Origin of the sequence: Enterococcus sp. DIV0236 (assembly GCF_050558525.1) — a bacterium.
In the GTDB taxonomy this organism is placed as follows: Bacteria; Bacillota; Bacilli; order Lactobacillales; family Enterococcaceae; genus Enterococcus; species Enterococcus faecalis.
Map to the genome: position 1 here is coordinate 1,960,828 of NZ_CP187891.1, position 115,343 is coordinate 2,076,170.

Sequence of the window (115,343 nt, forward strand, 5' to 3'; positions counted from 1 at the left end):
CGAAACGAAAAATTGGCTTCAGCTGCTCCTTTAGGAAAATAAAGAACAGAAATTGGAACCTTCTGCGCAATGGCTAATAAATCGCCAAAATGGTCTTCATGTGCGTGTGTGATGATCACTTCATCTAAACGTTTGACCCCTTGACTTTTGAGAAAAGGAATCACTGAATATTCCGCTCCTGATCGACTATTTTTCCGTTGCCGCCAAGCTTCTTTGTCAAAAGACAACCGACCACCTGTATCGATTAGTGTATTTTTTCTGTGAAAAGGCGCTTGGATAAACAAACTATCCCCTTGGCCTACATCGATCATTGCAACAATGCCAATTGGCGAAAGGTATTTACTATTTATCAAAACAATTAGTAGTCCGATTGAGAAAAAAATTTTTTTAGACTTGTCTGCTAAATAAATCATTGAAAATCCGATTAGTAATAACAAACTAATTTGTATCCAAGAATTTAAATAGCCGATGGTCAGCTTCGGATTTAAGTGAACTAGCACCCACTCAAATAAGCCATTCATTGTTAAAAATAGTGGTTCGAGCAAGGCTGCTAAATAACGTGCTGGCATAATAATCACTAGAAAAAAGCTCAACGTCAAAAGCGGTAACAAGAACCGTTCAAAAATTGGTAACAAGAGAAATGTTAAGAAACTTCCTAACAAGGGCCATTCATAAAATGATTGGACTAAAATAGGTAAGGAAGCCACAGCCAATAGGAAAGAGCCTAAACAATTTTTAATGAAAGGCGAAGAATAACCAACCAATGTTTGCTCTAAAAACAGCAGAACAAAGGAAAGTAAATAACTAAATTGACCGCCGACTGAAAAAAAGAGGGTTGGCTGAACAATCAAGTGCACTAAGAGAGTTAAACTCCAACAATCGAGGGCCGGAACCTGCCAATTAAACCGTCGATTGAACGTATTGAGGTTTGTTTGTAAAAGCGCCCGCATGACACTAACTGAGAATCCTGTTAAACCAGCATATATCAGAGAAAAACCGCATTGCCACAAAAAATAACTTTCTTGCGTTCGGCGAGCGATTCTTAGCATCAGCAAGCGAAATAAACGAAGGAAAAAAGAAACATGCATCCCTGACAAACTAAAAAGATGCAAAATGCCTAATGCTGAAAATTTATCGCTTATTTCAGCAAATTCTTCATTACGAAAACCTAAGAGCAACGCATTCATATACATTGCACTAGTATCAGCAAAATTTTTCTGAATATGTACCATCGCCCACTTCCGCCAAACGCTAATGATTTCTTTAAACCGCCAAGAAAAAAAAGGACGCGGTTGTCCTATCTCCTCAATGAATAAAATAGCTTCGATTCCTTGATTCTTTAAAAATAGTTGATAATTGAAGCCATTTTTGTTGGTTTGACCTTGGGGCGAGTCTAAAATACCTACAGCGGTTGCCTGAATGGTTGTGGTTAGTTGGTGCCATTGCTGTTTTTCTTTCATACTTTTTAATTGATAAAATGCCATCACTTTCTGCCTTTTGCCTTTTACGATCCAATTGGCAGGAAATTTTACTTGATCACCATCTACTTGTATTTCATCTGGTAATATCGTTAGCTGTCCTGACAAGCGGACTTCTTTAGGCAACAAAGAGACTGGCTTTAACCACTGGAAAATCAATATGCCCCCTACTATTAAAAAACTGCACAAAAAACCTCCCAATATAACAGGAAAACTTTTTGTACAGACAATACGGATAACAGTGATAGAAAAAAGAAGAGCTCCTAATAGACTAGGTGCGAAAAAACACCACAGCCCACAACTAGTCAGCAGAGCTATGAAGAACCAATTATTCCTCAGCTGAGGAAGGATTGTCCTCAAGTGTGGCAAATTCTTCTCCCCATTGTAATTCGGCAAAATATTTTGGTACTAAAGTCACTTTTTCAACCGTGGCTCCTACTTGTTCAATTAAATTTAGGGCGTACGCATCATTACGGTAATCCTTTAAATAATAAATCTTTTTAATCCCTGCTTGTAAAATCATCTTTGTACATTGCAGGCAAGGGAAATGTGTCACATAAATTTCTGCCCCTTCTGTAGGGACGCCAAACTTCGCACATTGTAAAATTGCATTCATTTCTGCGTGGATTGTTCGAACGCAATGATTATCAACAACATAACATCCTTCATCAATACAATGCGTTCCGCCACTGACTGAACCATTATAACCTCCTGCAATAATTCGTTTGTCGCGAACAATGGTTGCTCCGACAGTTAACCGTGTGCAAGTACTTCTTAATGATAATAAGACGCTTTGTCCCATAAAATATTGGTCCCATGGAATTCGTTCCATAATAAACCTCCTTTATTTTTAATGACTCCTGTGTTCGATTTGCCAAATCATTTAATCTTATTACAAATAGTATGTTATCCGCATCCCATAGTCAAGAATTCTCAGGAATTTTCTGTTAAAAGTTAGCCAGTCACTGTCAACATGCCTTTTAAACGTTCTACTGTTTTCTCTCCAATACCTGGAACATTTTTCAGTTCCTCGACGGTTTTAAACGGTCCTTGTTCGTCACGAAAGCGAATAATCTCTTGTGCTTTTTTCGCACCGATTCCTGAAATCGTTTGTAGCTCTGCTTCTGTTGCCGTATTAAGGTTGATTTTTTCCTCCTGATTTTGCTGAGCAGGTGCTGATTCCTGCAACGTTTCTAATGACTGTGGCACTGGTTCTCCTTTTTTGGGCACGTAAATAATCATTTGATCTTTTACTTTTTGAGCGTAATTGACCTGGGTAGTATCAGCTTCCTCGCTCACGCCTCCAGCTAAAGCTAAAGCATCCCAAATCCGCTGCTGATTTTTTAGTTGATAGATTCCTGGTACTTTCACTGCGCCTTTAATATCAACATAGATCATTGTTTCTGCCCTTTCTTTTGTGGCATCTGTGGCAACCTCTGCCGTAGTGGTCAGACTTGTCTCCTCCCACATTGTGGTGTCTACTCGTGGCTCCTTATTAACCATCAAATAAATGCCCACTAATAGAGTTATCAAAATAACTATAGACGCGCCACTACCTAGCAATAGCCACTTTTTAGGTAACTGTTTCAACCAATCCATCGTTTGTCCTCCCTTCAAAATATAATTACGCATTTTTTAACAAAAAAATGCACCTGGACCAAAAATCACTAGTAATTTTTGGTCCAGGCGTACTTTTATTTTAATTTCTCTAGATAGTTCAAGGCATCTTGAACCGTTTTTACTGGGACAATTTTCATTTTTGTCCCAATTTTTTTCGCAGCTTCTTGTGCTTCTTGATAATTCGATTTGATTTTTGGCTCAACTTTTTTCATTTCTGAAGTTATTTCATCATCGGGTGCAAAGAAAATTTCTGCGCCGTTCTCACTGGCAGTTACAACTTTTTTGTCAATGCCACCGATTCTACCAACGATTCCTTGACTGTTCATCGTACCTGTTCCAGCAATTTCATGACCTTTACGTAAATCTTTATGACTTAATTGTTCATAGGTCTGCAAAGTAAACATTAAACCAGCCGATGGCCCACCAATATCACCCGCTTCAATAGATACTGGGATAGAAGAATCAATTTCTGTATGATCAGTCAAACCAATACCAATCCCCGCTTTTTTATCTGTTGGCAATTCAATTAATTTGCCGGTCGCTTCTTTTGTTTTGCCATCTTGAATAAATTGAACAGTGACTTTTTGATTCACTTTTTGTGCTTTAATATAATTCATTAATTCTTCACTGCTTTTAAAAGATTTACCATCCACGCCTGTCACGGTATCGCCAACTTCAATTTTTCCTTTAAAACTTGAGTTGTCTTCCATCGCTAACACATAGACGCCTTTAAATTTCATCTCATATGGAACCTTCGCTAATTTTAAGGCTTGCTCAATTGCGGCGTTTTTTGAGGAATCCATATAGTATTGTTGAATTCGATTATATTCGCTATTACTACTATCTCCCATTAATTCTTTTTTAGACATAACTTCTTGAAAATCCGAAAAGTTTGCTTTTATGGCAGAAAAAATAGTGGCCGAACGAATGCCCACCGTTGTTAAATAAAAAGCACCAGACTGCGTATCTTTTTTTCCATCAACAGTTACAAACTCTTTTAAATTTTCTGTCGTTCCTGGTCCTTCAATATAATAAGGAATTGGGACGATAAACAAACCAATTAGCAGCAATGCCAATACCATTGGAATGAGTGATTTAAACGAAAATTTTTCTGTTTTTTTATTCATTATTTTAGCTCCAGTCATTCTTCTTTTGTTTTAACGCATGATAAATATTGGGAGGAAGATAGTCAGACACATCGCCTCCAAAACGTAAAACTTCTTTTAGTAAACTGGAGCTTACATGTGCATATGGTTCTTCTGCTAATAGAAAAACCGTTTCAATTTCTGGCGCCAGATGTTGATTCATTTTAGCAATGTCTTTCTCGTACTCGTAGTCTTTGACGTTTCTAATGCCACGAATCAAAAAATTAGCCCCTAATGATTTTGCACTTTCCACAGTTAACTGGGTTTCTTGCATGATAACACGCACATTTGGCATTTCTTTAGTTGCTTCTTCAATTAAATATTTTTTCTCTTCTGGCGTAAATAATGTTTGCTTACTTGTATTTATAAAAACGCCAATGATGACTTCGTCAAATAACTTCGCACTGCGTTCAATCAAATTTAAATGACCATTTGTCATCGGATCAAAACTTCCGGGAAATAGAGCAATTTTACGCATCTTACGCCTCCTGACGATAAATCGTTACTTGAGTGATTCCGTAAACGGTTTCTCTTGTTTTTTCTAGTGTACCAATCGTTTCCGGTAATTTGACAGTTTTATCTGTTTCACAAACGATAACGGCTTCGTTTGTTAATAACTGCCGTTCTAACATCTTTTCTAATTGTGAAACAATTTCTTGTTTGGCATAGGGCGGATCCAATAAGACCAAATCAAATTGTAGCTTCTCTTCATAAAACTGTTCTAAGGCACGATTAGCATCCATTTTTCTAACTTCAAATTTTTCTGGTTCTTTTGTAATCGCAATATTTTCTTTAATTACTTTTAGTGCAGCAAAATTCTTTTCAATACAAATACTTTTGTCCATTCCACGAGAAACGGCTTCAATCGCTAACCCGCCACTTCCTGAATATAAATCCAGCGCCATTCCACCATCGAAATATGGACCAATCATATTAAAAATAGATTCTTTTACTTTATCTGTTGTAGGCCTAGTATTGTCGCCATCTAACGCTTTCAAGCGCCGGCCACCATATTCTCCAGAAATAACACGCATTGTTTCGACTCCTTTATCAATCATTCTTTTATAATTCATTATAACAAAAAGAGTGAAAAATGTTTGAAATTTCTCATAACATTTCTCACTCTTTTGCATTAGACATTCTCCGCTAAGCGAATCTCTGTAGATAATTCCTCTACTACATAGCCATCGTCTTCTTGTTCTTGATAAGCCGCTTTAGTACCAATTTTTTCAGCAAAATTCATTTCGACATCTGGTCGATACGATTTATCGACACTACGAACAAAATGTAACTGATTAATTTTTTCCATGTTACTTTCAATATTTTCTTCATTCATGTAAATCACCACATATTTCATTTTTCGTGAAACATAGTGAATCAGTCCATATCGGCGTAACTGTTTTAACGGTTTTAATGTATATACCCAAACAATTAGGCAACGACGCTCTTGAAGCGTAAATTCTTTTTCTTCTTTAGCTTGCATGGCAGCTTCCTCCACAACCTGAATGTTTCTTTCCTCGTTCAAAGAAAGGATTTCCAGCATCTACTTTAATATCTTCAGAAATTAGTTGGGCAATCTTTAAACCAATTGTATCTAGCAACGTTTGAACGTTTGTCTCAGCAAAACGATAGTTTGCAACGATTTCATTTAAATCAAGCGCCCGCTTTGCTTTACGTAGGGCTCGTTGTTTCTCCCGAAAATCGGGTGCATGAATTCCATAAGCCTCTACTCGCTCAAAAGCTGACTTAGCTTCTAAAAATGCTTTTTGTAACTGAGCAACTTCCGTCGAAGCATACATAGCTTTTTTTGTTTCTTTATAGTTTTGAACAGCATCACTTTCTAAAAGTGCTGAAATTAAGCATTCTGTTTGATCTTCAATTGCAAATAAATGTTCTGTCACAATCATAACTTTTCACTACTCTCCGTGATTTGCCTATTTTCTGGTCGTTTCTCTAATAAGACTAACACACCTTCATTGGAAAAGGCAACGCCCAATTCTGTCGTTTCTGACTCAGCAAAATAGCTATCATATTGCGGGTCCGAAAACCATGACAAAATAGTAAAGGTACTATCATAAACAGGTTCTTGGAAAATACCTGTCGGTTCTCTCAGCGAAAGTTTGCTCGTTTTAACTAAAAAAGAAAATTCGTCCTTAGTCAAATGAAAGGGATGAATGGCTGTATGTTCCTCTCTCGTTTGTAACAATTCTGCTTGTCGATTTGCCGACAAAATTGTTGGTGTATGATGAGCCAGCGTTTGATACAATGTTTGGGCATCTTTTTGACTTTGTGTGGAAACTGAAAAAGCAGCTTGCTTTTCTTGCTGTTTAACCAGATTCATGACATAAATCGCTTGGTTACTTTGAACAGGATCGAAGGTCATTGACTGCGTTATATCAACTGGCAAAGGAGAACCTTCATTTAATTGATACGGCATTTCCGTGAGCAACGTTTCTTTATTGACATAATTAACTGCCATCAAACCACCTGTCCGCTGATTAAAAAATAACACTGCAAAACTGCCATTATCAAAAGCAACCAATGGTCGATAGTTCATATCTTCTTCCATCAGCTCGACATCGTAAGCTTCATGATGAAAATTAAATGCAAAATTCGAATAAATCGTCATTAAATCAGACAAGTCAGCAAGCTTCATATCTATCTTAAACGGTTCTATCATTTTGTCATTGTTAAAGGCCTTAATTGCGATGACTTTATTTTCTCGAACGTTGACTTCTAAGTAATCATTCATCGTCAAACCGAACGTCCATAATTCATACGTACGACCTGTTTTAATTTTTTCTTTAGGATTGCCAAACTGGCGGATAAAGGTTTCCACATCTTTCCCTATGTATGCTGCGTAGCCAGAAGCTGGCAATTCTTCATGAGGAACAGCGGTGTGAGCGCTGGATAAGCGCCCACTTTGAGCTGTTTCGGTTGGTTTTTCAGCAGGGAAAAAAACTGGCTCTAAATATCCGATGAGTAGAACTGTTAAAAAAACAGCAGTAAAGGCCCAAAATCGCTTCATTTTTTCCCCTCTCATCTTATTTTTCTTTTACTTCTAATAACAAATCACCTGAGCTGATTGCTTCGCCTTCTTCAACATAAATGTGATCTACCGTGCCCGCAAAACGTGCTTCGATAGTCGTTTCCATTTTCATGGCTTCTGTAATCAGCAACGGCTGACCTTTTTCTACTTTATCGCCACGTTTGACCAATACTTGTAGAACAGAACCAGACATCGTTGCGCCGATTTGTTCTTTATTAGTTGGTTCCGCCTTTTGTTTTACTTGAACAGCTGACTTAATAGAGGCATCTTTAACTAAAACCTCACGACGTTGCCCATTCAAATTGAAGAACAAGACACGGTTTCCGTCAATATCAGGTTCGCCAATTTCATCTAAACGAATAATTAACGTTTTTCCTCGTTCAATTTGAACTTCCAATGTCTCTCCTTGACGAATACCATTAAAGAATGTTGGCGTATCTAATAAGGTTATATCTCCAAAGGTTTCGTATTTTTGACGATACTCTAAAAATACTTGTGGATACATTAAATAACTTAAAACTTCTTCCAATTTAGGTTGATACCCAATTTTTTCGGCTAATTCTTCTTGTACTTTCGCAAAATTAACTGGTGCTGCTAAGTCACCTGGCCGCTCTGTGAAGGCTGGTCGACCTTTTAGAATAATTCGTTGGAGCTCTTTCGGGAACCCACCAACTGGTTGACCTAAATCACCTTGGAAAAAAGTCACAACTGATTCAGGAAAACTTAGTTCTTCACCACGCGCATAAACATCTTGTTCTGTCAGATTATTTTGAACCATGAAGAGTGCCATGTCTCCCACGACTTTTGAAGATGGCGTCACTTTTACAATATCACCAAACATCAAATTCACTGTGTGATACATTTTTTTGATTTCATCCCAACGGTGCCCTAAGCCTACCGCTTTTGCTTGCTGCTGTAGATTAGAGTATTGACCACCAGGCATTTCATGCATATAGACTTCTGTTTGCGGGGCATTTAACCCATTTTCAAATGGTTGATAATACATGCGCACATCTTCCCAATAATGATTGATTTTCTGTGCATTATCAATGTTAATAGTTGGCGTCCGTTCACCATTGACTAAAGCATAATATAGACTGTTCATACTTGGCTGGCTAGTTGCGCCACTCATCGCACTCATTGCGACGTCAACAATATCAACGCCTGCTTTAGTAGCCGCTGAATAAGTGATGATCCCATTGCCACTAGTGTCGTGAGTGTGGAGATGAATTGGTAAATCCGTGGCTGCCTTTAATTCACTAATTAAACGATAAGCAGCTTGTGGCTTCAATAAGCCAGCCATATCTTTAATCGCAATGATTTGTGCACCTAAATTTTCCAATTCTTTAGCCATATCAAGGTAATATTGAACATTATATTTTGCTCGGGCTGGATCATTGATGTCCCCAGTATAACAAATTGCTGCTTCCGCAATTTTTCCGGTATCCCGAACGACTTGAATACTTTTTTCCATTTGAGGAATCCAGTTTAAGCTATCAAAAATTCGGAAAACATCGACTCCTTGGCGAGCGGATTCTTTAATAAATTCTTCAATAACATTATCAGGATAATTTTGATAGCCTACCGCATTAGATCCTCTGAACAGCATTTGTAAAAGTGTGTTTGGCATCAACTGACGAATTTTTCTTAAACGTTGCCATGGGTCTTCGGTTAAGAAGCGATAGGCAACATCGAACGTAGCGCCACCCCACATTTCACTAGAAAACAGCTCAGGCAGGGCTGCATCAGTTAGACCAGCAATTGCTTTAAAATCTTGTGTTCTCACACGAGTCGCTAATAAACTTTGGTGCGCATCACGGAACGTGGTATCTGTCATTAACACACTTTCTTGATTCTTAACCCAATCGATGACGGCGGTTGCTCCTTGAGCGTCTAGAATATTTTTAGCTGTGATCACTTTTTCTGGAACTTCAATATCTGTCGGCACGCGCGGGGCTTCAAAATATTTTTTCTCCGTTCGTTCAATGCCAGGGAACCCATTGACCGTTACTTCTCCAATGTATTTCATCGTTTTATTGCCACGATCGCGCATACGAGGAAATTCAAATAATTCAGGTGTATTATCAATAAAGGTTGTTTTGGCTTCGCCAGATTGAAACGATGGATAGCTCACAACATTTTGTAAAAACGGAATATTTGTTTTCACGCCACGAATCCGAAATTCTTTTAAGCAGCGTTGCATTTTACTGATTGCCTGTTCAAAAGAGAAACCATGCGTACAGACTTTAACCAATAAAGAATCAAAGTAGGGCGTCACAGCGTAGCCAGAATAAGCATTCCCTACATCTAAACGCACACCAAAACCACCTGGTGAACGATACGTATCGATTTTCCCTGTATCTGGCATAAACTGGTTCAGTGGATCTTCAGTCGTAATCCGACATTGAATAGCCGCGCCTTTTAATGTCAATTCGTTTTGTTTTGGCAAATGCATATCTTTATGCAAATCAAGCCCTTGCGCAATTTGTAATTGAGAGATCACAATATCAATATCTGTAATCATTTCTGTGATAGTATGTTCTACCTGAACACGAGGATTCACTTCAATAAAATAAAACTGATCCCCTTCTACTAAAAACTCAACCGTTCCCGCATTCACGTAGCCGACATGCGCCATTAACTGCACAGCAGCCGAACAAATGGCTGCTCGTTGTTCTTCATTCATTGATACACATGGTGCGACTTCTACCACTTTTTGGTGGCGCCGTTGAACGGAACAATCACGTTCAAATAAATGCAAGACATTCCCATGATGATCGCCTAAAATTTGTACTTCGATATGTTTAGGATTAGAAATATACTTTTCAACATAAACCTCGTCAGAACCAAAGGCTGCTTTCGCTTCGCTTTTGGCTCTTTCGTAACCTTCTCGTGCTTCCTTGGCATCGTGGGCAACGCGCATCCCGCGACCGCCGCCACCTAAAGCAGCTTTAATCATGATAGGAAAGCCATGCGTTTCACCAAAAGCTACGACCTCTTCCACCGTTGCTACTGGCCCATCTGAGCCTGGAATCGAAGCAATCCCCGCAGCTACAGCTGCTTCTTTCGCTTTAATTTTATCGCCAAAAATATCTAAATGATGTGTTTTAGGTCCAACAAAAATGATTCCTTCTTCTTCACAACGTTCGGCGAAGCGTAAGTTCTCTGATAAAAAGCCATAACCAGGATGAATGGCATCTGCTCCCGATTTTTTGGCAATTTGGATAATATTTTCAATGTCTAAATAGGCTTCAATTGGTTTTTTCCCTCTACCAACTAAATACGCTTCATCTGCTTTGAAACGATGAACAGAATACTCATCTTCTGCAGCATAAATCGCTACTGTCTGGATATCTAATTCTGTACAAGCTCTAAAAATTCGAATCGCAATTTCACCACGATTGGCAACTAATACCTTTTTCATAACGTCACTCCTACCATCAATTTCCTTCAAATTTATTGGTTCTGTTCTAAAGATAAATAGTACTCATTTTCTAATTTCTGACGTGTTTCATCTGCACTGATATTCAGGACAAAGGCCACAGCAATCGAAATAATCAGCAAACTATTCCCACCTTGACTCAAGAACGGGAAAGTAATTCCTGTTAATGGAATAATCCCAGTAATCCCACCAACATTAATAAAGACTTGAATTAATAACATTGTACCAATTCCAATACACATTAGTGAATTAAAAGGTTTCTTCGAGCGTACACCGACTAAAATAATTCGCGCAATCATAAACATCAACAATCCTAAAATCGCTAGACCGCCGATAATGCCTAACTCTTCTAAAGTAATCGCAAAGATAAAGTCCGTATGTGCTTCTGGTAAAAAGCCTTTTTTCTGAACACTATTCCCTAGACCTTTGCCAAACCAGCCGCCATTACTGATTGCATAATAAGAATTAGCTAACTGATGGCCTAAGTTCCGTTCATCTAAAAATGGATTTTTAAAAACAGCAAAACGATTATAAATATATTGATAACGCGCTGGGAAAATTTTTCCTTTAGACATAATTAATAACTGAATAGCCGTGATACTACCTAAAATGCCCAAGCCACCGACCAAGTAGGTATACATATAATTAATCCCACTTGCTAAAACCATCACGATGGTAATTAATGTTAGAATGGCCGCATTCCCGAAGTCAGGCTGGATTGCAACTAGAGCAATTAATACAAAAACGAGCATCAACGGGCGCCCGGCAGCTTGTTTAAATTGATCCATGCCTCCATTAATTGTCTTTTGTCGCCGTGCTAAAATATAAGACAAGTACCAGACAACCATGATTTTTAAATACTCAGCTGGTTGCATCGAAAATCCACCAATCTCAATCCAACCACGTGCGCCGTTAATTTCTTTCCCGATACCAGGAATCCGAACGGCTAAAACCATAACCGTAATTACTGCAATGGCAAACATGATAAAACTTCGATTCTGAAAAACGGATGTTTTCATCTTATAAATAAAAAACATTGCAACTAACCCTACTACCCAAAAGGCAACCTGGTTAATAACGAATGAGGTAGGTGAAAAACCTTTCATTACTTGTAATGCGGATGTGGAACTATATACCATAATCAATCCCACGATGCTTAAAATTAAATATGGAATAAAAATACTATAGTCTAGCAAATGCCGTTTCTTTACTTTGTTTGGCAAAGCTTAACCCTCCTTGCCAATCTCGTTTTTTTCTTGTGTTTCTTCATAAACATCTGTATATAATTGATTCAATTCGCGTTCTAAATCACTTAGTAAGCGATGTCCTTCATCATTAGTTAAAATCCCCAAACGGGTCGCATAGGTCACTTGTCTTGAAAAACCATACATTTGTGTATCCACCACTTCTTCAAATGCTTTACATTGAGAAATGCACAAACTGTTTTTTTGATTACGAATAAGCATTTTAATGCGTTCTGCATCGTCTTCTAATAATTGAATGGCAAATTTCTTTGAAATTCCTTCGTCCATTTGTACAGAACCTCCCTATCTTAATTAAATAATTATAACATAATTCTCAGTTAGATACATGATGATTTCAGAAAATTTCCTTTAAGAAATTTTCTAAAACCAAGCGATATATTAAGTAAGAAATCTCTTTATATAACAAGCTTATTTTATCAATACAACAACAAATACATTAAAAGACTTTTTTCTTATTTTCTGCTTTTAATTTTAAATAAAATAACAAACTATATCATTTTTTTGTCTCTTGATATTCTTTAATTACTTCTAAAAAGGCGGTGCCATATTTATCTAATTTATTTTGGCCGACCCCTTTTATTTGCAATAATTGAATCGTTGTTTGCGGTAATTTTTCACACATTTCTTTAAGTGTACTATCGGAAAAGACTACATATGGCGGCACGCCTGCCTCTTGAGCCATGTCCATACGTAATTCGCGTAATCGTTCAAACAAGGCATCATCCACTGCTACTTTTCGAACTTTTTGGTCTTCTTTTCGGAAGACTTTCCGTTCCCCTAAAAGCACCTGAACACCTTCTGTCGAGACTGATAACAACGGAAATTGCCCATCAGAAGGAATTAAATAACGTTCTGCTGTCAAATAATCAATCAGCTGTGTGACTTCTTTTTGCGTGCGACCTTTCATTAGTCCGTATGTTGGCAAACGATCAAAATGCCATTGATCAATTTTTTGATCTTTTGAGCCAGTCAAGACTTTACCAACTAAGCCCTTACCGAAACGTTCTCCCATACGTTTTACACAAGACAAGACTTTTTGGGCATCGACCGTAATATCGACTAATTCTCGATTATCCAGACAATTCGAGCAGCGACCGCAGTCCGTCCCTTCTTCACCAAAATAGCGTAAAATATATTTTTGTAAACACATTTGTGCATTCGCATATTGTGACATTTCCCGTAATTTCAAGTACTCTTTCTGCTTATAATCAATGGTCATTTCAGATTGTTCAATAAAGTATTGTTGAATTTGCAAGTCTTGTGGAGCAAACATTAATACAGCATCACTAGGCAGACCGTCACGACCAGCTCGGCCGGCTTCTTGGTAATAAGATTCAATATTCCCTGGTACTTGTGCGTGAATGACAAAACGAACATTACTCTTATTAATCCCCATACCAAAGGCATTTGTTGCTACCATCACTTGCACTTGATCATACAAGAATGCTTCTTGATTTTCACTACGTAACTGTTCACTCATGCCCCCATGATACATCCCAGCTGCAATTTTTTTACTTTCTAATAAATGATAAATTCGTTCAACTTCCTTCCGCGTGCTTGCATAAATAATACCTGATTGTCCAGTATTCATCTTTAAATATTCCAAAAGAAAAACGTCTCTATTTTGATCTTTCACGACTTGAAAAGATAAATTTTCTCGAGCGAATCCTGTTTTGATTTCATTTTCTGATGGAATTCTTAATTGCTTGACAATATCCTCCGCTACTTGTGGCGTTGCTGTTGCTGTTAGTGCAATCACAGTTGGTTGCTGTTGAAATTGATCGATAATCTCTGCTAAACGCAAATAGCTTGGACGAAAATCATGCCCCCATTGTGAAATACAGTGTGCCTCATCTACTGCCAATAAATCAATCGGTACATGTGTCAGCATCTGTTGAAAATCATAAGATTCTAATCGCTCTGGCGCAACATACAATAGCTTGACTTCTTTGTTAACCGCTAATTGAATACGATGATTCATTTCTTGATAGGAAATGGTACTATTGATATATGTAGCTGGAATCCCCATTAAATTCAGGGCATCTACTTGATCTTTCATTAAAGAAATTAATGGTGAAATCACCAATGTTAAATTATCCAAAAGTAAGGCTGGCAACTGATAACAAATCGATTTGCCTCCACCTGTTGGCATAATGCCTAAGACATTTTCTTGTCGCAATACATGACGAATAATCGTTTCTTGTCCTGGCCGAAAATCATCATAGCCAAATGTATCTTTTAATAATTCTTGTAATGCACTCATTTATTGCGCTCCAATCTTTGTTCTACAAGTCATTTTAACACGCTAATCTAACAGGAACAAGGTGTGTTAAAACAAGACACAATCGTGAAACACCAGTTAACGTGAAACATCAAAAAGAATGAAAAATTGTGAAAGCTTGCTATCAAAAGCTTTCAAAAATAGCGGCATTTGCTTGTTGTGGATAACGAGTAGTTATCCACACATAAAAAAATAACCTTATCTTAAAATACGCATTAATTCGTTTTTGCCATCAAAAAAACCAACTATTTTCGTAGTAAAACGAGCATAGTTGGTTTAAATGTTTATTTGTCGAAAAATTATTCAGCTTTTTTCTTTTTCTTGCTTGCTTTTTCGCGTTCGTTTTTGTTAAGAATTTGTTTTCTTAAACGGATGCTTTCTGGTGTTACTTCACAGTATTCATCTTCATTCAAGAATTCTAATGATTCTTCTAACGTTAATTTTTTCGGTTTTTTAATGACTGATGTTTGGTCTTTCGTTGCCGAACGAACGTTAGTCATTTGTTTAGCTTTTGTGATGTTCACAGTTAAATCGTTGTCGCGATTGTTTTCCCCAACAATCATTCCTTCGTAAACTTCTGTCGTTGGTTCAACGAAAACTGTACCACGTTCTTCAATACTCATAATTGAGTAAGTCGTTGCTTTACCAGTATCGATTGAAACTAGTGCACCTTGATGACGGCCACCAATCGTTCCTTGAATCATTGGTAAGTATTGATCGAAGGTGTGGTTCATAATACCATACCCACGAGTCATTGATAAGAATTCTGTTGAATAACCAATTAAGCCACGAGCTGGTGCTAAGAAGATTAAACGCATTTGTCCGTTACCGGCATTAATCATATCTTGCATTTCACCTTTACGTAAACTTAGGGATTCAATCACGCTACCCATGTATTCTTCAGGTGTGTCAATTTGAACACGTTCAAATGGTTCACATTTAACCCCATCAATTTCACGTTCAATAACTTCTGGACGAGAAACTTGTAATTCATAGCCTTCACGACGCATGTTTTCAATTAAAATTGATAAATGCAATTCGCCACGGCCTGATACAGTCCAAGAATCTGGGCCAATTGGATCAACACGTAAAGATACGTCTGTTTGTAATTCAGCCATTAAACGTTCTTCGATTTTACGAGCGGTGATGTATTTTCCTTCACGTCCCGCAAATGGAGAATTGTTAACTAAGAAAGTCATTTGTAAGGTTGGCTCATCAATGTGTAGAATTGGTAATGCTTCTTGATTGTGAACATCTACAACTGTTTCCCCAACGAAAATGTCTTCCATTCCAGAAACGGCAATTAAATCGCCCGCTTTTGCTTCATCAATTTCCACACGTTGTAGGCCAAAGAAACCTAAAATTTTCGTTACACGGAAATTTTTCACGCTGCCATCTAATTTCATCAACGCAACTTGGTCGCCGACTTTCATTGTGCCACGGAACACACGGCCAATCCCAATACGTCCAACGTAATCGTTGTAGTCTAGTAATGAGACTTGGAATTGAAGTGGTTCGTCTGAATTATCAACTGGAGCTGGCACATGTTCAATAATTTTATCAAAAATTGGGGCCATTGTTGGCTCTTGATCTGCTGGATCATCTGATTCACTTGAAGTTCCGTTTAAAGCAGAAGCATAAACAACTGGGAAATCTAATTGATCGTCGTCTGCGCCTAATTCGATGAATAACTCTAAAACTTCATCTACTACGTGTTCAGGACGAGCAGAAGGTTTGTCAATTTTGTTAACAACCACGATTGGTGTTACTTTTTGTTCTAATGCTTTTTTCAATACGAAACGTGTTTGAGGCATTGTTCCTTCATACGCATCGACAACTAAAACAACACCGTCTACCATTTTCATGATACGTTCTACTTCACCACCGAAGTCCGCGTGTCCTGGTGTATCTAGAATGTTGATACGTGTACCGTTATAATCTACGGCTGTATTTTTTGCTAAGATAGTAATTCCACGTTCACTTTCAAGTGCATTGGAATCCATTGCACGTTCTTGTAATTGTGTGTGTCCATCTAAAGTGTCAGATTGTTTTAAAAGTTCATCTACTAAGGTTGTTTTACCATGGTCAACGTGGGCGATAATTGCCACGTTACGAATATCATCTCTGTATTTCAATTTAATTGCTCCTTATCTATATACGCTTATGTTACTTAAGTCCATAAAAGCCGACTGCTTATTATAGCAAACTTTTTTCATTAAAAAAAGGCTTTCGCCTGCAAAAATAATGAAAGTTTTAGAAATTATTCGGCTTTTTCTGAAAACAAGGACATTTTTTTACAAATTTTTCTCTTTTAAAAGAGGAAGAGCCTTACCTTTCAGCAACGCTCTTCTTGGATTATTCCGATTCATTTAAATATCGGGTAAATACTTCATCATAGGTTTCAGGAGTTGCTGCAATAAAGTATTCACGGCCATCAAAAGTTAATGGTTTTCCTGTAATACCAGAGTATTTAAACCCAAATTCTTCCAAAAGTACTAAGCCTGCTGCATAATCCCAAGGACTTAGATTAGATAAATAGCCATGATGGTTGCCTTTTAACATGGCAATAATTTCCAAACCTGCACAACCGCTAATACGCACGCCCATACTTGCTTGTCCGATTTCCGTTGCGTGATGAATATTTTTTCCATGCATGTAAGCATTCATGCCCCATAATCCATCTGCCAAGGCTTTCATAGTAGGCGCTTTTAATAATTGATTATTCCGATAAACGCCAAGCCCTTTGCCGCCCCAATAAAGTTCTTCTCGCATCACATCATAGATAAAACCTAATTTACCAATGCCGTCTTCATAAACAGCTAACATAATACAAAAATTTTCTCTTTCCATCACGAAATTCATTGTGCCATCAATCGGATCGATGATCCACACGCGACCAGCAAAACTTTTTAAAGTATTGTAGCCTTTTTCTTCCCCTAAAATTTGATCTTCGGGAAAATTTGTTTGAATTTTATTCATTAAAAATTCTTGGGTTTGTTCATCCATATTTGTCACTAAATCAGTGCGGCCATTTTTCTGTTGAACGGTTAACTCTGATTCCAAGTTCATTCGAATCACATCGGCTGCTTCAAAAAGCCAACTTTGAATTGTTTGAACAAATTTTTGCGTTTCAGTCATCTAATCATCCCCCAGCTTTAATTTGCCGCTTCCCTGTTTTTTAGCTTGTTGAAGCGTACGATATAACGAATATCCTGAAGCATTTTCAAATTCACGACCTAAGCGTTTTTCTTCGCCGATACTTTTAACGACCGTTTTAAATTGTTGATAAGTTGTTAAAAATTTGTCAACAGGCAAGCCTGTTTCGTTGGCTTGCTCAACTGCTGTCCACATATTAGTGACAATCACCATTTCCTCTGTCGTCCAATCTAAATCTAATGGATATTGATAGTCTTTCATGTCTTCACCTCATCTTCTCTAGTTTAGCATATTTTCATAAAAAAACATCTTATTTACGTCGATTTTTTAATGCATTAAAGAGAGGATACTCTGCTGTTCCTTTGCGATACAAACTTTGTTGCGAAGCATAAATACCGCTATTTCCTGAACACATAAAACTGATTAAGCAGACCATGAAAAAATAGACCGCCGCTTCACTACCAAATAGTTCAATGCCCATAATGAAGCAAGCAATCGGCGTATTCGTGGCGCCAGAAAAAACACCAATAAATCCTAAACCTGCTAAAAAAGGAATTGATAGATGTAACAAAGGGGCCAAAGAGCTCCCTAACGTAGCCCCAATTTCAAACAATGGCGTCACTTCTCCTCCTTGGAATCCGGCACCCAAGGATAACACCGTAAAGAATAATTTCCCAACAAAATCAAAAGGCTGCGCATTGCCTGCAAAAGCATCTTCTAATAAAGGTAAACTCAAGCCTAAATAACGCTGGTTGTTTAAGACGAGCACAAACAGAACGACAATGGACGCCCCAAGAAACGCACGAAGGTAGACATTAGCAAACCAATTTGCGTAGGTCTTTTTTAAAAAGACAATGGAACGACTAAAAACCCAACCTGCCAAACCAAAACAAATCGATGCCAAAAATAATTTTACGAATAGATCAACCGACCAAGTCGGAATTTTGCCCATCGGATAATGCGTATGTGTTACACCAAAACTTTCAGTTACAAAATTAGCAAACAAGCCTGCAAAAAAACTTGGGAAAAGTGCCTCTGCACGAACTTTTCCAATCGCCAAAACTTCTAATCCGAAAACCGCTCCCGCTAATGGTGTGCCAAAAACAGAACTAAAACCTGCACTAATTCCGCTAATAATAATTACTTGTCGTTCCAAAGCGGACAGTTTAAAGACTTTTCCTACAGCATTTGCGATTGCGCCCCCCATTTGCACCGCCGTCCCTTCACGACCAACAGAACCACCAAATAAGTGCGTAGTAATCGTGCCAAACAATGTTAAAGGAATTAAGCGCAAGGGAATATCTTCTTCCCCGCCATTGCCTTGTTCAATCACTAAGTTATTTCCTCGGCTAGCATTTTTCCCAAAACGCGTATAGAAATACGTAAAAACGACACCGCTAATGGGGAGGATAAAGAGTAACCAAGGATTTACTAAACGAACATCTGTTACATAGGTGAGACTCTTTAAGAAAAAGGCGGATAACGCCCCCATAAATAAACCAATAATTGCGGTAATGAGCAACCATTTTGCCATATAACCGCCGATTGATAGTAGTTGCTTTGTTTCTTTTTTCACTTTACATGCTCCTTTACAATTTTCTTATCGCCAATCCTAGCGTACAGAAAAAGCCTACCAAAGGGTACACTTCTCCCGTTTGGTAGGCGTCATTAATTTATTCGTCCAATAAATAGTTCGTGGTGAACACCATCACCATGTTGCTATTAAACTATTAAAAATAATACCACGCAACTCTGGAAAGTGCAATAGAAGAATAACTCATTACCTTTAACAACCTCCACGTGTCTTTTTAGACACTAGTTCATTAAAAAAAATAACCATGATTTCTTCGCTTTCCAGATCTAACAACTTAGAAATCAATTTAATATCTGAAGCTTTAAATACAACCTCTCCTTTTAATTTCTTATAAATTGTTGAAGCTGAGATTGGTTGACCTGCAGCGGTCATTTCACTTGCTAACCATTCAACATTTTTCCCTTTTAATTTCAATTTTGAATGAATTAAATTTGATTCCATTTTACTCCCCCTTTTCACCCCTTTTAGTGTCTTATTAGACACTGGAAGTATATCATTTTGTGAAAAAACCGTCAATATATGCCTATTCAATAGTTATTTATCACTCTATGTATAGAGTAAAACATGTTTCTTTTGCGACACTTTTTGTGCTAGAATGTTTTTACGGAGGTGTTTTTTTTGAAAGAAAATTTTTTGAAGCAAAAAAGGATGGAGAAAAATCTTACATTAGAACAAGTTGGAAATTTTGTTGGTGTTGGAAAAAGTACCGTCAGGAAATGGGAAACTGGAATGATTGAAAATATGGGGAGGGATAAAATTGTCGCCTTATCTAAAATTTTAGATGTATCACCTCTTGAAATCTTAGGTATTCCTGAAACGGAAGAAACGCCATTTGTTGTCCCAACCAATATTATGAACATTTACAAACAGTTAACAACTGAAAATCAAGAAGCAGTCTTTCGATACGCTCAAAAGAAATTAACAGAACAAAATTACTTTTAATATTTATTTTAAATAGATGAATGCTAGACTTTTTAGTCAACGTCAAACAAAAAAAGCTTATCCGTAAGGATAAGCTTTTTATTAGATTGACTGTTGGCCAAAATACTGACGCCATTTGGTTTTCATGGCTGTCGTCATCGGCAACGCTGCTTCTTTGACAGCACAATATTTGTCAACAAAGGTTACAATGTAACTTTCTTTGTATTTTGGTGGTGCAATAGTTGCGCCCCACATATGTTTAATAATAATGTCTCGTTCTAAATCAGACAACTCTGTAATTTTTTCAGCATTTTTGGCTGCAATTCGTGGATGAACATAGGCATGAGAGCCTTCGTCAAACTTTGTTGTGCGCCAATCATAGTAAAACAAATCATGTAATAAACCAGCACGAGCTGTTGCACGAGCATTGCCGTTCCAACGCTTTGCTAATTTATAGCTATGATAGGAAACACTAATTGAATGTTCTAAACGAGTTGAATGCATATGTTGTGTGTATTCTGCTAATTTTTGGACTTCTTCGGTTGCTAATAAATCTTCTACATAAGAAAGATATTCTTCGTCTTCACGCCATTTTTCTGTCATATAATTGGGTGCCACCTTTTCTAATCCTTTTATAACTTGACTCGAGTATAGCACCCCAGCTATTTAATTACTATGAATTTCTCAATCTGTAACTTAACTTTAATATTTGCTTAATAAGTTTAGCGTTCAACACAGTAAAATTTTCACAAAAACTTCTACATTTCTTCTGGTGCATGTAACCCTAGTAAACGTAAATCTTCTTTTAGAACAGTAGCTACTGCATAAACTAACGCTAAGCGTGCCTCTTTTTGAGCATCTTCATCCAAAATCCGAACATGGGCATAATATTTATTGAACGCTTGTGCTAAATGAATGCTATGTTTCGCAATAACAGATGGTTCATATTTTTCAGCAGCTTGCATCACAGTTTCAGGGAATTTTTGTAACAACTTCACGACTTCCCAGCTATCCTTGTCATTTAGTGCATAACGTTGTGTGGCGTCTGGTGTAAAGTTTGCTTTACGTAAAATACTCATCGCACGAGCATGTGTATATTGAACATATGGCCCAGTTTCTCCTTCAAAACGAACAACTTCATCTAATACAAAATCGAAATTATTTAGACGATCATTTTTAAGGTCATGGAAAATAACTGCACCTACACCTACTTGTTTCGCCACTTCTTCACGATTTGCTAAGTCTGGATTTTTCTCGTTAATTTGATTTCCTGCTAAAGTAACAGCTTCATTCAATACTTCTTCTAATAAAACAATTTTCCCTTTACGTGTGGATAATTTTTTACCGCCTTGAGTAATTAAACCAAACGGAATGTGTTCCATATCATCTGACCATTCAAATCCTAGTTCTTTCAAGACTGCTTTTAATTGTTTGAAGTGATTGCTTTGTTCGTTGCCGACTACATAAAGTGATTTGGCAAAATCATACGTCCGTTTACGGTAAAGCGCAGCAGCTAAATCCCGTGTGATATATAACGTCGCACCATCTGATTTACGAATAAGTGCTGGATTTAAATTATATTCTGTCAAATCAACAATTTCTGCACCTTGATTTTCTGTTAATAAATGTTTTTCTTCTAATAAAGTAACAATTTCATCCATTTTATCATTATAAAAGGCTTCGCCATTATAAGAATCAAATTCAACTTCTAACATGGAATAGATTTTATCAAATTCTTTTAGAGACTCGCTACGGAACCATTTCCATAATTCATTAGCTTCTTGGTCTCCTTCTTCTAATTTTTTAAACCATGCACGTGCTTCGTCTTCTAATTCTGGTTTTTCTTCTGCTTCTTCATGAAATTGCACATATAAGCGCAATAATTCATTAATTGGTTGTTGGCGGACTGCTTCTTCAGAACCCCATTTTTTATAAGCTACAATTAACTTACCAAACTGTGTACCCCAGTCACCTAAGTGGTTAATCCGAATTGGCTGATACCCAATTTTTTCTAAAATAAAGGCAATTGAATTCCCGATTACCGTAGAACGTAAGTGCCCCATAGAAATTGGTTTAGCAATGTTTGGTGAAGACATATCAATAGGAACATTGCCATTATTACCAAAGGTACTGTTTCCGTAGTTGTTTTTTTCTTTGACTACTTCGCCAATAACAGCTTGACTGACTGCTTCTTTATTCATGAAGAAGTTTAAATAAGGTCCCACCACTTCAATTTTTTCAAAATTTGTGCCATCAATTTTTTCTGCTAATTCTGCTGCAATTTGTTGTGGTGCTTTACGATAAATTTTAGCTAATGAAAAGGCTGGAAAAGCAACATCTCCATGATCAACAGATTTAGGATTTTCCAATAATTGTTCGATTTGATCCATCGTTAATTCTTCATTTAAAACATCATGTAACGCTTTTGCTACGATTTCTTTGTTGTTCATAAGAACCCTCCTGATTAATTTGTAAGTATAAAAAACAAAAACGTCTCTGACAAAACAAAATAATTTGTTTTGTCAGAGACGAGAATTTACCCGCGGTACCACTCTAATTGTCTATACTACTTGGATAGACCTGCTTCATCGATAACGGTGATTGCCGTCTGCTTTCAGCAGAATTCTAAAAGTGCGCTTCCTCATTCCGATCACTCTTGGCTCCCACCTTCCCAAGATCGCTAAGCTGACGTTGAAATAAGTACTCTCTTTATCATCGAATGTCATTGTTAAACTGGCTTCATTATAGCAAATTTTTGTCTAGCTGGCTAGCCTTCTTCACTAATTGTCATAAAACTAACGCCAGGTTCTGCATTTAAGTTATACGAAGCAAAGTGATTCTTTTCAGCTTCGATAAAGGCGGCAGCGCCAATCATCGCCGCGTTATCCCCACAAAGTTTTAATGGCGGAATAAGTAATTTTACTGCTGGTAATTGTTCACTGATTGCATGTCTCATTGCTTCTCGTAATCCTTGATTCGCAGCAACGCCCCCAGCGATTAGCAATTGCTTAACAGGATATTCTTGACAAGCACGAATGGTTTTAGCCACTAATACTTCCACCACACTCGCCTGAAAACTTGCGGCTAAATCCTTTGTAGACAGTGCTTCACCACGTTGCTCTGCATTATGAACCGTGTTAATAAACGCACTTTTTAAGCCACTAAAGCTAAAGTCATAGTTATCCTCTTTTAGCATCGCCCGTGGAAATTGGTAGGTATCTGTGCCTTCATGGGCCAAAGCATCAATCTCTTTGCCACTAGGATAAGGCAACCCTAACACCCGTCCGACTTTATCATACGCTTCACCAGCTGCATCATCACGTGTTTCACCAACAATTTTGAAAGAGCCATCTTCTTTCATGTAGACCAATTCCGTATGTCCTCCACTAACGAGTAAGGCCATCAATGGAAATTCGAGCGGTGCCACAAAACGGGCAGCATAAATGTGCCCAGCCATATGATTGACTGGAATAAGTGGTAATTGGTGCGCCCAAGCAAATGCTTTTGCTGCAGAAAGTCCTATTAATAAAGCACCGACTAACCCAGGCCCATAGGTCACAGCAACGCCACTGAGTTCTTCTGGTGTGACTTTTGCTTCTGTTAATGCTTCTTCAATACAGATTGTCACTTGTTCGACATGATGACGACTCGCAACTTCCGGAACGACTCCACCAAAACGTTGATGGCTCTTAATTTGCGAAGCTACGATATTGGAAAGAATTTTGTCGCCATCTTCAATGACAGCCACACTTGTTTCATCACAGCTACTTTCCACAGCTAATAATAATTTACGTTCTTTTGTAAAAATTGTCATTGGGCTTCCTTCCTTAATTTCGCACACATTACAAAGGCATTTTCTTGAGGTTCTTTATAATAATTTTTTCGAACAGCTACTTTCCGAAAACCTGTTTTTTCATAAAGTTTTTGAGCTAATGTATTCGATTCTCTGACCTCTAAGAAAATTTGTGTAATGTCACGACTTTTAACATATTCTTTAAAAGCTTTCATTAACTGACAACCAATTCCTTGGTGTTGTTTCTGACCATTCACAACAACGTGACTAATTTCTGCTTCATCTAAAATAAAATGATAGGCAATATAACCTAACCACTGGCCATTTTCAACTAAAAAAAGATATTCGCTATTTTCCTGAGCAAAATCTTCCGCGAATTGTGTTTCTGTCCAAGGGGAGCCAGTTGTATAAGAAGAATTACTAAAACGCCATAATTCTTCACCAATATTTGCTACAGATATTTCTTTTTTTGTTACTAACATTTTTTCTTCACTCTTCTTTTAAATCAATTATCATTTCTAGTGCGTCTTCATTATTTTCGTCATAATAGCCTTTTTTCACCGTCTGTGAGACAAAGCCAATTTTTCGATATAAACGTTGGGCTTTAACATTACTCATTCGTACTTCTAGCGATAAGGTTTCACAACGATTTTTCTTGGCAAAAATTCGCGTTTCTTCTATTAAAGAACGACCTAAACCTAAGCCTTGGTATGCTGTATGGACAGCGACATTCGTAATGTGTGCATCCGTTCCTTGAATCCGACAACCAATAAAGCCAACTGTTTTTCCGTTAATTGCCGCTAACAAATAGAGATGCGGCGCTTTTGAGCCAAGTTCTGCCATGAAAGCAGACATCGTCCAAGGAAGTTCCCCAGCGTAAACTTCACGTTCAATTGCTAGTAAATCCTTAATATCTTGGTAGGTGATTTCACGCAATTGAAATTCTTGCTGGTTCATTGCAATGGTTTTAGTTATATACCGTTGCCGTCTTTTTGTAAAGTATTTTGTCACAAAATTAAAGTTTTTCCACATAGCTTTCTCCATTAGGCGTGTGTGTCTTCAACCAATTTTCTTCCGCTTCTACTTTTTTCAAATACGCAGGTAAGAACCCATGAACATTTTCAACAGGTTCAGCCACACTACCTAACGCAGCCAAAACTGCGGCATTAGGAATTTGCCATTGCGGGACATCACAAATTTCCCCATGAGGAATGATTTGAGCTATTTCTTCAGTGAATTTTTCAACATCTTCACCAACAAAAAAAAGATTTGGTTCATTTTTTAGTTGTTCTAATAACTCCCGCAGTGAAATATGTTGGTCCGGTAACTCATTTTGCCACACGCCATCGACAAACCGATAAGCACCAGCATAGACGTTTTTACGACGCGCATCAAAAAGAGGCACAATTAAACCGGTTTGTCCAACACAATTGGCAGCTAACGTTTGTAGACTGGAAATGCCTACTAGCTCTTTCTTTAAAGTATAGGCCAATGTTTTGGCAGTCGTCACGCCTAAACGTAAGCCAGTGTATGATCCAGGTCCTTCTGCTACGACAAAACGATCAATTGCCGTTGGCGCCAAGTTCAATTGACTCATCAAATAGTCAATTGCCGGCATTAATGTTAAGCTATGATTTCTTTTAACCGTTGCTGTATAACTTCCCAGAATTTTTTGATTTTCACACACAGCAATACTCAATGTTTGGTTAGATGTATCTATTGCTAAAATTCGCACACGAATCCCTTTCCTTCTACAATTTAGTCGCTTCATTGTAGCACACTTTCCTTTTTCTAAAAAGGGAAAACGAGGTTTCTTTTTACAGAAACCTCGTTTCGTTCATTTTCTCTTTTTATTTAATGGTTGCTTCTAAGTAATCAATTAATGGTTTACTGATATCTGTTGCAGAACCATTTTCTCCTGAATTTTCAACCATAATCATTGTTAAGAATTTATTGTTACTACGATCTAACGTTAGAAGGAAACTGTTTTCTTTGCCATCTGTATCTTGTTTATCTTTTATTTCAGCTGTTCCTGTTTTAGCAGCCAATGAGAAGTTCGGATTGTACATATTATAAACATAACCTGAAGGGTCTTCCACACTACCTAAAAGATCTGTGGCAATTGTATTCGCTGCGTTGGCGCTGATTACATTGTCTTTTTTCTTCGTTTCTTTGTCTAAAACTATTTTTGGATAGACCAATGTTCCATTATTTTGGAAAACACTATACATGGTAGCTTGCTGGATTGGCGAAATTAACAATTGGCCTTGACCGTAGCCCGTATCTGCTAAAAGAATTTCAGAATTAAATTTATCTTCATTTGAAATTTGAGCAGGCGTCATGGCAATTGGTAAATCTAGTTCCTCACCGAAAATGAATTTATTAAGACCCGCTCTAAATTTGTCTTCCCCCATACGTAATGTTTGTTGGGCAAAATAAATATTATCTGAATTAACTAAAGCGGTACGCAGATTGACTGGACTTGCTTCTTTTACACGTGTCGCAAAATAGCCGCCCCAAGATTTATCTTTTTGCCATTTCAAACCATTAATTTCTAGCTCTTCATCTGGCTTCAATGTCCCTGCATCTAAACCAATGGCACCGGTAATTGTTTTAAAGGTAGAGCCTGGTGCATAGCCTGTCGCAAAACGTGCTGTGAATGGTAAATCTTTGTTGTTATTGTAAGCATCATATTCTTTTTGAGAAATGCCATTGGCCATTTTATTAGGATCATACGAAGGTGAACTAACCGTTGCTAATAAATCGCCTTTTTGAGGATCGGTAATGACCGCACTACCAGGGCGTTTGTCAAATATAGCAAAGGCTTGTTGTTGTACGCCACTGTCAATCGTTAATTTAATCGTTTGACCATCTTTTTTCTCTTTGGTTTGTAAAGCTTTTTTGACATTCTCTTTGTCATCTAAAATAACTAGTGAGCCACCATCTTGCCCTCTTAATTCTTTATCAAACGCTCGTTCTAAGCCAGTTTTACCAATTACGCCCGTACTACTTAACTCTGGATTTTTTTCAATATCTTCTGCAGTAATGGTGCCCGTATACCCGATTAATTGCGCAGCTGCTTCCCCCAGCGGATAATAACGTGACTCTGTATCTTTTGTCGCAGCCCCTGTTGGTAATTCTGTCACTGGTTCAGAAGCGACTGTGATTGGTACAAAGGAGTCTGCTTGGACCCATCCTTGGCTTAATTTTTGATTGATTTCATCAACAGAAACGCCGAATTTATCACTAAAAGCTTTGATATTGGCTGTTTTTTCTGCGCCAGAACCGAGTTTGCCAGGCACTACGCCCACTTCGTCAAACACTTTGTTAATTGCTAGCCCACTACCATTACGATCGACAATTTCTCCACGTTTGGCATTATCTACTTGAATCGAAATTTTATCATTTCCTGACATATCTGGAAAAATTAAAGACGGCTTCCAAGCGATTTGGTAGGTATCGCCTTTTTTGGCGATACTTGATTGATAAGACAAATCTTTCATTTCGCCTAAAGGAGTGCTCATCGATAATTTATAGGTAAATGTGTATTGATTGTCTTTCGCCTTTTTGACTTGGACATCACTAGCTTTGACTCCTTCTGCTTGAATCCCTGAATAAATTGCTTGGTATTTTTCAACAACAGATTTAGTATCATAGCCATTTTTCTTTAAGCTAGCTTCTTGAACAACGGACGGTAACTTATCAAATTCCTGTTTTGACAATACGTTTAAAAATTCAGTAGCTGTTTTCTTCGCTTCGGCTAATTCTTGTTTGGCTTGCCATTGACTATAAGCATAATACCCGCCACCGGCAGCAGCGATTAGAACCAAGGCAGAAACACCAAGAATAAGTGGTTTTTTTGAAGATTTTTTATTACGATTGCTTCGTTCCATTCAATAATCCCCTAACTATATAATATGTCTTTTCTTCTATTATACGTAACTTTTTTTAAAATGCTTGTGTTTCACCTATACTTTTTTTAATTTCTTAATAAAGTTTGATCAATTTTTTCCATTTCATCAGGCTTTCGTTGGATTTCTCTGCATTCATTGTGTGGTATACTAGCTGTAACAATTAGTTTTTTATTAGGAGGAATGAACATGGGACTTATTAAAGCAGCAACAAGTTCAGTTGGCGGTGGCTTGGCCGATCAATGGCTAGAGGTTATTGAACCTGATAATATGGGGGACACAACCGTCATGACAAAAGGTGTTTTTGTGCGTAAAGATGATAAACGTGGTTCTAATCGTAAAGGAACGGACGATGTTTTAACAGATGGTTCTGTTGTACATGTCTATCCCAACATGATGATGCTTCTTGTCGATGGGGGCAAAATCATCGATTACACTGCTGAAGAAGGCTATTATACAGTCAAAAATGATTCTGCGCCTTCAATGTTTAACGGTTCTTTAAAAGATGCGATTGCAGAGACCTTCAGTCGTTTCAAATTTGGTGGCGTAACTCCACAAAAACAACAAGTTTTTTATATTAATTTGCAAGAAATTAAAGGCATTAAATTTGGAACACCTGCGCCATTAAACTATTTTGATAATTTTTATAATGCCGAACTTTTCTTACGTGCACACGGAAATTACTCAATTAAAATTACAGATCCTTTGCTATTTTATACTAATGCGATTCCTAAAAACCAAACGCAAGTAGATATTAATGATATTAATGAACAATATTTGGCAGAGTTCATTACAGCATTGCAAGCAGCAATCAATCAAATGTCTGCTGATGGGCAACGTATTTCTTATGTTCCCTCAAAAAGTGTTGAATTAAGCAAATATATGCAAACTGCGCTTGATGAGGATTGGCGCACCAATCGCGGTATGGAAATTGTTTCTGTAGCAGTTGCGAGCATTTCTTATACAGATGATTCAACAAAATTAATCAACATGCGAAATGAAGGTGCTATGCTCAGCGATCCAGGTGTTCGCGAAGGCTATGTTCAAGGTTCCTTGGCTCGTGGTATGGAGGCTGCTGGTAAAAATGAAGGTGGCGCAATGAGCGGCTTTATGGGCGTTGGTATGGGCATGAATGCGAATGGCAACTACTTTGCGCAAGCATCTCAAACAAACCAACAACAAATGCAAGAAAAACAAAACCAGCAAAATGCACAAGGGGCTACAGACACTTGGACTTGCCCACAATGTGGGACTGAAAACACTGGGAAGTTTTGTTCAAACTGTGGTACACCAAAACCAACAAACGAAAAACCAAAATTAGAAATGAAATGTAGTGAATGTAGCGAAATTGTTGACTTAAGTAATGGTATTCCTAAGTTCTGTCCACATTGTGGTAAACCATTCCAAGGGGTTCCTTTATAAGCAAGTAGTGAACAATTAAAGAAAAGGGTCAGGCACAAGTCTACCCTTTTTCTTTGAATCAGATTCCTGTTATTTACTCACTCTATTAGAAAGGACGGTTGCAATGGAAACAACATTTACCCATAAATGCCCCAACTGTGGCGGCCCGCTCTTATTTAATCCCAAAGATCAAAAATTTCATTGTGAATATTGTTTAAATATTTACACGGAAGAAGAAGTGACTCGTTATGAGCAACAGCAACATGAGGCACATTTAGAGAATCCCTCAACAACGACTGCCGAGGAAAATTTGACTTTCACAGCGGAAGAAGAATCCTCCGCTACGCAACAAACAGAGACCACTGAGAATGAAACAACTGCAGATGCAGGCACAATGGAAATTTTTAATTGTCCAAGCTGTGGCGCTCAAATTGTCACCGATGCAACAACGGCTGCCACATACTGTTATTATTGCCATAATCCAGTTGTCTTGGCTGGTCGATTAAGTGGCGAATTTTTACCAGAAAACGTCTTACCCTTTACAATTGAAAAAGACGAAGCGATTGAAAAATTTCTCGCTTGGACCAAGAAAAAATGGTTCATTCCCCGAGATTTTTTCAGCAAAAATCAAATCGATAAATTAACTGGGGTTTACTTCCCCTATTGGGTCGTTGATGCAGAAGTCGACGGACAACTGCAAGCTACTGGCACAAGTATTCGCATTTGGCGCGTAGGTGATATTGAATACACCGAAACAAAACGTTTCAATGTGGGACGTTCAGGAAAATTATCGTTTAAAGAATTAGTTAAAAATGCCTTGTCAAAAAACGTCCAACAAAAAATGGTGGAAGGCGTTCAACCATTTTTAATTGATCAAGCGGTGCCTTTCAAAAGCCAATACCTAGCAGGTTTCCAAGCAGAAAAACGCGATATTGAATATGAAGCAATCAAAAAACACGTCCAACAAGAATTACAAGATTATTCGGAATCATTGTTACGGGACTCTGCTTCTGGTTATACTACGTTGACAAATGTTCGCACGGATATTTCTCTAAACCAAGAAAATAATCACTATATGCTTTTGCCAATTTGGTTAGTCACCTATCGCAGTCAGGAACAATCAAAAAAAGTTTATTATTATGCCATGAATGGACAAACAGGTAAAGTAAGCGGTGTGCTTCCAATTAGTTACACCCGTTTAGGACTAGCAACGTTAGGCATTTTCGCTGGACTCTTAGCACTCTTTTTATTAGGAGGTTATTTCCTATGAAAAAACGACTTTTACCTATTTTTTTCCTAATACTTCTTACCTTTGGCCTTGCCCTACCCGTTTCGGCGGCTGAAAATTCAATTGATGATGGCGCACAATTACTGACACCTGATCAAATCAACCAACTAAAGCAAGAGATACAACCTTTAGAAGAAAAAACAAAAGCCTCTGTCTTTATTGTGACCACAAATAATAATACCTATGGCGATGAACAAGAATATGCAGATCATTATCTTTTAAATAAAGTTGGCAAGGATCAAAATGCGATTCTTTTTCTCATTGATATGGACTTACGGAAAGTCTACATCTCTACTTCTGGAAACATGATTGATTATATGACGGATGCACGAATTGATGATACCTTAGATAAAGTAATGGATGGGATGAGTCAAGGAAATTATTTCGCGGCTGCTCAAACCTTTGTTCAGGAAACTCAAGCATTTGTTGATAAAGGGGTTCCTGGGGGTCACTATCGTGTGGACAGCGAAACAGGTAAAATCACCCGTTATAAAGCCATTACCCCGCTGGAAATGGTAATTGCTTTTGCTGCTGCGCTGATACTCAGTTTGGTCTTCTTAGGCATTAATATTTCTAAATATCAATTAAAATTTTCAAGTTATCAATATCCCTTTAGGGAAAAAACAACTTTAAACTTAACCTCCCGCACAGATCAGTTAACCAACTCTTTCATCACTACGCGTCGTATTCCTAAAAACAATGGCGGCAATGGCGGAATGGGCGGTGGTGGTAGCACCACCCACTCAACTGGCGGCGGCACATTCGGTGGCGGCGGTCGAAGTTTTTAGATTTTTTATCTTTTTTAATTATTTCATAAAAATAATGGTGTTATTTTTATGAAATAATGATAAAATAAGTATACTGTGGTGTGTTATTTTTACACATGGCGGTATACTTATTTTCATTTAAACTAAGTGATTTGTAGTTCAAAGTTATTTAATTGGGGATTGTTTTCAACTATTTAGTAAGCGCTACAAATCATTAACTAAACTATGGGAGGGAAAGTGAAAATGAAAAAAAATGATTCAAATGAAGGAAAAGTAAAAAAACCATTTTATAAGAAAATTTGGTTTTGGGTTGTAGTAGTTATTGTGCTGGGGATTGCTGGTAGTGGTCTTGGCAAAGAGGATAAAAAAGCAAGCAATGATACCAAAGAAGTGAAAACAGAAGCCTCTTCTTCAAAAGCTACGAATAGTTCAAAAAATGATACAAAAAAAGAAAGCTCTGAAAAGAAATCAGAAGATAAATCGAAAGATAACTCTGATTTAAAAGCAACTTACGATAAAATTAATGTCGGTGATATTATGAACAGCAGCGAAGGCGGTTCTACAGAAGATGAAGTAAAAGCAATTTTAGGTGAACCAGCCTCTTCTTCTACAACAGATATCCAAGGCATCTCTACCACTACTCTATCTTGGACAAATGTCAAGGGTGGTGATCTTCTTGCATCTATTACTGTTTCATTCTCTGATGGCAAAGCAGCGAGCAAATCTGTAAGTGGCTTGAAGGTTGCAAAACATGATAAAGTTACTGCAGACCAAGTAAATAACATTGCTACTGATGGTTCATATTCTGAAGAACAAGCTAGAAAAGATTTAGGAGACCCAACAGGGATTACTTCTACAAATATCAATGGTGAAAAAAATGATACTTTAATCTGGATGAAAAACTTAGATGGTGATTTAGGTGCTACTGTTACGGTTTCTTTTTCTAATGGAAATGCAATTTCTAAATCAAGTTCAGGATTAAAATAAGAAAAACTTGTCATTGTAAAATATTAACAACGAAGTCAGGACAGAAGTGTTTAACTCCGAGAACCACGTAGGTAAGGATTAAGATATCCCGAACACTTGTGTGAGAAAATCACTTTCGGCTTATTTCCGAAAGTGTTGCTTCTATTCCCGCCGTTTATCAGTTTTTGAGCGTGGGACAAAAATCCAAAGTGATTTTTGTCCCACGCTCGTTTTCTATTTTAGTTGTAATTTTTTTCTTATTGAACAAAAATCTGTGAGCTGAAATTATAAAACCTATGAACATCATGGTATTTTATTGAAATACACTAGTATGCTTGCTTAGATACTCGAATAAAAGAAACGTTTTTCACAATACTTATATCAAAAATAATAGATTTTTTTCTTCTTGGTATTACCCCATAATTCTTGATAAGGTATTTCATGGATATCACGAAAATAAGCTACTTCAAAATTTTCAAAATCAGTTGACTGGCAGTTGCCGGTTAAAACACCAATTCCTGCTTTGCCATGACACGTTCCCATGAAAACATCCACGAGCGAATCCCCCACCATAATTACTTCTGTCGCCTTCAATTGACATGACTGACAAAAGGCTTGGAGCATGTCCGCATCTGGTTTCGGTAAGTAACGATCTCCTGTCGCAATAAAATCAAACATTTCTGTTAAACCAAGATATTCCATAATCAACATAGTCGCTGGCAAAGTATCTGAAGTTGCTAATCCAATTTTATAGTTCTTCCGTTTTAGCTCAAGAAATAACTGTTTTAAATCACCAATTGGTTCGATCTTTTTCAGATTTTTTCGTAAATAATCATAAAAAAATTGCTCCAGCCATCGACTGCTGATTCCCTGTTCGACTAATTCCTCAAATTGCGCCAATTCCTGATAAAGTTCCTGATAAAGGACTTCATCAAGTAAATGTTTTTGCAAAAAACGTTGCTCCTGAATAGTTAATATCTTTTTTATTTCTGCTGAATGATGAGGGGCTAACATACTTAGTGTTTCAAAACAAGCTTGCAAACCTGCTTGCCAAAGAGTGTCAAAACGAATACACGTACCATCTTTATCAAATAAAATTCCTCGATTTTCCATGAAAGAACACCTCAAAACGTTTGCTTTGCTTCCTATTTGTTTCTTCAAGTATACTAATCATTTATTTGATTTTGATATTCTTTTTGTATCATTTGTGTAAAAAAATATAAAAAAGCAACGAATTTAGAAAAATTCGTTGCTTTTTTATTAATCAATCACTTTTTTCACTTTGAATTCTTTTGTTTCAGCAGATGGTTCTGTTTGATCAGCTAATTCAAATAAAATATGGGTACCATTTTCTTCATCTTCAACGATAATCAGTTTTCCTGGAATCTTTCGAGTATCTTTCGCAATTTGGGCTTCTTTAATTAATTCTTTTTGATCTCTTTTTGAAGCAAGGGCATTTCCTAAATTAAAAAAGACAGTTTCTTCCATAATTAACCACTCACTTTCTCTACTTTTCTTAAGTTAATTATAGCATATCCCTAGAAAAAGTGGCAGCTTGTGTCCTTTTACTTTCATTTAAGCATCAATAATCAAGGAATAAGCATAAGGACTTTCATAAATTCCTGAAGTATAATAATTGAGCCTCTTTTTAAATAGCGGGCCGTCAATTACCAACGTATGGTACTCCCCGTTTTCTCCGCAAATATCTAATTGATTCTCTTTAAGGTACGTGATAAATGTTTCATCTAACGGTTCTCCTAAAAATTTTATTGGAATACCTGCCTCTTTGCTGACCGTTTTGATAATTGCTGTGTACCCTTTTGCCAAGAATTCTTTCACAAGTGCTTCGCGATTCTCCTGCCAAAGAGGTAATTGTGGCTCAAGCCCAGCACTTAATGCAACTTGGCGATCCCAAGCACCATTTTGTTCAATATCTATATCGCCAAAACAAACCGTTTCTGCACCTAATTTTTTGGTTTCCTGCAGTGCCTCAACCACTTTTTCTGTGTAATTTGTTTCATTGTTATGTGATATAACAAGTGGTAAATCTAACGCTTCGGCTGCTGCTTCTAAGACGGAGATTGGTATGCCGTGAAACCAAGAACGATTAATTTCATCACTTAATGTTGTCACTAACGCAACTGGCTGATTTCCTGCTTGTACCAATCGATCCATCGCCAATAAACAATCTTTACCAGAGCTATAACTTAAACAAAATTTTTTCATAAACGTTCCCTCTTTTCTCTATGACTATACCTCAAAACAATACATCCGTATACATATTTATTATTTAAGTATAACTAATACTGAATAGTTATTTGAATCAAAACATGGTATAAAATAGAGGTAAAGCAAGCTTTATTCACTTCTTTATATCTCTTTTCAACGGATGATCAGCTGGCGGAAACCAGCTGATCTTTTTTTCAAAAAACACAGCTATCTTTTGCAGTTTTCTTTTCCTCATGTTATAAAGAGATAGTAGGAAGCATTTATTCACTTCTTTACAAATCTATCTTAATCTTAGACAGTCGGCGGAAAACGGCTGTCTATTTATCTGGAAAAATTATGAACTCGTCAGCTAGTGGTCAGTTGACGAGTTTTATGTTATAATATTTAGAATACGAAAAATATTTTTAAACGAACCATTCAATTGTTTTGATGATTTTATTCAAAACTGGCGTGTCTAGAGAGATACAAGGATGTATTAGAGGTAGGGAATACATCGCTTAAATGAAAAATACTTGAATACTAGAAATAGTCTGATCCAACTTTAAAATAATAATATTGATTCGTTAGATAGCCTTCTCTTTAAAGAGAAGGCTATTGTCAATTAAAGAGTAAAACCACCGTATTCTTGTCAGTATACGGTGGTTTTACTTCTTCACATGTTACATATAATCAACAAATTTACTTCTGAACTTAACATGTAAATGAGCTCCTACGATAAATATTACTAATGTTGTTAGCCAAAAAACAACAAGCTGGGGCTTATCTTCAAAAAACCATCTTTTATAGAAAAATGTATCTCGAAATCCATTAATAATATATGCGTAAGGATTCAACATAAGAATTTTTGATAACCAAGACGGTAAATTCTTTGTACTCAAATCCCAAAAGACCCCTGACATATACATTAATACTTGGATAATAGAATTCAAGAAAATTTGATAATCCCTAATTAATGCAGCAATCGTTGAATTAATTAGACTAAAACTATATAAAAAGATAATCATCGCTACAATATAGTAAGGTAGCTGAATCCAATAAATAGAAATCTTTTCACCTGTCGAGATTGACACAATCGCTGTTAACGTAGTGAATGCAAAATAACTTGGTAACTCAGAAAATATTTTAACCATTGGCAATATACTTATTGGAAACTTCATTCTAGAGACCATGCCAACTTGCATATAAACAGAACTAGAAGCTTGTTTCGTTACTGTACTTAAAAAAATCCATGTACTTAATCCTACCATCAACCAAGCGATATAGGATACTCCTCCTTTTACGGTTCGAGCACCACCAAGGGCAATCCCAAAAGCAAAATAATAGACACCTAACTGAATTAAAGGACTTAAAATTTGCCATAAATTTCCTAAGATGTGGCTTTGATATAATGCTTTATTACTGTATTTAGCAATTCGTTGTGCAACGCCTAAGTATGAAAACTGTTCAGCTAAAATTAATTTTACCTCGCGCATTATTCAGTCACCTCTTTCAATTTCAACACTTGTCCAGGATAAATAGGTACCTCAATGATTTCTGGATTCAAAGTTTGAAGTTGTTCTATAGTGAGTCCGTGATTTTCAGCAATCAAACTGACTGAATCTCCAACTTCCACAGTATACGTTGACACAGCTTGTTCGCTATTATTATTTTCTGGTACGTTCGTTGGGCTAGGCTGAACTTCCTCCTGCTGCCTAGATTCTTTTGTTGAAGCTGGTTTAGTTTTAGTCGTTTTCACAGCATTTGTATCCTTCCCTGCTACTTTCTCAGGAACAAATATACGTTGAATTGTTTCCGCTGGATGAATGAAAGCTGTTGTTAATGAAATACCCTTTACAAAGGTAAGACTTACATAAAAAATCATACAAAGTAGCAAAATTAACAAGCTCTTCGTACCAAGAGTCATTTTATCTCCAATTTTATTTTTAGTAGTAAATTTAATGACTTCTTTAGTCGTCCGGCGACTGCCTACTTGTTGATTGGCTTTTTCAAGAATTGTTTCTTGAAGTTGTTCCAAAGAAAAATTTCTCTGTTTGGCCTTGCCATCTCTCTGATACGATTCTTTTTGTGGTTCAGTGAAATGATTATAACGGTGCAAGAAAGCACGATATTCCTTTAAAATATGCTTAGTTTCACCAAATGCACGTAGGTCACCATAATGCATCCAAGCGACACGATCACAAATTTGCTCTACTTGTTGAATAGAATGAGAGACAAAAAAGATAGTTTTGCCTTGCTCTTTAAATGCAAGCATTTTTTTTAAGCCTTTATTATAGAAGGTTTGATCTCCTACAGATAACGCTTCATCGATCACTAAAATATCTGGATTTTGATGAACCGCAATTGAAAAACCAAGCTTAGCACGCATACCGCTAGAATAAGTTTTAACAGGCTGGTCGATAAAAACGCCTAATTCTGAGAATTCAATAATATCATCGATTTTGGCATCAATTTCTTTATTCTTTTCCCCCAACATTAAACATTTCATTCGAATATTTTCTCGTCCTGTTAAATTATTATTTAGTCCTGCACCAATCGAAATAATTGAAACTTCACCATTTATTTCAAGTTCTCCTGACGTTTGAGGGGTGATGCCTGAAATAATATTTGATAAAGTGGATTTGCCTGAACCATTTAAACCAATAATACCAATTGTTTCTCCAGAATATACGTCGAGGCTAACACCTTTTAACGCCCAAAATGTGGGAACTTTGTTTTGAAAAACACTAAAAAGTGTCTTCAATTTGTCAATACGTGTTTGCGCTAAACTGTATTCTTTGGTAAGTAATTTTGTTCTAACTTTCAGTTCTTTTTCCATTTGTTCCTCCGAGTCTAACCGTTCACTAGTTGGCCATTTCACCAAATTCTTTAGCGACTGCTTTCAAAGCTGCTCCGAAAACTTGGTCCATATCATAGTATTGATAATTGGCTAAACGTCCACCAAAAATAACTTTTTCTTGAGCGTTTGCTTTTTCTTTGTATTTTCTAAACAAAAGTGAATTTTTCTCATCATTAACAGGATAATAGGCTTCTTTTGAACGATCCCAATCTTGTGGGTATTCTTTCGTCAAAATCGTTTTGTTTTCATCGGCCTTTTGATCAAAATGTCGCCATTCCATTATCCGTGTATAGGGAGTTTCCGCATCTGTGTAATTAATTACGGCATTGCCTTGTGCATTGTTTGAATCTACTGTTTCATTTTCAAAACGTACTGAACGATATTCTAATTCGCCATAAGAATAATCAAAGAATGCATCAATCATCCCTGTATAAACAATTTTTGGAAACTCTGATAAGTAAGTTTCTTTCTCTGCCAAAAAGTCTTTATTCAATTGAATATCAATTAATTCACTCTCTAACAATTTATCAAACATAGCTGTATAACCGTCGACAGGTACGCCTTGATAGCGATGGTTAAAGTAATTATTATCAAAAGTAAAACGAGTTGGCAAACGGCGAATAATAAAACTTGGTAATTCCGTAGCCTTACGTCCCCACTGTTTTTCTGTATAGCCTTTAATTAATTTTTCATAGATATCCGTTCCTATCAAACGAATCGCTTGTTCTTCTAAATTTTTTGGAGCGCCTTTAATTCCAGCTGCCTCCCGCTGCTCTGAAATTTTTGCTTGTGCTTCAGCTGGTGTTTTTACCCCCCACATTTGGTAGAACGTGTTCATATTGAATGGTAGGTTGTAGAGCTCCCCTTTGTAATTAGCAACTACTTGATTGATGTAGCCATTGAATTCCGTCAATTGATTGACATAAGACCATACTTCTTTATTGTCAGTATGAAAAATATGGGCACCATAGTCATGGACATTAATCCCGTTTTCTTTATGTGTATACATATTGCCACCAATATGAGCACGTTTCTCAATAACTAATACTTTTTTTCCTCGTTTAGCTGCTTCACAAGCAAACGTTGCCCCAAAAGGTCCCGAACCAACAATTAAATAGTCATAATTTTTCGTATTGTATTTCATTTACTAACTTCTCCTAACAAAGTTACTTTCAATTTATTTCAAACACCAAATGCATTATTTATTTTTTCACTAGAGTAGCTAATACTTTTTTCCCAACGCCTTCTTTTGTGTAAGAATATAAGTTGATTTTTTCGTTATCTTTTTCTATTTTATAAACTACAAGTGATTTCAAATTTTTTCCCTTTAAAATCACAATATTATCATTTGTAGTGGAAACATCATAAATACGTTTGCCATCCAATGTCCACACATTATCTTTAACAACTAATGTTTTCCAATCCCAATTAGCTGTTACTTGATACTCTCCATTTGTAATCAAAGGTTGTTCTGAGTTAGTACTTTTGGAAATAGTTGTCTCTTGGTTTTCTGAATATTTTTTACTGATGTAATATCCTGACCAAAAACCACAACCGATACCAATTGCTAAAGACACAATTATTGTGATTATTTTCTTCATGTCACACACTCCCCTGTTTATTTAAAAGTTAAACTTGCTTCCCACATATTTGCACCTAAAATTCTCACTTCTGGTTTTAATAAAAATCCAGAAAATTCATAAACTTTTGCAATAATTAAATAAATTAATGCTTCATAGTCTTGAGCAGAGGCTTGTTCAACATTGATAAAGAAACCTGGATGTTTTTCAGATACTTTTACTCCGCCAATTCTAGTACCAACTAAGCCAGCTTGTTGAATTAATCGAGGCGCCCGTCCCCAAGTAAAAGTTGACCCATGATTTGGATGTGTTAGTGGGTGCATCCTTTCTCTAATTTCGACAGTTCCTACCATGTCATTTACCATATTTTCTAAATTACCTTCTGAAATCTGTAATTTAGTTTCTAGAATAATCCACTCAGGATGATCCATAAATGAACTATAGCGATGACTAAATTGAACATCTTCTTTATTTAAAACTTTAATTTCTCCATTTTCATCTACAATCGTAGCTTCAAGAAACATACTATTAATATCCTTAACTGTCCCAGCATTCATATAAACTGCGCCACCAATGGTTCCTGGAATATTATCTGCCCATTCTAAACCGCATTTCAAGTGTTCTAGTAGATAATAAGATGTTTCAATTAAACTTGCACCTGCCGAAACTGTTAAAACATTCCCCGTAATTTTACGATAATTCAAGGCAGTCATATTTAAAGTAATCCCACGGATACCACCATCACGGACTAAAATATTTGAACCTTTACCGATAACAGTTAAAGGAATCTGATTATTTTTAGCATATTTTACAATTAAAGCAACTTCTTCTATCGTTTTTGGAAAAATTAAAAGATCTGCTGGACCACCAACAAAATTCGAAGCATATTCTTTTAATTCACGACCTACAAATAACTCTAAATCTGGTAATTCTTCTAAAAGATCTTGTTTCCACGAACGAATTCTCTCATTTTGCACAATTTTCATAATTAATTGTTTTCTTGTTAAAAGATTCTCGGGAATTGCTAATGCTTTTTTTTCTGTGCCTTGTTTCGGTTTAGGCTTAGGTTTTTGTATCGGATGCAAATACATAACATGTTCGATTTTTTCATCTTTCACATATTTACCGACGATTCTAAAAGGACTGAACGTTTCCTTTCCCTTAAACTTTTCACGATTAAATCTTGTAGTGACTTCACGATGATTATTCATAAAAATTAATTCTTTATCTGTTAGCTTCCAAAAGCTTTCATTAGGATTGGAATTTTTTATCGTACCATTTGGCGATAAAACAATTGCTGCGGAAATCGGAACAGTTGTTTTAGCTCGATAAAAATCCAAAGGTTTATTGATAATATATCGCCTAAATTCATCATATACTTCGTCTTCATCTGGGCTAAATTTACTTGTCAACGCATCGGTTAACCACTTATCTGAAATCTCTTTTTCTCTAGCAATCTTTCCAGCGGTCTTTTGATAGTCAAGTGCTAAACTAATATTTTTATTTTCTTCAATTTCTTGTTTTGTGTTTTGCTCATAGACACGTCTAGTTTCGCCAAGCTCAAACAGGTTCATCAAGCTATTAAAGCGGTCAATTCCACGTTGTTCATTATAAAAAATTGAAAACGGTTTTTGGAAAATAGTCGCAAAAACAGTGCCATGAAACGAATCAGTAATAATATATTTTGCTTCTCGATAAACAGATAAGAAATTTTCTGGTGTATCTTCAGAAACATATTCTACTGTATTAGGAAACGTTTTTTTCGCTAGTTCACGTCCTTTTAAAGGATTAGGCAGGACCACTAATTTCAGTCCCAATTTTTCTGCGATCGCTAGTGCTACACGAACTTTTTCCTTGTTAATATCCAAGAAAAAGACAGCCATATAATCTCCTGATTCTTGTCGTTTAAACGTAGCTTGATCAGCTAAAGAATCATATTCACTTCTTTCAACAAGATAGGTTGGATCCAAAGCCTGAATAACTTCTTCTTGAAAAATATCTTTCATAATTTGTACAGAAAAATCTTCTCTCATAGAAACATGATTAAACTGTGTAATATCTTTTTTGCGGTTTGCAACCCATTTGGGATCATATTTACTTGTATCTGCTTTTCCTAATGAAACAGAATAAGCAATTGTTTTATTACGAGGATAAACAAAATCTAAGAAATCATCGTCGTCTACCCAACCATTCCACGGATTCCACATTTGATCAGAGCCTAAAATAAAGGTATCTAGATTTTTTAAATCGTTCAATGTCGGTAACGTTTCTTTTGTTAATTGTTCAGTATAGGGCATATTATTTTTCTTAAAAAAATTATACGCTAAAGGCATCCATGCTCGAAAGTTACTTCTGTTTTTATAACCTAGTGGTCCATCAATCATAACCGTCTCGTACCCTTTATTCTGTACATATTTGTTTAGAGCATAGTATGTTAAGATTGATCCATAATTTTGGTTATACCACCAGCCCATAATTGCTGCTTTTTTCATTTTTCCGCTCCTACTTTCTCTGTTACTTACTTAATTATTCATTCATGATTAAGAATCTTTTTTACATGTTATTTCAACAACCCTTTTGCTTTTTTAAGACTTTTTGATACAGCTTTTTTAATTGTTGTAGGTTCATTTCCTTCAATTTTATTGATAGGTGTTAATTCGTTACCAATACTTGTCATTGTATCTTGGATATAGCCTTGGTTTTGTCGAACGACACTAAAATGTGTTTCCCCTTCTCGAGAAGTCAAAATTCGAACATTGTAATCAAATGCTGCATATTTTTGAGTATAGCCCGCCCAAATTGTAAAAACATTGTCTACGAAAGTATAATACATATTTTCTTGTAGTAAGGTATAGCCTTTTTCCCACTCGGCTTGTAAAACAATCGATTTTAAAGTAGTACCTTCTTTTTTTATTAATAAAGATACTAATAAACTATCATGAATTATTTTTGTATTGTCACCCATATAAACGAAATCAATTACTCCGCTGGCATTGCTTGTATCGTTATCTGCAATAATAATTGAAAACATTTCAATTGCCGTCCCATTTCCCTGGGCTTTCTCTTGTCCAAAAATTACTTTACCTCCACGCTCTTGAATATGAACATTCGGAATAATGAAGGTTTTTTTCATCCCAAAATCTTTATAAATATTTTGATATATTTCTAAATTGTATTGTAAAATATTTTGGATTCGAGTGATACGTTCTACTTGTTCTGGGTCATTAGAATATTTTTCTTTTTTCACTAAGTCTAGCCCTAATTGTTGGATATATTTCTCTTTTAATTCTTGATAGAAACGTTCTTTAAATGCTTGATCAACACGATTCATATCAAAAATAAACCAGTTTAATGTATTAATAATTTTTAACCGATATGCTTCAATTCGATTTGGAGCATGTTGTTTTAAGTATTCCAACATTTTGTCATGTAAATTGAACTCATCACGATAATTCATTCCATACGTAGACATCAAGCCATCTTGTCTAACGATTCGTGTCAGCAAATATTTGTTTAGTGCAACAATTTTTTCGGTACCTAATAATGCTGTATAAGTGAAATAAGCATCCTCGCCAACAAATTGTTCTAAGTTTACCAAGTTATTTTCTTTGATGTATTCTAATAAAAATAATTTGTCATATAAATAAGGAGTTACTTCATCCAATGAAATTTCTTCACCAGACATACGTCCACCATTAGTTAGTAATGGATTGTGAACAACGTGCACTTCTCCATTTGGTAACTTTTCTTTCATGCCAAATAACAGAATATCTGTTGCACTATCATATGCACGATAATAAGCGTCTTGTAATAAATTCGCTTCAAAATGATCATCTGCATCCAGAAATTGCAAATACCGTCCTCGTGCCATCGAAATGCCCACATTTCTTGCGTGTCCAGGATTACTTTTGCCAATAGAAATCCCCGTAATTCTCGGATCTTTTACTGCAAATTCGTTAATAATATCCATGGTATTATCTGTAGAGCCATTCTCTACTAAAATGATTTCAATCTCACGTAAAGACTGCTCACAAACAGTTTCTAATGTTTGTCTTAAATATTTTGAAGCATTGTGAATCGGCATGACAACACTAACTTTATACAGATTTTTCAAGTAGTCCTCATAATAAGCTACTGGATCATTCGCAATTTGATAAAATTGTTTGATGTATTCAAAATCGATATCATTCAGCTGGTCTATTTCTATAGCTTGTTTAAAATCTACAGCTACCTTTTGAATCACTTCATAAACCGACTCGTCACGTAAATGTGTTAGTTTTTCAATCGCCCAAAAGTATTTTTCGAACATTTGTTTATAAAAATAACCTTTGTAGCGTTCAAATTTATTTTGTTCAATTAAATTTGAACGAATTAGTTTAAATTGTTGAAACAAGAAAGGAACCTTTGTTGCCACATTATTTACTGTCGAATTTGGGTTGTCTTGTCTATAAAAATACAAACAATCTTTAATAAAAATAACATTCTGAGATGCTGAATTGATTTTCCAAAATAGACCAGTGTCCCCATAACTTTTAATTTCCTCATCCCAAGTTACGTTTTCTTTCTCAATCATACTTTTTTTATAAATGGCATTCCATGGATAAACTTGTACAATTAAATCCGTCGTTTTTAAGTCAATCAATTGATTGTATTTATCGGGATATTGCCATAAGATATCTCGCTCAACCTCTTCTTCAGAAGAAAATTCAACCCAATTACAACGGACAACATCTGCATGATGACTTTTGGCCGTATTGTATAAACGCTCATAGGCATGCAATGCTACATAATCGTCACTTTCAAATTCAGCAATATACTCACCTTTTGCTTCTGAAACACCCAAGTTAAAGGCTTTTCCAATTCCCCCATTTTTAACATTGAAAACGCGAAAACGTGGATCATCTTGTGCAATTTCTTCAATAATTTTTTGACTATTATCAGTAGAGCCATCATTAATAATTAAGAATTCAATTTCTTTCAATGTTTGGTTTTTCAAACTCATTAATGCCTCTTCTAAATAGGTTTCTACGTTATAGACGGGTACAATGACTGACACTTTCACATTTTCCATAAAACAAATTTCCCTCACTTATCATTTATAGTTGTATACTCAAAATATCCTGATTTAAACGGACAAAATTTAAGCAAAAAACTTACTAAAATCTTTAACCCCAATTTCTAAATAATTATCAAAAACTATCGTAAATCTACTTTCTTTATTTGAAAATTTTTCTGGCAACTCTACCTGATAACTAGTTTCACTAATTTTTTTAAACGCCAGCCTCTGTCTTGTTTCAAAAGGATTTTTCAGCTCTTTTATTTCAAATCCTGTAATTTTTTGGTGTGTATACACATTTAAAGAAAGCGTATTGCCATCACGTTGCGTTGCTTCTGCATAAGCATTCATGCGAACTGCTGGGAATCGTTTCAATAATCTTGGATAATAATAACTTTTCTCTGTTTTTGAAACATAACCAAAGCGATTGACTAACACCCAACGAATGGACTGACATTGAATAAACCAATACAAACCATCAATATCGTTAGTTTGTAAAAATGTCCAAATGATTTGACGCACATCACTTCTAAAATACGGACTAGGATCAAAATTTAATTCACCTAAATATTGATCCATCTGTACTTTAAAGTCTTGTAATCGCTTTTTACTGAATGGATATCCAGTATCCCTCCGAATACAAAAGTCATAAATTAGCCATTCTAAACGGCGTGCTAACATCCGTTCTTTAGACAAATCATCTGGAAACTGTTGATTAATATAACTTAACGCACGCAACCAAGAAAGCATAAATGTCCGATTAATTGATTTGCTTAAACTTTCATTATCTGCATCTCGATTTAAATAAGTCGTTAACCTTTCCCCTTGTGTAATGGTTTTTGAAAATCGCATGGCTTCATAAAAGAACAGCACATCATCAGCCACCCGTTGATTAACAAAGTGTAAATTATTATTGTGTATCAGTGAAGTTCTTAACATGATAGCTTGCGGTCCTAACCAACCATAAAATTCAGCTGGCAATTCTTGGATAGACCGATTTTTAAATGACCCATCCACATAATATGGCTTACTTTTTAACATTAAGTGGCCATCCGTACTCTGTATTAGACCAGAAACAGCAAAATCATCGTGAGAGTCATCTAGTAGGTCTGATAAATATTTCAATGCATTTAAATCATACCAATCATCTGCATCTAAGAAGACACTATACTCACCACGTGCATTTACAATCCCTACGTTTCTTGGGCCGTGAGCGCCTCCAGTGTTTTCAAGTAGCTGATAAATTTCAATATTCGGATATCTTTCAAGATATGGCTCTATTACTTTTAACGAATGATCTGTGGAACAATCATCAATAAACATCACTTGCAATTGCTCGATCCCAATGGTTTGTTGAACAAGAGAATCCATCATCTTTTTAAGATATGGTGCATTATTGTAATTAGCAATAATGATTGAGACTTTAGGATTTTTTGATATTTTTTCTGAAGAGGACAGCTTAAATTGACTTAACTCCTTTTTCCACGTTTCAGTATCTAACATATATTGATACTCTTCATATTCTTTTTGGACTTCTTTTTGTTTTTCCAACCTACACCCTCCGGCTTTTTATCTCTTTAAAATTTCTGAAATCAGCTGTCTAGTGGCATCCTGATTTTCAAGGCAAAATTCACGAAAAAACTGCACATATAAACGTTGTTCCTGTTCCGTTTTAGAAAACAATACGTTTTTTACAGACGTTACTAGGCTATCCGTATCTGTCACAATTTTCCCAGGCAAAATTGCTGTTGGGTCAAAATAGAATCCCCTTGTACTATTTTGATACTTTTCCTTATCATACATAAAAAATAGCATCGGTTTTTTTGTTAATGCAAAATCAAACATAACCGATGAATAATCTGTAATTAATAAGTCAGCGATTAAATAAAGTTGATTGATATCTGGATAAGAAGAAACATCGATTACACGTGAACCAAATGCACTTATATCAAAACTTTCTGCAATTAAATAATGTAATCGTGTAAGTATTACAATAGAAGAATCAATTTCTAAAAGTTGTTCAACTGGCAAATGATTGGTAAAACGATAGGCTCCTTTTCGGATAGACTCATCATCGCGCCATGTTGGCGCATAAAGAATAATTTTTTGATTGGCTGAAAGGCCTAACTGATTGCGAACAGAAAAAGCTATTTTGTCCTTATTTTCACAAACTAACAAATCATTTCTCGGATATCCTACTTCTAATATTTTCCCTTCATAATGAAAGGCCTGTCGAAACACTCTAGTACTGTATGCATTAGGTGAGATGAGATAATCCCAACGCTTTGCTTCTTGAATAACTTCTAGTTTATAGCTCTCTGTTTCATGCTCTGGCATTTTGACTGTTTCAATATCTAAGCCCAGTTTCTTTAGAGGGGTCCCATGCCACGTCTGTATATAGATTGTTGTTTGATTCTTATACATCCAAGCTGGCATCCGCGTGTTAAAAACCCAATACTGAGCTCTTGGCATCAACCATAGCCATCTCCAACTTAATCGTTTGACGAAAGGAACATTCTCTTCCACAAAAGGTATCTCATATCCTTTTTTTACTGCCCAAATACATTGATATTCAGGACAGTTATCTCTTATGTACTCAAAAATTGCACGTGGATTATCACTATACTGTTTTCCATGAAAACTTTCAAAAATAAATAACTTCTTTTTAGGTAGTTTACCTAAAAAGAAAAAACAAGCTTTTATGGCTTGATGTATACTATTCTCTAAAAATTTTTTCATTGAATTAATCCTTTACATTAGATTATCAAAAATATAATCCTAATCTATAACCTTGTATGAAGAACGCGTTCACAAATCTCTAAATTATCTTCTCTTTACTTGTTTAAATTTATGAATAACTCTCACCACGATTGAACAAGCTTATAAAATACATTATTTTGCTTTTCTTCTTTTAAGTATAAATTTATCTATGCTAAACGTCAATGGCTTTATTGAAATAAACATTCCAGTGTTATTCGATTGTTATAATTTAATTTTTAACAATCGAATTTCCCTCTGAATGTTCAGATATTTAACATCCAATCACCTATTTAATTTTTTAGAAACTTTAGCCATCTTTATACAATTACTCTTATAAATTAAATAACTCACAAGGTACCTAAACTAACCCAATAAACAGCAAAAATCCAGAAGAGAGACTCTTCTGGATTTTTGCTTATTTGACGATACTTTTTTAAATTTTGTTAATCAATTTAAAATAATCCACATAAGTGCATAATTGGGAAAACAAATAATAAACTATCAAAACGATCTAAAATACCGCCATGTCCTGGCAAGATGTTACCAGAGTCTTTCACGCCATAATGACGTTTGATAGAAGATTCAACCAAATCACCGAATTGCCCTACTATAGAAAATAGAACCGTCAATACGAGCATCACCGGCATTGGATAAGGAAATAACCCTTTATTAGCTGTGAAAACTAAAAACAACGCTGCTACAACCACGGCTGATAAAATACCACCAAGTGCACCTTCTATTGTCTTGTTGGGTGAAACATCTGGCATCAATTTATGACGACCAAATCGTCGTCCAAATAGATATGCACCAATATCCGTTGCCCAGACAATGAATAAAGCAAATAACAAGACTTCAAAACCTGCGGAACGGGCACTAATAAAGTTCTGGAACCCCATCCCTACATATAAACTGACAATAACTGGAAAGCCAGCTTCTTCAATCGTATATGTATTTTTAGAAATCACCGAAGCACCTAACAACAACATTACAGTGACATAAAATAAAATGAAATTTGTTTGCATTTCCGGCAAAAAGTTTAACCACTTAATTGTTGGGATAACTAAAAAAACGGCCCCTAATGCTGATAAAACACCTTCAAAACTTAATAACGTTAATCCTTTCATACGGAATAACTCGTACACGCCGACTACTGCCAAAGCAACAGCGGCAATCTCAATTGCAAAACCACCATACCAGATAATTGGAATAAAGATGATTAATGCGACGATAGCTGTGATGACACGTTGTCTCACTGCGGATCGCTCCCTTCTGTTTCTGTAGTTTCTTTTAGACCACCAAAACGACGATTACGATTTTGGAAAGAAGCAATCGCGGTTTCTAAAGTGTCTCCTGAAAAATCAGGCCATAATGCTTTTGTAAAAAACAACTCGCTATAAGCAATTTGCCATAGCAAGAAATTACTAATTCTCTCTTCCCCACTTGTTCGAATCAACAATTCTGGATCACGAAGTTCCGTGGGTAAAAAGCCAGTCATTAAGTGATCTGCGATCGTTTCTTCTGTAATCTCATCTGCCGTATATGTTTTTTCTGAAACCTCTGCAGCAATCTGTTTCATGGCAGTTAGTAGCTCCGCACGCGCCCCATAATTTAAAGCAAAGTTCAAAACCATGCCCGTATTGTCCTTGGTTTGCTCAATGGCCCGCTTAACAGCATCTTGCGTATGGCTTGGTAGAAACTCTTGGTAGCCCATTACATTGACTTTAACATTTTCCTTAATTAATTCAGGCACGAATGTATCAAAAAAATCAACAGGCAATTGCATTAAGAAATTGACTTCATCTGTTGGTCTCTTCCAATTTTCCGTTGAAAATGCATAAAGTGTTAAAACTTTAACGCCTAAATGACTAGCATGCTTCGTTATTTTTTTAACCGTATCCATGCCTTCTTTATGTCCAGCAATTCTCGGCAGTCTTCGATTCTGTGCCCACCGGCCATTTCCGTCCATAATAATGGCAATGTGCTGCGGAATTTGGCCTTCTTTATCAAAGGCGTACTGGCTTGCTTCTTCTACATATTTATTTTTTTGCGGAAAAAAACGTAACATCTTTTTCCCTCCATTCCAAAAAATCTATCTTAATTATTATAACAATAACTAATGCAAATGCCTATGCATAGTCCCTGAATTTTCCTGATAATTAAGAAATTCCTTGTAACTTTATCATTTATAGTCCTTTTTTAAAAGAAAAAAACTTAGACTTGGCAAGTAAATCAACATGATGTATCTGCCTAGCTTTAAAATTTTAAATAAACAACGGGACAGGAGCAGCTTCTTCGGAAATAAGCTGAACGTCCTTGAGAGACAAAAAGCATCTTTCAGAACTTTCTTCTTATTTCTTGAAGCTTAACACGCCTGTCCCGACCTCAAGTTTTTATTCTATTGTCTTTTTCTTTTTATTCATTGACTGGAACAATGGCACCGTTCCATTTTTTCGTAATCCAATCTTGGACTTCTTTGCTACGTAACACTTTGACTAATTTTTTTACATTTTCGTTGTTTTCGTCTTCTTTACGAACCGCAATAATATTGGCATAAGGTGAACTTTCTTTTTCTAAGGCAATCGCATCTTTTTTCGGATTTAATCCTTGATCCACGGCAAAGTTTGAGTTAATTAAAACCGCAGCCCCTTCTTCATTGTCATAAAGAGTGGTCATGATTGCTGGATCACTTTCATGATTGAATTTCAACTTTTTAGTATTTTTATCAATATCATCGAAAGTAGCAGTTGTCCGGTCTACCCCTTCTTTCAGCGTGATTAAACCAGCATCTTCTAAAATCGTTAAAACACGTGGCCAATCTGAAACGGAAGAGCTAACGTAAATCGTTGAATCATCAGGAATTTCTTGTAACGATTTGTATTTTTTCGAGTAAAGCCCAACTGGTTCTAAATGAATCGCACCTGCATTCACAAAGTCATAATCATTTTCTTTAACCGCTTCATTAAAGAACGGCACATGTTGGAAATAGTTGGCATCGATATCACCACTTTCCAACGCCTTGTTAGGTAGCACGTAATCTGTATAAGTCGTCACTTCTAATTTTACGCCTTCTTTTTCTAATAAAGGTTTTACATGTTCTAAAATCTCTGCATGCGGAACTGGTGAAGCCCCAACTTTCAAGACCGAGTCATCACTCTTTTTATTGCCGCAAGCCCCTAAAATTAAGACAGCTACTGCTACAGTAATTACTGACCATAATGTACGTTTTTTCATCTTATTCCCTCCATTTATCGTTTATCTATTTTTTTAGCGACTGTATCCCCAAGCCATTGAATCGCAAAGACAATAATTAAGATACAAATCGTTGCTACTAAGGTAACTGTATTTTGACCACGTTGGAAGCCATCTTGATACGCCAAACTTCCTAAACCGCCCGCTCCAATAGCAGCCGCCATTGCAGTGTAGCCCACTAAAGAAATGGTTGTAACGGTTAAGCCAGAAACAAGTGCTGGCAGACTTTCTGGTAATAGCACTTTCCAAATTATTTGGAAACGATTGGCCCCCATTGCTTTGGCTGCTTCAATCACGCCTTTATCGACTTCACGAAAAGCAATTTCGACCATGCGAGCATAAAAAGGTGCTGCGGAAATAATCAATGCTGGTAAGGAGCCTTTGACACCAGACATACTCCCTAAAATAATTTTTGTAAAAGGAATTAACAGAACGATTAAGATAATAAACGGAATCGAACGGAAAATATTTACAAAAATGGCCACTAGCCAATACAGTAATCGGCTCAAAATCCCTTTTCTGCCTGACGTTTCAAAAAGTAGTAGTCCTAAAATCAGCCCTAAAATGGCGACCACTATGATTGAAATCCCTGTCATATAAAGTGTTTCAATCGTTTTTTCTTGTAGTTTACTTATATCAATTTGGGAAAAATCAAAGAAACTTGCTAAGCCACGATTATTCATTTCCAATCACCTCTGTTTCTACACGAAGTTTACGTAATCCTTCAATGGCTGCTAGAATATTTTGCTCTTCGCCTAATAATTGAATATAAAGAGAACCCACTGCACCCTGCTTTGTTTGCTGAATGTTCCCTTGAATAATACTAACTTCTACTTGATATTCTTGGACAATATGCGAGATAATTGGCAATTTCGCTTGTTCACCGTGGAAAAGCAAGCGAACAATTTTCCCATTCGGATATTGTTCCAACATTTCTTCAACAACCAGTTCCGTTTCTTCAATGTTTTTATCCGCTTCTTGTTGGATAAAGCGTTTCGCAATTTCTGTTTGAGGCTTTTTGAAAATATCGATTACTTTACCTTCTTCAACAATTTCACCATATTCCATCACGGCTACGCGATTACAAATTTTACGAATCACGTGCATTTCATGGGTAATTAATACAACCGTTAAATTTAATTCTTGGTTGATTTTTAGTAGTAATTCTAGCACTTCATCGGTTGTCTGCGGATCCAAAGCACTCGTTGCTTCATCACAAAGCAAAATATCAGGATTGTTAGCTAAGGCACGGGCAATCCCCACTCGTTGCTTTTGCCCACCAGAGAGTTGACTTGGGTAGGCATTTTCCCGTCCTTCTAATCCAACCAACTTGATTAACTCTTCTGCGCGGCTTTTCCGATTTTGTTTTGGAACGCCAGCAATTTCCAATGGGAGCATGATATTTTCTAGGACCGTCCGTGACCATAATAAATTAAAATGTTGAAAGATCATCCCAATTTTTTTACGGAAGTTTCGTAGTTCTTTATTTGGCAACAATGCAATATCTTGTCCTTGAATTTCTACTTCACCTTCTGTAGGTGTTTCAAGTCCATTCAATAGGCGAACCAACGTACTTTTTCCTGCACCTGAATAGCCAATAATGCCATAAATATCACCTGATTCAACCGTTAAATCAATATCTTTTAAAGCCGTGACTTTACCCGCTTTACCGGAAAACTCTTTTTTTACATGACGTAATTCAATTAATGCCATTTTGTTCTCCTCTTCTTTCTGTTCTACTTTCTTATTTTGAAGGTTTCGCACTTTTTATGAAACGAATTTGCTTAATAAAAACAAAAAAACTTCCATCCTTTTGCTATTACAGCAAAAAGGACGAAAGTTTGTCATTTCGTGATACCACCTTAATTCGCTATTATTTCTCAATAATAACCTCATACGGTACTTGATTCTTCGCATACCGTTGGCTGTAACGGGCGCCCCGTAGTAAGTTCACTGCTTCGCTCACTTACTCTGCTCAAAGACCATCTTCCATCTTAAATCTGTTACCCATTCTCAGCAAACAGGGCTCTCTTCAAACGTCCTTAACATGTACTCTTCTTTTCAAAGCTTTCTTTTGATTAGATTGAGAAAATTATAGCAATAAACATTGGCCTTGTCAACGTAAGACTAAAGATTTTCAAATTCTGTTGGTTCAACATCTGCTAAAACAGCAATCCAGGCATTTTCTTCATCTAATGCACTTGGCTCTTGATCAGCCGCTTCATTAATCGCAACTACCTTACCAGATAATGGACTACTGAATTCACTGACTGCTTTTTCTGCTTCTAATTCAATTAAAGAGTCACCTTTAGCTAATGTTTGTCCGACTTTTGGAAACGTTGCAAAAGTAATCTTTCCTAAATCCTCTTGGGCTTCGGCGGTTAAACCAATTTTATAACCTGCTTCTGTTGGTAAGATCCATAATTGATCAATTTGTTTCATTTCACTCATTTTCCAAGCACTCCTTCGTAATCTGCTTCTTTAAAACCATTCGTTAGAAATGTATTGTCTTTTAAGAGAATTGGACGCTTAATCAACATGCCATCCGCAGCTAAACGCTGACTTGCTTCTTCAATAGAAAAACTGTCAACAAGATCTTTTAAGCCTTGTTCTCTATATAAAACCCCACTTGTGTTAAAAAAACGACGAACAGGCAAGCCGGTCTCTTTCATCCATTTTGCTAATTGTTCACTACTAGGCGGTGTTGCTTTAATATCAATTGCTTGGTATTTAACGCCTTGTTGATCTAACCACGCTTTCGCTTTTTTACAAGTTGAGCATTTAGGATATTCATAAAGTGTGTACATTTCTACCCCTTCTTTCTTCTTTCTTTAACGACCACTTCTGGTACGAACCGTTTCTTGTTGGTAACGCATGGACATAATTAAGCCCACCCCAATCATGTTACCTAAAATGGAAGAACCACCTTGACTAATAAACGGTAATGGAATCCCAGTTAATGGTAGTAAACCAATATTCGCTCCAATGTTTTCAAAAACATGGAACAAAATCATCATGATAATTCCTGTGGCAATGTAGGCATAGAATTCATTATTTGTATCAAAACAAACGCGAATCATGCGGTAGATTAAAATAAAATACAACAAAATAATGAAACAGCCACCAATAAAGCCAAAGTTTTCACCAACAACTGTAAAAATCATATCTGACTCACGAACAGGGACATACACATCACTCACGTTAAAGCCTTTTCCGAAAAGGCCTCCAGAACCAATTGCTGTTAATGCTAGCGCTGGTTGGAATGAGCGATCTGGATCTGTATGGAAAGGATTTAGCCATAAATCAATCCGATCAAATTTATAGGCTTCGACCCCTAACTTAGACAATAAATCTCTACCTGTTTCTGTTGTAATCAAGTAAATAGTTCCAGCCCCCACTAGAGCAGCTAAAATAAAAACTGGCACAATAATTTTCCAAGTAATGCCAGACATTAAGAAAACTCCCCCAAAAATGGCTAAGAAAACTAACATCGTCCCGAAGTCTTTTTGTAAAAGGACTAAAACAATTACCGGAATCGCCACTAATAGCATTTTAGCGATTAGCCAAAAGTCGCTTTTGAGTGTTCGGTCCACATATTTAACATTATGCATGGTCACTATATAGGCCAACATCAAAATAAACGCAATCTTCATCAATTCCGATGGTTGGAATGTGGTGCCACCAAAGCGAATCCAGTTTTTAGAACCTGTTTGCTCTGCTAGCACGGGGTCATAGAATTTCAGTAGTAATCCCATTAATACTAATCCAAGTGCATAAAAAACGGGCGTTAACCGCCAGAGTAATTTTGAGCTAAAATGCATAATAATGACAATACTTAATCCTCCGACTAAATACCACAGTCCTTGTTTCATTAACAAGCTACCAATTTTAGGTTTGCTTGGATCATTGTAAAGCGCTACGTAAAGCGATAGCATACCAATTAGTGATAAAAGAAAAACTGGTAATATCACGCCGTAATCAATTCGACTATCTAAATTTGTTTTCTCTTTTCTATTCATTCGTCATCCCTTTTCCTTTGTTCATACGTTTTTTATTATATCTTTCTCACAGAAGAAAAGAAAGGAATTCTACTATATTTGAGAAAAACTTTAGAGAATTGGTCCTTCACTAGCAATTTTTTCTTTTTCTTCAATCCTATTTGGCTTTTATTTAAAATTTTTTACATCAGTGATAATGAGAAAGTTTACTATAAACATTCAGTAACAAAAAACAGTCGCAACTAAAACACGTTGCGACTGTTTTTATTCGCTTTTTCTTTGTTTCGTTTGTTGTAGCTCTTTATTAATTCGGACAATTTCGTTGCCAAAATTTTGCCAGTCACTGGCTCGCGGGGGCGCTAACCAAATTAAACATTTTACTGAAAATAACGTTTTTGGTAAATAATCCGAAACTACTAAATCAGTATCTGGTCGAATCGCTGAATGAAAGTGAATGCTGAAAGATTCGAATATTTTGATTTGTTCTTTGATAAACTGAGTATATTTTTCTCCTTGCGTAAAATTCACATAAAGATTGATCGTGCTTTTTTCATTCCTTTGGTCATAAAGACGGGATAACACTAATAGCAAATCAAAAAATAAAGAAAGCTTACTAAACTCAAACGCCGAGCAATCCAACGCAAATAAAAACTGACGACAGCTATTAAAAACAATTGGGTAGCGTTCCTGAAAAAATTCTAAATCCATAATTCGTAAGGTGATATCGATGAACGGCGTAATAAAACGATGTTGATAAATAATCGGAACAATTTCTTGATAAAATTCTTCGTCCGAAATTGTAAACGGCATATAAGAAAAGAATAATGTTTTCGTAGCCGTAATTGCCTCATTGTGAGAACTCAGCAAATGTTCCGAAATAAGTTCACTTTGATAGACCGATAAATTGCCGATAATTCCTTGAATTTCTGCGTTTTTCTCTGCATGAGTCGCCTTCATCACTTCGTTGATCCAACATTGAATTTCTTGATAAATCGAACTTTCTTCATCAAAAGCGAATGGATTTTCTTCTTGGGATAAAAAATAATTAGCTTTTCTTTGCGTTCGTTCTAACGCCACCAATACATAATGTTTAAATAAATGAAAATTAGTGATATTTTCATAAGAGCCTTTCAATTGAGCCAATAATTGGTTAACTGCGCGAAGATCTGTTTGATTATATAATTCTTCAGAATCTTTGTAAATTCGGTAATAAAGCATAGTAAAATATTGTCTAATCGCCATTTCATTGCCGCTAAGTTGTAAATTTTTGGATAACTTAATACCGTATTGACCTAATTCTTTCCGGATATGGTCAACAATTTTGTATACAACCGTTCGACTCATCCCGTGCTTTTCACCGTATTTTTTGATTGAGGTAAACTGATGAAAGAAAATCGTTTTTAATAGATTAAATTCTAACGAGTCTTTTAAATAATATTCTTCAATAATACTTGAAGAAATACGAAGGCTTTGAGATAACAAAATTTCATTATTTTTTTCACTGATTTCCATCTCATTAATCAGACCAAAGCGTTGCAAATCTGCATTGATTTCTGTTATGTTCCGTTCTAGCAAATAAGGAGAAATAGCTAATTGCTTACATAAACGATCTTTTCGTTCAGAAAATGAATATTGTTGCTCTAACTTTCTAATAATCGCTAATTTTAAATTTTCCCGATCATCTAATAACAAGAATTCCATTTAAACTCTCCTTGTTCCATACAAAAGTGAGCCTGACAGGAAGCTTAAAGTGGTGCCAAATTGAGAGGACCCACTTGCCGCTCCTCCAGTAATTTCCACTGGGGCTATCGTATCTATTTTTTTCAACAACTCATCATTTAACAGCACCTTTTTATTTACTCGTTCCTGTTCAATTTTATTTTTCTTTTTCTCCTGTTTTGTTTGTTGCTCCTTGTCCTGTCTCGAGGCAATAATTGGTCTTTCTGGGCCAATCATTGCTTGACTATAAGGAAGCTCTGCAAGCATATTCCCCTCTGCAGCAAAATTAGTAGGGTTGACATACACCTTCGCAATAGAAAGGTATGACTCGTAACGGAAGGTTACAAAATAAAGGCCTACTTTTTGAGTATTTACATTATTTTCTATAATTACATTTTCTAAATTTAAAGGGCGACCCTCTTTATCTTTTAGAAAAACGACATTGTCTAATGGTGACCATGCTTGATTAACTCCTAAAAACGTGTCTTTTAATTTAAGTTCCGTTTGATTTTCTTTGACCGTAATGGTTGCTGTTTCAATTTTGCCATCCACTTCATAAGTCACGGTGTATTTGCCTGGTGTTGTCGCTTCGTTTGCATAGCTATTCACTGAAGCAATCAACATTCCTGAAGAAAGAAATAAGGCTGTGCCGATACTACCATAATAAATAGTTCGCTGGTTCATCTCGTTTATTATTCCTCCAAACTATTTCATAAAAATAACTATCTTAACAGAAAAACCTGCTAATAGGTGTTCTTAAAATAAAAGTCACTTGTAAAACTTCCTATTTTCCAAGGAAACAGCTACCCTCATTCATGCACTTATTCATCTTTTAAGCGTGGAACAAAAGTTACTTTAAACTTTTGCCCCACGCTCATTTAATTATTTTCGTTTCTTCTTGATGACTATACCACTAATAATCACAATAAGTAACACAACAAGTCCTAGCACACGATATAGACCATTAGTTTGTTCTCCCGTTTTTGGATAACGTCCTTGCTTGTCAGGTTTCACAATATGTGTGACATACTGACTACGTTTTATCGTGGTTTGATTCGTTGAGGAACTAGTCTGGTTGTTCTCATTTTTATCTGGTAGTGGTGTAGGATTACGATCAATCACATGAACAGTTGCTACTGTCGTCAATTGACGAGGTGTCTCGTTTGAAAACATTGAGAAAAGTCGTGACTGCACAGCTGGTTTGGTTTCATTAACTGGCTCAGTGGTATAGGAAATCTGGTACTCTCCTGTTTTCTTTGTATCAACTTCCCCTTTTACTTGAACCTTATCAAAGGATATAGCATGACCGTCACGATCTGTCGCTGAAACGAAATTATCTTCTGGTTTCCACGAATCACCAACATAAATCGTTGTATCTTTAACCTCTAACTTAGATTGGTCGGGTTTGACGGTCACATGGGCTGTTTCTTCTTTACCTTCGTAACTGTATACGATTGGATAAACGCCTGCTTTGCTAGTATCAACTTGACCTGAAACAGTGATTTTTTCGAATGGGACATCTTGACCTGTTTTATCTGTTGCTGAAACAAAGTTCTCTTCTGCTTCCCATGAATCTCCCACATAAATCGTTGTATCTTTGACTTGTAAGCGACTGTCATCACGAACATGAACGATTGCTTTCGCTTCTTTTGTGCCATTTTTATAGACAATTTCATAATCGCCTATTTTATCAACATTCACTGTTCCCTGAACATCAATTTTTTCAAACGGAACGTCTTGACCTGTTTTGTCTGTTGCTGAAACGAAATTATCTTCTGGTTTCCACGAATCACCAACATAAATCGTTGAATCTTTGACCTCTAACTTAGATTGGTCGGGTTTGACGGTCACATGAGCTGTTTCTTCTTTACCTTCGTAACTGTATACGATTGGATAAACGCCTGCTTTGGTGTTATCAACTTGACCTGAAACAGTGATTTTTTCGAATGGGACATCTTGGCCTGTTTTATCTGTTGCTGAAACAAAGTTCTCTTCTGGTTTCCATTTATCGCCGACATAAATCGTTGTATCCTTGACTTGTAAACGACTATCATCACGGACATGAACGATTGCTTTCGCTTCTTTTGTGCCATTTTTATAGACAATTTCATAATCGCCTATTTTATCAACATTCACTGTTCCCTGAACGTCAATTTTTTCAAACGGGACATCTTGACCTGTTTTGTCTGTTGCTGAAACGAAATTATCTTCTGGTTTCCATTTATCACCCACATAAATCGTTGAATCTTTGACCTCTAACTTAGATTGGTCGGGTTTGACGGTCACATGGGCTGTTTCTTCTTTACCTTCGTAACTGTATACGATTGGATAAACGCCTGCTTTGGTGTTATCAACTTGACCTGAAACAGTGATTTTTTCGAATGGGACATCTTGACCTGTTTTATCTGTCGCTGAAACAAAGTTCTCTTCTGGTTTCCATGAATCGCCGACATAAATCGTTGAATCTTTGACTTGTAAACGACTGTGATCAATTGTTTTAGTTAATGGAATTTTTAGTTGATTGTCTCCTTTGACCAGCTTAATGGCTTTACCTGTCAAATACTCTTCATCCACGGAATATTCCTGCGGTACATTCGTTACTCGCAAAGTATAATCACCTGTCATGATGGCATCAAAGGAGTATTGACCTTTTTCATCTGTTGTAAATTCGGTTGCTGTATGCGTGACATTATCAATTAGTTCAAAAGAAACCTTCGCAATTGCTTGGTTTTCATCCTCTATGTTATGCGTATAGAATGTGGCAGTTGCTAAATAAACAATACCTTCCGCATCGCCTTCTGAGAATTTCAATGTGATTGGCGCAGTGGCGACTTTTTTCTTGCTAGCAGACATCTGGTTCAATGTTTCAGAGTCGATTGTTGTTTCTGTATAGATTTGGCCAGCGTTTGCAGAGACAGTATTGTATTCAATCGTAATGTTTTCTGTCAATGTATAGTCTTTAAAAATAATTTTCGCACCGTTTGTAGTCTTCTCTAATGAATAAGCATCTTCTGGCACACCTTTCACGGTAATAGAATTCAAATCGATTTGAGCATTGGTTGTGCCTTTGGGTGTTAATTCAATCGTTGGATTTTTCACACGATGTGTTTTATTATCAATATTTTTTGTTGTTACTGTCGTTTTTGTTACATTTTTTAATGTTGGATTCGCCGCTTGTGTTGCACTCAAAATGTCTAACGCTTCATTTTGAACAGAAACCGTAGCAGACCCTTCATTATTATTCGATTGTGGTTCTTTAGCTGTCCCAGTTATATAAAGAGTTGGCACGTCGATCCAGCCATTGGCATTTTTATACTCAATAATGTAACGTTTGTTGGTTTTTCCAAAATCAAACGTGTAACTATTGGTATTTTCGTCAAAAGTAATCGTTGGGTATCCAGGACTGTCTGGTGACATTGGTTTATCAAAATAATAGCCACGATCCCAGTATTGTGGATAAATTGAATCTACCTGATCGTTTGAAACATCATAAATGTCAAAAAGAACATCGGCGCCAGCTGGAATTTTTGTACGGACGCTTAGTGAGTCAAAAGAATCATTTCGTGCATTGACAAGGAATTGATTTTTACTACTTTGAAGTGTTCGTTCTGAACCACGCTTACTATTAGTAGTTACTGTCGTATCAACTGGAGTTAAACCTTCAGCACTCATTGTTATCGGTATCGTATCGACTGGGATACTTTTATCTTTTGGCAAACTATCTGGCACGTAATTAAAACCTATTGGAATTTGGATTTCGTTGGTTATTGGCGTAGTGAACTTAATAACTGAACCATCTGACGTTGGCGTTACTGTATAATCCGTTCCTAACTTGTAATAAAAATAAATTTCTTTTGTAGCTCGTAATGAAAGATAATTAGGATGCTTTACTTTAATTTCTAAATTTTGAATCGGTGTCTCTTTGCTTCCCATAACTGAGACAGTTGTTCTTGATGAATAGGCACCATTTTGATCATAATTACCCCAAGCAGTTTCAGCATTCAAAGGATTAACAACACTAATTGGTTCAATATATTGATCGGATACTAATTGAATGGCTTTATTAGGACCAATTACAGGTGTACTTAATGATAGATTAATGTCCTTCTTGTCAAAATCCATTGTTAAATCAGAAATATTTATTCTTAAATAGCTATCTTTTGTGGCCGTTAAAGTGAGCTTGCCACCTTCAGTTTTAATATCAAAATAGTCTTCCAATTTTACATTTTCATATAAAGGACCATACGCCGTAAATTTAGGATTCTTAATTTCTTGACCGTTTGTACTCTCTAATACGATTTGTTGACCCACTTTTGTTTCTGTTAACGTGCCATAAATTGTTACATAATATTTCCCTTTGCTTTGAAAACTGATATAGGACATACTACGCATTTCACGATCAGCAATTACTTTACTTGTTTGACTCGTCTTAGCAGTAAAATCGGTTGTTTGTTTAGTTCCTGTCGTACTTTTCAAAGAAATTGACCCAATTTTTGTTGTTGGATACTGCTGCGAATATAAGTAGTTATAGTCCGAAGCACTCTCTAAATAAATTGTCCGATTAATCGATAAGGAATAGGCTTTTTGTTGATTCATGTTTGGAACAGTTACAGCAATCCGCCCGAGTGAATTATCGCTTAATGTATAATCTTTGCCAGGTGTTAACAGGGTTTGCGTTTCTGGTAAAATTTGACCATTAATGTCGACATCGTAACTGAAAACTTGAGGTTCCAAGTTATCTTGTTTTCCAAAGACAGCGCCTGGCGTCTCTGTTGTTAATAATTCTAATGTTTGATTGCCAGTTAACGTCCGGTCTAAATTATAAAAAATTTCGCCATCTAATCCCGTCGTTCTGGTTCGTTCGTTATATTGAATTGGTTCCACTTGTTCATATAAATCAAACGAGTAGGTTTTTTTATTTTTTCCTGGAGTTTCAATTTTGACTAATGGTTCCGCCTCTGTTGTTAGATAACTTTTTAATTCTACTTTAAAGGAAGTATCTGAAACTCGTTGATTAAACGTAATACTTAATGTTTTGGTTGCCGCATCGACTGCCCAAGTTGCGCCAATGCCCGTCACATCTCCGCTAACAGTTGAATAACCTAAATGTTCTGGTAATTGAACTGTATAAACTGATCCAGGTGCATAACCTGTGTTTCCAACAGCAAATTGGAACGTAGCGGTTACCGGTGTTGTATTTAATTCGCGGTGAACCTCTGTTTGGCTGTATTCTGTTCCACCAATCGGCGCAAGACTCATACTGTCAAGTAGTTCATCTGTAATTGGCGCTTGAACATCTGGTAGGGCTTTTTCATTAAGTGAGGTGTCCTTGTCCTCCGTTGTTTGTTGTTCAGATGGTGTAGCACCACTGGAAGCTGTTGTGCTCGCCTCTGTGGTTTGCGATTCAGTTGTTGCAGTTGGTTGATTCATTTCTGAAGTATTCGTTGTTTCTAAAGGTAAAGATGGTGTTGAGTTCGATAACTCTGCCTCTTTTTTTGCTGTATCAGTGGTCTCTGTTTGTGCTTCTGTCGTTGTTACAGCATAGGCATTTGCGGCAAACCCGAAATTTTGTGCGAGAAGTATACTCAACATCACAAAAGAAAAAGTTTTTTTCTTCATACTAATCCCCTTTCAATAAAATTCATATAACCTAATAATAGCTTGTTAAAAATGAAACAATTGATTAATTTTTTTTGAATCTTCGAAAAAAAAAAACATCTTTTCATAAAAAAATACTTGGAAAATCAGCCACAATCACTGTTTTTCCAAGTATTTTTTTATGAATATTTGTAAATTATCGTTTCTTTTGGCGAAAAACGACCACGAAATAAACTGCAATAAACAATAACACTAAGAGCGAGTTACTATTTTTAATGAAAGTTAAAAATTGACTTGTTTGCGTTGAAATGCCTTTGCCGCCAGTCAATTCTAATAAAAATTGTGTCGTGCCACCTTTGCCTACTACAGTGACTAACATAAGCGCCATCAAAATAAATTGATGGAATAAACTCCCTTTTGTTTGTGTTGTATATTTGATAAGGATGCGGCTATCTTTTGGCAAATCTGTCTCTTGATAATATCGCCTAGCTAAAAAGCTGTTCAATGTGCTTTTGAAAAAACTCAAGAGAAACAGGCCTAAAATAGTCCACGAAGTAAGAAGTAATATTCCCAAACTTCCCGCCAGACCAATCATTGGTATGTTGTTTGACCATTGTTTCGTTTTACTAGCTGCAATCATTGCAAAAATCATCCCTAAAACATAAGGTAAATAGAGATAGATGCCCATATGAGCTCTGCCGTAAACCCCTGCAACATAAATGGAACCAAATAAAAATAAATAGTTCCCCACAATCCCGTTAATCAAGGTCGCAAGATTCATTTCTAATGATACTTTATACGCACCGCGTTTGCCATAATGACTAACGAAAAGGACAGCCACCACAAAGAAACAGCAGGCGCCAACAATCGCATAATCAAATTCCACCGCATTCGTTAATAAGCGACCACTTCTTAATAAAAGTAATAACACAAAAAAGATAACAAACAGAATTAATTCTTTTCGTGAAACTTCTGCTGATTCTTCTTCTAGCTCGTTTAATGAAACAGGATAGCTCTTGATTGCTACTAAAGCAACCAGAAAATAGAGCGCGTACACCAATAACGCCAGTCCAATCTCAGTCGCTTTAAAAAATAAAGCGCCAAATAAAACAGCGGTCAATAAGACTGTCGTTAAAAGATTGCTATGACTGATTTTTTGACCTTCTTCTTTTAAGAAAAAGCGAATTGATTGATTACTTGGTGGCAACAACGCTCCACTAAGTCCTAACAACATTCCTGAAATACTATAAAGCGGGAAAGAATAAGCGCCGGCAATCCCAATTAAGGAGCCTGCCAAGCCTAACAATAGAGAAATCTTTAGTAGACCTAGACTAGTTAAAGACAAATTAATTCCTCGAACCAGAAAAATGCCTGTCATACGCAATGTATAAAATAAGACAAATGGTAAAATTGTTAGAAGGTTGTGTCCATCACTCAATTGAATGTAAAGTAAATAAGGCACAACAATAATCGTATTACTTAGTAAACTTAATGCTGTATTACCAAGACTTTTAATTTTTTTATTCATTTTGACCTCTTCTTTTATCTTTCATTTTCTATTATTTTTAGGGTAGCATTGTTTACTTTTTTTGTCCATAAAATAACAGATGCAGCAATTTTCTAATGTTTATTTTCCACTGTTACGTATAATAGTTAATGACGACTGCTTGGACTTTCTCTGTTCCGTCATTTATATACGTGTGTACTTGATTAGCATCAAAATACATAGCGGCGTCTTTTGGAAGAAGGTATCTCTGACCGCCGACTTCAAGAGCTAATGCTCCTTGAATAACCATGACATATTCTGTCGAACGTTTTGAATGCCCAACAGCTTGATACTTTTTCCCTGGATCTAATTCAAACTGAAAGAGTTCAAAGTTTCTTTCCTGGTTGTCCGAGTAGTAATTAAAGACTCGATAGGAGTGATCTTCAGAATGTTGTGTTACCGTCTCAGTTTTTTTTACCACGGGATTTTCTTTAACATAGTCATCTTCTAATAAATACGTATATGGAACATTGAGTCCATTACTTATTTTCCAAATTGTATTTATGGTAGGATTGGTGGTTCCTTTTTCAATCTGCGAAAGCATCCCTTTACTCACTCCGGTTATCCCAGCTAGTTCATCTAACGTAAGTTTTTTTTCTTGTCTAATTTTTTTTAAATTATTGCCAATAATTGTATTAATCTCCAAAATAGTTGCTCCTTCTGTTTCTTTTTATCATCCAAAAGTTTAATATATTGAACAAAAGTATTCTTTATTGTATTATACAATATATATCTTAGTTGTTCAAAAGGAGTGGTTAATAATGAAAACGCTCATTCGCTCGTTGTGTCTCATTATCGAAGGTCTAGATTTTCATACACACGTGTTTAAATTTTATACAGAAAGAAGGAAAAAAAGAGAATGAACCACCAATTAGATGCACGCACTGGCATTCGTGAAGCCTTGCCAACGGTTTTTGGCTATATTGGTATTGGCATTGCTTTTGGTATCGTAGGACAAGCAGCAGGTTTTTCCCCTCTTATTGTTAGTGCGATGTCGTTTTTTATTTTTGCAGGATCTGCTCAGTTTGTAACAGTTAGTATGTTGACTGGCGGCAGCCCTATCTTATCTATTGTGTTAGCGACTTTCTTAGTAAATGCGCGTATGATTCTTATGGGAATGACCATTGCGCCTTACTTTAAAGCCGAATCTCTCGGTAAAAATCTCTGGTTGGGAACCTTACTGACGGATGAAAGTTTTGCACTAGGAATGAATAAATTAAACCACACCAAAGGACGTTTAAGTTTTGAGTGGTTTAATGCTGCCAATTTGATTTCCTATGCGACTTGGGTTTTTTCGACGATCATCGGTGCCTATCTAGGGCGCTTTATTGCAAACCCTCAAGCATTAGGTCTTGAGTTTGCGGTCGTGGCTATGTTCATTGGTTTACTCTATCTGCAGATAATTAGTGATCGTTCCATGAAAATCGCTTTACAACTCATCATGGTCCTGATTACTTTTGGTTTGATGTCTATTGGTCTAATTTTTATTCCCAGTAATTTAATTGTCTTAGTTGTCACGTTAATCGGGTGTGGAATAGGAGTGATGATAAAACATGCCTTCTTCTGAGTATCTCTTTTTAACAATTTTAGGCTGTACCGTTGCAACCTGGCTTTCAAGAATACTGCCATTTTTACTTTTAAAAAAAATCAGTCTGCCACAGAAATTATTAGAATATCTAAGTTTTGTTCCAATTGTGATTATGTCCGCCTTATGGTTTAGTAGCTTATTTGAACAAAGAATTGGGCATTTACCAAGCCTCAATCTTCCTTATTTATTCGCTTCATTTCCTACCATTTTAGCCGCAATACTTACTAAAAACTTATTGCTTATTGTACTGGTAGGCATTGCTTCATTTGCACTAATCCAAAATTTTATCTAAAAAAACAGACAGGCACTACCAGATGGTAGTGCCTGTCTGTTTTTTTAGATGCCAGCTGCAGGGATCGAACCTGTGACCTACGCGTTACGAGTGCGTTGCTCTACCAACTGAGCTAAGCTGGCCTGAAACAAATCTATTATAGGACTTTCTACTTTATTTGTAAAGTCTGTTTGTTATTTATTTATGCAAAATCTCTTTAAAATAAGCCAAATAGCGACTTTACAAACTTTTTTCTGAAAATGTGGTATAATAGAGATATCAAGAAAGGATGGTTTTTTGTATGTCAAATTTTAATGGTATGGTTACTCCTGTTGTTCCATCGGATGCTGGTAAGGATTTCGCCGTTGACACCCATGTTACTTTTCTTGTTCACGGACAGCCACAAACAGGCGTTGTTACGAAACAATTAAAAAATGCCGCTGTCGTCGAAATTGACGAAACGCAAAAAAACAATCACTTAATGGTGCACAGCAATGGTGTGATTGTTATTAATTACAAACAATTGAAAAAGATTTAATTCTTCAAGCGTGGGAAATTTCCCCCGCTCTTTTTTATGTACAGAATTGGAATACTTTCCAATTCGTCGGAAACTATAATGCTGTAATAAACGCAAAAAAACCAAAAATAATTCCGGGCACATTAGCAAAAATAATGGACTTATCTCGTGTTTCTCCATCGTCTCCATATAACCCATGAATCGTCCAAAAAATACAATTAATCATTGCCACTAATGGTTGCGTCGGATTGCCTTTTTCCCCATGTAAATTTCCATAAATTTGCGGAATATACGAAACATACATCAAAACTGACATCACACTAGCAATCACAGCGATAGCGTGTAAGGCTTTTTTATTCTTTTTCATAGCTCCTCCTTTGTTTTTTTATTTTTTATTATACACCTAGAAAAGTTCTTTAAGCAAAAGAAAACCGTTAGTAACCATAATCGGTTACCTAACGGTTTTTTGTTATTATTTTGTTCCGAATAAACGGTCACCAGCATCCCCTAAACCAGGAACGATATAGCCGTCTTCGTTTAAGCGCTCATCTAAAGCTGCTGTATAAATATCTACATCTGGGTGCGCTTCTTGTAAAGCTTTCACACCTTCTGGAACGGCCACTAGACATACAAATTTAATGTTGCTAGCACCACGTTCTTTTAATGAATCGATGGCCATAATTGCGGAACCACCTGTTGCTAGCATTGGGTCAACAACAAATAATTGACGACTTGCAATGTCTTCAGGTAATTTCACGAAGTATTCATGTGGTTGCAATGTTTCTTCATCACGATAAAGTCCAACGTGTCCAACTTTCGCTGCTGGAATTAATTCTAAAATCCCATCAACCATGCCAATGCCGGCACGTAAAATAGGAATGATTGCTACTTTTTTCCCTGAAAGTGTTTTTTGTGTTGATTTACCCATCGGTGTTTCGATGACAACATCCTCTAAAGGCATATCCCGTGATACTTCATAAGCCATTAACATAGCAATTTCGTTGACAACTTCGCGGAAAACCTTTGTCCCACAGTTCTTTTCGCGAATCATTGTTAGTTTGTGTTGAATTAGCGGATGATCAATTACTTGAAATTTTCCCATATCTATTCTCCTTCATTATTTTATTCTTTCTTATTGTAAAACAAAAGAGCCTAGGACACAAGTTGAATTCCTTAAATCCTAAGCTCCGACTCTTATTTGTACAGAGAATCGCGCTTCAGCTATCCCTGATGTTAGTTATATAATGGATATTTTTTAGTTAGCGCTGCTACAGCTGCTTTGACTTCATCATGAACTGCTGTATTTTCTGGATCTTTTAAGACTTGAACGATTAATTTAGCAACTTCTACCGCATCTTCTTCTTTAAAACCACGTGAAGTAATTGCAGGCGTTCCAATACGGATACCACTTGTTTTAAATGGACTTAATTGTTCAAACGGAATTGAATTTTTATTGACAGTAATATTTACACTATCTAAAATAGCTTCTGCTTCTTTTCCATTTAAACCAAAACCTGTCACTTCAATCAGTAATAAGTGGTTATCTGTTGCCCCACTAATTAAACGAGCTTCTGGCGCTTGATTGAAAACTTTCGTCATCGCTTGCGCATTTGCAATCACTTGCTGACTATATTCAGCAAAACTTGGATCCAATGCTTCTTTAAAAGCTGCGGCTTTTCCGGCAATCACATGTTCCAATGGGCCACCTTGAATGCCTGGGAAAATACTACTATTTACTTTTTTCGCCAATTCTTCGCTATTTGTCAAAATTAAACCGCCACGAGGACCACGCAATGTTTTATGGGTCGTACTTGTTACGATATCAGCATACGGAACTGGATTTGGGTGCAACCCTGAAGCTACCAAGCCTGCAATATGCGCCATATCAACCATTAACTTGGCATCTACTTCATCAGCGATTTCACGGAAACGTTTGAAATCAATCGTTCGTGAATACGCACTTGCGCCAGCAACAATTAATTTTGGACGATGTTCTCTTGCTAAAATTCGCACAACATCGTAATCGATTACTTCTGTTGAAGGATCCACTCCATAACTGACAAAATTATAGGTTTTTCCACTAAAGTTAACGGGCGAACCATGTGTTAAGTGACCACCAGCTGATAAATCCATCCCCAAAATGGTATCACCTGGTTCAACCAATGAAAGGTATGCCGCTGTATTGGCTTGAGAACCTGAATGGGCTTGTACATTCGCGAATTTTGCACCAAATAATTCTTTGGCACGATCGATAGCTAAATTTTCTACGATATCGATAAATTCACAACCACCATAGTACCGTTTACCAGGGTAACCTTCTGCGTATTTATTCGTTAAAATACTTCCTTGGGCAGCCATAACTGCTTTTGACACAACATTCTCAGATGCGATTAGTTCCAAGTTATTTTCTTGGCGCTCTTCTTCTCTTGCAATTGCATTCCATAAATCTGGGTCATACGTTTTGTAATCCATTCAAACAACACTCCATTTTGTTTTCTTTTGTCTGATTGTATCATACTTCTGTGTCAGCTTCGTTACAAATACCTCTTATTTTTCAAAAAATTTTTGATTGGCTGATTTTTTCAAGCGATTCATGTAAGCAGTGCCTAAACCAGTTTCTGCAAATCCTTGCGCAAAAATCGTGGTAGCTCCTTGCTCATCTAACGCTCTTAACCCTGCAAATAGTTCTTTTGTGGCTTTTTCAACCGTTTCTGCACCATAAGAATAAACAAACGCATTTTCTGTATCTAGTTGTGCTGCCTGTTCATCACTTAAAAATAAGCCGATTTTTTCCTGTTGTTCTTTTGCTTGCTGAATCGCCGCTTGCCATTCTGCTGTTTGACCGCTTATAATCCAAACTTCCGCATCAGGAGAATAGTGTTTGTATTTCATCCCTGGCGCTTTGGGTGCTGCATTTTCGCTAATTAAATGTGTATCGATTTTCACTTGGGAAATAATGCTTTCCAACTGCTCTTTGGTAATTGCTCCTGGTCGTAAAATAACTGGCACACCATCTTCCGCCGTTAAATCTAAGACCGTTGACTCCACCCCAATCTGCGTTGGGCCATCATCTAATATGGCAGCAATTTTCCCCTGCAAATCATGATAAACATGCTCTGCAGATGTTGGACTAGGCTTGCCAGAAGTGTTCGCACTTGGTCCGACCAACGGAACATTGGCTTGTTCAATCAAAGCTAAGGTCGCTTGGTTATCTGGCATACGAAAAGCGACTGTCTCTAAACCACCTGTTACTGTTTTAGAAAATGTATCGCTAGGCACATTAAAAATTAAAGTTAATGGTCCCGGCCAAAAGGCAGACACCAATTTTGTAGCGACTTCTGGTAAGGTCGCCACGTATTTTTTGACCATCTCAACGTTGTTCACATGAACAATCAATGGATTATCACTGGGGCGGCCTTTTACTTGGTAAACTTTTTTTACTGCCGCTTCATTTAAGGCATCGGCACCTAAGCCATAAACAGTTTCTGTTGGAAAAGCCACTAGCTCGCCTGCTTGAATGGCTGCTGCCGCTTGGGCTATTTCTTGTTTGGTTAATTTTTTTGTTTCCATTGCAAATCGCTCCTTCTAGAAAAGTGGCGACGAAGAACCTTAGTTACTCGGCTATCGCGAGGCGATCGTTGCCAGATAAATCTTTTTCAATTTTAATTGTTTTTTGTGGATAGGCGGCGCTCAATAATTCTTGGAGGGCCGCGCCTTGTTGAAACCCTATTTCAAAATAAATTTTACCGTCTGCTTTAAGCATCGTTTGACTTTCATGAATTAATTGTTGGTATAAAGCCAAACCGTTATTTTCAGCGAATAAAGCGGTCTTAGGTTCATACGTTCGGACACTTGCATCCATTAAATGCCATTCTTGTTCACTAATATAGGGCGGATTAGAAATAAGCAGATCAATTTTTTCAGAAGCAACTGGCTGTAAGCCATTCCCATGATAAAATTCGATGTCAGCACCTAATACTTTCGCGTTTTGTTTAGCGACAGTCAACGCTTCCTCTGAAAGATCAATGGCAATAACTCGCCAGTTGGGCCGTGCCAGTTTCAAGCTAATCGCAATGGCACCTGTCCCTGTTCCGACATCCACGACCGTCAAAGGAGTATCTGGATTGGCTTTTAAGCAACGCTCGACTAATTCTTCTGTTTCTGGTCTAGGAATCAAAGTATGTTCATTAACAATAAAGGAATGTCCATAAAATTCAGCTTGTCCTAGTAAATATTGTGCTGGGTAATCTGTCAATAATTGGGCTAAATCCGTTTTTAATTGTTCCTCTTCTTCTTGGGGCATTTCTTCTTGCATATGCAGGAGCCACTGCGTTTTATCCCAACCTTTACGTTCTAAAAAAACATAGTGAATAGCATAGCCTTCTTTGCCTTGCGTCTCTAAAAAAGAAGAAGCCCAGTTAAGGACTTCAAAGTAACGTTTAGCCATTTTGCATCTCTTCTAATTTCGATGTTTGATCATATAAGACTAATGCATCAATGATTTCGTCTAATTTACCAGCAAGAATCTGGTCTAGTTTTTGGATGGTTAAACCAATACGATGATCCGTTACTCGATTTTGTGGGAAGTTATACGTTCTGATTCGTTCTGAACGATCTCCGGTCCCCACCGCCGATTTACGGTTAGCATCATATTCACTTTGTGCTTCTTGTTGAATTTGGTCATACACACGAGCACGCAAAACTTTCATTGCTTTTTCACGGTTTTTTAGCTGTGAACGTTCATCTTGCATTGCGACCACGATTCCTGTTGGTAAATGGGTTAATCGAACAGCCGAAGCGGTTTTATTGACGTGCTGTCCACCAGCGCCACTTGCATGATAAATATCGACACGGATATCTTTATCAGCTAATTCGATTTCGACTTCTTCCGCTTCCGGCATAACTACAACGGTTGCTGTCGATGTATGAATCCGTCCTTGTGATTCTGTTGAAGGAACTCGTTGCACGCGGTGAGCGCCACTTTCGTATTTTAATTTTGAAAAGACGTTATCTCCTGAAATCATCATAATTACTTCTTTATATCCACCGATTCCAGTGACGTTCGCTTCTAAAACTTCCGCTTTCCACCCTTGTGCTTCTGCATATTTTTGGTACATATTAAATAAGTCGCCAGCAAAAAGTGCGGCTTCATCGCCACCTGCTGCACCACGGATTTCCATGATGATATTTTTATCATCATTTGGGTCTTTTGGTAATAATAAAATTTTAATGCGGTCTTCTAACACTTCTTTTTCTTTTTTCAAATCAGAAAGTTCTTCTTTCGCCATCTCGGCCATTTCCGCATCTAAGTTTTCACTTAAAAGTTCTTCGGCATCGCTAATCCCTTCAACAACTTGTTTATATCGGCGATAAACTTCAACCGTCTCACGTGTATTAGCTTCTTCCTTCGATAATTCCATGAAACGTTTTGTATCGCTAATGACTGCTGGGTCACTTAATAATTCGCCCAATTCCTCATAGCGATCTTCAATAGATTGTAATTGATCGTACATAGTGTCTCTCCTTACTGTTCTTCATTCACTGTTTTTGGATGAAAATAATGTTTGCGACAAACAGGATAGTAGGCTTCATTCCCACCAATTTGGACTTGATCCCCTTCATAAACGGGTTTGCCATCAATATAGTGCAAGTTCATAGTTGCTTTTTTATGACAGAACCAGCAAATCGTTTTTAATTCTTCTAATTTGTCTGCATATAAAAGTAAATACTTTGAGCCTTCAAATAATTCATTTCTAAAATCATTCTTTAGCCCAAATGCCATTACTGGAATATCTAATTCGTCAACAATTCGTGCAAATTCAATGACATGATGCTTGTTTAAAAATTGACATTCATCGACTAATACGCAAAAAGGTTTGTAAGACAAATCATTAATCAAGTCAAAGACATTGGTTTCTTCAAAAATTGGAATAGCATCTCTGCGTAATCCGATGCGACTGGATACTTTCCCGACACCATCACGTGTATCTAGTCCACTGGTCATCAAAACAACTGGTTTGTCTTGTTCTTCGTAATTGTGTGCTACTTTTAAGATTTCAATGGTTTTACCACTGTTCATTGCGCCATACTTGAAAAATAATTGAGCCATGTTCACTACACCTTTCCGTTAGTTCCTTACGTATTTTACTATATTTTCAGCAAAAAAGCAGTATTTTTAGCTAAAATGGTCGTGCATTTTTCTGAAAAAAACAGAATCTACGCCAAAGTCATTTTAGCAGGGCTGTTTATACTCCAACTAATGATCCTGCTAGTATGCAATAAAAAAGCCCGAAATTGTAGTTATTTGACTACAATTTCAGACTTTTTAATGCTAGTTATTTTTGAGCAGAGGCAAATTCTGCTGATTGCGTACCTGCTTGACGACCATAAATGATAATATCGGCGATGGCATTGCCTCCGATACGGTTTTGGCCATGCAAGCCACCTGTTAATTCACCAGCAGCATATAGACCTTTAATTGGTGTGCCATCTTCACGTAAAACTTCTGTTTTCGTGTTGATTTTCACGCCACCCATTGTGTGGTGAATCCCTGGTGCAATTTTAATTGCGTAGTAAGGCGCTGTGCTTAAGTCAGCTTCCATTCCAGTTGTCCGGCCAAATTGTTTGTCATCTTTGGCATTAACATCTTGGTTCCAAGTATCAATCGTTGCTTTCAATGTATCGGCAGGCATGCCAATTTTTTCAGCTAATTCTTCAATCGTTTCACCTTTTTCCACGAAACCTTTTTGATCATAGAAATCAATGGCTTTTGCACGGTCGCGAACGCCTTGGTCAAAGACTAAATAAGCTGATTTTTCTGGTAAGGCATTGATTGCTGCAGAAACTTTATCACGTGTATCTAACTCATTAACAAAACGTTCTCCTTTTTGAGAAGCCAAGATTGCGCCTTCTCCACGAACTGCTTCACCAATTAAGAAAGCATCGCTTTGTTGAACAGTTGGGTGAATTTGAATTTCTTTCATATCCACTAACGCACCGCCAACTTTTTGAATCATTTGGATACCGTCACCTGTTGTGCCTTCTTGGTTCGTTGTAACATAGTTTTTCAATTCTGGTTTGTATTGTGTAATTAATTTTTCGTTGGCACCGAAACCACCTGTTGTGACAACGACTGCTTTTGCTTTAACTGTTTTTTCTTTATCATCTTTCATTTTCACTTTTACGCCATCAATTTGACCGTTTTCTTCAACTAAGTCTGTCACGTCAGCATCAACAAACAATGGAATTTTTTCTTCGCGAACGTTACGTACTAAACCGTCAACTAGATAGCCCCCAATTGCTGATCCGTCAGCAGGACGGTGTGTGCGTTTTTCGCTCATTCCACCTGTAATCGTTAAATTGCTCAATGTAATTCCTTTTGTATCTAACCAATCAATTGCTTCAGCTGAATGATCAACAAAATAACGTAGTAATTCTTGATCGTTGGTTCCTTTACCGCCTTTTAGTGTTTCTTCAAAGAATTTATCGTTGCTATCTTTAATGCCTTCTTTTTCTTGGAATTTTGTTTGTGAAGCATTCATTCCTGAAGACGATTTAATTGTATTCCCACCTGCAACAGGCATTTTTTCTAAAATAACTGGATTCATGCCAGCTTCTTTGGCTTGTAATGCAGCGGTCATCCCCGCACCACCTGAACCAACAATAACAACATCATAACTGTCTTTTAGTTCACTTGGATCTGTATAACCATTAGCAGAGGCACCAGATGTTGCTTCTGTTTTTTCAGAAGACGCTTTTGTTTTACCAGCGGCTTTTTCTTGATCGCTTGTACAACCTGTTGCTGCACCTAATAATAACCCTAGGGAAAGAACTCCCATTAACACTTTTTTCATTGTTTTCCCACCTTATAAACTATTGATTTCTACCAACACAATTTCTTATTTTTCATTTGAATAAAAATAACAGTTTGTTACATAAAGTGAACACATTCACATATCAACCGAAATAAAAAAGCTACCACTACTTTTTAAAGTTGTATCGTTAGACAAACTGACCAATTAGCAATAAGTTGTTTGGGGAACAACCTATTTTTCTATTCTTTCATAAAATATCATGTTCTCGCTTGTTTGTGGATGTTTTCCAATTATTTCTAACGAATTTCTTATTTTTATTTGTCATTTCAAGGATTTTCTGGCAGAATTATTCGTTTGAGGCGAAAAGTTTTGGTATACTTAGTTTAATTAGAATTGGGAGGTTATCTAGTGAACCATACACGTTTGCTGTGGCTGGCACAGCGAAAAAGCGATCGATTTATTCGCAAAAATTTTTCATCTATTCAAATCATCGTCGCTTATTACATATTAATGACGGTTATTTCTTATTTATTGTTTTGCCTCCCTATTTTCAGAGAACCTGACTCGCATGTTCCTTTTATTGATTTATTTTTCTTAGCAATCAGTACAGTCAGTGTTACTGGACTCACCACAGTCGATATTAATTCGGTTTTTAATGATCGTGGGATCGTCTTATTGGAGGTTCTTTTCCAAGTTGGTGGCTTAGGGATTATGATGATTTCAACGGTCTTTTTTATTTTATCAAAACGGCGAATCACATTAAAGCAACGTCAGTTAATTATGACTGACATGAATCAGCCGCGACTGAGCGGAATTGTTCGACTGATCCGCACCACTTTTTTGATTTTAATTTGGTTCCAAGTAATCTTCGGCTCGCTCTTTTCGCTTTATTTTTATATAAGTGGTTATTATACGAACTGGCGAGATGCGATATTTTATGGATTTTATCAAGCTATTTCTGCAGTGACTAATTCAGGCTTTGATATTTCAGGTGATTCAATTATCCCTTTTGCTCATGATTATCTCTTTTTACTGGCAATTATGTTCTTAATTTTTATCGGCGGAATTGGATTTCCCGTTTTACTGGAAATTCATGAGTGGTTACATTTTAAGAAAAAGAACTTTCGCAAGAAGAAACGAGGCTTGCCTTTCCGCTTCTCATTGTTTAGTAAAATTGCTTTGCTAGCGTTTATTGTTCTGTTTATTGGTGGGACTATTTTGATTTACTTATTAGAAAAAGATCACCTATTTTTGACAATGAATGAAAGTGGCCGTTGGGTAAGTTCGATGTTTTATTCGATGACTACACGAAACGCTGGCCTCCAAATTAATGATTTAGGGGACTTCCAAATTACAACGTTGATTATTTTTTCTGTGTTAATGTTTATTGGTTGTAGTCCTAGCTCTGTTGGTGGTGGTGTTCGAACAACGACTGTTGCGATTATTGGCTTGTATTTGTTAGCCTTTTTAAAAAGTGAAGATGATATTAGCGTCTTTAGCCGTAAAATAGATGACGATGATGTCAAAAAATCGATTGTCGTCTTCATGTTGTCTTTGATTATGTGCTTTTTCGCTGTCGTCTTTTTGTCAGCAACTGAAAATCTGCCCTTGATTTCAATCATTGTGGAAGTCGCTTCTGCCTTTGGGACAACCGGTCTTTCTTTGGGCATTACAGACGATTTAACAACAGTAGGTAAATTAATGATTGCCTTATTAATGTTTATTGGACGTATTGGTATGCTTTATACCTTAATGATTTTTGTACCAAAAGAAACACGTGACTTAGGCTACGAATACCCTTCAGAAAAAATTATTATTGGATAAAAAAACAAAGCCTCTCAAGTAAGAGGCTTTGTTTTTTTATTTTTTCATATGTGTGACTAGTTTGTTATAACTTTCAGAGCGTTCAATTGCATCTTCTTTAGTTTTATCAAGTAAATGTTCGACTACTTCTTGATTCTCTTTAATTGTATGCAACGCAGAGTAACGTGTTTGTTTTTCAAGGAAATCACGCATTTTGTCAAAATCTGTTTTCTTGTAGTCAATGACCATCGGATCTTTGCCTTTCTTAACTAACTCTGGATTATAGCGATAAAGTGGCCAATAGCCAGATTCAACGGCTTCTTTGGCTTGATCTAACGTCCGAACCATTCCGCCTTTGACCCCGTGATTAATACATGGGGTATAACCGATGATAATTGATGGGCCTGGGTACCGCTCCGCTTCGTCAATTGCTTTAATCGTTTGCATTGAGTTTGCGCCTAAAGCTACTTGTGCAACGTAGACATTCCCATAAGTGATTGCCATCATCCCTAAATCTTTTTTAGAGGTATGTTTCCCACCCGCTGAGAATTTGGCAATGGCTGAAGCTGGTGTAGCTTTAGATGTTTGTCCGCCTGTATTGGCATACACTTCGTTATCCATAACAAAAATATTAACATCTTCCCCACTGGCAAGAACATGATCAATGCCGCTAAACCCGATATCATAGGCCCAACCATCGCCGCCGACAATCCATTGACTCGTTTTCACTAATAAATCTTTTTGTTCGTAAATTTTTGTTAAAAGTGGATCTTCATCGGCTTCTTCACTTAATGCTGCCGCTAGTTTGGTTGCTCGCTGTTGTGTTCCTTCCCCTTCAGCCATGTGTTCCAACCAATCATTTAACAAGGCTTGAAGTGAATCTGATCCGACGTTTTTAGCAAGACTTTCTTCAACCAGACTAGCTAAATGTTGACGTTTCGTTCGATTGGCAATATACATACCATAACCATATTCCGCATTATCTTCAAACAGCGAATTACTCCAAGCTGGTCCTTGGCCACATTCGTTCGTTGTATAAGGCGTCACCGGTGACGAACCACCCCAAATTGATGAACAGCCTGTTGCGTTAGCAATCATCATTCGATCACCAAATAGTTGCGTCAACAACTTAATATAAGGTGTTTCGCCACAGCCTTCACAAGCACCTGAAAATTCCATCAATGGCTGGTTAAATTGGGAACCTTTAACAGAAAGTTTTTTGACTGGGTTGGCTTTTTGTTTAAGAGTCATCGCAAAGGCCCAATTCATCGCTTGCTCTTTCTGAGTTTCATAAGGTTTCATTAAAATCGCCTTGTCTTTCACGGGACATGCCTGAACACAAAGACCACAACCTGTACAGTCTTCTAAAGAAACTTGGATACGATACATCAACCCATCTGTGCCACGCATTTCGCGCATGGCAAAACCTGCAGGTGCTTCTTTCAGTTCTTCTTCATCCGCTAAAAACGGTCGAATAGCCGCATGTGGACAAACAAAGGCACATTCATTACACATCGTACACTTATCCATTTGCCACTCAGGTACTTCTAACGCAATGCCACGTTTTTCATAAGCCGCAGTGCCCATAGGAATGGCACCGCCCTTCATTCCGTTTTCAATCAAATCTGAAACGGTCAGCTGATCCCCTTCTTGACGATTGATCGGTTCTAAAATATTTGTCACAAAAGCTGGAGCTTCCGACTCTTGATTTTCTGGCTCTAAAACAATGGTTGCCCAATCTTCTGGAACTACAATTTCTTGCAGCGATTCAAAGGTAGCATCAATCGCTTGGTAATTTTTTTCAACAATTTCCATTGATTTTTTTCCATAAGTCTTTTTCACTTCTTCTTTAAGTAACGGTAAATATTGCTCTTTCGTTAAAATATCTGTTACTTCAAAAAAGGCAGTAGACATCACTGTATTGATCCGACGGCCTAAGCCTACTTTGCGAGCTAACTCAACCGCATTGATAATATAAAATTTGATTTGGTGCTCCCCAATATATTTTTTTAACTTAGCCGGTAATAAACGATGAACCTTTTCTTGATCCCAAATAGTATTCAGTAAAAACGTTCCGCCATCTTTTAAACCTTTTAACAAGTCGTATTTATGCAAATAGGAAGCATTATGACAAGCGATGAAATCTGCTTGTTCAATTAAATACGTGGAAGTAATTGGCTCTTTACCAAAACGCAGATGCGAAACGGTTAAACCGCCTGATTTTTTAGAATCATAACTAAAGTAAGCTTGTGCATAAAGGTCGGTATGATCTCCGATAATTTTAATCGCTTGCTTGTTTGCTCCCACAGTTCCGTCAGAACCAAAGCCCCAAAATTTTGCTTGGAAGGTAGTATCTGGCGTTAAATCTAAAGTAGGTTCTTCTGGCAATGATTGATAGGTTACATCATCAACGATTCCCACCGTAAAGCGTTGTTTTAATTCTTTAAATGGCAATAACAAATGATCATAGATCGCTTTAATTTGATTAGGCGCTACGTCTTTAGAGCCTAACCCATAACGTCCACCAATCACAATTGGTCGATTTTCATGTTGATAAAGAGCGCTTTGAACATCTAGCAATAACGGTTCCCCTTCGGCTCCTGATTCTTTTGTTCGATCTAAAACCGCAACCTTTTCTACTGTAGCTGGTAATTTTTCAAGAAGGTTTTCGGTAGGAAATGGACGATATAAATGAATATTGATAAAACCAACTTTGCGTCCTTGTTGATTGAGATAGTCGACTGTTTGTTTGATTACTGGCGAAGCCGACCCCATTGAAATAATGACTTCTGTTGCATCTTCAACCCCGTAATAATCGGTTAAATCATACGTTGTTCCACGAAGATGGTTAATTTTTTCCATGTATTTTTGAACAATTTTTGGCATTTCTTCGTAATTTTTATTGACTGTTTCTCTTTGTTGAAAATGAATGTCAGGATTTTGAGCGGTCCCTGAAACAGTGGGATGATTAGGATTCATGCCTCCCATTCTAAAACGAGTTACAGCTTCCTGATTCACCATTTCTTTCAGGTCATCATAATCAATCACTTCGATTTTTTGTAGTTCATGGCTCGTTCTAAAACCATCAAAAAAGTTTACAAAAGGTAAACTACCTTCTAAGCTAGCTAAATGAGCAACTGCCGACAAATCCATCACTTCTTGAACACTTGATTCTGCTAACATACAAAAACCTGTTTGGCGGGTAGCCATCACATCGCCATGATCACCAAAAATACTCAACGCACTTGTCGTTACTGCCCGAGCCGCCACGTGGAACACAGAAGGCAGCAATTCTCCTGCGATTTTATACATATTGGGAATCATCAACAGTAAACCTTGTGAAGCAGTATAAGTAGTGGTTAACGCACCTGTTTTTAACGAACCATGAACTACTCCCGCTGCCCCAGCTTCTGATTGCATTTCAATAACTTGAACTTTTTGACCATAAATATTTTTTAAACCACTTTCCGCCCATTCATCTACCAACTCAGCCATTGTTGAACTTGGTGTGATAGGATAAATAGCGGCAACTTCTGTAAACGCATATGAAATATAAGCCGCTGCGGTGTTTCCATCCATTGTTTTTTTCATTTTTTCACCTTTTATCTTTCCTAAACATTGCTTGTGACTGTTGTTTTTTGTGTTTTGACATACTGATCAATTGCATTAGCTGCGATTTTCCCAGCGCCCATCGCTAAAATAACGGTGGCAGCACCTGTGACTATATCGCCCCCAGCAAAAACGCCAGGTATTGAGGTTGCTCCTGTTTTAGGATCAGCTTGAATGTAACCCCATTGGTTTAGTTCTATTTCTGGATATGTTGATAACAAGACTCGATTTGCCCCTTGGCCAATTGCCTCGATTACTGCATCAGCAGGAATGGTAAACGTGCTGTTTGGAATTGGTTCTGGCCGTCGTCTTCCAGACGCATCTGGTTCACCTAAAACCATTTTGACACATTCAACACCGGCTAGATTTCCTTGTTGGTCATCTAAATAAGCAATTGGATTCGTTAACCAATAATAGTTAATTCCTTCTTCAAGGGAATGGTGATATTCTTCAATTCTTGCTGGCAATTCTTCTAACGAACGACGATACACAATGTTCACATTTTCAGCGCCTAATCGTTTGGCTGAACGAGCGGCATCCATTGCAACATTCCCGCCGCCAATCACAACAACATTTTTAGCACGTTTAATCGGTGTATCATATTCTGGAAACTCATAGCTATGCATTAAATTGATTCGTGTTAAAAATTCACTAGAAGAATAAACCCCATTTAAACTAGTTCCTGGGATTCCCATAAAATTTGGTGCCCCTGCACCAACCGATAGATAACAGGCATCAAACTCTGACATTATTTCTTCCATCGTAATCGTTTTACCTACTACCACATTGGTTTCTATTGTTACACCTAAGGCTTCAATACTCGCAATTTCTTGTTTAACAATTTTTTTCGGTAATCGAAATTCAGGTATGCCATAGGTTAATACGCCACCAGCTTCATGAAGCGCTTCAAAAATAATTACTTCGTAGCCTAGCTTTGCCAAATCCCCCGCAACTGTTAACCCAGAAGGACCAGAACCGACCACTGCGATTTTCCCTTTTGTTGGTTCCGCTGTTTTCTTAGGAAACTTGTGATTTTCTAATGCCCAATCGGCAACTAAACGTTCTAATTTGCCAATTGCCACTGGTTCAAAGTTTTTGGCTTTCCCTAATTTACAAACTTGTTCACATTGTTTCTCTTGCGGACAAACGCGTCCACAAATAGCAGGTAAATTCGTATATTTACTTAAAATATCGGCTGCTTGTTCCATGTTTCCTTCACGAATAGCTAAAATAAATCCAGGAATATCAATCATCACGGGGCATTTAGCAATACAAGGTGCATTTTTACATTGTAAACAGCGAATCGCTTCTTCTTGCCCTTCTGCTAATGTATAGCCTAAGCAAACCTCTTCAAAATTATTCTTTCTGATAGTAGGTGCTTGTTCCGCAATCGGTGTTTTTATACGACTTTTTCTAGCCATTTTTCTCCACCTGCTCTTTCAAACGATCTGTAAAGCAAACTGCTTCTTCTTCCTGATATTGCTTCATTCGATTAATGAATTCATCCCAATTTACTTCATTGCCTTTAAACTCAGGTCCATCAACACAGGCAAATTTCATGGTGCCATCAACAGTGACCCGACAACCGCCACACATGCCTGTTCCGTCAATCATAATAGGATTCAAGGAAACATAAATTGGTAATTGATGTTTTTCAGCTGTCAAGGTACAAAATTTCATCATGATGCTGGGCCCAATCGCCCAACTGCACGCTACAGATTCACGTGCAATAACTTCTTCCATCGCTTCTGTTACTAAGCCCTTTTTACCTAATGAACCATCATCCGTTGTAATGATTAGCTCATCTGAATAACGACGGCATTCTTCTTGTAACAGAACTAACTCAGCTGTTCGTGCCCCCAAAATCGTAATCACTCGGTTGCCTGCTTCTTTTAAAGCCTTGATAATTGGATAAATAGCCGCGATACCAACCCCGCCACCGACAACCATCACCGTTCCATATTGCTTCACTTCTGTGGGCATACCTAAAGGTCCAGTGACATCCAACAAAGAGTCGGAAGTTTTAAGTTGGGAAAGTGCAGCTGTTGTCTTACCGATTACTTGGAAAATAATTCGAATACTGCCTGCTTGTGGATTTGTCTCCGCAATCGTTAAGGGGATCCGTTCTCCCTTTTCGTCAATTCTTAAAATAACAAACTGTCCAGCCTGAGCATGTGTCGCTATTCTTGGCGCTTCCAGCCAAAAATCAAATGTATTACTAGATAATTGAGTCGATTGAAGAATATTAAACATTGAAATACCTACCTTCATCGTTCCTTTTCATTCTGACTCCTACTTTCTTAAACCCTTAGGCAACGCTATCAGATAAAGTTGTGGCGACACTTTTAACAAATGTTTTTAGCACTTCGATGTCTTCTTCTTCTGCATTGTTTTCAATTTCAACTGTTTCAGCTACTTTTTTAGCACCAGCTTTTTCAAAAGCTCCTACAAAATCATGCGCTGATTTACAGAAAAATTCACCATATTCACGATCACCGGAGCCAACAACACCAAATGGCTTACCTGCTAAATCCTTCTCAGTTAATTCATCAAAGAAATCTTCAAATTCAAAAGGCAGTTCCCCATCACCATAAGTATACGTTGCGATAATACAAGCATCTGCATCATCAAAGAAGTCTACATCAACTTCTGAACATTCTTCACGTTCTACTTCAACTCCAGCTTCTTGAAACTGTTCTTCCAAAATCTCGGAAATTTCTTCTGTGTTTCCAGTCATACTTGCATAAACAATTTTTACTAGTGCCATCTTCATTCATTTCCTTTCTTTTTCCTAAATATTTCAATGCATTCAAATGCAATTGTAACCCCTTACATTAATTCTTAAAAAAATAACTTTTACAAATGATTTTATTCACAAACTAATCTAACTAAGTATGTACTCTTCCCCTTTCGAGATAGAGTATTTTTTACTACGTCTTTACTATACCACATTCCAAACCTTTTTAACAATATTTTTAAGGTAAAAAAAATATTATTTAGGTTCTTTTTTATAAAACGTTTTTCCTTCTTCCAATCATAAAAATTGCTTCTAAAACCGCTCCCCCTAATGCACGAGCTTTGTCGGAGATCGTCAAGCAATCGACTTTCTCAACTGGTCGAGGATCTACATCTGCACACTTCAACCCTTGATAACATGTTACCTTTTCTGAAATCAATCCTCTCAAAGTCCCTGTCAGAGGCGAATAAACTGGAACCTGATCGATAAAAAATAATGCTTCCCCTTTCAACACGAGATCCCCTATGTTTTTAAGGTGGGTAACTTGTCCTGAAGCAGGAGCATGGACAACTCGTTCCGCACTTTTTCCGCCAATTTCACCTGGAATACCTGTATTAGGTAAAGCTGTTCCTTCAAAGTATAAACGTCCCAACCTATGGCCACGCATTGTCTCAATCACAACATCGACATCTTGCGGTGCTGAAAAGCCTGGTCCTAAAGCAATCGTAATCGGTGCCATTTCTCGATGCGTACCTAAATTTTTCTTAGCCAAAATCGCATCGATAACAATCAGTGGTTTCAATTGTTGAATAGCACTTGCTGTTTGATCGACAAAAACAGGCAGCTTATTTTGCTGCCAACATTTCGCGCAATCCTTTAATGAAGTAATTCGAACAGCAACCAAATCTTCCACTCTTTGTTCTTTCTGAAAAATAGCATCACAAACTGAAACAGTCCGCCGAATGGCCAGAGGACATTCTGTTTCTAATACTAGTATTTTAAAGCCAACGTGCCATAATTTTTGGATAACACCTGTCGCTAGATCGCCCCCTCCGCGAACAATCACTAATTTTTCTTGGATGTTTTGACTGATTTCTCCCATAAAATAAGTCCTTTCTCTAATTCCATATTGCAAGCAATAATTTTGTCTAATTTTTCAAAACAGCTTTTGGGTAACTGAAGACAGACATTCATCGCTTGAACGAACTCTCTTCGCGTATGGGTTTGATTTAAACATAAAATTCGTTGGCCTTGGCTCTCTTTAAACAATCCTTTTGGATGAGCAATCAGTTGAGCTAACAATGTTTCTGTGATTGGTTCTTGTAGTTGCGCATCGGTTAATTCCAAAAAAAGCGGCAACCGATGAATGGTCGTTTCATCTATCTTTTGACCAATCACAGAAATCGGAAGCACACCAATTGTGGTGGTTGTTTCTTTTAATATCACGGGTTCATAAGAGGACCAGCCTTTCAAAGGTCGTTGTTTGGACCCATCCGCTTCTAAAAAAACTTTCGTGAAGTGCTGAAACAATGTTTGAAACGAGGTCATTGCAGGCATCGTTAGTTTTGTTTGGTTGTTGACAGCGGTTCCTGCTAAAGTGATTCCGCAGATATTCGGCGTTATTTTTTCAAAATGGTTTGTATAAAAATAATCATACAATTGACGTTGGGGAAACCCAATTTTTGTGGTTGTACTAACCAGAACAGCTTCTTTTCGATATGTTTTTGCTAGCGCCCACATTAAGCTTGTTTTCCCACCACTACCAACAATCGACACAATCTCCTTTCCTTGTAAATCAAAACACTTTTTTAAGGACTCCACAGTTGGTACCTCCTTTCCCCAAGGTCATTTTTCACAGAAAAAATAGAGGCTACGCGTACTTTTGCTTCTTCTAAAAAACATACACTGCGAGTTATTTCCGCTTCATTAATGAGTAAACCGATCCCACAGCCATCCGTCAATGATGGTGGCAAAGTAAAGACGCGAACAGCCACCTTTCTTGTCAACAGTACTTGTTCTGCCTGAACAGCATAATGTGTATTCGGAAAGGTTAGCAAATACTCCATCTTTTCACCTTCTTTTTTGTTAAAGCGTAATTACTTTAGCCGCTTGATTCATTGTTTCAACAATTTCGTACATATTAGTAATAGAGCCGATGGCTAAGGTGTCTGTTAAATGATAAAAATCTAAACAGGCCCCACACGTTTGAATCGTGGTTCCTTTCTCCGCTAATTGTTGCAAATCAGCTAAGGTATTCGCTGCTTGATTCGTTAAAAACGCCCCTCGATTAAAGAATAATAGCTGTGTAGGAACAGTTTCTGCTTCTGATAATGATTGAAGATAACTTTTCATTAATAGTCGTCCTAGCTGCTCGTCTCCAGTACCTAATTGATCGGAGCCAATCGTAATTACTAAATCTGTTGCTGACTGACTTGTTTGTTGAGTCGCTTCTTCAGGTACCGTAATTTTGACAGAGAAAACCGTGGCTTCTATCTGCTTTGCAGTCAAAGTGGCCTGTTTTTTAGCAGCTAATTTTTTCAAATTTTCAACAGCTACTTCGTTATCGACTAAAACTTCGATAGTGCCTCCAGCTAAACCTAACTCCGCCAAGGCTTTTTTTGTTTCAATCACAGGTATTGGGCAAGGTTTTCCCAACGCATCTACTAATTTCATATTTGGCCCTTCTCTCTATAAAAGTACTACTGCTTGTTGTTCTTTTGGCAGAACCTCGCCAATAATTTTGGCAACAGGGTCCTCTTTTTGAATAGCTGCTAAACAGGCTGCCGCTTCATCAGCAGCGACACTAATTAACAGTCCGCCAGATGTTTGTGGATCAAACAAAAGTTCTTGCATTTCCATAGAAATTTTTGAATAATCGATTGTCGTTCCGATTGTTTGTCGGTTTCTTTGCCCAGCTGCAGTGACTAAACATTCTCCGGCGTAGGCCAACGCTCCTGTAATGGTTGGTAACGCTTCTGTATCAATCAGTAATGTTACCTGATTATCAGCCATTTCTTTTGCATGAATTAATAGACCAAACCCAGTCACATCAGTACAAGCATGTACTGCGTAAGATCGAGCATTCGCAGCGGCATATTTATTTAAACGTTCCATCGAATCTTGTGCGATTTTTTGTTCCGTCTGCTTCGCCAATTGCCCCCGAACAGCCGCTTGAATAATTCCTACACCTAATGCTTTAGTTAAAATCAAGACATCCCCCACCTGTGGCGTATTATTATGCCACAAATTTTCTGGATGAACTTCTCCAGTTACCGCTAAGCCATACTTGGGTTCATGGTCATAAATCGAATGGCCTCCCGCCAGTAAAGCACCCGCTTCCTTTAATTTTAAACTGCCACCCAAGAGCATTTGTTCCAACCATTCTTTTGACATCTTTTGTGGAAAACAAACAAGATTTAGCGCATAAAGGACTGTTCCGCCCATGGCATAAACATCACTTAAAGCATTAGCGACCGCAATTTTTCCAAATGATAACGGATCATTGACCATTGGTGAAAAAAAATCTACCGTTGAAATCAAAGCTTTTTCAGGCGTTATTTGGTAAACCGCGGCGTCGTCGGCATGTTCAAATCCGACGAGTAGCCGCTCATTTGCCGGTGTTTCGGGTAAGTGTTGCAACAATTGGTTCAGTACACGGGATTCAATTTTTGCCCCGCAGCCACCTGATGTACATTGTGATAAAAAATCCATGCTGTCCGCTCCTTCTCAAATTAGTAGTTCTTGTAAAGCGTGAATTGTCCAAGTAATTTCTTCAGGCGTTGTCTGCCAACCAAAGCTAAAACGTAAGGTGCCAGTTGCTAAAGTCCCAGCTGTTTCATGGGCTAATGGTGCACAATGCAAACCTGCGCGCGTCATAATGCCATATTGTTCTGCTAGTTGCTGTGCCACCACTGTTTCTTCCTGATTCCACAGTGTGATAGAAACAACAGGGACAGTTTGTGCCACGTCCTTGGTTCCCAAAATTGTGACAGGTAACCCTGATAAACCATCTAAAAAATTCTGCATTAAGGTTCGTTCGTGCTTTTGAATCGCTGCTAAACCAATTTTATTCAACTCTTTAACAGAACTATTTAAGCTTAGAATACCTAAACTGTTTAACGTACCAGCTTCAAATTTATCTGGTAAAAAAGAGGGTTGATCAAAGGAATTAGAATGGCTACCAGTGCCGCCCGTTATCAGTGGCTTAACCGCTTCAGCCCCTCGCTCACTAAAAGCTAACCCACCAATACCTGCTAATCCATATAAGCTTTTATGTCCAGTAAAGGCTAACACATCAATGGCCATCTGGGTCATTTTTATTGGTAAAAATCCCGCCGTTTGAGCTGCATCCAAAACAGTTAGTAAGCCTTTCTGTTGAGCCCATTGAAAACATTCTTCAATGGGTAAAATGGTGCCTAAGACATTGGATGCGTGTGTCATCACCAAGGCTTTTGTATTCGTGCGCCAGGCTCGCTGAATATCTTCTACATCTAACAGGCCAGTTTTTTGACAAGCAACATACGTCACTGAAATGCCTCGTTCTTTCTCAAGCAAGTGAAGAGGTCTAGCTACTGCATGATGTTCTAACATAGTCGTAATCACATGGTCGCCAGGTTGTAAAATCCCCGCTAATGCAAGATTTAAGGAAGTTGTTGCGTTATTCGTAAACGTAATCTGAGCCGCACTGGGTGCCTGAAAAAAGTCTGCTAACAATTGACGTGTCTCTAAAAGAGGAAGCCCCTCTCTAAGCAAAGGGGCATTTCTTCCGTAATTCATGAACTGATTTTCTGCTAAATAGGCAGTCAAAGTCTCAATGGTTGCTGGAAATTTTTTATAGGAAGTCGCTGCATAATTTAAATAAACCAAGTCCTTCATACGTTTTTCCTCTCTAACTATTGGTTTCTTGAATTAATTTTTGGTACTCTTCTGGCGTGTCGATATCTTTTAAACGGCCAGGAGTCGCTATTTTCAACATCTGAACTGCTTCTGGAAAGCGTTCATAAATCATGCGTCCGCCTGTTTCACCAGTCAATGTTAATAGTTCTTGTCGAAATTGATTACCGAATAATACTGGACTACTAGGACAACCATCTTTTTGTAATGGCACTACAATTTTATTTCTCTGACATTTATCTAACACGGGTTGTAGCATTTTAGGTGTTAACAATGGTTGATCACTAGGTAAGTATAAATAGCCAGCTCCCCGAGCTTGTTCGGTTCCTAAACGAATACTGCTACTTTGCCCTTCTTGCCATTGATGATTGAGAATCACCTGAATGTTATTAGGTAAAGCAAACGCTGGCTGATTCTCAGGCGAAACAACTAAAATCCGTTCTAATACGTCTAATTGATTCACTAAGGTTAACGTGTGCTCTAAAAATGTTTTTCCTTGATATTTTAAGAACAATTTATTTTGGCCCATCCGTTGCGAATTGCCCGATGCTAGAATAATGACACTAACGAGTGACATGAGTTGTCTCCTTTTATCTTTTTTTCTTTTGATAAGGGGTATTTTCTAAAGGCAGACTTGGTCGGAGCTGACCATCCAAGGCAAAATATGCGCCTGCTAAAGCTGGTGCGGTAGGGATCGTTGCTAACTCACCTACGCCTTTAATTCCATAAGCTAAACCTTCGTGAAGATTGTCAGCATGAACCAAAATTGTTTCGATTGGTGGTACTTGAGTGGCATTCACTAATCCTAGCGTTGCATATTTTGCTTTAACATAGCCTTCTTCTAAGGCAAATTTTTCAGTTAAAGCATACCCCATGCCCATCGCAATCCCACCTTCAATTTGACCTTCAGCAGCTCGTGGATTCACCACTTGCCCCATATCATACGCAGCCACAAATTTAGCTACTTTTCCTTTGTCATCTAGAATAGCTACTTCAGCAGCATAACCATAACCAGCATGACTAACTGGACTTTTTTTATCATTGATTAATGGATCCGTTTTCGCTGAATATTCCCCATAAAATTCTTCGCCTTCCAAATCACTTAAAGCACGTCCCATATCAAGCTCATACCGTAATTGCATTGCCGCTCTTCTAGTAGCTTCTCCTGTGAAGAGTGACTGCCTCGAAGCCGTTGTTGTTCCTGAATTCGGCGTTCTTCTCGTATCAGGTGCTTCCGCAACAATCATTTCTGGTGGTAAATTTAATGTTTCACAGGCAATTTGCGTCGTAACGGTTGCCATCCCTTGACCGATACAAGCAGCACTTGTGCGGACATGTATTTTTCCTTCTTCAACAGAAATAATACAACGCCCTGTATCAGGTAGCCCCACACCCACGCCACTATTTTTAAAGAAACTAGAAATTCCAGCAACTTCCGCTTGTTCATAGACGTCTTTAACCGCTAACAAGGCTTCTTTTAACGCCGCATTTTTCGAGACCAATTGTCCATTCGGTAAAGTATCTCCTGGGGCGACGGCATTTTTAAAGCGTATTTCCCATGGTGATAGTCCGACTTTTTCTGCTAACAAGTTTAAATTACTTTCAATTGCAAAAGCCGTTTGGCAAACACCAAATCCACGAAATGCACCTGCTGGCGGATTATTAGTATATACAGCAAACCCTTCCACATCAATCGTTTGATACTTGTAGGGACCTGCCGCATGTGTACAAGCCCGTTGCAATACCGGTCCTCCTAAAGAAGCATAGGCCCCAGTATCCGCATAAATCACTGCTTTCATTGCAGTTAAATTGCCTTCTTCATCACAGCCGGTCGTAAAGTCCATTTCCATGCCATGGCGTTTAGGATGAACCATCAAACTTTCTTCACGGCTTAGCAGTACTTTTACTGGTTTCTTCAATAACCAAGCGGCTAAGGATGCATGATGCTGAACACTCATATCTTCTTTCCCACCAAAACCGCCACCAACAAGTTTTGATTGAACATGAATTTTTTCCTTGTCCAGTCCTAACATCCGAGCCACTTCCCGTTGTTCATCATAGATACTTTGACCCGCACTAAAGAGTAAAATGCCCTCACCTTCAGGCTGTGCAATCGCACACTCGGGTTCCATAAAGGCATGTTCGTTAATTGGTACGGAATAATGTTCTGTCACTACAAACGCAGAATTTGCTAATACTTCCTCTGCATTGCCACGTACCAAGTGTTCATGAGACAAGATATTGCCCTTTTCATGAATAGCTGGTGCACCTTCTGCTAAAGCAGCTTCACAAGAAGTAAGCGGTATCATTTCTTCGTAATCAACTTCCACTAAATTTTTTATCTCTGGTAAGGTTTCTTTTCTTTTTGAAACAACGAGTGCCACTGCATCCCCAACATACCGTGTTATTTCACCTTCTGGAATCATTACATCCCAATCGGAAATAAATTCTAAATGACCAATTTTATTATTTCCTGGAACGTCTTTAGCTGTGAACACAGCCACACAGTCAGGATGCGCCAATGCTTGGGTACTATCGATTGATAGAACTTTTGCGCGAGGATAGGCACTCCGCAAAGCAGATGCATGAAGCATTCCTTCTATGTCAATGTCATCTACATAAATCCCTGTTCCTAAGGTTTTCTCCACTGCATCGACCCGTTGGAAGTCTTCCCCTAATTTACCATTTGAATGTTCTTCTGGAATGCTCGTTTCTTCACAAAACATTTTAGCAGCTAACTGAATGGCTTCTATTATTTTCACATATCCTGTACAACGACAAATGTTTCCTCGTATAGCTTTCTGAATGTCTTCTTTTGTGGGTTCGGGTTTCTTGTTCAATAATCCTTGTGCCGAAATAACCATCCCAGGGATGCAATACCCGCACTGAACTGCACCCGTTTTTGCGAACGCATAGGCATAGACATCTTTTTGCCGTTGGCTTAAACCTTCGATTGTCGTGACTTCTTTACCAGCTAATTTTTCTAGAGTAAACAAACATGCTTTGGAAGCCTTTCCATTTACTAACACCGTACATGCACCGCAAGAGCCTTGGTTACAGCCATCTTTTGTTCCAGTTAGGCCCAGATCCTCCCGCAAAAAGTCCATTAATTTTTTGTTTGTTTCACAGGTTTCACTTTGACCATTTACAATAATTGAATACATTTCTTGCACCTCGATTTCTGATATAGTTTAGTGTTCAATCACCTAGATTATACCACAAATCTTCGTTCTAAAAATTATTTTTTAGCAAAAAAAGTTTTTTATTTAATTTAAAGATCCTCATTATTGATAGCGCTGTTGAATTAATTCTCCCGCAATGCTAATCGCTAACTCTTCTGGTGTTTCGGCTGCAATATCTAAGCCAATTGGCATGAAAATTCTTTCAATTTCAGTCATTGTATAACCGACCTCTTTTAACCGTCGAACTTGTGAAGCAATTTTGTGTTTGCTCCCCATCACACCAATATATTTGGCTGGTGTTTCCAATAACTGTTTGGCAACGATGAAATCAAAATTGTGTCCTCTGGTAATTACTATACCATAATCGTCCGCCGTTATTTCAATAAACGCAGCTAAATTTTCTAAAGGAATAACTCGTAGTTCCTCAGCTTGTGGAAAAGCTTGTGCCGTCAAAAATTCTGGACGATCGTCCACTACAACGCAATAAAACGATAAATAGTTTAAAATAGGTACCAATGCGCGTGCGACATGACCACTTCCAAAAATATACACTTTCCCTACTTGGAGGATCGCTTCTGTTAAAAAAGTTGTTTCCTCTTTTTGTACACAATGGATACCTTTAGGTAGCAAACTTAATTCCCCCTCCCAAGAAGTGGAACCAATCAATTCACCTGTTTCACTATAAAAGGATACTTTTCCTAAATTGTTTTGATCTAGTTCAGTCATTAACCAACCTTGTTGATTATTTTGAAAATGCGTTTCTATGGACTCACACAACTCTTTTAAAAATGGCGTTTCCCATGAAAGATAATGGAAAAAAATCGTGACACTTCCGCCACAGACCATGCCTAAATCAGCAATATTATTCGGTGCTAAAATAAATTGACGTTGTGCATTTTCTTTCTCAATAAGTAGCTTTTTTGCCACTTGTTCAGCCTGAAATTCAACCGCGCCACCACCAACAGTTCCGGCTATTCTACCTTCGGCGGAAACCAGCATTCTAGCCCCTTGACTTCGTGGTGTGGATCCTGAACTTGTACCAATCGTTAATAACATCGTGTCTTGCTTTTCCAATATTGCCTGTTTCAAACGCTGAAATACTTCTCTCATTTCAGTTCCTCCGATACTACATCCTGTTCTTTAAAGATTTCTTCAAAGCATGCGTCTACCTGTTGATACACTTTTTTCTCAAATAAAAGATATTGATCAATCAATTCTTTTCCTTGGTCCGTAACAATTGACCCGCCACCATTACAACCACCAACACTTTTGATAATTAATGGAAAAGATAGCTCTTCTTCAGCTACCCGCACAATCCGCCATGCCTTATTATAAGACATTTTCATCTCTTTTGCCGCTAAGTTTAGTGAACCAGTTTGCTGAATTTTTTGTAAAACTTCGACAACGCCAGGACCAAAAAAGTTCCGATCTGTTTTTAATTTTAAGTTTAGGGAATACGTAAACATCTTCTCCTCCTTTATTCGTTCATTTTTTTATAGATAACGTAAGGGAAAAAGGATACGAAAGCTTACTCACTTTCGTATCAAAAAAAGCAATCTTCACTCAAGTGCTACGCGCTTTTTTGGTTTTAAAATGACATTTAAAAGGACTGCTACCAAAGTGGTTAAGATAACTTCCGAATTACCGAAAATCGTTGTTACCCAAGTTGGAAAACCAGCTAAGCTTCCAGTAGACAATGTGACACCAATTCCAAATGCTAGAGCTGTTCCGACAACCCCAGTATTTCGAGGAGTCATTTCCTGCGAAGCAATCATCCGAATACCTGTCATAGAAATAGAAGCAAAAACTGAAATCGTTGCACCACCAATTACCGCGTAAGGAATCGTAGTTAATAACGCAGCTACTTTCGGAACAAAACCAGCAATTAATAATATAACTGAAGCGAAAACCAGAACATATTTATTAATCACTTTTGTTACCGTAACCAGACCAACATTTTGCCCAAAAGTTGCCACTGGGATTGATCCAAATAAACTGCCAATAAAGTTAGTGAAACCACTCCCCATAATTCCGCCAGATAATTCTTCATCCGTTGCATCCCGATCCATTGCCCCAACCGTTGTTGCTGTAAATTGACCGATGGCTTGAACAGCATCAACAATAAACATCACCACAAGCGTAAAGATTGGTACCAATTGAAAATCCAGTCCAAAGTGAAACGGGGTAATTACCTGAACGATTTTAGCATTTTGAACTGGCTCAAAACTAACCATCCCTAAAGCTAAAGAAATCAAATAGCCAATAACCATTCCGTTTAAAATTGCTGATAACTTCAAAAATCCTTTTGCAAAATAATTGAAGTAAAAGACAATCGCAAAGGTTAATAATGCAACTAACCAATTCCGGGCTGAACCAAAATCAGCACTACCAGCTCCTCCTGCCATATACTTAATCGCAACAGGAAACAGGGATAGGCCAATACTTAAAATAACCGTTCCTGTTACTAAAGGCGGAAACAACACACGGATTTTTTTAATGAACAAACCAACAATAATAACAAGAATACTGCCAACTAATTGGGAACCAAAAATTGCTGCAATTCCAAAATCAGCTCCGATGGCCATCAAAATCGGTACATACGCAAAACTTGCCCCCATCATAACTGGTAACCGTGAACCCACTTTTCCAAAAATAGGGAAAAGTTGAATTAACGTTGCAACTGCTGAAAAAATCAATGATGTTTGAATCAAAATAGTCGTATCACTAGGACTTAATTGGCAAACTTTGGCAATCATAATTCCCGGTGTGACAATCCCTACTACTGCTGCGACAACGTGTTGCAATCCCATCGGAATTGCTTCAGAAATTGATAGTTTCGCATCATATTCAAATAATGCTTGCTCTTTTTTTTCATTCATAGGATCGTTTCCTTCTTCTTTTTATTCTAAAAGGATTGTTCCCCTTAATCAATAAAGAATGCAATCCTTTTTCCCTCAGAAACATCTTAAAAATTATCCTTTGACAGCAACTGCTTCAATTTCAAATAAACCATCTTTTGGCAACTTGGCTACTTCTACACAAGAACGTGCAGGCAAAACTTCTGAAAAGTAATTCCCATAGATTTCGTTAATTTTGCTAAAATCAGACATATGTTGTAAAAACACCGTTGTTTTCACAACATTATCATAGGTCATCTCGACCTCTTTTAAAATCGAACCTAAATTGATAAAAGCTTGTTTTGCTTGTTCTTCCACTGTAGCCTTCATTTCACCCGATTGCGGATCTAATCCTAGTTGTCCAGAAATGTACAACGTATTTCCCGCTAAGACAGAATGTGAATAAGGCCCTACAGCAGCTGGTGCCTGTGCAGAATTAATCATTTTGTTTGTCATCGTTTTCCTCCATTCTATGATTCTTTATTTTCAATTAAAGTCCCTGTTTTTCCAGATAATCCTTCTTTGGCTTTTTCTAATAACGTAATCAATGTTTTTCGACCTGGCTTAGATTCAGCAAACTTAATCGCTGCTTCAACTTTTGGTAACATTGAACCTGGAGCAAACTGACCTTCTTGCGCATATTGTTTCATTTTTTCTGTTGAAACATTCCCTAAGGCTTCTTGATTTTCTTTACCAAAATTAATACAAACTTTTTCAACTGCTGTTAAAATCACGAGCAGATCAGCATCCACTTGTTCAGCCAGTCGTTCACTACAAAAATCTTTGTCGATGACTGCATTGACACCTTTTAGTCGGTTCCCTTCTTGAATGACTGGGATGCCACCACCGCCGCCAGCAATGACTGTTTGGCCAGCATCAACCAATGTTTGAATCGTGAGAAGTTCGACAATATTTTTTGGTTTAGGAGAAGCGACGACTTGGCGATAACCACGGCCAGCATCTTCCATCACTTGTATATTTTTTTCTTTGACTAATTGTTCTGCTTCTTCTTTTGTCATGAAGCGGCCAATTGGTTTCGTTGGTTTTTTGAACGCCGGATCATTTTCATCCACGACCACTTGAGTGACTATGGTGGTGACGGCTTTACTTATATTTCGCTGACGCAACTCTTCTTGTAGCGCATTCTCTAAATCATAGCCAATGTAACTTTGACTCATGGCTACGCACATGGATAACGGAACAACTGGATATTGTGGATTATTAAAGGAAAATTCTTCCATAGCTAATTGAATCATCCCCACTTGAGGACCATTGCCATGAGATAAAATAACTTCATATCCTGCTTCAATCAAATCTGCAATCGCTTTGGAGGTCTGTTTTACGGCAGTCATCTGCTCCGTCAAATTATTTCCTAAAGCATTGCCACCTAAAGCTACTACGACGCGTTTGCCCATTGCTTCACCTCATTTTCTGTTTTATAAAAAGGACGATGCTTTTTCTTTTTCACAACGAGTTTTCGTATTAACTGTCTGTTGTCGTTGCATGAAGTCAACGCACATGACTAAGCGTTCTTGACTCGAGACAATCACACATTCATGAATAGACTTGGGAAGGTCTTATTTGTTCATGTTGAAGAGGCAACTTCTAATGATTCATTGTGTAAAGAAAAAGCATCTGTCTTCATGCCAAATTCATTATTTTACTTCTCTTGGTGTCGCTTTATCCGCTAAGTCTGTTAAGGTTTTTTGCGGATTTTTTACTTTACTTAAGAAAATCATAGCCGCAATAACATACGGTTTGTAGCTAGCTTCTTTGTAAAGTTCGACCCGATAACGATCGAAAACAGAAGCTTCCACTTCACCTTCTTCACAACTTACACCAGTAATATCAGCTGGTAGACAATGCATATACAAAGCTTTGCCGTCTTTCGTTGTTTTCATCAATTCTTCTGTACATTCCCAATCTTTGTGCTTTTTATTTTGAGAAAGTAATTCTTGTTCTAATTGATCAATTCCTGCTTGGTCACCATTGCCATATAATTCAGTTCGCTTTTCCATTGCCGCAAAAGGTGCCCAGCTTTTCGGATAAACAACATCCGCATCTTTGAATGCTTCTGCCATACTATTCGTTTTAGTAAAGTTTCCACCAAATTCTGCCGCATTTTTCTTCGCAACTTCTTCTACTTCTGGCATAATTTCATAACCTTCTGGATGTGCTAAGACGACATCCATTCCTAAACGGGTCATTAGACCAACAATTCCTTGAGGAACAGATAATGGTTTTCCATAAGATGGTGAATACGCCCAAGTCATGGCAACTTTTTTCCCTTTCAGGTTTTCAATGCCACCAAATTCATGAATTAAATGCAACGCATCCGCCATTGCTTGCGTCGGATGGTCAATATCACATTGTAAATTCACTAACGTTGGGCGTTGTTCTAATACCCCATCTTTATATCCTTCTTGGACAGATTCTGATACTTCGTGCATGTAAGCATTGCCTTTACCAATGTACATGTCATCACGAATACCAATGATATCAGCCATAAAAGAAATCATGTTTGCTGTCTCACGAACAGTTTCTCCGTGAGAAATTTGACTTTTTCCTTCGTCTAAATCTTGAACTTCTAAGCCCAAAAGATTACACGCTGAAGCGAAACTAAAACGTGTTCTTGTAGAGTTGTCTCGGAATAAAGAAATCCCCAAGCCACTATCAAAGATTTTAGTTGAAATATTATTTTCTCTTAAATAGCGTAATGTATCGGCAACTGTGAAAACAGCTTCTAATTCATCTCTTGTTTTTTCCCAAGTTAGGAAAAAGTCATTTTCGTACATTTTTTCAAATTCTAATTTATCTAATTTCTCAATATATTCTTTAAACGTTTCCATTCCATCTGCTCCTTTTTTCTTGTCTAATAATCCTTTACTTAACCACAATAGACCGTTGGTAATGCCGCATAAACGGCTGCACAACGAACCAAATCATCTTTCCAAGTTTTTTCATTTGGTGCATGTGCTTGTGCTTCCGCCCCTGGCCCGAAACCAATACAAGGAATGCCATTACGTCCCATAATTGAAACGCCATTTGTTGAGAAGGTCCACTTATCTAACAATGGGCGCTCTTCACGCATTTCCACTGTTTCTACAGAGCCTTTCCGTGTTTCTCCATAGAGATTTTTATGCGTTTCCATCAAGGCTTTTGTTACATCATGATTTTCTGGAATTACCCATGTTGGGAAATAACATTCAATTTCATAAGTTAAATCAGTATAAGAAGGACGATCATAGTTGTACATTGAAACCGTCACATCATCTCCATATTTTTTAACAGCTGGTAAATTGCGAATTTCTTCCAAACAACTTTCCCAAGTTTCTCCAGCAGTCATTCGACGGTCTAGTGAAACGGTACAGCCATCCGCAACAGCACACCGACTTGGTGAAGAATGGAAAATTTGCGAAACAGTCACCGTACCACGACCTAAGAAACGGGCTTCTTGCCACTCTGGATTGTACTTAGGATCTAACATACGAACTAAACCACGAATCGCTGTGCTTTCTGTATCTCCATTGTTGTTTAAGGCACGAACATCTTGTAAGATATCCGCCATTTTGTAAATGGCATTATCTCCACGTTCTGGTGCTGAGCCATGACACGAAACGCCTTTGACATCAACTTTAATTTCCATTCGGCCTCGTTGACCACGATAAATCCCCCCATCTGTTGGCTCTGTTGAAACAACAAATTCTGGACGGATACCGTCTTCTTTGATAATGTACTGCCAGCATAAGCCGTCACAGTCTTCTTCTTGGACAGTAACTGTTACTAAAGCAGTGTATTTTTCTGATAATAGACCTAAATCTTTCATGATTTTAGCGCCATAAATAGCCGAAACAATCCCGCCCTCTTGGTCAGACGTACCGCGACCACCGATCTCAGTTTCTGTTTCATAGCCATCGTAAGGATCAAATTTCCAGTTACTCATTTCACCAATTCCGACAGTATCCATGTGCCCATCAAAAGCAATTAATTTTTCACCAGACCCCATATAACCAAGTAAATTTCCTTGAGGATCAATGTCAATTTTATCGAAACCTAATTTTTCCATTTCGGCTTTTGCTCGCGCAATTTTGTTGCCTTCTTCTGCACTTTCTCCTGGAATTTTGACAAGGTCTCTTAAAAATTTGACCATATCTTCTCTGTAACCTTCTGCTGCTGCATTTACTGCATTAAAATCCATTCCTTTTACCTCCATAAAATTTTTTTATAATTGTCTGGATCAGTGTCCCCTTCGGTAGAAAACATTAAAACGTTTGACGTCTCATCCAGTTGCAATGCCTCACGTAATTCTTGATAGTCGGGATCTTGCATCACTGTAGCTACTAAGCCCATTGCTACTGCCCCAGATTCGCCTGATACAACTTGCGGATCCCCTTTTAATGGCGCGCCCAACATACGCATTCCCTTTTCAGAAACCCAATCTGGTGCTGAAACAAAGAAGGATGTATGATTTTTTAGAATATCAAAAGAAATCGTATTAGGTTCTCCACATGCTAAGCCAGCCATAATTGTCTGTAAATCACCATCGACAAAGCGAATTTCTCCGTCTTTTTTAATTGCTGATTGATATAAACAGTCAGCCGCCTGTGCCTCAACTACGACCATAATCGGTGGGTTTTCTGGAAAAGCATTAGCAAAATAACCAATCACCGCCCCAGCTAAACTGCCGACACCAGCTTGAACAAAAACATGACTAGGTCGTTCAGAGCCAAACTTTCTTAATTGTTGAGAGGCTTCTAACGCCATCGTTCCGTATCCTTGCATAATCCAAGTCGGAATTTTTTCATATCCGTCCCAAGCGGTGTCTTGAACCATGACACCGTTTTCAGTTTCTTCGGCCATTTTATTAGCCATTCGTACACATTCATCGTAATTAACTTCTTCAATTGTGACGGTTGCGCCTTCTTTTTCAATATTTTCTTTTCTCGTCTGTGTTGAACCCTTCGGCATGAGTACAACTGATTTTTGGCCTAATTTATTCGCAGCCCAAGCGACTCCTCGTCCATGGTTACCATCAGTTGCTGTAAAAAACGTAGCTTGTCCAAAAGCTGATCGTAATTGATCAGAAGTTAATTCATCATATGTTAGTTCCGAAACATCTTTCTTTAATTTTTCGGCAATATAGTTAGCCATGGCAAACGAACCACCTAAGACTTTAAAAGCATTTAAACCAAAGCGATAAGATTCATCTTTAACAAAGAAATCATTTAACCCCAGATAAGCGGCCATATGATTCAATTCTGCTAATGGTGTTTCTGAATACTGTGGAAAACTTTTGTGAAAAGCCAAAGCTTTCTCAATTTTTTCTTTAGACATCAGAGGTAAGTACTTATCCTCCGTCTTCGGCATTTCATTTGCTGTCCATTTAATTTTTTCCAAAAATACTTCTCCTCCTTCTATTTTTAAGTTGCTTTACGAAAAACAAATTTTCCTTGATTTGCCAAGATGACTTGCCCAGCTTCAGCAACTTTTTGACCTCTTAAATAAACCATTCGAGCCTGTCCTTGTGTTTCAAATCCTTCATACGGCGTATAGTCGACATTTTGTAACTGCGTTCTCGCAGCAATCACGCCGGTTGTTCTAGGATCCCAAACAACTAAATCGGCATCACTGCCTTCTTGCACCACACCTTTTTGTGGATACATCGAGAATTGTTTAGCAATATTTTCAGAAAGCAAAGCAACCATTTTTTCCAAGGTGATTCGGCCCTTCGCCACACCTTCCGTGTAAATTAATTCTGGTCTCGTTTCAACACCTGGCATCCCATTGGGAATTTTACTAAAATCATCTTTGCCAACTGTTTTTTGTCCGTGAAAATTAAAGCTGCAGTGATCTGTCGATATTGTATTGATTGCCCCCTCTTTAATCCCTTGCCACAAAGCCTGTTGATCCTCTCGTTTGCGTAGTGGCGGTGAGCAGACATATTTTGCTGCTTCAAAATTAGTCGCATCGTACAAGTGATCATCTAGTAAAAGATATTGAGGGCAAGTTTCTACATAAACTGATTGTCCTCTTTGACGAGCCCGTTCCACCGCTTCTAATGATCGTTTTGTGCTTAAATGCACAATGTTAACCGACAAATCAGCCATTTCCGCTATCATCAAATATCTTGCTACCGCTTCTGCTTCAACAGCCGCCGGTCTTGATAACGGATGATAGTGCGGGGTTAGCTTTCCTTGAGAAACATATGATTGGATTAATTCATCTACTAAATCACCATTTTCACAATGAACGCCTAACATTCCATTAACTTTTTTTATTTCCTTCATCGCTTCAAAAATTTCCGCATCTGTGGTCCGCAAATTATCATAAGCCATATACATTTTGAAGGAAGTAATACCTGCAGCAATCATTTCCTGAATTTCAGCAGCTATCGTTGGTTTCCATTCAATCATGGACATATGGTAAGTATAATCACATGAACTCTTGCCTTCAGCCAATTGATTCCAAGTAGCTAAACAGTCTTTCAATGAGCCGCCTTTATTAGGTGTAGCCATATCAATAACCGTAGTCGTACCTTTGGCCACCGCCGCTTGGCTTCCAGTGGTAAAGTTATCCGCCGTACTTAACGAACCTTTGCCATTATTTAATTCCAGATGCGTATGCGCATCAATAAAGCCTGGTAATACATAACACCCCGTAACATCCTCAATCTGAGAATTTTCTACTGGTAAATTTGCCCCCATCTCTACAATTTGCTCGCCGTCAATTCGAATATCCAATTGACGACGATTATATGCAGATACGACGGTTCCACCTTTGAGCAGAATAGACATTTATTTATCCCCCAGTCGTAAATTTCCTTTTATGCTTGCATACAATAAGCATATTCTTCAATCATAGTTACCATTAATGCGATTAAATCTTCTGGTACATCTAATCCTTGATCCGTTAATTGAATTGTTGACACCGTTCCCCATAAACGCAGTAAACAAATTTTATCCACAGGATTTTGAACATAGAAACCTGAATTAGTACTGTCATAAAAATCAGCTTCACTGTTAAATAAGGTAAATTTGTCTTTGTAAGGGGCACTTGCATAAGGGCAAAATGTTTCACAGTTGCCACATTCGTTACACATCCGATCAACATGAACAATTTGTGGTTTTCCTTCGACGTACACAACAATATTTGCTCGGTTTGGACAGACATCCATACAAGATTCACAAATTGTGGAGCATTCTAAGCAACGACTAGCTTGACTACAAGACATTTCGTCTGTCACAAGGATACCCCGTTTGTTTCTAACAAATGCGACATCACTATTTAAATTATCTTTTTCATAGTGATGATTGTGGACAAGACAAATATTATTGGCCGCTTTGGTTGCATCAGCGATTGCTTCAACAATTGTGGCTGGTCCTAAATTAGCGTCACCAATGACATAGACGCCTGGTATATTTGTTTCCAATGTTTCTTGATTTGAAACGACTTTCCCATAGTTGTCTGTGTGAATGCCTAATGCTTGGTAAAATTCTGTATCTACTTTTTCACCAACAGCGGCAATCACTGTATCAGCAGGAATATCAATTATTTCTCCTGTACCAATTGGACGACGGCGTCCAGAAGCATCTCGTTCACCTAGGACCATTTTTTCACAAGTTAATTGTTGATTTTCATGTTTAATTGGCGAAAGTAATTCTAAAAAGTCAACGCCATCTTCTAAGGCTAAATAAAGTTCTTCTTCATCTGCTGGCATATTGCGTTTATTCCGACGATAAACCACTGAGACTTTTTTAACACCAGGTAATGTTGTGGCTGCACGAGCACAGTCCATAGCTGTATTTCCGCCACCAACGACGACAATCTGTTCTCCGTAAGGATTAATCGTTGGATTTTCTCGGTTTGCTTTTAAAAATTCTAACGAGTTCAATGCCCGACCAGATTCTAAACGAAGGACCCCATGTTTCCATGCACCAATGGCATAAATAACATTCGTATAGCCTTGGTTTTTCAATTCCGCCAATGATGGCGCCTCTTGTCCTGTAAGGAATTCAGCTCCCATAAATTCCGCTAACTGAACGTCTTTTTGAACAGATTCCATAGAAATTCGAAATTCTGGTACAATCTGGCTACAAACGCCCCCAATTGTCTTGGATTTTTCAAACACAGTAACAGGCATGCCTTCACGTGCTAATAAATACCCAGCAGAGATCCCTGCAGGACCTCCACCCACAACAGCTGTTTTAGGTGCATTTTCTTTTGGCTGTGGCTTTTCTAGTGTCGTCAATAATTCATCATAAGCATGTTCAGCTGCTTCTAACTTCACTTCCCGAATATGAATAGATTCTTCATAAAATTGACGTGTACATTTAGTCATACAAGGATGTGCACAAATGGTTCCAGTAATAAAAGGCAATGGATTTTTATCGACAATTACTTGCAAGGCCTTTAAATAATTACCTTCACTGACATAACGAAGGTAAGCAGGAATATCCTGATTGATTGGACAACCACCGTCACTTCGACAAGGAGCAATATAACAATCTGTTAACGGAACTGTTTTTCTTAGTTTGGTACTTTCTGGTAATTTAATTGATTTTTGGTAACGTGCTTGTGTTTTAGCTTTCTCAACAACTTGGGCTAATTTATCCAAGTTGACATGAACCATCTGAGGATATTCTGCTGTGCCCAATACATTAGCAACTTGATTCATTCGTTGATAGCCACCAGGTTTCAACAGCGTCGTTGCCATAGTGATTGGCCAAATACCAGCATCAAATATTTCTTTACTATTGAAAATATCTGCACCGCCAGAATAAGAAATTTGTAGTTTCCCATCAAATGCTTCTGATAATTTTTGTGCCAATGAAATACTAAGAGGAAATAGCGAACGTCCTGACATGTACATTTCATCACCAGGTAATTCATTTGCTGCAATCGTTACCGGGAAAGTGTTCGTAATTTTAACTCCGAAGCTTAGATTTTTACTATTGGCTAATAATTGCAGACGTTGTAACATCGGTACTGCTTCTTCAAATTGTAAATCTTCTTTAAAATGGTGATCGTCAAAAACCATATAATCAAACCCTAGCTCATCCATCGTTTGACGCGCATATTCATAACCTAACATGGTTGGATTACATTTAATAAAGGAATGGAGCCCTTTTTCACTTAATAAATAGGCCGCAATTCGTTCAATTTCATCTGATGGACAGCCGTGTAAAGTCGACAGCGTAATAGAATGACAGACTTTAGGACTAATTGCTTCGATATATAAGTCATCTACTTTTTTAAAATAAGATAGATATTTTTTGGCAGCTGCTTGGCATTCCGCCCAAATCGGCGTTCCTTCTGCGTTCTGCATTTCGTTAATATAACGATCAATTTTTGGCGATTGAATCCCTGCCAAATCATAGCCAACACTCATGTTAAAAATGAAACCATTCGGGTCACCTAGCTCGAACTCTTTACTCAGTAACTTCAAAACGAACCATGCTTTGACGTATTCATCATAAGCTTGGGGAACACGCAGTTCTGTGGACCACTCAACGTTGTAACATTCATCCGCTGCTGCGATACATGGTTTACTCACTGGTAAATCTTCTCCATCCAGTATCTGGACTGTCTTAACTTCAAAAAAACGAGAACCTGTTAAATAGGCCGCAATAATATTTTGTGCTAATTGTGTATGAGGACCTGCTGCTGGACCACAAGGGGTTTCCATTTTTTCTCCAAATAACGAAATCGTTTTTGTAGGATCCGCATGATAAAATTTACGAATGCCAAAAATTGTGCCATCTTGTTGATACTCACTAAAAATCCAATTTAATAAAGCCTCAATTGAGATGGGATGCATAATATCACTCATTAACGTCACTCCTTTTATTTATAATGAAAGCTATTGATTTACTCGTTTCCAGAAAGATTGTGCTTGCGTTTGCGCATCATGCCAAACTTTCTCTTCATCAATTCCTTGAACTTCACGATTACGCATCCGAATTTCTCCATTAATCACCGTGTCAGTGACCATCCCACCATTCATGCCGAATAAAATGTGCATGTTATAATTCTCTTTTGTCATTGGTGTCGGGCCATGATAATCAACAATAATGACGTCTGCTGCTGCATTAGGTTCTAAAACGCCTAGCTTTGTTTTAAAATAGCGATTAGCCATTTGCGGATTATTATCAAACAGCATTGTGGGAATTTCTGCCCAAGCCGCATTTGGATCAGCTAAATGATGTTTGTGGATAACATTTCCTACCTTATAGGATTCCGTCACATCATTCGTATAACCATCTGTGCCAAGACCCATCAAAATACCATACTCATTAAACATGCGCATCGCAGGTGGGCAACCGACCGCATTCCCCATATTCGACTCTGGATTCGTGACCACCATTGTGTCTGTATCTCTTAGTAATTCCATCTCATGAGGTCCAATATGGATGCAGTGGCCTGCCATTGTCTGTTTTCCTAAAATCCCTAAATCAAATAATCGGTTCACAATCGGCTTCCCATATTTTTTCAAAGAATCATGAACATCGGCTAAATCCTCTGCAATATGAATATGATAACCAATCCCATCTGGCGTATTGGCTGCACATAATTCTAAAGAAGCATCTGATAAAGTAAATGCTGCATGCATCCCCATCATCGCTTTTTGCATATCATCATTTCTTAAGGAACTGGCTTTAATAAAGGCGGCATTTTCTTGAACTGCTTCCCGCATTTTCTGCTCACCATCGCGATCAGAAACTTCATAACAAAGGCAGGTCCGAATCCCTAACTCGTCCGCTGCATTAGATAATTGGGTTAAACTCCCTGTAATTTCTCCGTAACTAGCATGATGATCAAAGACAGTTGTAACGCCGTTGCGAATACTATCTAAATAAGCAACCTTACCACTTTGATAAGTGTCTTCTAATGTCAAGGCACGATCAATTCGCCACCATTGATCTACCAAAATATCCATGAAATTTTTAGGATGATAATTCGTTAAACTTAACCCACGTGCAAAGGTACTATAAATATGATTGTGCATGTTAATAAAGCCTGGCATAATCACTCCACCTTTAGCATCAATAAATGTCGCTTCTGGATAAGCTTGCTTTAAATCTTCTGTTGTTCCGACTTGTTTCACAACTTGACCATCAATCGCCACACACCCATTTTCAAAAAAATGATTCTGCGCATCCCGAGTGATTAAACGCCCATTTCCAATTAATAACATGTATTCTCCTCCTATTTTCCAACCTATTCCCCACATTTAGCAAACGCTTACAAATCAATCGCTCAATCATTCACGAATATAGCTTGTCTATCTTTTCTAATCTATATTTCTACGAAAAGTATTTGAAGCGCTTGCATTTTTTTACTAACGAACTCATTAACTTGATTAAAGTATATCACCTTACCTTAAAAAAAACAATGCTACCTAAAAAATATTTTTTAGAATTTTAACAGCCGTTATCTTGTATTATTATTTTTATCATGCTATCATTATTTTTCAGAACAGGTAGTACGCGACATTAAAGGATTTAGCCCTGCCTATTCCATTTAAAAATATTATGTTAAATTTGACACAATCTTATAAAAACTGTTTGTGCCAGGCACATTAGAAAGGAGCTTATTTATGTTATCCGACGAAAAACTTACTTTTTTAACACAAATTGCTAAAGGTTTAGCTGGTCAATTTGGGGAAAACTGCGAAGTCGTTATCCACCAAATCAATGAAGACAATATTAACAACTCTATTGTTTCCATCGAAAATGGTCATGTCTCTTCTCGTCATCTGGGCGATGGACCTTCTCAAGTAGTCTTAGAAGCCTTAAAAAAAGACCCTAGTGAGTTGAATGATCATATTAACTATCTGACCCGCACCCATGATGGTCGTATTTTAAAATCTAGTACAATGTATTTTAAAGATGAGAATGGTCAACTCGATGGTATTTTTGCTATTAACTACGACATCACTACATTGATTGCTGCAGAGTCAAACTTAAAATCTTTGATTTCCACTGCAGAACCTGAAGAAGATAAAGACCCTGATTACATTCCTCAGGATGTTAATGAGTTGTTAGACGATTTAATTCACGAATCAGTCAAATTAGTTGGCAAGCCGGTCCCATTAATGACGAAGGACGATAAAATCAAGTGTATTCAATTTTTAAACAATAAAGGCGCCTTCTTAGTCACTAAATCTGGAGACAAAGTTTCTAACTTCTTCAATATTTCTAAATATACGCTATACAGTTATATTGATGCGAAATAAAAATGGAAATCGATGGACGATTTGTTGTTAAGACAAGTCGTCTATTCTCTTTTTTCCTTCACTATTCTACTTTTTCTAAAAGACTTTTTAAATAATAGTAAGAAAAAGTAAAAGGAATTAATTTTTTATTTTAGTTATGGTATGATAGATTGAGTTTAATTTAAAATAACGAAAAATTAAAGATATAGAAATTGGGGGACAACAAATGGGGATTCGAAGTCATTTAGCAATTGCTGCAGGAAAAACTTCGCAATGGGTTTTACAAACATTTTTTAAAGGCGGCAGTAGCTACCCAGGGAAATTAGCCCTAAAAATCGATCCTAAAATTTTAGATACATTGGCAAAAGACTATGAAATTGTCGTAGTCACTGGAACGAACGGCAAAACATTGACAACTGCTTTAACTGTTAACATTTTACGCCAAGAATTTGATGAGGTATTAACAAATCCAACGGGTGCTAACATGGAGCAAGGAATTGTCTCTACTTTTTTAAATGCCAAGGCGAAAAAAGGACAAAAGAAATTTGCGGTGTTAGAAATTGATGAAGCAAGTTTAAGCCGTGTCACTAAATATATTCAACCAAAATTATTTGTTTTTACGAATATTTTCCGCGACCAAATGGATCGCTATGGTGAAATTTATACGACGTATCGCTTAATTATGGAAGGCGCCGCTGCTGCTCCTGAAGCAACTATTTTGTGCAATGGTGATTCGCCAATTTTTAATTCAAAAGAAACTGTAAATCCTCGCAAATACTATGGATTTAATCATTTACCACCGAAAGAGCAATTGGCTCATTACAATACAGATGGGGTTTTATGTCCAAAATGTAATCATATTCTTCATTATAAAATGATTACGTATGCTAATTTAGGTGATTACTATTGCCCAAATTGTGGCTTCAAACGCCCTGAATTGGATGTGCAGTTAACGGAAATGGTCCGGATGGATAACACATCTGCTGATTTTGTGATTGATGGCGAAGAATACGGCATTGCTGTTGGTGGGATGTATAATGTTTATAATGCGCTAGCGGCCACAGCGGTAGCAGAATATTATCAGGTGGCACCAGATAAAATCCGAGCAGGCTTAGCTTATGATGAAAAAGTTTTTGGGCGTCAAGAAACCATTAAAGTTGGCGATAAAGAATGTACGTTAGTTTTAGTAAAAAATCCCGTTGGTTTAAATCAGGTCATTGATATGATGGGCTTAGCCCCTTACTCTTTCTCGCTGGTTTCATTATTAAATGCTAATTATGCAGATGGAATTGATGTCAGTTGGATTTGGGATGGTAATCATGAAGCCTTTGCTGATATGGACATTCCAAAAGTAATTGCTGGCGGTGATCGCCATGAAGATATGGCCTTGCGTTTAAAAGTTGCGGGTATTCCTGAAGAAAAATTACTAGAAATTCCTGATTTAGAACAAGTAATTTCAGAAATTAAAACGTTGCCGACAGATCATGTCTATATTTTGGCAACCTATACTGCTGTTTTGCAATTAAGAAAATCATTAACAGCCCAAGGGTATATTCAAGGGGGAATGAATGGTGTCTAAAGAATTAGTCGTTTGTCATTTATATGGCAACTTATTAAATACTTACGGAGATAACGGAAATTTATTGATGCTTAAATATTTAACCGAAAAAATGGGCGTTACCTTCCGATCAGAAATTATCAGTATCTACGAACCGTTTGATCCCGAAAAATATGATTTAGTCTTTGTTGGTGGCGGTCAAGACTTCGAGCAATTGATCATCTCAGAAGACATTCAGAATAAAAAAGACGCTTTGACTTCTTATATTGAAAATGACGGTGTCTTGTTAGCTATCTGTGGTGGTTATCAACTTCTAGGACATTACTATGTCGGCGCACAAGGCGAAAAAATTAAAGGAATCGGTGCATTAGATCATTACACTTTGAGCCAAGACAACAATCGTTTCATTGGTGATATCGAAATTTATAATGAAGAATTCGATGAAACGTATTATGGTTTTGAGAATCATAACGGCATGACTTTTTTAGGCGAAGGTGAACGACCTTTAGGAACAGTCAAACAAGGCAAAGGCAATAACGGTCAAGATAATGGCGAAGGCGTTGTCTATAAAAATGTGTTTGGCTCCTACTTCCACGGTCCAATCTTAGCACGCAACAAAAATCTAGGGATTCGGTTAATTCGGACCGCTTTAGAGAAAAAATATGGTGAACCGATCGCTATTCCTGAAACGCTTTATAAATAAAAGAAGAATCTAGTTCCTACATATAGGACTAGATTCTTTTTCATTTCTCCGACAACTATTTACATCTTTACAAAATATAGTAAGATAAAGAGGTGCATTTAAAATCGAAAATTTCTCGGACTGGTTCGGAAACTTCCCAGAATAAAAAACTAAGTATCTCTCAATACTAACTCAAGTCATAGCTTTTTTAACAAGAGTTATCATTTGCAGTTAACGAAAAAGGAGGATTGGAAAAAATGCAAAAAGTAATTATTGATTGTGATCCTGGAATTGATGACACGCTTGCTCTCTTGTATGCACTTGCTTCACCAGAGCTAGATGTCCAAGCGATTACCGTTGTTTGCGGAAATGTCCCTGTGGAGATTGGCGTGGAAAATGTTTTTAAATGTTTGGAAAAAGTTAATCGCTTAGATATTCCTGTCTACCAAGGGGCTGCTAACCCTTTAAAACGGCCATTTGTTAGTGCACAAGATACACATGGCATGGATGGTTTAGGTGAAACATATTTCCCCAGAACTAGCAAAATCCAAGCACAAGCGCTTTCCGCTGCTGACTATTTAGCACAAACCTTTCAACAAGCTACCGATTGCTCAATCATTGCCCTTGGTCCTTTAACAAATATTGCTTTGGCTTTAAAAAAAGAACCTCTTCTGGGGCGAAATCTTCAACGTTTTGTCTCAATGGGTGGTACCTTTAAAAGCCACGGCAATTGCTCTCCTGTTGCAGAATTTAATTATTGGTGTGATCCTGATGCAGCAGCTTGGGTTTTTGAGAAATTAGGTGCAAAAATCGAGATGGTCGGCTTAGATGTCACACGAGAAATTGTTTTTACACCAACAATTCTCAACTATTGTCAACGACTCAACCCCAAAATGGGGAATTACCTCGCTGAGATTACTCAATTTTATTTTGATTTTCATTGGAAATATGAACGTATTTTAGGGTGTGTTATCAACGATCCCTTAGCGGTTGCTTATTTTATTGATCCTACGCTCTGCCAAGGCTTTTCCAGTTACGGACAAATTGTTCCTGACGGCATTGCTATGGGGCAATCAATGATCGATCAGTATCATTTCCAGCAGCAACCAGCTAATTGTCATGTCTTGACTACGGTTGATAGTCAACAGTTTTTCGTGAAGTTTCTATCCATTCTTTTAAATGTACAAATAGATGAGATCGAAAGAGATTTCAAAAATTTAAGGATGGGATAACCATGAAAAAAATAACACCACGAATCATTACAATTATCGCTTTTAGTGTTGCTTTAAATTACCTCGGCAGTACCATTGCGTTACTCCTTCGTTTACCAATTTATCTTGATAGTGCGGGAACTATTTTTACAGGTGCGTTATTAGGCCCACTCTTTGGTGCACTGACAGGTATTTTAACAAGTCTATTAACTGGATTGACAACGGATATCTTTTCTCTGTATTATTCACCTGTCCAACTCTGCACAGGAATTTTAGCAGGCTTGCTCCTTCATCAGCAGTTAAAAGTAACCAAATTACCATTTAAAACGTTGTGGTTAACGATACCAGGAACAGTGATTTCTTCCTTAATCACAGTTTGTTTATTTGGTGGAATTACTTCTGCTGGCTCCAGCATAATTGTCCAATTTTTATATGGTTTAGGCTTAAATCAGTTAGCAAGCGTCCTGTTGGTTCAATTGATAACAGATTACGGGGATCGTCTGCTATCAGTCATCATCGTCACAGCTGTTATCGCTGCCTTACCTAAACGTTCCTTTATAACAAAATAAACTGTTTTAATGCCAAAAAAAGAGGAAATCATCTGTTGATGATCCCCTCTTTTTTTAGCGACTGCCAGGTTCTGAAGCTATAATCGTTAGATCACCTTCAAAACGCCAGCTCGGAATATCTGTTGGAAAGATAAAGCTATCGCCTTTTTTCAAATCAAAAGTAGCCACATCTGCTTTTGTAGCATCTTCTGTAATCAATCGACCCACACCTTCAATAACTGTTGCTAATGTATAAGGTGCTTGTTTTTTAACTTTTAGAATCCCACTGACACGCCACTCATAAACATTAAAGAAATCTGTTTTTACATAAGTAACAATGCTTGATTGTCCTTGATTTTCTTGTTGAATAGAGAGGTCAGGATCCTTTGCCGGAACGGTTGTCACATCAATGGATTGTTGAATATGCAATTCCCGGGTCTTTCCTTGATCATCTGTTCGATCATAATCATAAACCCGATACGTAGTATCACTGCTTTGTTGCGTTTCTAAAATTAAAATACCCGAGCCGATGGCATGAATAGTGCCGCTTGGTACATAATAAAAATCGCCTTTTTTCACTGGTACTTTTCTTAAAAGATCGTCCCAACGACCTTCTTCAATCATTTCTGCAAGTTCTTCTTTTGTTTTCGCGTGATGTCCATAAATGATTTCAGCGCCAGGTTCTGCATCAATAATGTACCAACATTCAGTTTTGCCTAGCTCGCCTTCATGTTTTTGACCATATGCATCATCAGGATGAACTTGCACGGATAAATCATCTTCAGCATCTAAAATTTTCGTTAATAATGGAAAGACAGCGCCACCTGCATGGCCGAATAGCTCTTGATGGTCTGCCCACAATTCATCTAATTTTTTTCCTTTAAATTCGCCATTTAAAACAGTACTAACGCCATGTGGATGTGCACTGATTGCCCAATCTTCACCAATTTTATCGCTCGGTAAATCGAAACCAAATAGCGTGTGTAGACGATTGCCGCCCCAAATTTTTTCTTGAAAAACAGGTTGTAAAAATAATGGTTCTTGCATTGACTGTGACCTCCCAAATTGAATTCGCTCTCATTATATCACTAAAAACTAGTCATTTCATCTGAAACTGATGATTTCTCTTTTAAATAGGTTGCCAACAACTGATCTCTTTCTTCGATATAAGTATTCCGGTGGTCCTCTGGATGGACTCGATTAGATAAAAAGATAAACGCTGATTGTTTTTGCACATCAATTAGCAAAAAAGTGCCTGTATAGCCTGTATGGAATAATAATGGCTGTTGCGTAGCTACATCATATTTAAAATCCCAGCCTAGAGAACGTGGTTTATCTGCAGCTGGCACTTGGTTAACTAGTAACAAATCAATTGTCTCTTTTTTCAAGAATTGGTGATTGTGATAACTGCCTCGATTTAAATACATTCGAACAAATTTTGTTAAATCATAGACATTGCTAAACAAGCCAGCATTCCCTGCATGTTCCCGTAAAACAAATGCCTTAGGATCATGGGTTGCACCTCGAATCACCCCTCGTTGTTCATGTAATTCTGTTGGCACACAGTTTAAAGGATTCTTTGGTAGAAACGTACTTTCGTTCATCCCTAAAGGAAGCAATACTCGCTCAGATAAAATTTCTATCATTGATTGTTGGAACATTTCTTCTAACATAAAGCCTAATAAAATAGTCCCTGCATCTGTATAAACAACTTTTTTACCTATCGCTTTGCCTGCGTGAAATGAATGATTGTAGGCGTCTTTTAATTCTTGGGCATTCAGCTGATCACGATTAGGAATATAGCCTTGTAAATCTGCCGTATGTGTCAACAAATGCCGGATTGTAATATTAGAATCTTGAAAAGAGGGATAATAAGTTTGTAATGATTGATCTAGAATAATTTTTCCTTCTTCCACTAATTGCAAAATAACGGTGGTGGTGCCGACTACTTTGGTTAAAGAAGCCACATCAAACAGCATGGCCGAGGTTAATTGTTCTTTAGTGGGTTTTATTTGTGCGAGTCCCCAACAATTGCTCTCCTCTTTTTCACCTTCAATGAAACAAAAACTAGCCCCCGAAAAAACACCTTTTTTCATCATTTTTTGAATTTTCCACTTTGTTTTTTCGTACATTTTTTCACCTTCTATTTTTAATATTAAAGGAAAAGTCTAGAATAAGTTCCGAACAAAAGTAGCGTTAAACTTTTATTCCGACTTTATTCCAGACTTGCTAAAACAAGCTTATTTTGTCTGTCTAAGCGTTTATTTTAAGACAAACCACCATTCCAAGCCAATTGGATCAAACACAGTGACAATCGCTTTTTTCTGGTCAATAAAGAACTCTTGATTTTTTGCCGTTAATTGTTGCTCCATTGCTAAAATATGTTCTTGATCAGAGAGCTTAATGGTAAAGAAATCTAAACCTAAGTGTGGATCAGGTAATTGATCCACTTCACTTGTTTCAGGTTTTTGGAATCCAATAGTTGCTTTGCCATCTTCTAAAACAAATTGATCTTTTTCATTGCGTTTTAGACCCAGAACTTCCTCATAGTATGCTTTTATTTCTTTTTGATTGTTTGTTTTTAATTGCACATGCGCTAAATATGACCCAGCGGCTAACCCTTGATGCGGCTCTAAGTCCTCACTGATAAGATCTTTAAGCACAATCGGTTGCTTTTCAGAAGTCGAATTTGCTGTTGCTTCATCGTGAAAAATCTCAAATTGATTGCCTTCAAGATCAGTAATGAACATGCTTTGACGTGTGCCAATTTGGAAACTTTCATCAATTGGGTAGTCTTGTTCAAGCACTCGTTGAGCAATTTGTAAAAATTCTTTTTCCGTAGGAACTTTAATTGAAAAATAAGCCATTTGTTTTTCTTCATTATGAAAATCTTCGGCTTTTCTAGTTTCTTCTAAAATTAATAATTGCGTTCCTGCTTCACGTGTACCCCAGATAGACAGGTTATTTTCTTCTGACTTTAAAACAAAACCCATTACTTTTTTATAAAAGTCGACCATTTCGCCAACTTTTTTCGCACGAATGGCAATTGTTTTTAATGTCGCAGCTTTTTCTAATTGAAATTCAGTCATTTTTTCTGTTACCTCCATTTTCTTCTCTCCCATTTTATACATCTCTTGCTATTTCATCAAGTAATATCCTGTTTTTCTCAAAAGAAAATAGAAATTTTTCAATTTCGCTAACTTTTTGTCAAAAAAATAAGGCTTTAGGAACCAGTCTTTACGACTATGGTTCCTGAAGCCTCATCATGAATTACTATTTTTTTGCTTCGCCTTTTAGGCTACTTCTTCTGAAAACTGACTGTTATATAAATCAGCATAAAAACCATTTTTTGCCATTAATTCATCGTGGGTTCCTGTTTCCACAATTGAACCTTCTGCCATAACGATAATCGTATCAGCATCACGGATAGTCGACAAGCGATGAGCAACTACAAAGCTGGTCCGATTTTCCAATAAACGATTCATTGCTGCTTGAATCAGTATTTCTGTTCGAGTGTCCACACTTGAGGTGGCTTCATCCAAAATTAAAACGTCTGGATTTGCTAAGAATGCTCGAGCAATTGTAATTAATTGTCGTTGACCTTGAGAAATATTGCTGGCTTCTTCATTTAAAATCGTTTGGTAGCCTTCTGGTAATTTTCTGACAAAATCATCCACATGGGCTGCTTTCGCCGCACGGATCACTTCTTCTTCGCTCGCTTGGTCATTACCATAATGAATATTGTCATAGATACTTCCAGTGAACAACCAAGTATCTTGAAGAACCATTGAGAAGTGTGCTCGCAACTCTTCGCGAGATAAATCGCGCGTATCTACGCCATCATATTTGATGCTGCCGCTACTAATATCATAGAAGCGTTCCAATAAGTTAATTAGGGTTGTTTTTCCAGCACCTGTTGGGCCCACGATTGCGACCATTTCCCCAGGTTTAACATTTAAATTGAAATCTTTCATTAATAATTTCTCTGGTGAATAGCCAAAAGCAACATGTTCAAAAGAAACACGATAAGGACTATCTGTTTCCACTGGTATGCCAGAAGGTTCATCCACCATTTCTTCTTCATCTAATACTTCAAAGACACGTTCTGCCGAAGCCACCGTAGCTTGGATTGTATTCATTAAATTAGCGATTTGAGTAATCGGTTGTGAAAATTGATTGGTATATTGAAGAAATGCTTGGACATCCCCTAAATCCATCATACCATTCGCTACTTTTACGCCACCAAGTACTGCAACAAACACATAGCCTAGATTTTTGATAAAGTTCATTAAAGGCATAATGATCGCTGAAATAAATTGTGCTTTGCGACCAGCATGATATAATTTTTCATTTTCTTTTTCAAATACTTCTTGATCACTTTCTTCGTGGTTGAAACTTTTTACTACTACGTGACCACCGTAGGTTTCTTCAACTTGGTTATTCAATAATCCTAAGCTTTTTTGTTGAGCCGCAAAATGTTTTTGCGAGCGAGGTGCCACAACCATCACAACAATTAAACTTAATGGCACTGTTGCTAAAGCAATTAGTGTTAACTGCCAGCTAATGGTCAGCATCATCCAAAGTACACCCACAAATGTCACGATACTGGTAATTAATTGGGTTAAGTTTTGTTGTAAAGTACTCGCAATATTATCCATGTCGTTAATTGCCCGTGACATGATGTCCCCATTACTATGAGTATCATAATAGGAAATTGGAACTTTGTTCATTTTCGCTTCTAATTCTTGACGTAATTCATAAACTGTTCGCTGTGAAACACGTGTCATAATTACTTGCTGCAAGAAATTAAAGACAGCAGAAATAAGATACATGGCAATAACAATTAATAAAATTTGACCGATTTTGTCAAAATCAATTGGAAAAGAAGTTATTTTTAAGCCTTGTTTCATTTCAGCAGCGCCTTTCATGACGCCTTTAAAAATTTCAGTTGTTGCCTGTCCTAATACTTTTGGTGTTTGGATTTGGAAAACGACGGCTGCGATTGCTAATACTAAGACTGCAATAATTGACAGCATTCGTTTAGACATGTACCGAAATAAACGTTTCACTGTTTTCCAGAAATTTTTTGGTTTTGGCCCTTTTGCGCCAATGTTGCGTCCTGGTCCGCCGCCCATTGGTCCGCCTTTTGGTCGACTACTCATGCAAGGTCCTCCTCTCTCAATTGAGAATGTACAATTTCTTGATACGTTTGGTTGTTCGCTAATAACTCTTCATGCGTTCCTTTACCAACTAATTTCCCTTCGTCTAATACTAAAATTGTCGATGCTTCCATAACCGTACTTACACGTTGGGCCACTAAAACGACAATTGCATCCGTCATCTGCTCTTTTAAGGCTTTTCTTAAATTAGCATCTGTTTTGAAGTCCAATGCAGAAAAGGAATCATCAAAAACATAGACATCTGCTGGTTTTACTAAAGCACGAGCAATAGCCAACCGCTGGCGTTGTCCGCCAGAGAAATTACCGCCGCCTTGTTCGACATGACTATCCAAACCTTCTGCCAATTCTGAAACAAACGCCTTCGCCTGCGCGATTTCTAAGGCTTGCCAAATTTCTTCATCGGTCGCATTTGGGGCGCCGTATTGCATATTTTCACGAATCGTTCCTGTAAATAAAACAGCCTTTTGCGGTACAAAGCCAATCATTTCTCGTAAATTATGCTGTGACGTATCTTTAATGTTTTTACCATTTAGCAAAATCTTGCCAGATTCAACATCATAAAAGCGTGGTAAAAGATTAACCAGCGTTGTTTTCCCAGAACCAGTCCCACCAATAATCGCGACCGTCTCCCCAGATTTTGCTGAAAAATCTATATCTTCCAGTGCTAAGTTTTCAGCATGCTGGTAACGATAATTAACATGTTCAAACGCCAATGTTGCTTTGTCGCCTTTTAGAGAGAGTAGTTCTGGATTGGGTACATCTTTGATTTCTGAATCAGTATTTAGCACCTCATTAATCCGATCAGCAGAAGCTTGCGCCCGCGGTACCATGACAAAAATCATGGATAGCATCATGAAACTCATCAGAATTTGCATAGCATAAGTCATAAAGGCGATTAAGTTCCCTACTTCTAGTTGCATTTCCGCAATATAATGACCGCCAAACCAAGTGATTGCAATATTGGTACCACTCATAATGAGTGTCATTAAAGGAATCATCAAAGCGACAATCGTATTCACTTTAATCGCCGTTTGTGTATAATCCTTATTGGCTTCATCAAAACGTTGTTCTTCATAGTTTGCTTTGCCAAAGGCCCGAATCACACGAACCCCTGTCAGTCCTTCACGAAAAACTAAATTTAAACGGTCGGTTTTCTTTTGCATGCTCTTAAATAACGGAACCGCTAAAAACATGATACCTCCCACTAAAACAGCCATAATTGGTAAAACATATAGAAAAATTTTCGTTAATTGTGGGTCCTTGTTATATGCCATAAAACTTGCACCAATTAACGTTAAAGGTGCATTAATCATTAAACGTAAAAACATTTGCATAACCATTTGAATCTGATTGACATCATTGGTTGTTCGTGTAATTAGCGAAGCTGTCCCAAATTTGTCAAATTCATTATTAGAAAAATTTTCAACTTTTCGATAAATATCAGTCCGTAATTTTTTTCCTAAACTTTGTGATTCTTTGGTGGCAAAAAAAGTATTTCCAATAGAAGCGACAATGCTAATCAAAGAAAAGCCTAACATGACAACTCCTGTACTCCAAATATAGTTAATATCTCCTTTAGCGACACCGTCATTAATGATATTAGATGTTAATGTGGGCAGATATAAATCTGCGATAATTTGCACGATCATAAATAAAACCGCTGCAAAGACCGACCATAACGACATCCGTTTGACTAGTTTAATCAACTAACTTCTCCTCCTTTTTGCTACTTATAAGCGCCATTTTTCAACCAATTTAATTTCATTTTTAATTGTTTGACTGCTTCAGTTGAATCATAGGCGGGATTTTCTCTTTGTTGACGATACCCATCAACAATTGTTGAGAAAACGGCATGCATCGCCGTCTGCATAAACCATGTGAATTCTTTTGGCGTTTCAATGGTTAATTTCGAACGATCAATTATTTGATAAAGATGTTCTGCATAGGCAGCATGGCCTTTTCTTCCTCTATGCTTATGACAGTGCTGTTTC

Annotated in this window: 100 protein-coding genes, 1 tRNA gene, 2 riboswitches and 2 other annotated features (2 of these 105 only partly in view); of the genes, 14 read left to right on the plus strand and 87 right to left on the minus strand. The window is 37.3% G+C overall.

The annotated features are described in order from the left end of the window. From IGK27_RS09420 to IGK27_RS09505, 18 genes are all read right to left on the minus strand, one after another. A protein-coding gene (locus tag IGK27_RS09420; RefSeq protein WP_161634191.1) for a DNA internalization-related competence protein ComEC/Rec2 crosses the window boundary here: on the minus strand, window positions 1-1,772 show its 5' portion. It extends 493 nt beyond the left edge of the window; 1,772 of the gene's 2,265 nt are visible here — the first part of the coding sequence; its start codon is at window positions 1,770-1,772; the stop codon falls past the left edge of the window. Window positions 1,773-1,806: 34 nt separating this feature from the next. Next, window positions 1,807-2,310 (minus strand): ComE operon protein 2, encoded by a 504-nt coding sequence (locus IGK27_RS09425; RefSeq protein WP_002356697.1) that lies wholly within the window; start codon window positions 2,308-2,310, stop codon window positions 1,807-1,809. A 122-nt stretch (window positions 2,311-2,432) separates the two neighbouring features. Beyond that, window positions 2,433-3,110 carry a helix-hairpin-helix domain-containing protein gene (locus IGK27_RS09430; protein ID WP_033626432.1) on the minus strand — a complete coding sequence of 226 codons (678 nt, stop codon included), beginning with the start codon at window positions 3,108-3,110 and terminating at the stop codon, window positions 2,433-2,435. Window positions 3,111-3,172: 62 nt separating this feature from the next. Then, window positions 3,173-4,243, minus strand: coding sequence for a SepM family pheromone-processing serine protease (locus tag IGK27_RS09435; RefSeq protein ID WP_002394720.1), 1,071 nt, complete (start codon window positions 4,241-4,243; stop codon window positions 3,173-3,175). Next, the gene (gene coaD, locus IGK27_RS09440; protein WP_002356693.1) at window positions 4,230-4,721 is read right to left on the minus strand and encodes a pantetheine-phosphate adenylyltransferase; all 492 of its coding nucleotides are present in this window, start codon (window positions 4,719-4,721) and stop codon (window positions 4,230-4,232) included. Before coaD ends, IGK27_RS09435 begins: the two co-directional genes overlap by 14 nt. A 1-nt stretch (window position 4,722) precedes the next feature. Further along, complete coding sequence (gene rsmD / locus IGK27_RS09445) at window positions 4,723-5,316, minus strand: 16S rRNA (guanine(966)-N(2))-methyltransferase RsmD (protein WP_002414371.1); 594 nt, start codon at window positions 5,314-5,316, stop codon at window positions 4,723-4,725. A 59-nt stretch (window positions 5,317-5,375) separates the two neighbouring features. Further along, window positions 5,376-5,726 carry a YlbG family protein gene (locus tag IGK27_RS09450; RefSeq protein WP_002359714.1) on the minus strand — a complete coding sequence of 117 codons (351 nt, stop codon included), beginning with the start codon at window positions 5,724-5,726 and terminating at the stop codon, window positions 5,376-5,378. Further along, a complete protein-coding gene (locus IGK27_RS09455) occupies window positions 5,716-6,150 on the minus strand; it encodes a YlbF family regulator (RefSeq protein WP_002400862.1) in 435 nt (144 codons plus the stop codon). The genes IGK27_RS09450 and IGK27_RS09455 overlap by 11 nt, the downstream gene beginning before the upstream one ends. Continuing rightward, the gene (locus tag IGK27_RS09460; protein WP_075320304.1) at window positions 6,147-7,271 is read right to left on the minus strand and encodes a CAP-associated domain-containing protein; all 1,125 of its coding nucleotides are present in this window, start codon (window positions 7,269-7,271) and stop codon (window positions 6,147-6,149) included. Before IGK27_RS09460 ends, IGK27_RS09455 begins: the two co-directional genes overlap by 4 nt. A 16-nt stretch (window positions 7,272-7,287) precedes the next feature. Then, a complete protein-coding gene (locus IGK27_RS09465) occupies window positions 7,288-10,716 on the minus strand; it encodes a pyruvate carboxylase (protein ID WP_430596413.1) in 3,429 nt (1,142 codons plus the stop codon). Window positions 10,717-10,748: 32 nt separating this feature from the next. Next, the gene (locus tag IGK27_RS09470; RefSeq protein ID WP_002356686.1) at window positions 10,749-11,957 is read right to left on the minus strand and encodes an FtsW/RodA/SpoVE family cell cycle protein; all 1,209 of its coding nucleotides are present in this window, start codon (window positions 11,955-11,957) and stop codon (window positions 10,749-10,751) included. Between the two features lie 3 nt (window positions 11,958-11,960). Further along, on the minus strand, window positions 11,961-12,266 hold the full coding sequence (locus tag IGK27_RS09475) for a YlaN family protein (protein WP_002356684.1): 306 nt from the start codon (window positions 12,264-12,266) through the stop codon (window positions 11,961-11,963). A gap of 226 nt (window positions 12,267-12,492) precedes the next feature. Then, window positions 12,493-14,262 carry a DNA helicase RecQ gene (gene recQ / locus IGK27_RS09480; protein ID WP_002356683.1) on the minus strand — a complete coding sequence of 590 codons (1,770 nt, stop codon included), beginning with the start codon at window positions 14,260-14,262 and terminating at the stop codon, window positions 12,493-12,495. Window positions 14,263-14,579: 317 nt separating this feature from the next. Then, window positions 14,580-16,415: a translational GTPase TypA gene (typA, locus tag IGK27_RS09485; RefSeq protein ID WP_002356682.1), complete on the minus strand. Its 1,836-nt coding sequence runs from the start codon at window positions 16,413-16,415 to the stop codon at window positions 14,580-14,582. Window positions 16,416-16,635: 220 nt separating this feature from the next. Beyond that, window positions 16,636-17,418: an inositol monophosphatase family protein gene (locus IGK27_RS09490; protein ID WP_002359710.1), complete on the minus strand. Its 783-nt coding sequence runs from the start codon at window positions 17,416-17,418 to the stop codon at window positions 16,636-16,638. Continuing rightward, on the minus strand, window positions 17,419-17,697 hold the full coding sequence (locus IGK27_RS09495; protein WP_002356679.1) for a UPF0223 family protein: 279 nt from the start codon (window positions 17,695-17,697) through the stop codon (window positions 17,419-17,421). A 49-nt stretch (window positions 17,698-17,746) separates the two neighbouring features. Continuing rightward, window positions 17,747-19,012 (minus strand): voltage-gated chloride channel family protein, encoded by a 1,266-nt coding sequence (locus IGK27_RS09500; protein ID WP_033626435.1) that lies wholly within the window; start codon window positions 19,010-19,012, stop codon window positions 17,747-17,749. A 76-nt stretch (window positions 19,013-19,088) separates the two neighbouring features. Then, window positions 19,089-19,158: riboswitch (Fluoride riboswitch) on the minus strand. 64 nt (window positions 19,159-19,222) lie between these two features. Next, entirely contained in the window at window positions 19,223-19,546 is a 324-nt protein-coding gene (locus tag IGK27_RS09505) for a hypothetical protein (protein ID WP_002401897.1), read from the minus strand. A gap of 93 nt (window positions 19,547-19,639) precedes the next feature. Here IGK27_RS09505 and IGK27_RS09510 point away from each other — a divergent pair, with 93 nt between their 5' ends. Continuing rightward, complete coding sequence (locus tag IGK27_RS09510; protein ID WP_033626436.1) at window positions 19,640-19,972, plus strand: helix-turn-helix domain-containing protein; 333 nt, start codon at window positions 19,640-19,642, stop codon at window positions 19,970-19,972. Window positions 19,973-20,053: 81 nt separating this feature from the next. Here the strand turns inward: IGK27_RS09510 and IGK27_RS09515 are convergent, their stop codons facing one another. The 7 genes from IGK27_RS09515 to IGK27_RS09545 form a co-directional block, all read right to left on the minus strand. Then, window positions 20,054-20,554: an HD domain-containing protein gene (locus IGK27_RS09515; protein WP_002356666.1), complete on the minus strand. Its 501-nt coding sequence runs from the start codon at window positions 20,552-20,554 to the stop codon at window positions 20,054-20,056. Window positions 20,555-20,709: 155 nt separating this feature from the next. Next, entirely contained in the window at window positions 20,710-22,401 is a 1,692-nt protein-coding gene (gene argS, locus IGK27_RS09520; RefSeq protein ID WP_002372206.1) for an arginine--tRNA ligase, read from the minus strand. 71 nt (window positions 22,402-22,472) lie between these two features. After that, window positions 22,473-22,676, minus strand: a binding site (T-box leader). A 42-nt stretch (window positions 22,677-22,718) separates the two neighbouring features. Beyond that, window positions 22,719-23,765 (minus strand): tRNA (adenosine(37)-N6)-threonylcarbamoyltransferase complex transferase subunit TsaD, encoded by a 1,047-nt coding sequence (gene tsaD / locus IGK27_RS09525; protein WP_010818457.1) that lies wholly within the window; start codon window positions 23,763-23,765, stop codon window positions 22,719-22,721. Further along, window positions 23,762-24,226 (minus strand): ribosomal protein S18-alanine N-acetyltransferase, encoded by a 465-nt coding sequence (gene rimI, locus IGK27_RS09530; RefSeq protein ID WP_002359702.1) that lies wholly within the window; start codon window positions 24,224-24,226, stop codon window positions 23,762-23,764. The genes tsaD and rimI (IGK27_RS09530) overlap by 4 nt, the downstream gene beginning before the upstream one ends. A 7-nt stretch (window positions 24,227-24,233) precedes the next feature. Next, window positions 24,234-24,788 (minus strand): ribosomal protein S18-alanine N-acetyltransferase, encoded by a 555-nt coding sequence (gene rimI, locus IGK27_RS09535; RefSeq protein ID WP_002387121.1) that lies wholly within the window; start codon window positions 24,786-24,788, stop codon window positions 24,234-24,236. After that, window positions 24,760-25,479 (minus strand): tRNA (adenosine(37)-N6)-threonylcarbamoyltransferase complex dimerization subunit type 1 TsaB, encoded by a 720-nt coding sequence (gene tsaB, locus IGK27_RS09540; protein WP_010717684.1) that lies wholly within the window; start codon window positions 25,477-25,479, stop codon window positions 24,760-24,762. The genes rimI (IGK27_RS09535) and tsaB overlap by 29 nt, the downstream gene beginning before the upstream one ends. A 115-nt stretch (window positions 25,480-25,594) precedes the next feature. Next, window positions 25,595-27,637: a penicillin-binding transpeptidase domain-containing protein gene (locus tag IGK27_RS09545; RefSeq protein WP_010818458.1), complete on the minus strand. Its 2,043-nt coding sequence runs from the start codon at window positions 27,635-27,637 to the stop codon at window positions 25,595-25,597. Window positions 27,638-27,844: 207 nt separating this feature from the next. On the opposite strand from IGK27_RS09545, the gene IGK27_RS09550 reads away from it, so the two are divergent. From IGK27_RS09550 to IGK27_RS09565, 4 genes are all read left to right on the plus strand, one after another. Next, the gene (locus IGK27_RS09550) at window positions 27,845-29,077 is read left to right on the plus strand and encodes an SPFH domain-containing protein (protein WP_002356656.1); all 1,233 of its coding nucleotides are present in this window, start codon (window positions 27,845-27,847) and stop codon (window positions 29,075-29,077) included. Window positions 29,078-29,180: 103 nt separating this feature from the next. Beyond that, entirely contained in the window at window positions 29,181-30,326 is a 1,146-nt protein-coding gene (locus IGK27_RS09555) for a hypothetical protein (protein ID WP_002359695.1), read from the plus strand. Next, a complete protein-coding gene (locus IGK27_RS09560) occupies window positions 30,323-31,132 on the plus strand; it encodes a TPM domain-containing protein (RefSeq protein WP_010818459.1) in 810 nt (269 codons plus the stop codon). The genes IGK27_RS09555 and IGK27_RS09560 overlap by 4 nt, the downstream gene beginning before the upstream one ends. Before the next feature lie 222 nt (window positions 31,133-31,354). Further along, window positions 31,355-32,098: a DUF3862 domain-containing protein gene (locus IGK27_RS09565; protein WP_002367089.1), complete on the plus strand. Its 744-nt coding sequence runs from the start codon at window positions 31,355-31,357 to the stop codon at window positions 32,096-32,098. A gap of 360 nt (window positions 32,099-32,458) precedes the next feature. Here IGK27_RS09565 and IGK27_RS09570 read toward each other — a convergent pair whose 3' ends face one another. From IGK27_RS09570 to IGK27_RS09685, 24 genes are all read right to left on the minus strand, one after another. Beyond that, window positions 32,459-33,190: an HAD family hydrolase gene (locus IGK27_RS09570; RefSeq protein WP_010818460.1), complete on the minus strand. Its 732-nt coding sequence runs from the start codon at window positions 33,188-33,190 to the stop codon at window positions 32,459-32,461. A 147-nt stretch (window positions 33,191-33,337) separates the two neighbouring features. Then, a complete protein-coding gene (locus IGK27_RS09575; RefSeq protein WP_002362220.1) occupies window positions 33,338-33,565 on the minus strand; it encodes a hypothetical protein in 228 nt (75 codons plus the stop codon). 87 nt (window positions 33,566-33,652) lie between these two features. After that, window positions 33,653-34,303: a diphthine--ammonia ligase gene (locus tag IGK27_RS09580; RefSeq protein WP_010818461.1), complete on the minus strand. Its 651-nt coding sequence runs from the start codon at window positions 34,301-34,303 to the stop codon at window positions 33,653-33,655. A gap of 662 nt (window positions 34,304-34,965) precedes the next feature. Next, entirely contained in the window at window positions 34,966-35,778 is an 813-nt protein-coding gene (locus IGK27_RS09585) for an ABC transporter permease (protein ID WP_002367095.1), read from the minus strand. Further along, complete coding sequence (locus IGK27_RS09590) at window positions 35,778-37,163, minus strand: ATP-binding cassette domain-containing protein (protein WP_002387127.1); 1,386 nt, start codon at window positions 37,161-37,163, stop codon at window positions 35,778-35,780. The genes IGK27_RS09585 and IGK27_RS09590 overlap by 1 nt, the downstream gene beginning before the upstream one ends. Then, entirely contained in the window at window positions 37,147-38,286 is a 1,140-nt protein-coding gene (glf, locus tag IGK27_RS09595; RefSeq protein ID WP_002376666.1) for a UDP-galactopyranose mutase, read from the minus strand. The genes IGK27_RS09590 and glf overlap by 17 nt, the downstream gene beginning before the upstream one ends. 58 nt (window positions 38,287-38,344) lie before the next feature. Then, window positions 38,345-38,743 carry a lipoprotein CpsH gene (gene cpsH / locus IGK27_RS09600; protein WP_002387128.1) on the minus strand — a complete coding sequence of 133 codons (399 nt, stop codon included), beginning with the start codon at window positions 38,741-38,743 and terminating at the stop codon, window positions 38,345-38,347. 17 nt (window positions 38,744-38,760) lie between these two features. After that, window positions 38,761-41,214, minus strand: a complete 2,454-nt coding sequence (gene murB, locus IGK27_RS09605) for a UDP-N-acetylmuramate dehydrogenase (RefSeq protein WP_010818462.1) — start codon at window positions 41,212-41,214, stop codon at window positions 38,761-38,763. 68 nt (window positions 41,215-41,282) lie between these two features. Further along, window positions 41,283-43,793: a glycosyltransferase family 2 protein gene (locus IGK27_RS09610; protein ID WP_002391971.1), complete on the minus strand. Its 2,511-nt coding sequence runs from the start codon at window positions 43,791-43,793 to the stop codon at window positions 41,283-41,285. Window positions 43,794-43,862: 69 nt separating this feature from the next. Beyond that, a complete protein-coding gene (locus tag IGK27_RS09615; protein ID WP_010818463.1) occupies window positions 43,863-45,329 on the minus strand; it encodes a glycosyltransferase family A protein in 1,467 nt (488 codons plus the stop codon). Between the two features lie 18 nt (window positions 45,330-45,347). Further along, complete coding sequence (locus IGK27_RS09620) at window positions 45,348-46,517, minus strand: CDP-glycerol glycerophosphotransferase family protein (RefSeq protein WP_010818464.1); 1,170 nt, start codon at window positions 46,515-46,517, stop codon at window positions 45,348-45,350. 473 nt (window positions 46,518-46,990) lie between these two features. Then, window positions 46,991-47,791: a phosphatidate cytidylyltransferase gene (locus IGK27_RS09625; RefSeq protein WP_002359680.1), complete on the minus strand. Its 801-nt coding sequence runs from the start codon at window positions 47,789-47,791 to the stop codon at window positions 46,991-46,993. Next, entirely contained in the window at window positions 47,788-48,603 is an 816-nt protein-coding gene (locus IGK27_RS09630; RefSeq protein ID WP_002356646.1) for an isoprenyl transferase, read from the minus strand. The genes IGK27_RS09625 and IGK27_RS09630 overlap by 4 nt, the downstream gene beginning before the upstream one ends. A gap of 347 nt (window positions 48,604-48,950) precedes the next feature. Next, on the minus strand, window positions 48,951-49,769 hold the full coding sequence (locus IGK27_RS09635; RefSeq protein ID WP_002362228.1) for a MetQ/NlpA family ABC transporter substrate-binding protein: 819 nt from the start codon (window positions 49,767-49,769) through the stop codon (window positions 48,951-48,953). A 14-nt stretch (window positions 49,770-49,783) separates the two neighbouring features. Further along, window positions 49,784-50,470 (minus strand): methionine ABC transporter permease, encoded by a 687-nt coding sequence (locus IGK27_RS09640; protein WP_002356640.1) that lies wholly within the window; start codon window positions 50,468-50,470, stop codon window positions 49,784-49,786. After that, window positions 50,463-51,500 carry a methionine ABC transporter ATP-binding protein gene (locus tag IGK27_RS09645; RefSeq protein ID WP_002364465.1) on the minus strand — a complete coding sequence of 346 codons (1,038 nt, stop codon included), beginning with the start codon at window positions 51,498-51,500 and terminating at the stop codon, window positions 50,463-50,465. The genes IGK27_RS09640 and IGK27_RS09645 overlap by 8 nt, the downstream gene beginning before the upstream one ends. Before the next feature lie 113 nt (window positions 51,501-51,613). Further along, window positions 51,614-51,861 (minus strand) — a binding site (T-box leader). A gap of 53 nt (window positions 51,862-51,914) precedes the next feature. Next, the gene (locus tag IGK27_RS09650; protein ID WP_011109554.1) at window positions 51,915-52,229 is read right to left on the minus strand and encodes a glycine cleavage system protein H; all 315 of its coding nucleotides are present in this window, start codon (window positions 52,227-52,229) and stop codon (window positions 51,915-51,917) included. 5 nt (window positions 52,230-52,234) lie between these two features. Continuing rightward, window positions 52,235-52,594, minus strand: coding sequence for an arsenate reductase family protein (locus IGK27_RS09655; RefSeq protein ID WP_002359675.1), 360 nt, complete (start codon window positions 52,592-52,594; stop codon window positions 52,235-52,237). Between the two features lie 24 nt (window positions 52,595-52,618). After that, complete coding sequence (locus tag IGK27_RS09660) at window positions 52,619-53,806, minus strand: FtsW/RodA/SpoVE family cell cycle protein (RefSeq protein ID WP_002356636.1); 1,188 nt, start codon at window positions 53,804-53,806, stop codon at window positions 52,619-52,621. Between the two features lie 243 nt (window positions 53,807-54,049). Further along, a complete protein-coding gene (locus tag IGK27_RS09665) occupies window positions 54,050-55,486 on the minus strand; it encodes a helix-turn-helix domain-containing protein (RefSeq protein ID WP_002370475.1) in 1,437 nt (478 codons plus the stop codon). Further along, the gene (locus tag IGK27_RS09670) at window positions 55,487-56,188 is read right to left on the minus strand and encodes a bacterial Ig-like domain-containing protein (RefSeq protein WP_002356634.1); all 702 of its coding nucleotides are present in this window, start codon (window positions 56,186-56,188) and stop codon (window positions 55,487-55,489) included. A 198-nt stretch (window positions 56,189-56,386) separates the two neighbouring features. Then, complete coding sequence (locus tag IGK27_RS09675; RefSeq protein ID WP_104857256.1) at window positions 56,387-61,123, minus strand: bacterial Ig-like domain-containing protein; 4,737 nt, start codon at window positions 61,121-61,123, stop codon at window positions 56,387-56,389. 175 nt (window positions 61,124-61,298) lie between these two features. Beyond that, window positions 61,299-62,630, minus strand: a complete 1,332-nt coding sequence (locus IGK27_RS09680; RefSeq protein WP_033626689.1) for a hypothetical protein — start codon at window positions 62,628-62,630, stop codon at window positions 61,299-61,301. 112 nt (window positions 62,631-62,742) lie between these two features. Continuing rightward, complete coding sequence (locus IGK27_RS09685) at window positions 62,743-63,294, minus strand: helix-turn-helix domain-containing protein (protein ID WP_002362234.1); 552 nt, start codon at window positions 63,292-63,294, stop codon at window positions 62,743-62,745. Window positions 63,295-63,507: 213 nt separating this feature from the next. Here IGK27_RS09685 and IGK27_RS09690 point away from each other — a divergent pair, with 213 nt between their 5' ends. Next, window positions 63,508-64,215: an AzlC family ABC transporter permease gene (locus tag IGK27_RS09690; RefSeq protein WP_002356628.1), complete on the plus strand. Its 708-nt coding sequence runs from the start codon at window positions 63,508-63,510 to the stop codon at window positions 64,213-64,215. Further along, window positions 64,202-64,528 (plus strand): AzlD domain-containing protein, encoded by a 327-nt coding sequence (locus IGK27_RS09695; RefSeq protein ID WP_002362235.1) that lies wholly within the window; start codon window positions 64,202-64,204, stop codon window positions 64,526-64,528. The genes IGK27_RS09690 and IGK27_RS09695 overlap by 14 nt, the downstream gene beginning before the upstream one ends. Before the next feature lie 49 nt (window positions 64,529-64,577). Here IGK27_RS09695 and IGK27_RS09700 read toward each other — a convergent pair. Further along, window positions 64,578-64,650, minus strand: a tRNA-Thr gene (locus IGK27_RS09700). Between the two features lie 158 nt (window positions 64,651-64,808). Here IGK27_RS09700 and IGK27_RS09705 point away from each other — a divergent pair. After that, complete coding sequence (locus IGK27_RS09705; RefSeq protein WP_002381528.1) at window positions 64,809-65,045, plus strand: hypothetical protein; 237 nt, start codon at window positions 64,809-64,811, stop codon at window positions 65,043-65,045. A gap of 73 nt (window positions 65,046-65,118) precedes the next feature. On the opposite strand, the gene IGK27_RS09710 is transcribed toward IGK27_RS09705, so the two are convergent. The 8 genes from IGK27_RS09710 to IGK27_RS09745 form a co-directional block, all read right to left on the minus strand. Next, entirely contained in the window at window positions 65,119-65,391 is a 273-nt protein-coding gene (locus IGK27_RS09710; protein ID WP_002362236.1) for a membrane protein, read from the minus strand. 105 nt (window positions 65,392-65,496) lie between these two features. Then, the gene (upp, locus tag IGK27_RS09715; RefSeq protein ID WP_002356624.1) at window positions 65,497-66,126 is read right to left on the minus strand and encodes a uracil phosphoribosyltransferase; all 630 of its coding nucleotides are present in this window, start codon (window positions 66,124-66,126) and stop codon (window positions 65,497-65,499) included. A 131-nt stretch (window positions 66,127-66,257) separates the two neighbouring features. Beyond that, the gene (glyA, locus tag IGK27_RS09720) at window positions 66,258-67,496 is read right to left on the minus strand and encodes a serine hydroxymethyltransferase (protein WP_002356623.1); all 1,239 of its coding nucleotides are present in this window, start codon (window positions 67,494-67,496) and stop codon (window positions 66,258-66,260) included. A gap of 75 nt (window positions 67,497-67,571) precedes the next feature. After that, on the minus strand, window positions 67,572-68,594 hold the full coding sequence (locus IGK27_RS09725) for an L-threonylcarbamoyladenylate synthase (protein ID WP_033626688.1): 1,023 nt from the start codon (window positions 68,592-68,594) through the stop codon (window positions 67,572-67,574). A gap of 43 nt (window positions 68,595-68,637) precedes the next feature. Beyond that, on the minus strand, window positions 68,638-69,471 hold the full coding sequence (prmC, locus tag IGK27_RS09730) for a peptide chain release factor N(5)-glutamine methyltransferase (protein ID WP_033626687.1): 834 nt from the start codon (window positions 69,469-69,471) through the stop codon (window positions 68,638-68,640). Then, a complete protein-coding gene (gene prfA / locus IGK27_RS09735) occupies window positions 69,464-70,537 on the minus strand; it encodes a peptide chain release factor 1 (protein ID WP_002356619.1) in 1,074 nt (357 codons plus the stop codon). The genes prmC and prfA overlap by 8 nt, the downstream gene beginning before the upstream one ends. A gap of 11 nt (window positions 70,538-70,548) precedes the next feature. Continuing rightward, window positions 70,549-71,133 carry a thymidine kinase gene (locus IGK27_RS09740; protein WP_002356618.1) on the minus strand — a complete coding sequence of 195 codons (585 nt, stop codon included), beginning with the start codon at window positions 71,131-71,133 and terminating at the stop codon, window positions 70,549-70,551. A gap of 226 nt (window positions 71,134-71,359) precedes the next feature. Beyond that, on the minus strand, window positions 71,360-72,877 hold the full coding sequence (locus IGK27_RS09745) for a flavocytochrome c (RefSeq protein ID WP_002356617.1): 1,518 nt from the start codon (window positions 72,875-72,877) through the stop codon (window positions 71,360-71,362). Window positions 72,878-73,246: 369 nt separating this feature from the next. Here IGK27_RS09745 and IGK27_RS09750 point away from each other — a divergent pair, with 369 nt between their 5' ends. Further along, a complete protein-coding gene (locus IGK27_RS09750; protein WP_002385738.1) occupies window positions 73,247-74,662 on the plus strand; it encodes a Ktr system potassium uptake protein D in 1,416 nt (471 codons plus the stop codon). A gap of 36 nt (window positions 74,663-74,698) precedes the next feature. On the opposite strand, the gene nifJ is transcribed toward IGK27_RS09750, so the two are convergent. The 23 genes from nifJ to ssnA all read right to left on the minus strand — a co-directional run bounded on the left by nifJ (window position 74,699) and on the right by ssnA (window position 103,153). Then, a complete protein-coding gene (gene nifJ, locus IGK27_RS09755) occupies window positions 74,699-78,232 on the minus strand; it encodes a pyruvate:ferredoxin (flavodoxin) oxidoreductase (protein ID WP_033626686.1) in 3,534 nt (1,177 codons plus the stop codon). Between the two features lie 20 nt (window positions 78,233-78,252). Further along, window positions 78,253-79,671, minus strand: coding sequence for an NADPH-dependent glutamate synthase (gltA, locus tag IGK27_RS09760; RefSeq protein WP_010821027.1), 1,419 nt, complete (start codon window positions 79,669-79,671; stop codon window positions 78,253-78,255). After that, window positions 79,664-80,521 carry a sulfide/dihydroorotate dehydrogenase-like FAD/NAD-binding protein gene (locus tag IGK27_RS09765; RefSeq protein WP_002370486.1) on the minus strand — a complete coding sequence of 286 codons (858 nt, stop codon included), beginning with the start codon at window positions 80,519-80,521 and terminating at the stop codon, window positions 79,664-79,666. The genes gltA and IGK27_RS09765 overlap by 8 nt, the downstream gene beginning before the upstream one ends. A 37-nt stretch (window positions 80,522-80,558) precedes the next feature. Continuing rightward, a complete protein-coding gene (locus tag IGK27_RS09770; protein WP_033626685.1) occupies window positions 80,559-81,023 on the minus strand; it encodes a flavodoxin in 465 nt (154 codons plus the stop codon). A gap of 235 nt (window positions 81,024-81,258) precedes the next feature. Next, on the minus strand, window positions 81,259-82,089 hold the full coding sequence (gene yqeB, locus IGK27_RS09775; RefSeq protein WP_002397112.1) for a selenium-dependent molybdenum cofactor biosynthesis protein YqeB: 831 nt from the start codon (window positions 82,087-82,089) through the stop codon (window positions 81,259-81,261). After that, window positions 82,053-82,808, minus strand: a complete 756-nt coding sequence (yqeC, locus tag IGK27_RS09780; protein WP_002397111.1) for a selenium cofactor biosynthesis protein YqeC — start codon at window positions 82,806-82,808, stop codon at window positions 82,053-82,055. Before yqeC ends, yqeB begins: the two co-directional genes overlap by 37 nt. Continuing rightward, window positions 82,796-83,053 (minus strand): DUF3343 domain-containing protein, encoded by a 258-nt coding sequence (locus tag IGK27_RS09785; protein ID WP_002362598.1) that lies wholly within the window; start codon window positions 83,051-83,053, stop codon window positions 82,796-82,798. Before IGK27_RS09785 ends, yqeC begins: the two co-directional genes overlap by 13 nt. 19 nt (window positions 83,054-83,072) lie before the next feature. Next, window positions 83,073-83,660, minus strand: coding sequence for a sulfurtransferase-like selenium metabolism protein YedF (yedF, locus tag IGK27_RS09790; protein WP_002367122.1), 588 nt, complete (start codon window positions 83,658-83,660; stop codon window positions 83,073-83,075). A gap of 15 nt (window positions 83,661-83,675) precedes the next feature. Beyond that, entirely contained in the window at window positions 83,676-84,698 is a 1,023-nt protein-coding gene (gene selD / locus IGK27_RS09795; protein WP_002356601.1) for a selenide, water dikinase SelD, read from the minus strand. A gap of 15 nt (window positions 84,699-84,713) precedes the next feature. After that, on the minus strand, window positions 84,714-85,862 hold the full coding sequence (gene sclA, locus IGK27_RS09800) for a selenocysteine lyase SclA (protein ID WP_002378591.1): 1,149 nt from the start codon (window positions 85,860-85,862) through the stop codon (window positions 84,714-84,716). 13 nt (window positions 85,863-85,875) lie between these two features. Next, window positions 85,876-86,457, minus strand: a complete 582-nt coding sequence (gene mocA / locus IGK27_RS09805; protein ID WP_016626739.1) for a molybdenum cofactor cytidylyltransferase — start codon at window positions 86,455-86,457, stop codon at window positions 85,876-85,878. A gap of 13 nt (window positions 86,458-86,470) precedes the next feature. Continuing rightward, window positions 86,471-89,044, minus strand: coding sequence for a selenium-dependent xanthine dehydrogenase (xdh, locus tag IGK27_RS09810; protein WP_002405135.1), 2,574 nt, complete (start codon window positions 89,042-89,044; stop codon window positions 86,471-86,473). Between the two features lie 120 nt (window positions 89,045-89,164). Continuing rightward, complete coding sequence (locus tag IGK27_RS09815) at window positions 89,165-90,172, minus strand: XdhC family protein (protein WP_033626684.1); 1,008 nt, start codon at window positions 90,170-90,172, stop codon at window positions 89,165-89,167. Next, entirely contained in the window at window positions 90,169-90,528 is a 360-nt protein-coding gene (locus IGK27_RS09820; protein ID WP_033626683.1) for a winged helix-turn-helix domain-containing protein, read from the minus strand. Before IGK27_RS09820 ends, IGK27_RS09815 begins: the two co-directional genes overlap by 4 nt. A gap of 93 nt (window positions 90,529-90,621) precedes the next feature. Beyond that, complete coding sequence (locus IGK27_RS09825) at window positions 90,622-91,941, minus strand: nucleobase:cation symporter-2 family protein (protein WP_002356594.1); 1,320 nt, start codon at window positions 91,939-91,941, stop codon at window positions 90,622-90,624. 93 nt (window positions 91,942-92,034) lie between these two features. After that, the gene (locus IGK27_RS09830) at window positions 92,035-92,415 is read right to left on the minus strand and encodes a RidA family protein (RefSeq protein WP_002356593.1); all 381 of its coding nucleotides are present in this window, start codon (window positions 92,413-92,415) and stop codon (window positions 92,035-92,037) included. 14 nt (window positions 92,416-92,429) lie between these two features. Beyond that, window positions 92,430-93,374, minus strand: coding sequence for a carbamate kinase (gene arcC, locus IGK27_RS09835; protein ID WP_002362589.1), 945 nt, complete (start codon window positions 93,372-93,374; stop codon window positions 92,430-92,432). A gap of 240 nt (window positions 93,375-93,614) precedes the next feature. After that, the gene (gene ygeW / locus IGK27_RS09840; protein WP_002359643.1) at window positions 93,615-94,808 is read right to left on the minus strand and encodes a knotted carbamoyltransferase YgeW; all 1,194 of its coding nucleotides are present in this window, start codon (window positions 94,806-94,808) and stop codon (window positions 93,615-93,617) included. Between the two features lie 38 nt (window positions 94,809-94,846). Further along, window positions 94,847-96,172: a YgeY family selenium metabolism-linked hydrolase gene (locus IGK27_RS09845; RefSeq protein WP_002362247.1), complete on the minus strand. Its 1,326-nt coding sequence runs from the start codon at window positions 96,170-96,172 to the stop codon at window positions 94,847-94,849. Next, window positions 96,163-97,356, minus strand: a complete 1,194-nt coding sequence (gene dpaL / locus IGK27_RS09850) for a diaminopropionate ammonia-lyase (protein ID WP_002356589.1) — start codon at window positions 97,354-97,356, stop codon at window positions 96,163-96,165. Before dpaL ends, IGK27_RS09845 begins: the two co-directional genes overlap by 10 nt. 23 nt (window positions 97,357-97,379) lie before the next feature. After that, the gene (gene hydA / locus IGK27_RS09855) at window positions 97,380-98,753 is read right to left on the minus strand and encodes a dihydropyrimidinase (RefSeq protein WP_075320297.1); all 1,374 of its coding nucleotides are present in this window, start codon (window positions 98,751-98,753) and stop codon (window positions 97,380-97,382) included. Window positions 98,754-98,782: 29 nt separating this feature from the next. Beyond that, window positions 98,783-101,788 carry a putative selenate reductase subunit YgfK gene (gene ygfK, locus IGK27_RS09860; RefSeq protein WP_033626573.1) on the minus strand — a complete coding sequence of 1,002 codons (3,006 nt, stop codon included), beginning with the start codon at window positions 101,786-101,788 and terminating at the stop codon, window positions 98,783-98,785. 30 nt (window positions 101,789-101,818) lie between these two features. Further along, window positions 101,819-103,153, minus strand: coding sequence for a putative aminohydrolase SsnA (gene ssnA / locus IGK27_RS09865; RefSeq protein WP_002374249.1), 1,335 nt, complete (start codon window positions 103,151-103,153; stop codon window positions 101,819-101,821). 402 nt (window positions 103,154-103,555) lie between these two features. Here ssnA and IGK27_RS09870 point away from each other — a divergent pair, with 402 nt between their 5' ends. The 5 genes from IGK27_RS09870 (at window position 103,556) to IGK27_RS09890 (ending at window position 108,193) form a co-directional block, all read left to right on the plus strand. Further along, the gene (locus IGK27_RS09870; protein ID WP_002381503.1) at window positions 103,556-104,194 is read left to right on the plus strand and encodes a helix-turn-helix transcriptional regulator; all 639 of its coding nucleotides are present in this window, start codon (window positions 103,556-103,558) and stop codon (window positions 104,192-104,194) included. Between the two features lie 205 nt (window positions 104,195-104,399). Next, window positions 104,400-105,752, plus strand: coding sequence for a Mur ligase family protein (locus IGK27_RS09875; protein WP_002362254.1), 1,353 nt, complete (start codon window positions 104,400-104,402; stop codon window positions 105,750-105,752). Continuing rightward, a complete protein-coding gene (locus IGK27_RS09880; protein ID WP_033626572.1) occupies window positions 105,742-106,434 on the plus strand; it encodes a type 1 glutamine amidotransferase in 693 nt (230 codons plus the stop codon). Before IGK27_RS09875 ends, IGK27_RS09880 begins: the two co-directional genes overlap by 11 nt. A gap of 114 nt (window positions 106,435-106,548) precedes the next feature. Next, window positions 106,549-106,593: riboswitch (PreQ1 riboswitch) on the plus strand. A 77-nt stretch (window positions 106,594-106,670) separates the two neighbouring features. Continuing rightward, window positions 106,671-107,645 carry a nucleoside hydrolase gene (locus IGK27_RS09885; protein ID WP_033626571.1) on the plus strand — a complete coding sequence of 325 codons (975 nt, stop codon included), beginning with the start codon at window positions 106,671-106,673 and terminating at the stop codon, window positions 107,643-107,645. A 2-nt stretch (window positions 107,646-107,647) separates the two neighbouring features. Beyond that, the gene (locus tag IGK27_RS09890; protein ID WP_002359620.1) at window positions 107,648-108,193 is read left to right on the plus strand and encodes an ECF transporter S component; all 546 of its coding nucleotides are present in this window, start codon (window positions 107,648-107,650) and stop codon (window positions 108,191-108,193) included. A gap of 54 nt (window positions 108,194-108,247) precedes the next feature. Here IGK27_RS09890 and manA read toward each other — a convergent pair whose 3' ends face one another. The 6 genes from manA to IGK27_RS09920 all read right to left on the minus strand — a co-directional run. Then, entirely contained in the window at window positions 108,248-109,219 is a 972-nt protein-coding gene (gene manA / locus IGK27_RS09895) for a mannose-6-phosphate isomerase, class I (protein ID WP_002359619.1), read from the minus strand. Window positions 109,220-109,260: 41 nt separating this feature from the next. Further along, on the minus strand, window positions 109,261-110,304 hold the full coding sequence (locus tag IGK27_RS09900; RefSeq protein ID WP_033626570.1) for a serine hydrolase domain-containing protein: 1,044 nt from the start codon (window positions 110,302-110,304) through the stop codon (window positions 109,261-109,263). Window positions 110,305-110,433: 129 nt separating this feature from the next. Next, complete coding sequence (locus IGK27_RS09905) at window positions 110,434-111,303, minus strand: VOC family protein (RefSeq protein ID WP_002359617.1); 870 nt, start codon at window positions 111,301-111,303, stop codon at window positions 110,434-110,436. Window positions 111,304-111,465: 162 nt separating this feature from the next. After that, window positions 111,466-113,334 carry an ABC transporter ATP-binding protein gene (locus IGK27_RS09910; protein WP_002362577.1) on the minus strand — a complete coding sequence of 623 codons (1,869 nt, stop codon included), beginning with the start codon at window positions 113,332-113,334 and terminating at the stop codon, window positions 111,466-111,468. Next, the gene (locus IGK27_RS09915; RefSeq protein ID WP_002356575.1) at window positions 113,331-115,058 is read right to left on the minus strand and encodes an ABC transporter ATP-binding protein; all 1,728 of its coding nucleotides are present in this window, start codon (window positions 115,056-115,058) and stop codon (window positions 113,331-113,333) included. The genes IGK27_RS09910 and IGK27_RS09915 overlap by 4 nt, the downstream gene beginning before the upstream one ends. A gap of 20 nt (window positions 115,059-115,078) precedes the next feature. Then, on the minus strand, window positions 115,079-115,343 hold the 3' portion of the coding sequence (locus IGK27_RS09920; RefSeq protein WP_010821042.1) for a TetR/AcrR family transcriptional regulator. Its footprint extends 413 nt past the window's final position; only the last 265 of its 678 coding nucleotides appear in the window; its start codon lies off the right edge, out of view — the gene reads right to left on this strand; the stop codon is at window positions 115,079-115,081.

Coding starts and splice junctions, on each gene's coding strand:
- IGK27_RS09430 (WP_033626432.1), bottom strand. CDS start 3,110: ATGCGTAATTATATTTTGAAGGGAGGACAAACGATGGATTGGTTGAAA.
- glyA (WP_002356623.1), bottom strand. CDS start 67,496: ATGGATTACAAAACGTATGACCCAGATTTATGGAATGCAATTGCAAGA.
- IGK27_RS09425 (WP_002356697.1), bottom strand. CDS start 2,310: ATGGAACGAATTCCATGGGACCAATATTTTATGGGACAAAGCGTCTTA.
- IGK27_RS09640 (WP_002356640.1), bottom strand. CDS start 50,470: ATGAATAATCGTGGCTTAGCAAGTTTCTTTGATTTTTCCCAAATTGAT.
- ygfK (WP_033626573.1), bottom strand. CDS start 101,788: ATGAGTGATATTATGCATCCCATCTCAATTGAGGCTTTATTAAATTGG.
- upp (WP_002356624.1), bottom strand. CDS start 66,126: ATGGGAAAATTTCAAGTAATTGATCATCCGCTAATTCAACACAAACTA.
- IGK27_RS09675 (WP_104857256.1), bottom strand. CDS start 61,123: ATGAAGAAAAAAACTTTTTCTTTTGTGATGTTGAGTATACTTCTCGCA.
- IGK27_RS09435 (WP_002394720.1), bottom strand. CDS start 4,243: ATGACTGGAGCTAAAATAATGAATAAAAAAACAGAAAAATTTTCGTTT.
- IGK27_RS09515 (WP_002356666.1), bottom strand. CDS start 20,554: ATGACAGAAAAATGGCGTGAAGACGAAGAATATCTTTCTTATGTAGAA.
- IGK27_RS09655 (WP_002359675.1), bottom strand. CDS start 52,594: ATGTACACACTTTATGAATATCCTAAATGCTCAACTTGTAAAAAAGCG.
- IGK27_RS09740 (WP_002356618.1), bottom strand. CDS start 71,133: ATGGCTCAATTATTTTTCAAGTATGGCGCAATGAACAGTGGTAAAACC.
- IGK27_RS09680 (WP_033626689.1), bottom strand. CDS start 62,630: ATGAATAAAAAAATTAAAAGTCTTGGTAATACAGCATTAAGTTTACTA.
- IGK27_RS09845 (WP_002362247.1), bottom strand. CDS start 96,172: ATGGAGGTAAAAGGAATGGATTTTAATGCAGTAAATGCAGCAGCAGAA.
- IGK27_RS09575 (WP_002362220.1), bottom strand. CDS start 33,565: ATGGAAGAAACTGTCTTTTTTAATTTAGGAAATGCCCTTGCTTCAAAA.
- IGK27_RS09465 (WP_430596413.1), bottom strand. CDS start 10,716: ATGAAAAAGGTATTAGTTGCCAATCGTGGTGAAATTGCGATTCGAATT.
- IGK27_RS09475 (WP_002356684.1), bottom strand. CDS start 12,266: ATGGACGAAGGAATTTCAAAGAAATTTGCCATTCAATTATTAGAAGAC.
- prmC (WP_033626687.1), bottom strand. CDS start 69,471: ATGGCTAAACGTTACTTTGAAGTCCTTAACTGGGCTTCTTCTTTTTTA.
- manA (WP_002359619.1), bottom strand. CDS start 109,219: ATGCAAGAACCATTATTTTTACAACCTGTTTTTCAAGAAAAAATTTGG.
- IGK27_RS09455 (WP_002400862.1), bottom strand. CDS start 6,150: ATGATTGTGACAGAACATTTATTTGCAATTGAAGATCAAACAGAATGC.
- argS (WP_002372206.1), bottom strand. CDS start 22,401: ATGAACAACAAAGAAATCGTAGCAAAAGCGTTACATGATGTTTTAAAT.
- IGK27_RS09880 (WP_033626572.1), top strand. CDS start 105,742: ATGGTGTCTAAAGAATTAGTCGTTTGTCATTTATATGGCAACTTATTA.
- IGK27_RS09545 (WP_010818458.1), bottom strand. CDS start 27,637: ATGGAACGAAGCAATCGTAATAAAAAATCTTCAAAAAAACCACTTATT.
- gltA (WP_010821027.1), bottom strand. CDS start 79,671: ATGGCTAGAAAAAGTCGTATAAAAACACCGATTGCGGAACAAGCACCT.
- IGK27_RS09765 (WP_002370486.1), bottom strand. CDS start 80,521: ATGAAGGTAGGTATTTCAATGTTTAATATTCTTCAATCGACTCAATTA.
- IGK27_RS09820 (WP_033626683.1), bottom strand. CDS start 90,528: ATGTTTACGTATTCCCTAAACTTAAAATTAAAAACAGATCGGAACTTT.
- arcC (WP_002362589.1), bottom strand. CDS start 93,374: ATGGGCAAACGCGTCGTAGTAGCTTTAGGTGGCAATGCTTTAGGAAAT.
- IGK27_RS09555 (WP_002359695.1), top strand. CDS start 29,181: ATGGAAACAACATTTACCCATAAATGCCCCAACTGTGGCGGCCCGCTC.
- coaD (WP_002356693.1), bottom strand. CDS start 4,721: ATGCGTAAAATTGCTCTATTTCCCGGAAGTTTTGATCCGATGACAAAT.
- ssnA (WP_002374249.1), bottom strand. CDS start 103,153: ATGTTATTAATTGGAAATGGGCGTTTAATCACTCGGGATGCGCAGAAT.
- IGK27_RS09660 (WP_002356636.1), bottom strand. CDS start 53,806: ATGAATAGAAAAGAGAAAACAAATTTAGATAGTCGAATTGATTACGGC.
- IGK27_RS09830 (WP_002356593.1), bottom strand. CDS start 92,415: ATGACAAACAAAATGATTAATTCTGCACAGGCACCAGCTGCTGTAGGG.
- IGK27_RS09630 (WP_002356646.1), bottom strand. CDS start 48,603: ATGTTACGTTTTTTTCCGCAAAAAAATAAATATGTAGAAGAAGCAAGC.
- IGK27_RS09665 (WP_002370475.1), bottom strand. CDS start 55,486: ATGGAATTCTTGTTATTAGATGATCGGGAAAATTTAAAATTAGCGATT.
- IGK27_RS09670 (WP_002356634.1), bottom strand. CDS start 56,188: ATGAACCAGCGAACTATTTATTATGGTAGTATCGGCACAGCCTTATTT.
- IGK27_RS09570 (WP_010818460.1), bottom strand. CDS start 33,190: ATGGAAAATCGAGGAATTTTATTTGATAAAGATGGTACGTGTATTCGT.
- glf (WP_002376666.1), bottom strand. CDS start 38,286: ATGAAATACAATACGAAAAATTATGACTATTTAATTGTTGGTTCGGGA.
- murB (WP_010818462.1), bottom strand. CDS start 41,214: ATGAAAAAAGCAGCAATTATGGGCTGGTGGTATAACCAAAATTATGGA.
- recQ (WP_002356683.1), bottom strand. CDS start 14,262: ATGAGTGCATTACAAGAATTATTAAAAGATACATTTGGCTATGATGAT.
- IGK27_RS09620 (WP_010818464.1), bottom strand. CDS start 46,517: ATGAAAAAATTTTTAGAGAATAGTATACATCAAGCCATAAAAGCTTGT.
- IGK27_RS09580 (WP_010818461.1), bottom strand. CDS start 34,303: ATGAAAAAATTTTGTTTAAGTTATAGCTCTGGTAAAGATTGTTTATTG.
- xdh (WP_002405135.1), bottom strand. CDS start 89,044: ATGTATTCAATTATTGTAAATGGTCAAAGTGAAACCTGTGAAACAAAC.
- tsaD (WP_010818457.1), bottom strand. CDS start 23,765: ATGACAATTTTTACAAAAGAACGTAAATTATTATTAGCTGTGGAAAGT.
- IGK27_RS09560 (WP_010818459.1), top strand. CDS start 30,323: ATGAAAAAACGACTTTTACCTATTTTTTTCCTAATACTTCTTACCTTT.
- hydA (WP_075320297.1), bottom strand. CDS start 98,753: ATGTCTATTCTGCTCAAAGGTGGAACCGTCGTATCTGCATATAATCGT.
- IGK27_RS09785 (WP_002362598.1), bottom strand. CDS start 83,053: ATGGAGTATTTGCTAACCTTTCCGAATACACATTATGCTGTTCAGGCA.
- IGK27_RS09460 (WP_075320304.1), bottom strand. CDS start 7,271: ATGAAGCGATTTTGGGCCTTTACTGCTGTTTTTTTAACAGTTCTACTC.
- IGK27_RS09585 (WP_002367095.1), bottom strand. CDS start 35,778: ATGCGCGAGGTAAAATTAATTTTAGCTGAACAGTTTTCATACTTAGGC.
- prfA (WP_002356619.1), bottom strand. CDS start 70,537: ATGTACGATCAATTACAATCTATTGAAGATCGCTATGAGGAATTGGGC.
- IGK27_RS09705 (WP_002381528.1), top strand. CDS start 64,809: ATGTCAAATTTTAATGGTATGGTTACTCCTGTTGTTCCATCGGATGCT.
- IGK27_RS09450 (WP_002359714.1), bottom strand. CDS start 5,726: ATGCAAGCTAAAGAAGAAAAAGAATTTACGCTTCAAGAGCGTCGTTGC.
- IGK27_RS09610 (WP_002391971.1), bottom strand. CDS start 43,793: ATGGAAAATGTGAAAGTGTCAGTCATTGTACCCGTCTATAACGTAGAA.
- IGK27_RS09900 (WP_033626570.1), bottom strand. CDS start 110,304: ATGTACGAAAAAACAAAGTGGAAAATTCAAAAAATGATGAAAAAAGGT.
- rimI (WP_002387121.1), bottom strand. CDS start 24,788: ATGGAGAAAGCTATGTGGAAAAACTTTAATTTTGTGACAAAATACTTT.
- IGK27_RS09870 (WP_002381503.1), top strand. CDS start 103,556: ATGTTATCCGACGAAAAACTTACTTTTTTAACACAAATTGCTAAAGGT.
- IGK27_RS09725 (WP_033626688.1), bottom strand. CDS start 68,594: ATGGAAACAAAAAAATTAACCAAACAAGAAATAGCCCAAGCGGCAGCA.
- IGK27_RS09490 (WP_002359710.1), bottom strand. CDS start 17,418: ATGACTGAAACGCAAAAATTTGTTCAAACAATTCAAAGTTGGCTTTTT.
- IGK27_RS09825 (WP_002356594.1), bottom strand. CDS start 91,941: ATGAATGAAAAAAAAGAGCAAGCATTATTTGAATATGATGCGAAACTA.
- nifJ (WP_033626686.1), bottom strand. CDS start 78,232: ATGAAAAAAACAATGGATGGAAACACCGCAGCGGCTTATATTTCATAT.
- IGK27_RS09565 (WP_002367089.1), top strand. CDS start 31,355: ATGAAAAAAAATGATTCAAATGAAGGAAAAGTAAAAAAACCATTTTAT.
- IGK27_RS09635 (WP_002362228.1), bottom strand. CDS start 49,769: ATGAAAAAACGTACATTATGGTCAGTAATTACTGTAGCAGTAGCTGTC.
- IGK27_RS09690 (WP_002356628.1), top strand. CDS start 63,508: ATGAACCACCAATTAGATGCACGCACTGGCATTCGTGAAGCCTTGCCA.
- IGK27_RS09770 (WP_033626685.1), bottom strand. CDS start 81,023: ATGAAGATGGCACTAGTAAAAATTGTTTATGCAAGTATGACTGGAAAC.
- IGK27_RS09745 (WP_002356617.1), bottom strand. CDS start 72,877: ATGAAAAAAGTGTTAATGGGAGTTCTTTCCCTAGGGTTATTATTAGGT.
- IGK27_RS09645 (WP_002364465.1), bottom strand. CDS start 51,500: ATGGCATTAATTGAATTACGTCATGTAAAAAAAGAGTTTTCCGGTAAA.
- IGK27_RS09905 (WP_002359617.1), bottom strand. CDS start 111,303: ATGTATAAAATGGGAGAGAAGAAAATGGAGGTAACAGAAAAAATGACT.
- IGK27_RS09890 (WP_002359620.1), top strand. CDS start 107,648: ATGAAAAAAATAACACCACGAATCATTACAATTATCGCTTTTAGTGTT.
- IGK27_RS09910 (WP_002362577.1), bottom strand. CDS start 113,334: ATGAGTAGTCGACCAAAAGGCGGACCAATGGGCGGCGGACCAGGACGC.
- sclA (WP_002378591.1), bottom strand. CDS start 85,862: ATGAAGGACTTGGTTTATTTAAATTATGCAGCGACTTCCTATAAAAAA.
- IGK27_RS09710 (WP_002362236.1), bottom strand. CDS start 65,391: ATGAAAAAGAATAAAAAAGCCTTACACGCTATCGCTGTGATTGCTAGT.
- ygeW (WP_002359643.1), bottom strand. CDS start 94,808: ATGGAAACGTTTAAAGAATATATTGAGAAATTAGATAAATTAGAATTT.
- IGK27_RS09885 (WP_033626571.1), top strand. CDS start 106,671: ATGCAAAAAGTAATTATTGATTGTGATCCTGGAATTGATGACACGCTT.
- IGK27_RS09695 (WP_002362235.1), top strand. CDS start 64,202: ATGCCTTCTTCTGAGTATCTCTTTTTAACAATTTTAGGCTGTACCGTT.
- rimI (WP_002359702.1), bottom strand. CDS start 24,226: ATGTTAGTAACAAAAAAAGAAATATCTGTAGCAAATATTGGTGAAGAA.
- IGK27_RS09495 (WP_002356679.1), bottom strand. CDS start 17,697: ATGAAAGACTATCAATATCCATTAGATTTAGATTGGACGACAGAGGAA.
- rsmD (WP_002414371.1), bottom strand. CDS start 5,316: ATGAATTATAAAAGAATGATTGATAAAGGAGTCGAAACAATGCGTGTT.
- yqeB (WP_002397112.1), bottom strand. CDS start 82,089: ATGGGAGAAATCAGTCAAAACATCCAAGAAAAATTAGTGATTGTTCGC.
- IGK27_RS09875 (WP_002362254.1), top strand. CDS start 104,400: ATGGGGATTCGAAGTCATTTAGCAATTGCTGCAGGAAAAACTTCGCAA.
- mocA (WP_016626739.1), bottom strand. CDS start 86,457: ATGTCACTCGTTAGTGTCATTATTCTAGCATCGGGCAATTCGCAACGG.
- yedF (WP_002367122.1), bottom strand. CDS start 83,660: ATGAAATTAGTAGATGCGTTGGGAAAACCTTGCCCAATACCTGTGATT.
- IGK27_RS09815 (WP_033626684.1), bottom strand. CDS start 90,172: ATGAGAGAAGTATTTCAGCGTTTGAAACAGGCAATATTGGAAAAGCAA.
- selD (WP_002356601.1), bottom strand. CDS start 84,698: ATGGATTTTTTATCACAATGTACATCAGGTGGCTGCGGGGCAAAAATT.
- cpsH (WP_002387128.1), bottom strand. CDS start 38,743: ATGAAGAAAATAATCACAATAATTGTGTCTTTAGCAATTGGTATCGGT.
- IGK27_RS09550 (WP_002356656.1), top strand. CDS start 27,845: ATGGGACTTATTAAAGCAGCAACAAGTTCAGTTGGCGGTGGCTTGGCC.
- IGK27_RS09650 (WP_011109554.1), bottom strand. CDS start 52,229: ATGAAACAAATTGATCAATTATGGATCTTACCAACAGAAGCAGGTTAT.